98 protein-coding genes, 1 tRNA gene, 1 other RNA gene, 7 pseudogenes and 1 riboswitch are annotated in these 97,221 nt (G+C 71.3%); of the genes and pseudogenes, 48 read left to right on the top strand and 59 right to left on the bottom strand.

The genetic code is table 11. The annotated features are described in order from the left end of the window. The 3 genes from KBX08_RS12765 to KBX08_RS12755 all read right to left on the bottom strand — a co-directional run. Positions 1–1,261: ribonuclease catalytic domain-containing protein (locus tag KBX08_RS12765; RefSeq protein ID WP_210783553.1), on the bottom strand; the 1,261-nt coding region annotated here is incomplete at its 3' end. 80 nt (positions 1,262–1,341) lie between these two features. Further along, positions 1,342–2,163 carry a histone gene (locus tag KBX08_RS12760; RefSeq protein WP_210783551.1) on the bottom strand — a complete coding sequence of 274 codons (822 nt, stop codon included), beginning with the start codon at positions 2,161–2,163 and terminating at the stop codon, positions 1,342–1,344. 83 nt (positions 2,164–2,246) lie between these two features. After that, a complete protein-coding gene (locus tag KBX08_RS12755; RefSeq protein WP_124855794.1) occupies positions 2,247–2,450 on the bottom strand; it encodes a hypothetical protein in 204 nt (67 codons plus the stop codon). Between the two features lie 175 nt (positions 2,451–2,625). On the opposite strand from KBX08_RS12755, the gene KBX08_RS12750 reads away from it, so the two are divergent. Then, positions 2,626–3,123 carry an NUDIX domain-containing protein gene (locus tag KBX08_RS12750; protein ID WP_210783550.1) on the top strand — a complete coding sequence of 166 codons (498 nt, stop codon included), beginning with the start codon at positions 2,626–2,628 and terminating at the stop codon, positions 3,121–3,123. Between the two features lie 3 nt (positions 3,124–3,126). Here the strand turns inward: KBX08_RS12750 and KBX08_RS12745 are convergent, their stop codons facing one another. Both KBX08_RS12745 and KBX08_RS12740 read right to left on the bottom strand, forming a co-directional pair. Further along, positions 3,127–4,086 (bottom strand): hypothetical protein, encoded by a 960-nt coding sequence (locus KBX08_RS12745; protein ID WP_210783548.1) that lies wholly within the window; start codon positions 4,084–4,086, stop codon positions 3,127–3,129. Continuing rightward, on the bottom strand, positions 4,086–4,415 hold the full coding sequence (locus KBX08_RS12740) for a PadR family transcriptional regulator (RefSeq protein ID WP_210783547.1): 330 nt from the start codon (positions 4,413–4,415) through the stop codon (positions 4,086–4,088). The genes KBX08_RS12745 and KBX08_RS12740 overlap by 1 nt, the downstream gene beginning before the upstream one ends. Positions 4,416–4,496: 81 nt before the next feature. Between KBX08_RS12740 and KBX08_RS12735 the strand changes: the two genes are divergently transcribed. Then, entirely contained in the window at positions 4,497–5,348 is an 852-nt protein-coding gene (locus tag KBX08_RS12735) for an endonuclease/exonuclease/phosphatase family protein (protein ID WP_210783545.1), read from the top strand. A gap of 57 nt (positions 5,349–5,405) precedes the next feature. Here KBX08_RS12735 and KBX08_RS12730 read toward each other — a convergent pair whose 3' ends face one another. Beyond that, positions 5,406–6,272: a GyrI-like domain-containing protein gene (locus KBX08_RS12730; RefSeq protein ID WP_210783543.1), complete on the bottom strand. Its 867-nt coding sequence runs from the start codon at positions 6,270–6,272 to the stop codon at positions 5,406–5,408. 121 nt (positions 6,273–6,393) lie between these two features. Between KBX08_RS12730 and KBX08_RS12725 the strand changes: the two genes are divergently transcribed. Further along, complete coding sequence (locus KBX08_RS12725; protein WP_210783541.1) at positions 6,394–6,537, top strand: hypothetical protein; 144 nt, start codon at positions 6,394–6,396, stop codon at positions 6,535–6,537. A gap of 37 nt (positions 6,538–6,574) precedes the next feature. Continuing rightward, positions 6,575–7,093: a hypothetical protein gene (locus KBX08_RS12720; protein ID WP_210783539.1), complete on the top strand. Its 519-nt coding sequence runs from the start codon at positions 6,575–6,577 to the stop codon at positions 7,091–7,093. A gap of 130 nt (positions 7,094–7,223) precedes the next feature. Here KBX08_RS12720 and KBX08_RS12715 read toward each other — a convergent pair whose 3' ends face one another. Together KBX08_RS12715 and KBX08_RS12710 are read right to left on the bottom strand one after the other, a co-directional pair. Further along, entirely contained in the window at positions 7,224–7,991 is a 768-nt protein-coding gene (locus KBX08_RS12715) for a hypothetical protein (RefSeq protein WP_210783537.1), read from the bottom strand. A 34-nt stretch (positions 7,992–8,025) separates the two neighbouring features. Beyond that, positions 8,026–8,601 (bottom strand): N-acetyltransferase, encoded by a 576-nt coding sequence (locus tag KBX08_RS12710; RefSeq protein WP_210783535.1) that lies wholly within the window; start codon positions 8,599–8,601, stop codon positions 8,026–8,028. Positions 8,602–8,666: 65 nt separating this feature from the next. On the opposite strand from KBX08_RS12710, the gene KBX08_RS12705 reads away from it, so the two are divergent. Then, positions 8,667–9,551 (top strand): transglutaminase domain-containing protein, encoded by an 885-nt coding sequence (locus KBX08_RS12705; protein WP_210783533.1) that lies wholly within the window; start codon positions 8,667–8,669, stop codon positions 9,549–9,551. On the opposite strand, the gene KBX08_RS12700 is transcribed toward KBX08_RS12705, so the two are convergent. The 3 genes from KBX08_RS12700 to KBX08_RS12690 form a co-directional block, all read right to left on the bottom strand. Next, a complete protein-coding gene (locus tag KBX08_RS12700; RefSeq protein WP_210783531.1) occupies positions 9,538–10,479 on the bottom strand; it encodes a redoxin family protein in 942 nt (313 codons plus the stop codon). The genes KBX08_RS12705 and KBX08_RS12700 overlap by 14 nt on opposite strands. Further along, positions 10,480–11,706, bottom strand: a complete 1,227-nt coding sequence (locus KBX08_RS12695) for an epoxide hydrolase family protein (RefSeq protein ID WP_210783529.1) — start codon at positions 11,704–11,706, stop codon at positions 10,480–10,482. Positions 11,707–11,861: 155 nt separating this feature from the next. Continuing rightward, positions 11,862–12,698, bottom strand: coding sequence for an SDR family oxidoreductase (locus tag KBX08_RS12690; protein WP_210783526.1), 837 nt, complete (start codon positions 12,696–12,698; stop codon positions 11,862–11,864). A gap of 120 nt (positions 12,699–12,818) precedes the next feature. Here KBX08_RS12690 and KBX08_RS12685 point away from each other — a divergent pair, with 120 nt between their 5' ends. Together KBX08_RS12685 and KBX08_RS12680 are read left to right on the top strand one after the other, a co-directional pair. Continuing rightward, positions 12,819–13,421: a TetR/AcrR family transcriptional regulator gene (locus KBX08_RS12685; RefSeq protein ID WP_145792213.1), complete on the top strand. Its 603-nt coding sequence runs from the start codon at positions 12,819–12,821 to the stop codon at positions 13,419–13,421. Between the two features lie 55 nt (positions 13,422–13,476). Then, on the top strand, positions 13,477–14,406 hold the full coding sequence (locus KBX08_RS12680) for an expansin EXLX1 family cellulose-binding protein (RefSeq protein WP_210783524.1): 930 nt from the start codon (positions 13,477–13,479) through the stop codon (positions 14,404–14,406). 65 nt (positions 14,407–14,471) lie between these two features. On the opposite strand, the gene KBX08_RS12675 is transcribed toward KBX08_RS12680, so the two are convergent. The 3 genes from KBX08_RS12675 to KBX08_RS34695 all read right to left on the bottom strand — a co-directional run bounded on the left by KBX08_RS12675 (position 14,472) and on the right by KBX08_RS34695 (position 16,661). Continuing rightward, positions 14,472–15,668, bottom strand: coding sequence for an RNA polymerase sigma factor (locus KBX08_RS12675; protein ID WP_210783522.1), 1,197 nt, complete (start codon positions 15,666–15,668; stop codon positions 14,472–14,474). Continuing rightward, positions 15,665–16,006: a YciI family protein gene (locus KBX08_RS12670; protein WP_210783520.1), complete on the bottom strand. Its 342-nt coding sequence runs from the start codon at positions 16,004–16,006 to the stop codon at positions 15,665–15,667. Before KBX08_RS12670 ends, KBX08_RS12675 begins: the two co-directional genes overlap by 4 nt. A 127-nt stretch (positions 16,007–16,133) precedes the next feature. Next, positions 16,134–16,661 (bottom strand): hypothetical protein, encoded by a 528-nt coding sequence (locus KBX08_RS34695; protein WP_307850526.1) that lies wholly within the window; start codon positions 16,659–16,661, stop codon positions 16,134–16,136. 293 nt (positions 16,662–16,954) lie between these two features. Between KBX08_RS34695 and KBX08_RS12660 the strand changes: the two genes are divergently transcribed. Together KBX08_RS12660 and KBX08_RS12655 are read left to right on the top strand one after the other, a co-directional pair. After that, positions 16,955–17,338 (top strand): hypothetical protein, encoded by a 384-nt coding sequence (locus tag KBX08_RS12660; protein ID WP_307850525.1) that lies wholly within the window; start codon positions 16,955–16,957, stop codon positions 17,336–17,338. A gap of 258 nt (positions 17,339–17,596) precedes the next feature. Next, a pseudogene (locus KBX08_RS12655) lies at positions 17,597–18,091 on the top strand (TIM-barrel domain-containing protein); the annotation flags it as partial. A gap of 85 nt (positions 18,092–18,176) precedes the next feature. Here KBX08_RS12655 and KBX08_RS12650 read toward each other — a convergent pair. Then, complete coding sequence (locus KBX08_RS12650) at positions 18,177–18,431, bottom strand: hypothetical protein (RefSeq protein ID WP_210783516.1); 255 nt, start codon at positions 18,429–18,431, stop codon at positions 18,177–18,179. Continuing rightward, positions 18,428–18,718 (bottom strand): hypothetical protein, encoded by a 291-nt coding sequence (locus tag KBX08_RS12645; protein ID WP_374101937.1) that lies wholly within the window; start codon positions 18,716–18,718, stop codon positions 18,428–18,430. The genes KBX08_RS12650 and KBX08_RS12645 overlap by 4 nt, the downstream gene beginning before the upstream one ends. Before the next feature lie 241 nt (positions 18,719–18,959). Between KBX08_RS12645 and KBX08_RS12640 the strand changes: the two genes are divergently transcribed. The 3 genes from KBX08_RS12640 (at position 18,960) to KBX08_RS12630 (ending at position 20,253) form a co-directional block, all read left to right on the top strand. Further along, entirely contained in the window at positions 18,960–19,766 is an 807-nt protein-coding gene (locus KBX08_RS12640; RefSeq protein WP_210783514.1) for a helix-turn-helix transcriptional regulator, read from the top strand. After that, positions 19,753–19,944 carry a DUF397 domain-containing protein gene (locus KBX08_RS12635; protein WP_210783512.1) on the top strand — a complete coding sequence of 64 codons (192 nt, stop codon included), beginning with the start codon at positions 19,753–19,755 and terminating at the stop codon, positions 19,942–19,944. The genes KBX08_RS12640 and KBX08_RS12635 overlap by 14 nt, the downstream gene beginning before the upstream one ends. A gap of 117 nt (positions 19,945–20,061) precedes the next feature. After that, positions 20,062–20,253 carry a DUF397 domain-containing protein gene (locus tag KBX08_RS12630; protein ID WP_210783510.1) on the top strand — a complete coding sequence of 64 codons (192 nt, stop codon included), beginning with the start codon at positions 20,062–20,064 and terminating at the stop codon, positions 20,251–20,253. A 91-nt stretch (positions 20,254–20,344) separates the two neighbouring features. On the opposite strand, the gene KBX08_RS12625 is transcribed toward KBX08_RS12630, so the two are convergent. Continuing rightward, positions 20,345–20,887 carry a hypothetical protein gene (locus KBX08_RS12625; RefSeq protein WP_210783508.1) on the bottom strand — a complete coding sequence of 181 codons (543 nt, stop codon included), beginning with the start codon at positions 20,885–20,887 and terminating at the stop codon, positions 20,345–20,347. A 630-nt stretch (positions 20,888–21,517) separates the two neighbouring features. Between KBX08_RS12625 and KBX08_RS12620 the strand changes: the two genes are divergently transcribed. Both KBX08_RS12620 and KBX08_RS12615 read left to right on the top strand, forming a co-directional pair. After that, positions 21,518–21,736: a hypothetical protein gene (locus KBX08_RS12620; RefSeq protein ID WP_210783506.1), complete on the top strand. Its 219-nt coding sequence runs from the start codon at positions 21,518–21,520 to the stop codon at positions 21,734–21,736. Positions 21,737–21,839: 103 nt separating this feature from the next. Then, positions 21,840–22,224 (top strand): annotated as a pseudogene (locus KBX08_RS12615) (hypothetical protein). Between the two features lie 272 nt (positions 22,225–22,496). On the opposite strand, the gene rnpB reads toward KBX08_RS12615, so the two are convergent. After that, positions 22,497–22,912, bottom strand: an RNA gene (gene rnpB / locus KBX08_RS12610) — RNase P RNA component class A. A gap of 127 nt (positions 22,913–23,039) precedes the next feature. Here rnpB and KBX08_RS12605 point away from each other — a divergent pair. Next, a complete protein-coding gene (locus tag KBX08_RS12605) occupies positions 23,040–23,801 on the top strand; it encodes a sulfite exporter TauE/SafE family protein (RefSeq protein WP_210783504.1) in 762 nt (253 codons plus the stop codon). A gap of 16 nt (positions 23,802–23,817) precedes the next feature. Here KBX08_RS12605 and KBX08_RS12600 read toward each other — a convergent pair whose 3' ends face one another. After that, positions 23,818–25,041 (bottom strand): MFS transporter, encoded by a 1,224-nt coding sequence (locus tag KBX08_RS12600; RefSeq protein ID WP_124855746.1) that lies wholly within the window; start codon positions 25,039–25,041, stop codon positions 23,818–23,820. A gap of 54 nt (positions 25,042–25,095) precedes the next feature. Here KBX08_RS12600 and KBX08_RS12595 point away from each other — a divergent pair, with 54 nt between their 5' ends. Continuing rightward, positions 25,096–25,557 (top strand): MarR family winged helix-turn-helix transcriptional regulator, encoded by a 462-nt coding sequence (locus KBX08_RS12595; RefSeq protein WP_210783502.1) that lies wholly within the window; start codon positions 25,096–25,098, stop codon positions 25,555–25,557. 271 nt (positions 25,558–25,828) lie between these two features. Here the strand turns inward: KBX08_RS12595 and mctP are convergent, their stop codons facing one another. The 7 genes from mctP to KBX08_RS12560 form a co-directional block, all read right to left on the bottom strand. Then, positions 25,829–27,478 (bottom strand): monocarboxylate uptake permease MctP, encoded by a 1,650-nt coding sequence (gene mctP, locus KBX08_RS12590; RefSeq protein WP_210783500.1) that lies wholly within the window; start codon positions 27,476–27,478, stop codon positions 25,829–25,831. Next, complete coding sequence (locus tag KBX08_RS12585) at positions 27,478–27,720, bottom strand: DUF3311 domain-containing protein (protein ID WP_091409411.1); 243 nt, start codon at positions 27,718–27,720, stop codon at positions 27,478–27,480. The genes mctP and KBX08_RS12585 overlap by 1 nt, the downstream gene beginning before the upstream one ends. Positions 27,721–27,883: 163 nt before the next feature. Then, positions 27,884–29,065: a bifunctional RNase H/acid phosphatase gene (locus KBX08_RS12580; protein ID WP_210783498.1), complete on the bottom strand. Its 1,182-nt coding sequence runs from the start codon at positions 29,063–29,065 to the stop codon at positions 27,884–27,886. A gap of 3 nt (positions 29,066–29,068) precedes the next feature. After that, positions 29,069–29,806 (bottom strand): zinc ribbon domain-containing protein, encoded by a 738-nt coding sequence (locus tag KBX08_RS12575; RefSeq protein ID WP_210783496.1) that lies wholly within the window; start codon positions 29,804–29,806, stop codon positions 29,069–29,071. Next, positions 29,796–30,632 carry a Nif3-like dinuclear metal center hexameric protein gene (locus tag KBX08_RS12570; protein ID WP_374101938.1) on the bottom strand — a complete coding sequence of 279 codons (837 nt, stop codon included), beginning with the start codon at positions 30,630–30,632 and terminating at the stop codon, positions 29,796–29,798. Before KBX08_RS12570 ends, KBX08_RS12575 begins: the two co-directional genes overlap by 11 nt. A gap of 118 nt (positions 30,633–30,750) precedes the next feature. Next, entirely contained in the window at positions 30,751–31,323 is a 573-nt protein-coding gene (locus KBX08_RS12565; protein WP_210783489.1) for a flavoprotein, read from the bottom strand. 16 nt (positions 31,324–31,339) lie between these two features. Further along, positions 31,340–32,569, bottom strand: a complete 1,230-nt coding sequence (locus KBX08_RS12560; RefSeq protein ID WP_210783487.1) for a helix-turn-helix domain-containing protein — start codon at positions 32,567–32,569, stop codon at positions 31,340–31,342. A 248-nt stretch (positions 32,570–32,817) separates the two neighbouring features. Between KBX08_RS12560 and KBX08_RS12555 the strand changes: the two genes are divergently transcribed. Further along, a complete protein-coding gene (locus tag KBX08_RS12555) occupies positions 32,818–33,489 on the top strand; it encodes a bifunctional DNA primase/polymerase (RefSeq protein ID WP_091409390.1) in 672 nt (223 codons plus the stop codon). A gap of 393 nt (positions 33,490–33,882) precedes the next feature. Here KBX08_RS12555 and KBX08_RS12550 read toward each other — a convergent pair whose 3' ends face one another. Genes KBX08_RS12550 through KBX08_RS12530 form a run of 5 tightly spaced genes read right to left on the bottom strand, consistent with a single transcriptional unit; the run spans position 33,883 to position 40,159 of the window. Next, positions 33,883–34,605, bottom strand: coding sequence for an FAD:protein FMN transferase (locus tag KBX08_RS12550; RefSeq protein WP_210783562.1), 723 nt, complete (start codon positions 34,603–34,605; stop codon positions 33,883–33,885). Between the two features lie 49 nt (positions 34,606–34,654). Next, positions 34,655–35,257 carry an FMN-binding protein gene (locus KBX08_RS12545; protein ID WP_210783485.1) on the bottom strand — a complete coding sequence of 201 codons (603 nt, stop codon included), beginning with the start codon at positions 35,255–35,257 and terminating at the stop codon, positions 34,655–34,657. 14 nt (positions 35,258–35,271) lie between these two features. Beyond that, positions 35,272–36,690, bottom strand: coding sequence for a ferric reductase-like transmembrane domain-containing protein (locus tag KBX08_RS12540; protein ID WP_210783483.1), 1,419 nt, complete (start codon positions 36,688–36,690; stop codon positions 35,272–35,274). Then, positions 36,687–38,069, bottom strand: coding sequence for a DUF1501 domain-containing protein (locus tag KBX08_RS12535; RefSeq protein ID WP_210783481.1), 1,383 nt, complete (start codon positions 38,067–38,069; stop codon positions 36,687–36,689). The genes KBX08_RS12540 and KBX08_RS12535 overlap by 4 nt, the downstream gene beginning before the upstream one ends. Before the next feature lie 8 nt (positions 38,070–38,077). After that, entirely contained in the window at positions 38,078–40,159 is a 2,082-nt protein-coding gene (locus KBX08_RS12530; protein WP_210783479.1) for a DUF1800 domain-containing protein, read from the bottom strand. Between the two features lie 431 nt (positions 40,160–40,590). Here KBX08_RS12530 and KBX08_RS12525 point away from each other — a divergent pair, with 431 nt between their 5' ends. After that, positions 40,591–40,848 (top strand): DUF3040 domain-containing protein, encoded by a 258-nt coding sequence (locus KBX08_RS12525; protein WP_091409372.1) that lies wholly within the window; start codon positions 40,591–40,593, stop codon positions 40,846–40,848. A 46-nt stretch (positions 40,849–40,894) separates the two neighbouring features. Here the strand turns inward: KBX08_RS12525 and KBX08_RS12520 are convergent, their stop codons facing one another. From KBX08_RS12520 to KBX08_RS12510, 3 genes and pseudogenes are all read right to left on the bottom strand, one after another. Continuing rightward, positions 40,895–41,797, bottom strand: a complete 903-nt coding sequence (locus KBX08_RS12520) for an SWIM zinc finger family protein (protein WP_210783477.1) — start codon at positions 41,795–41,797, stop codon at positions 40,895–40,897. Then, a pseudogene (locus tag KBX08_RS12515) lies at positions 41,794–44,529 on the bottom strand (DEAD/DEAH box helicase); the annotation flags it as partial. The pseudogene KBX08_RS12515 and the gene KBX08_RS12520, both read right to left, overlap by 4 nt. Positions 44,530–45,256: 727 nt before the next feature. After that, positions 45,257–45,775, bottom strand: a complete 519-nt coding sequence (locus KBX08_RS12510) for a DinB family protein (protein ID WP_210783473.1) — start codon at positions 45,773–45,775, stop codon at positions 45,257–45,259. Positions 45,776–45,857: 82 nt separating this feature from the next. Here KBX08_RS12510 and KBX08_RS12505 point away from each other — a divergent pair, with 82 nt between their 5' ends. Beyond that, on the top strand, positions 45,858–46,064 hold the full coding sequence (locus KBX08_RS12505) for a hypothetical protein (RefSeq protein WP_210783471.1): 207 nt from the start codon (positions 45,858–45,860) through the stop codon (positions 46,062–46,064). A gap of 8 nt (positions 46,065–46,072) precedes the next feature. Here KBX08_RS12505 and KBX08_RS12500 read toward each other — a convergent pair whose 3' ends face one another. The 3 genes from KBX08_RS12500 to KBX08_RS12490 all read right to left on the bottom strand — a co-directional run bounded on the left by KBX08_RS12500 (position 46,073) and on the right by KBX08_RS12490 (position 48,500). Next, a complete protein-coding gene (locus KBX08_RS12500; RefSeq protein WP_210783469.1) occupies positions 46,073–47,215 on the bottom strand; it encodes a polysaccharide pyruvyl transferase family protein in 1,143 nt (380 codons plus the stop codon). A 94-nt stretch (positions 47,216–47,309) separates the two neighbouring features. Then, positions 47,310–47,789 carry a GNAT family N-acetyltransferase gene (locus KBX08_RS12495; protein ID WP_238690545.1) on the bottom strand — a complete coding sequence of 160 codons (480 nt, stop codon included), beginning with the start codon at positions 47,787–47,789 and terminating at the stop codon, positions 47,310–47,312. Positions 47,790–47,870: 81 nt separating this feature from the next. Next, positions 47,871–48,500 carry an HAD-IA family hydrolase gene (locus tag KBX08_RS12490; protein ID WP_210783467.1) on the bottom strand — a complete coding sequence of 210 codons (630 nt, stop codon included), beginning with the start codon at positions 48,498–48,500 and terminating at the stop codon, positions 47,871–47,873. 237 nt (positions 48,501–48,737) lie between these two features. Between KBX08_RS12490 and KBX08_RS12485 the strand changes: the two genes are divergently transcribed. Next, the gene (locus KBX08_RS12485) at positions 48,738–49,481 is read left to right on the top strand and encodes an SDR family NAD(P)-dependent oxidoreductase (protein ID WP_210783465.1); all 744 of its coding nucleotides are present in this window, start codon (positions 48,738–48,740) and stop codon (positions 49,479–49,481) included. A gap of 65 nt (positions 49,482–49,546) precedes the next feature. On the opposite strand, the gene KBX08_RS12480 is transcribed toward KBX08_RS12485, so the two are convergent. The 3 genes from KBX08_RS12480 to KBX08_RS12470 form a co-directional block, all read right to left on the bottom strand. Continuing rightward, the gene (locus tag KBX08_RS12480; RefSeq protein ID WP_210783463.1) at positions 49,547–50,095 is read right to left on the bottom strand and encodes a hypothetical protein; all 549 of its coding nucleotides are present in this window, start codon (positions 50,093–50,095) and stop codon (positions 49,547–49,549) included. 212 nt (positions 50,096–50,307) lie between these two features. After that, positions 50,308–50,511 (bottom strand): heavy-metal-associated domain-containing protein, encoded by a 204-nt coding sequence (locus KBX08_RS12475; protein WP_210783461.1) that lies wholly within the window; start codon positions 50,509–50,511, stop codon positions 50,308–50,310. Next, complete coding sequence (locus KBX08_RS12470) at positions 50,508–50,975, bottom strand: nuclear transport factor 2 family protein (protein WP_210783459.1); 468 nt, start codon at positions 50,973–50,975, stop codon at positions 50,508–50,510. Before KBX08_RS12470 ends, KBX08_RS12475 begins: the two co-directional genes overlap by 4 nt. 86 nt (positions 50,976–51,061) lie before the next feature. Here KBX08_RS12470 and KBX08_RS12465 point away from each other — a divergent pair, with 86 nt between their 5' ends. Further along, complete coding sequence (locus KBX08_RS12465; protein WP_210783457.1) at positions 51,062–51,649, top strand: TetR/AcrR family transcriptional regulator; 588 nt, start codon at positions 51,062–51,064, stop codon at positions 51,647–51,649. 33 nt (positions 51,650–51,682) lie between these two features. Here the strand turns inward: KBX08_RS12465 and KBX08_RS12460 are convergent. The 6 genes and pseudogenes from KBX08_RS12460 to KBX08_RS12440 form a co-directional block, all read right to left on the bottom strand. Beyond that, positions 51,683–51,754, bottom strand: a tRNA-Val gene (locus KBX08_RS12460). Positions 51,755–51,830: 76 nt separating this feature from the next. Next, entirely contained in the window at positions 51,831–52,295 is a 465-nt protein-coding gene (locus KBX08_RS12455) for a peroxiredoxin (protein ID WP_210783455.1), read from the bottom strand. An 88-nt stretch (positions 52,296–52,383) separates the two neighbouring features. Further along, entirely contained in the window at positions 52,384–52,821 is a 438-nt protein-coding gene (locus tag KBX08_RS12450) for a DUF3052 domain-containing protein (RefSeq protein WP_030330240.1), read from the bottom strand. A gap of 112 nt (positions 52,822–52,933) precedes the next feature. Beyond that, positions 52,934–55,021: pseudogene (locus tag KBX08_RS12445) on the bottom strand (thiamine pyrophosphate-dependent enzyme); the annotation flags it as partial. Positions 55,022–55,161: 140 nt separating this feature from the next. Beyond that, a pseudogene (locus tag KBX08_RS34875) lies at positions 55,162–55,510 on the bottom strand (transketolase); the annotation flags it as partial. Between the two features lie 51 nt (positions 55,511–55,561). Next, positions 55,562–56,029, bottom strand: a complete 468-nt coding sequence (locus KBX08_RS12440; RefSeq protein ID WP_210783559.1) for a MarR family winged helix-turn-helix transcriptional regulator — start codon at positions 56,027–56,029, stop codon at positions 55,562–55,564. Positions 56,030–56,245: 216 nt separating this feature from the next. On the opposite strand from KBX08_RS12440, the gene KBX08_RS12435 reads away from it, so the two are divergent. Next, positions 56,246–57,895, top strand: a complete 1,650-nt coding sequence (locus tag KBX08_RS12435; RefSeq protein WP_210783451.1) for an alkaline phosphatase — start codon at positions 56,246–56,248, stop codon at positions 57,893–57,895. Positions 57,896–58,025: 130 nt separating this feature from the next. On the opposite strand, the gene KBX08_RS12430 is transcribed toward KBX08_RS12435, so the two are convergent. Together KBX08_RS12430 and KBX08_RS12425 are read right to left on the bottom strand one after the other, a co-directional pair. Further along, positions 58,026–58,430 carry a YjbQ family protein gene (locus KBX08_RS12430; RefSeq protein WP_167457620.1) on the bottom strand — a complete coding sequence of 135 codons (405 nt, stop codon included), beginning with the start codon at positions 58,428–58,430 and terminating at the stop codon, positions 58,026–58,028. A 26-nt stretch (positions 58,431–58,456) separates the two neighbouring features. Continuing rightward, entirely contained in the window at positions 58,457–58,903 is a 447-nt protein-coding gene (locus tag KBX08_RS12425) for a hypothetical protein (protein ID WP_210783449.1), read from the bottom strand. Positions 58,904–59,081: 178 nt separating this feature from the next. Here KBX08_RS12425 and aceE point away from each other — a divergent pair, with 178 nt between their 5' ends. Further along, entirely contained in the window at positions 59,082–61,820 is a 2,739-nt protein-coding gene (gene aceE, locus KBX08_RS12420; RefSeq protein WP_210783447.1) for a pyruvate dehydrogenase (acetyl-transferring), homodimeric type, read from the top strand. 133 nt (positions 61,821–61,953) lie between these two features. Here aceE and KBX08_RS12415 read toward each other — a convergent pair whose 3' ends face one another. Then, positions 61,954–62,400 (bottom strand): SRPBCC domain-containing protein, encoded by a 447-nt coding sequence (locus tag KBX08_RS12415; RefSeq protein WP_210783445.1) that lies wholly within the window; start codon positions 62,398–62,400, stop codon positions 61,954–61,956. A 188-nt stretch (positions 62,401–62,588) separates the two neighbouring features. Between KBX08_RS12415 and KBX08_RS12410 the strand changes: the two genes are divergently transcribed. Genes KBX08_RS12410 through gltX form a run of 3 tightly spaced genes read left to right on the top strand, consistent with a single transcriptional unit; the run spans position 62,589 to position 66,668 of the window. Beyond that, positions 62,589–63,938, top strand: coding sequence for a GH1 family beta-glucosidase (locus KBX08_RS12410; protein ID WP_210783443.1), 1,350 nt, complete (start codon positions 62,589–62,591; stop codon positions 63,936–63,938). Next, positions 63,935–65,212 (top strand): MFS transporter, encoded by a 1,278-nt coding sequence (locus tag KBX08_RS12405; RefSeq protein WP_210783441.1) that lies wholly within the window; start codon positions 63,935–63,937, stop codon positions 65,210–65,212. The genes KBX08_RS12410 and KBX08_RS12405 overlap by 4 nt, the downstream gene beginning before the upstream one ends. 46 nt (positions 65,213–65,258) lie before the next feature. Beyond that, positions 65,259–66,668 (top strand): glutamate--tRNA ligase, encoded by a 1,410-nt coding sequence (gltX, locus tag KBX08_RS12400; RefSeq protein ID WP_307850521.1) that lies wholly within the window; start codon positions 65,259–65,261, stop codon positions 66,666–66,668. Between the two features lie 174 nt (positions 66,669–66,842). On the opposite strand, the gene KBX08_RS12395 is transcribed toward gltX, so the two are convergent. Continuing rightward, the gene (locus tag KBX08_RS12395) at positions 66,843–67,457 is read right to left on the bottom strand and encodes a copper resistance CopC family protein (protein WP_238690538.1); all 615 of its coding nucleotides are present in this window, start codon (positions 67,455–67,457) and stop codon (positions 66,843–66,845) included. Between the two features lie 252 nt (positions 67,458–67,709). Here KBX08_RS12395 and KBX08_RS12390 point away from each other — a divergent pair, with 252 nt between their 5' ends. Then, on the top strand, positions 67,710–68,360 hold the full coding sequence (locus KBX08_RS12390) for a hypothetical protein (RefSeq protein WP_210783437.1): 651 nt from the start codon (positions 67,710–67,712) through the stop codon (positions 68,358–68,360). A gap of 56 nt (positions 68,361–68,416) precedes the next feature. On the opposite strand, the gene KBX08_RS12385 is transcribed toward KBX08_RS12390, so the two are convergent. Continuing rightward, entirely contained in the window at positions 68,417–68,746 is a 330-nt protein-coding gene (locus tag KBX08_RS12385; protein ID WP_210783435.1) for a hypothetical protein, read from the bottom strand. A 315-nt stretch (positions 68,747–69,061) separates the two neighbouring features. Here KBX08_RS12385 and KBX08_RS34430 point away from each other — a divergent pair, with 315 nt between their 5' ends. The 7 genes and pseudogenes from KBX08_RS34430 (at position 69,062) to fabF (ending at position 75,780) form a co-directional block, all read left to right on the top strand. Next, a complete protein-coding gene (locus KBX08_RS34430) occupies positions 69,062–70,246 on the top strand; it encodes a sensor histidine kinase (protein ID WP_210783433.1) in 1,185 nt (394 codons plus the stop codon). Then, entirely contained in the window at positions 70,243–70,944 is a 702-nt protein-coding gene (locus KBX08_RS12375) for a response regulator transcription factor (RefSeq protein ID WP_210783431.1), read from the top strand. Before KBX08_RS34430 ends, KBX08_RS12375 begins: the two co-directional genes overlap by 4 nt. After that, positions 70,904–72,283, top strand: a complete 1,380-nt coding sequence (locus KBX08_RS12370) for a PucR family transcriptional regulator (protein WP_372494865.1) — start codon at positions 70,904–70,906, stop codon at positions 72,281–72,283. The genes KBX08_RS12375 and KBX08_RS12370 overlap by 41 nt, the downstream gene beginning before the upstream one ends. A 78-nt stretch (positions 72,284–72,361) precedes the next feature. After that, positions 72,362–73,279 (top strand): annotated as a pseudogene (locus KBX08_RS12365) (ACP S-malonyltransferase); the annotation flags it as partial. Between the two features lie 5 nt (positions 73,280–73,284). Further along, the gene (locus KBX08_RS12360) at positions 73,285–74,229 is read left to right on the top strand and encodes a beta-ketoacyl-ACP synthase III (protein ID WP_091409280.1); all 945 of its coding nucleotides are present in this window, start codon (positions 73,285–73,287) and stop codon (positions 74,227–74,229) included. Positions 74,230–74,311: 82 nt separating this feature from the next. Next, positions 74,312–74,551 (top strand): acyl carrier protein, encoded by a 240-nt coding sequence (locus KBX08_RS12355; RefSeq protein WP_030330276.1) that lies wholly within the window; start codon positions 74,312–74,314, stop codon positions 74,549–74,551. A gap of 2 nt (positions 74,552–74,553) precedes the next feature. Further along, positions 74,554–75,780, top strand: a complete 1,227-nt coding sequence (fabF, locus tag KBX08_RS12350; protein ID WP_124855678.1) for a beta-ketoacyl-ACP synthase II — start codon at positions 74,554–74,556, stop codon at positions 75,778–75,780. 50 nt (positions 75,781–75,830) lie between these two features. On the opposite strand, the gene KBX08_RS12345 is transcribed toward fabF, so the two are convergent. Beyond that, positions 75,831–76,049: a hypothetical protein gene (locus KBX08_RS12345; protein ID WP_112582579.1), complete on the bottom strand. Its 219-nt coding sequence runs from the start codon at positions 76,047–76,049 to the stop codon at positions 75,831–75,833. Between the two features lie 134 nt (positions 76,050–76,183). On the opposite strand from KBX08_RS12345, the gene KBX08_RS12340 reads away from it, so the two are divergent. After that, on the top strand, positions 76,184–76,849 hold the full coding sequence (locus tag KBX08_RS12340; protein WP_210783425.1) for a lipoprotein: 666 nt from the start codon (positions 76,184–76,186) through the stop codon (positions 76,847–76,849). A 31-nt stretch (positions 76,850–76,880) separates the two neighbouring features. Here KBX08_RS12340 and KBX08_RS12335 read toward each other — a convergent pair whose 3' ends face one another. Together KBX08_RS12335 and KBX08_RS12330 are read right to left on the bottom strand one after the other, a co-directional pair. Further along, on the bottom strand, positions 76,881–78,614 hold the full coding sequence (locus KBX08_RS12335; protein WP_210783423.1) for a glycoside hydrolase family 3 protein: 1,734 nt from the start codon (positions 78,612–78,614) through the stop codon (positions 76,881–76,883). Positions 78,615–78,701: 87 nt separating this feature from the next. Then, entirely contained in the window at positions 78,702–79,193 is a 492-nt protein-coding gene (locus KBX08_RS12330) for a DUF3145 domain-containing protein (protein WP_210783421.1), read from the bottom strand. Between the two features lie 308 nt (positions 79,194–79,501). Here KBX08_RS12330 and KBX08_RS12325 point away from each other — a divergent pair, with 308 nt between their 5' ends. Further along, entirely contained in the window at positions 79,502–79,831 is a 330-nt protein-coding gene (locus KBX08_RS12325; RefSeq protein ID WP_030330285.1) for a hypothetical protein, read from the top strand. 88 nt (positions 79,832–79,919) lie between these two features. Here KBX08_RS12325 and KBX08_RS12320 read toward each other — a convergent pair whose 3' ends face one another. Then, positions 79,920–80,543, bottom strand: coding sequence for a carbonic anhydrase (locus KBX08_RS12320; RefSeq protein WP_210783419.1), 624 nt, complete (start codon positions 80,541–80,543; stop codon positions 79,920–79,922). A gap of 170 nt (positions 80,544–80,713) precedes the next feature. Between KBX08_RS12320 and KBX08_RS12315 the strand changes: the two genes are divergently transcribed. From KBX08_RS12315 to KBX08_RS12295, 5 genes are all read left to right on the top strand, one after another. After that, entirely contained in the window at positions 80,714–81,685 is a 972-nt protein-coding gene (locus tag KBX08_RS12315; RefSeq protein WP_210783417.1) for an alpha/beta fold hydrolase, read from the top strand. A gap of 107 nt (positions 81,686–81,792) precedes the next feature. Next, positions 81,793–83,910, top strand: coding sequence for an AAA family ATPase (locus KBX08_RS12310; RefSeq protein ID WP_210783415.1), 2,118 nt, complete (start codon positions 81,793–81,795; stop codon positions 83,908–83,910). A gap of 106 nt (positions 83,911–84,016) precedes the next feature. Beyond that, positions 84,017–84,934, top strand: a complete 918-nt coding sequence (locus KBX08_RS12305) for a cation diffusion facilitator family transporter (protein WP_210783413.1) — start codon at positions 84,017–84,019, stop codon at positions 84,932–84,934. 118 nt (positions 84,935–85,052) lie between these two features. Then, a riboswitch (cyclic di-AMP (ydaO/yuaA leader) is annotated at positions 85,053–85,184 on the top strand. A gap of 5 nt (positions 85,185–85,189) precedes the next feature. Then, a complete protein-coding gene (locus KBX08_RS12300; RefSeq protein ID WP_372494864.1) occupies positions 85,190–86,254 on the top strand; it encodes a coiled-coil domain-containing protein in 1,065 nt (354 codons plus the stop codon). Between the two features lie 142 nt (positions 86,255–86,396). Then, positions 86,397–86,906: a hypothetical protein gene (locus tag KBX08_RS12295; protein ID WP_210783411.1), complete on the top strand. Its 510-nt coding sequence runs from the start codon at positions 86,397–86,399 to the stop codon at positions 86,904–86,906. Between the two features lie 151 nt (positions 86,907–87,057). On the opposite strand, the gene KBX08_RS12290 is transcribed toward KBX08_RS12295, so the two are convergent. Then, positions 87,058–87,525 (bottom strand): SRPBCC family protein, encoded by a 468-nt coding sequence (locus KBX08_RS12290; protein WP_210783409.1) that lies wholly within the window; start codon positions 87,523–87,525, stop codon positions 87,058–87,060. Between the two features lie 202 nt (positions 87,526–87,727). Here KBX08_RS12290 and KBX08_RS12285 point away from each other — a divergent pair, with 202 nt between their 5' ends. Together KBX08_RS12285 and surE are read left to right on the top strand one after the other, a co-directional pair. After that, a complete protein-coding gene (locus KBX08_RS12285) occupies positions 87,728–88,690 on the top strand; it encodes a PfkB family carbohydrate kinase (RefSeq protein WP_238690684.1) in 963 nt (320 codons plus the stop codon). Then, the gene (surE, locus tag KBX08_RS12280) at positions 88,687–89,514 is read left to right on the top strand and encodes a 5'/3'-nucleotidase SurE (RefSeq protein WP_210783405.1); all 828 of its coding nucleotides are present in this window, start codon (positions 88,687–88,689) and stop codon (positions 89,512–89,514) included. The genes KBX08_RS12285 and surE overlap by 4 nt, the downstream gene beginning before the upstream one ends. An 18-nt stretch (positions 89,515–89,532) precedes the next feature. On the opposite strand, the gene KBX08_RS12275 is transcribed toward surE, so the two are convergent. Next, positions 89,533–89,895 carry an STAS domain-containing protein gene (locus KBX08_RS12275; RefSeq protein WP_030330302.1) on the bottom strand — a complete coding sequence of 121 codons (363 nt, stop codon included), beginning with the start codon at positions 89,893–89,895 and terminating at the stop codon, positions 89,533–89,535. A 385-nt stretch (positions 89,896–90,280) separates the two neighbouring features. On the opposite strand from KBX08_RS12275, the gene KBX08_RS12270 reads away from it, so the two are divergent. Together KBX08_RS12270 and KBX08_RS12265 are read left to right on the top strand one after the other, a co-directional pair. Further along, on the top strand, positions 90,281–90,424 hold the full coding sequence (locus KBX08_RS12270; protein WP_158629639.1) for a hypothetical protein: 144 nt from the start codon (positions 90,281–90,283) through the stop codon (positions 90,422–90,424). Between the two features lie 169 nt (positions 90,425–90,593). Beyond that, on the top strand, positions 90,594–90,992 hold the full coding sequence (locus KBX08_RS12265; RefSeq protein ID WP_112582570.1) for a hypothetical protein: 399 nt from the start codon (positions 90,594–90,596) through the stop codon (positions 90,990–90,992). 154 nt (positions 90,993–91,146) lie between these two features. Here KBX08_RS12265 and KBX08_RS12260 read toward each other — a convergent pair whose 3' ends face one another. Next, positions 91,147–93,822 (bottom strand): cellulose binding domain-containing protein, encoded by a 2,676-nt coding sequence (locus KBX08_RS12260; RefSeq protein ID WP_210783403.1) that lies wholly within the window; start codon positions 93,820–93,822, stop codon positions 91,147–91,149. Positions 93,823–94,180: 358 nt separating this feature from the next. Between KBX08_RS12260 and KBX08_RS12255 the strand changes: the two genes are divergently transcribed. The 3 genes from KBX08_RS12255 to KBX08_RS12245 all read left to right on the top strand — a co-directional run bounded on the left by KBX08_RS12255 (position 94,181) and on the right by KBX08_RS12245 (position 96,006). Beyond that, on the top strand, positions 94,181–94,867 hold the full coding sequence (locus tag KBX08_RS12255; RefSeq protein WP_210783401.1) for a BON domain-containing protein: 687 nt from the start codon (positions 94,181–94,183) through the stop codon (positions 94,865–94,867). Positions 94,868–94,963: 96 nt separating this feature from the next. Continuing rightward, positions 94,964–95,461 (top strand): redoxin domain-containing protein, encoded by a 498-nt coding sequence (locus KBX08_RS12250; protein ID WP_210783399.1) that lies wholly within the window; start codon positions 94,964–94,966, stop codon positions 95,459–95,461. Continuing rightward, the gene (locus tag KBX08_RS12245) at positions 95,458–96,006 is read left to right on the top strand and encodes a DsbA family protein (RefSeq protein WP_091409221.1); all 549 of its coding nucleotides are present in this window, start codon (positions 95,458–95,460) and stop codon (positions 96,004–96,006) included. The genes KBX08_RS12250 and KBX08_RS12245 overlap by 4 nt, the downstream gene beginning before the upstream one ends. Positions 96,007–96,011: 5 nt before the next feature. Here KBX08_RS12245 and KBX08_RS12240 read toward each other — a convergent pair. Then, a pseudogene (locus KBX08_RS12240) lies at positions 96,012–97,221 on the bottom strand (LuxR C-terminal-related transcriptional regulator); the annotation flags it as partial.

The following is a 97,221-nucleotide window of genomic DNA, read 5'->3' as shown; positions in this document are numbered from 1 at the left end:
CGTCGACGTCGAGGACGGCCGCTTCGAAGGTCTCGCCCACCCGCTGCTCCAGCACCGCCGCCTCGGCCAACTCGACGGCGCCACGCGCCGCCGCCGAGGAGACCCGGTCGGTGCTCGCCATCACCTCGGGCAGCCGGGGCAACGCGGCGCGAGCCCAGTCGGGCACCGCCTGGCCCGCGTGCAGGGCCAGGCAGACCTCGGTGGCGTACCGGTCGGCCAGTCGCCGCAACGGCGCCGTCACATGGGCGTACGCGGCTGCCACGCCACCATGTTCCGGCTGCTCCGGCAGCTCCCCGTCGAAGGCGGTGTACGCGGCACCGCGCATCAGCTCGGCAGCCTGGTCGATGAACGCTGCGGCGCGCGGCTGGGCGGCGTCCAGACCGGCGATGACCTGCCCCGGGCCCACGTCGTCCGGCCAGTGCACACCCAGCGGCGCGGCGGCGGCCCGCAGCCGCTGCACCGCCTCCGGCTTGGGCGCCGGCATCGTACGCAGCAGACCCACCCGGCCGGCCAGCATGATGTCGGCGGCGGCCATCCCGGTCAGCAGGGAGATCTGCGCGTTGTGCTCCTCCATCGGCACCGGCGCGCGCAGCACCAGCCGCCAGCCCTCACCGTCGGGCTCCAGATCCTGCTCGGGCAGTGGCAGGTTGATGGCGCCTCGGCTCAGCCCACGGGCGGTCAGCCGGTCGCCGATCTCCGGCAGCAGCGCGATCGGGTCGGGTAGCCGCCCGGCCTCGGCTGCCGCCTGCACCCCGGCGTAGTCGAGTTTGGCGCGGCTGCGGACCAGGGCGCGTTCCAGCTCGACGGCAACGGTGCCGCCGTCGGCGTCCAGGTCGATGGTCCAGACCACCGCGGCCCGGTCGTCGTCGGGCAGCAGGCTGGCAGCACCCTCGCTGAGGGTGTGCGGGTGCATCGGTACGTTGCCGTCGGGCAGGTAGATGGTCTGCCCCCGCCGCCAGGTCTCCGCCTCCAACGCCCCACCCGGGGTGACGTGCGCGGCGACGTCGGCGATCGCGTACCGCACCCGATAGCCCCCACCGGGGCGGCGGCTGAGGTGCATCGCCTGGTCCAGGTCCCGCGAGGTGGCGGGGTCGACGGTGACGAACGGTATGTCGGTGCGGTCGACGGGCGGCTGCAGCGGTGCCGCAGCCGCCTCGTCGGCTTCACGCTGGGCGTCGGCCGGAAACTCCTCGGGCAGGCCGAGTTCGCGGCGCAACGCGCCGAAGTCGATGCGGGGCGCGAGTACGCGTCGGATGACCACGGGTCAATCCTGACAGCGCCATGGGTGATCCGCTTCCGGTGACCGGCCGGAAATCCGACCGGTGAGGGGATGCTCCGTGCTCAGCCGGTCGCCTTGCGGGCGGCGCTGCGGGCCCCCTTGGGGGCGGTGGCTCGGGCGGCGACCGGGCGGGCCGGAGACTTGCGGGCGGTCACCTTGCGGGCCGGTGCCTTGGCCGCGACGGTCTTCTTCGCGGGGGCCTTCTTCGCCGCCGCCTTGCGGGCGGTGGTCGACGAGGTACCCGTCGCCTTCGCGGCCGGGGCCTTCTTGGCCGGAGCCTTGCGCGCGCCGCCGCTGGGGCGGGTCGACGCGGTCTTCTTCGCCGCGGCCGTCTTCTTCGTCGCTGTCTTCTTGGCGGCGGACGCCTTGGTCGCCACCTTCCGCGCCGGCGCCTTCGCCGCGCTGGTGGTCTTGCGCGCCGGCGCCTTCGCCGCGGTGGTGGTCTTCCTCGCCGCGGTGGTGGTCTTCTTCGCCGCCGAGGCGGTGGTCTTCTTCGCCGCGCTCACCGTCTTCTTCGCCGTACCCGTGGTCTTCTTCGCGGCGGTGGTGGTCTTGCGCGCGGTGGACGCCGGGGCCCCCTTGGCGGCGGTGGTCGTCTTACGGGTGGTGGTCACGGCCTTCGCTGGGGCCTTCTTGGCCGCTGCGGTGGTCTTGGTCGTGGCCTTCTTCGCGGGGGCCTTCGTGGCCGCCGTGGTGGTCTTCCTCGCCGGGGCGCGACCCGCCCCGCCGGCGGCCTTGCGGGCCGGTGCCTTCGCGGCAGCCGCGGTGGACTTGCGCACGGGGGTGGTCCGGCTCGCCGCCGTGTTCCGCTCCGCCGCGGCGGTCTTCTTCGCGGTGGTGCGTCGGGCGGCCGGGCGCTTGGTGGCCTGCTGTGCTTCGGCCATCGTGGTTCCCTCCTCGGGGGACGTGCTCTCGCGTGCGTCCTCGCGGAGCACGAAATACCTCGGCGCGAGCCGTCCCGCGCCGCCTATCTGTCGTCCCCGGCCCAACGAGCGTCCTCGGCATCCCACGCCTCGTTCCGCTCCTGCACTCGTTGCAGGGCGTTCTCCGCGTCGGCCGCCGAGTCGTACGGGCCGAGAACGTGCTTCGCCGGACACACGTTGGCGTCCGTCTCGACCCGGTGATGCCGGGTGCACCAGTAGAACTGCCCACCACGTCCGCTGTCGCTCATGGGAATCACTGTGCACCGCGAACCGGCCGGCCGCCACCGGATCGCACAAGTCGCCGACGATCTCCACAGTAGATATGCATCGCGTTCGTCGGGCCGAAATGGCGAAACGCGTGGGACTGGAACTCCAGAAGATGCGCAGGTGAGCCTCGCTATAGGGCACATCTATGATCGCCGGATGGCGACACCGGACTACATCGTGGGGCTGCGCAAGCACGTCGGTCACGACCTGCTCTGGCTGCCGAGCGTCAGCGCGGTGGTCCGCAACGACGCCGGTGAGCTGCTGCTCGGCCAGCGTGCCGACGACGGGCGCTGGTCGGTGATCAGCGGTTTCGTCGAGCCGGGCGAGCAGCCGGCCACCGCGCTGGTCCGCGAGGTGCGCGAGGAGACCGGCCTGGAGGTGGTGCCGGTGCGGATGTCCAGCGCCGTGTCGCACCCGCACACGTACCCGAACGGGGACCGCTGCGACTACCTCAACCTGGGGTTCCTGTGCCGGTTGGTGGCCGGCACCGCCCGGGTCAACGACGACGAGTCGCTGGCCGTGCGGTGGTTCCCACTGGACCGGCTGCCCGAGCTGGACAAGCACGCCCTGCTGGTCATCGCGTACGCGTTGCGCGAGAACCAGCTGGCCGGCTACCTGGAGCCGGGTACGACGTGGGACGACGTACCCGACTGAGGTTCACACCGGGGTCGGCGCGAGGGCGACGGGCGCGGCGGGCGCCGACCGGGCCGCCCGGATGGTGTACGCGAGCGCGTACGGCGTGCAGGCCAGGTAGAGCATGGGTTCCGCCCGCACCTCGTTGGTGACGATGTGGAAGATCTCCCATGAGATGGTGGGCCGGGGCAGGCTGATGTTCCATTCGGTCCACGTGGCGAGGAGCCACAGCGGCGAGGAGAGCCAGTCGACGCCGCCCAATGGCGTCGGACTGCTGACCGGGCCGGCGCGACCGCCCGCCGCGACGACGTCGACGACAGCGAGAATCACCGCGAGGTCGGCGGCGGCGAGCGCGCCGAGGGCGCCCACCCACCAGGCCGCACGGAGTCGATTCCGGCCCGCGAGGCTCGCCGCGGCCCAGAGGGCCAGCGTCAGGCCGGCCAACCAGAGCAGCACCCCGGGCACGAACGTGGCCAGGTCGTCCGGGGAGATGGCTGACAGGAACACGACAGCGGTCACGCCGATGGGAAGCACCACGCCGAGCGCGATGCGCAGCGGGCCGTCGAGTGCGGTGTGCCGGGCCCAGCGTGCGGCGAACACCGCCAGCAGGACGGCCAGCCCGACGGTGAGCGCCGTCCAGATCGGCCTCTGCATCCGCTCGGACCAGCCCTGGGTCACCATGCGCTCGATCGGCATGAGGGCGAACGCGCTGGCGAGCACGATCCCGACGCAGGCGATCGGGGAGAGCAGTAGTGCGGCGACGGTGCGGCCGGCCCGAGCACGCATCACTGTGCGATCGACGATCGGGGCACCGGCGCGGCTGACGGCCAGGCTCACCGCGAAGCCGACCATCTTCGTCCGGCGGCGGCTCTCGGCGAGCACGTGCAGCTCGGTGGCCCACTCGCGGCGCAGGTCGTCGCGAACGTCGGCCGGCCAGCGACGTGCGGCCAACTCCAACAGCAGCTCGGCGGCCCGGCGGGTCATCACGCCGGTGCTCCGGTGGGCTCGGTGCCGCCCCACGAGCGACGGCCGTCGGGGATCGCGGCCCGCAGGTCGGCGAGCGCCTGGCGGGCCTGCGTCACCCCGACGGCGGTCAGTCGGTAGTAGCGGCGGGCCGGCCGCCCGGCCGCGACGGGATCGATCGCCTCCCAGTCGGCGGCCAGCCAGCCGGCCCCCTGCAACCGGTGCAGCACCGGGTAGAGGGTGCCGCTGGGCAGGCCGGTCAATCGCATCAGGTCGAGCCCGTAGCGCTGCTCGTCGGGCTCAACGAGCAGCGCCGCGAGCACCTTCGCGACCGGAATCGTCATCCGCATCCGACCACTGTATCGGAACTCTACATAGGGGTGGGGGACGTCAGGATTCCGCCGTGGCCGGCGCGGGTAAGCACAGCGGGCATGACGACGGACGACGAGCCCGCCGGGCTGCGGGTGCTGACCCTCAACCTGCTCGCCCCCGAATTCGCCGACTGGGAACGCCGCCGAGCCGTCCTCAAGCCGGGCCTGGCCCGCCTGCGACCGGACGTGGTCGCCCTTCAGGAAACCGTCTGGGGCAACGGCTACGACCAGGCGACCGACCTGCTCGGCCCGAACCACCACGTGATACGCCACAGCGGGCGCTCCGCCGACGGGGTCGGCGCCGCGCTGGTCAGCCGCTGGCCGGTCGGGACCGTCCGCGAACTCGACCTACACGTCACTGAACGGGTCGACATTCCCTGGTCCGCGGTGGTCGTGGCGGAGATCGAGGTGCCACCGCCCGTCGGCACCGTGCTGGTCGCCCACCACAAACCCACCTACCAGTTCGGGTACGCCCACGAGCGGGAGTTGCAGGCCGCCCGGTCCGCGACCTTCGTCGAGACACTGCTGGCCGGACGGGACCTGCCCGTCGTCCTCGTCGGCGACTTCGACGACGACGTCGACTCCGCCAGCGTGCGCTTCTGGCGCGGCAAACAGTCGCTGCACGGGTGCAGCGTCGCCTACCAGGATGCCTGGCCGACGGTGCACCCGGACGACCCCGGGCACACCTTCACCCCACACAACCCGCTGGTACGAGCGGGCACGATGCCACTGGAGACGGGACGTCGGATCGACTACGTCATGGTCCGCTGCGGCCCCCACGGGCCGAACCTGGCCGTGGCGTACTGCCAGCGGGTCTTCGACGAACCGGTCGACGGGGTCTGGGCCAGCGACCACTTCGGCGTACTCGCGGACCTGCGGCTGCCCGACCACCCGCCGGGCCGGTGGCGGTGAACGGCAGACCTGGCAGGCGCCGGGCCGACGTTGCGCACGTCGACCCGGCGCCGCAGCTCAGGACGGAACCCGCTCCACCGGAATCCACAGCTCGGCGTCCGCCTGGGTGCCGTCCGCCGACACCCGGACCCGGGAGATCTCCGGTCCAGGTCGGCTGCGGTACGGGTTGGACGGAAACCACTGGGTGAACACGTCACGCCACAGGAACTGCACCGCCTGCGGAAACGCACCGGAGATGGTGAACACCGCCCACGAGCCGGCCTGCACCGGCAGCGCGTCCAGGTCCTCCGGCGGCACGGCGCCGGTCACCACCCCGTGCCAGTAGTCCAGCTCGGTGCCCTCCTGCCGGCTGTCGGCGAGGTTGTCGCTGACGTTGACGATTCCCTTCGGCTCCTGATCGGAGAGCGCCTCGATCCGCTCGGTCGTCTCCTTGTCGATGCTCCTGATGAACGCGACGATCGCCGGGTTCATCCCCTCGTGCACCAGCGGGACCCGGGCCTTGCGCCCCACCAGCGCGAACGCGTCCTTGTCGACGATTCGGTACTCCATGCTGCCGCTCCCTTCGACCGTGAGTCGGAAGGACATCCGGGGCTGGGCGCGCAGCGCTGCGCCCGTACGCCGAGCTTCTCCGGGGCCCACGCCGTGCACGGCGTGGAACGCCCGGGCGAACGCCTCCGCCGAGCCGTAGCCGTAGTGCACGGCCACGTCGAGCAACGTCCGCTCCCCCGCCAGCACGTCCGCACCCGCGACGGTGAGCCGACGCCGCCGGATGTACTCCGACAGCGGCATCCCGGCCAGCGCGGAGAACAGCCGCCGGAAGTGGTACTCCGACGTCAGCGCGATCCGCGCCAGCTCGGCCACCTCAATCTTCTGGTCGAGGTGGCGCTCGATGTACGCCATGGCCTCGTTGAGCCGATCCAGCACCCGGGCCTCCTTCCCTTTCGAGCACTGACGCTAGGTCGCGGGGTGGGTCGCCCACCCGACATCCGATGCCCGCATCGGTCGGGTGCGACCGCACGAACCGCCATGTCTAGCCTGGCGGACTTTGCTTACCGAGGAGGTCGACGTGGCCGAGTATCCGCAGGACGTCGTGCAGCGCTTCCACGGCACCCCCGAACAGGTCGACGCCGCCTCGGCGGCAGCAGCCGAGGTCGAGCAGCCGGGCGGAACCACCCGGGCCGACGGTTGATAATCCTGACGGTCGCTCTGCCGGAAAGGGGTCTTCGATGGTGCGATGGCACTGGGTCGTTCCGGTGGTGGCGGCGGCGATGCTCGCTGGTTGTGGCACCGACACGACCGACCCTGTCGACGCCGCGCTACCCCGCGGGGAGAGCCTCGGCGAGCTGCGTCAGCAGGCACGGGAGGCATTGGCCCGGTACGACCAGGCCGTCATCGACGCAGGCGGCGCTGGCGCCGTCACCCCGACACCCCCACCGTGGAACTCCCCGCCGGGCATCGCCATCGAGTCGGCGACCACAACCGGGGCCGGTACGCATCTGACCGTCGACTTCACCGGCGCCTTCGGGCCGGCGACCGGACGCTGTGGTGCCGACTACCACGCGGAGTCGGTCGAGTCGGCCAACGCCGTCGTGGTCATCGTCATCGCGCAGCACCACAACAGCGGCGAGGCGTGCACCCTCGCGGGCTACTCGCGTACCGCAACCCTCAATCTGGCCCAACCGCTGGGCAGGCGGCCGGTCCTCGACGTACGCCAAGGGCAACCGGTCCCGCTCACCCTCAGGTGAGCGCGATCAGCGTGTTCAGCGCGGCAGTCACGCGCAGATCTTGGACAGTTTCCGTTATCAGTTAACGGAAACTGTCCAAGATTGGGCCGTAGGCCGAGGATGTGAGCCCGCCGGTGACCATCCGAATCCGTCAGGAACAGTCAAAGCGGTAGTCGAACGGCCTGGTGGGGCACGCGGTGCAGACGAACAGGTAGATCCCGCCGACGTCGCCCAGCATGAGCCCGGTGGGGTTCTGGATCGTCGACCACGGATGATCGTCGGTGGTGGCCGTCTCCCAACCGGACATCGCCGGACGATCCTCTACCGGAATCCACCGCTTTTCGTCACCGCGGCTGAACTCCCAGCTGGCGACCGTCAGCAGATGGTCCATCAGCGAGCCGCACCCGCAGACCGGCCAGTCCGGAGACTGGGTCCAGCCGGGGTAACCGCCGACCTTGATCCCCGAGGCGACCGCCAGATCGGCTTCGTACTTCCAACCGGTCTCCTGCGCCACCCGCTTCATCGTGTCCTCGATCTGCGGCCAGACGGCACGCGGGAGGTCCCAGGATGGGTACTCGGTAACCCGCTCCGGGTCGAGCACACAGCGGCGGGGGACGTGCGATGGATCTGACTCCACATCCGGTACGGGCATTTCTTGAAGCCGGGCGCCGATGTCGGCGCGGCGACGCCACCGCAGTTCGGGGCGAGGTGACGTCCACGGTTCATGCTCGAATGGGCACCACAACACCTGTAGGACGTCCGCGCCGGCCGGGAACGGCACCTCGGGCACGTCCTCGGCCAGCAACTGCATCACCGGCACCAGCGGCGCCGCCGGTTCACCCGGAGAATCGAGGTAGTGGTCGCCGGGCTCCGGCCCGTCGCACATCGGCCAGGCTTCGTCTGCCGGCCACAGCAGCACGCCGCCGATCGTAGGAGGCGCGCAATCAGCGTGTTCAGCGCGGCGGCTGCTGCATGATCCAGGTGGGCAAGGGCTCCGGCAGGAAGCCCGCCACCTCCCAGCCGGCCCTGCGGTACAGCTCGACGTTGCCCGGGTTGCTGGTCTCCAGGATCGCCGGCAGGCCCTCGGCGGCGGCACGGGCCAGGCCGGCCCGCATGACGGCACGTCCCCAACCGCGTCCGGCGTTGTCGGGGTGGGTGCCCAGGACGCCGAGGTACCAGAACGGGAACGTCGGCAGTGCGGCGTGCACGGCGTCGTCGTAGCCCTGGACGCGGGCCATCACGTCGGCGGGGTAGTGGGCGGCGAGCCCACCCTTCGGTGACCCGGTCGACGACCCGGCCGGTGGCTCCCAGATGGCGACCGACGCACCCCCACCGAGCGTCCAGATCGACGACTGGTGCACCCGGTTGTCGAAAAGGTGCCCGAAGTAGGCTGCGGCGTACCGCGGATAGGTTTCCTCGTCGGGAAAGAGGCACCGCAGGATCGGATCCTTGACGAACGCGGCGACCAGCGTTTGAACCACCGCATCGCGGTCCGCCGGGGTGGCGATGGTGATCTCGGGCGCTGTCACAGCAGTCGACACTATCCGGAAAAGCGCCTTGACCCTGACACGGTGGCGGACCGGAGACTTGCCCCATGGACCTCGATGACTACCGGAGCCACTCCCCCTACAGTGACCCCGGTCGACACGGCGGGCTCCTCGACGCCGTGGCGACCGACATCCCCACCGCGGCGGCGACCGCCCGCAACGTGATCGTTCACTACCGGGCCGGCGGCGTCGAGCTGCCCGACGACCGGCTGGACGAGGTGAACCGCCGCTGGATGGACCGCATCCTCGACACCGACCAGTCCCGCTTTCCCCTGCCACTGAGCGCTGAGCGCCCGGCCGTGGACCGGGTGGCCGGCTGCTGCCGGGACCACACACTGCTATCGATCGCGATCCTCCGTCAGCACGGCATTCCCAGCCGTAGCCGGGTCGGCTTCGCCTCGTACTTCACCCAGGGCTGGCACCACGATCACGTGCTGCTGGAGTACTGGGACGGCGAACGCTGGGTCTGGGCCGACCCGGAGCTCGACCCGGCCGGCGACTGGCGGTTCGACGGCTACGACATCGACCCGACGGCAGGGCTGTTCGACTCGGCAGCGCGGGTGTGGTCGGCGTACCGGGCCGGGACGATTGATCCGAACGTCTACGGCGTGGCCCCCGACGTGCCGGTCCACGGCGCCTGGTTCATCTACGACTACGTCCTGCACGAACTGGCCCATCGGCAGAAGGACGAGTTGCTGCTGTGGGACAGCTTCGGCGCGATGACCGACGACCTCGCCAACGCCGACCTCACGCTCGCCGACGAGATCGCCGCCCTGCTGCTCGAAGCCGACGACGGCGACGAGGCCGCGGAGAATGCGCTCGCCGACCGGTACGCGACCGACAGCCGTCTGCGTCCCGGTGCTCAGGTACGCAGCTTCTCCCCGGTCTCCGGCACGGTGAACACTGTCGATCTGCGCGTCAGCCGAAGGTGAAGGCGTACGCCTCGGCGCCGGGCTCGCCGAACGTGATCTCCAGGGCCCGCTCCCGGACCGCGCCGCCCTGGCGGACGAGCTGGTAGAGCCGGCCGTCCTGGAGTACGCCGTTGCCGTCCTCGTCGACGTCAACGCCGTGTGCCGGGCCGGGGGCCGCGCCGTCGAGCAGCACGCGGAACGGGATCGACGCTCCCGCCCCGGGGGCCAGCACGAGATGCGCGTCGCGCGCGTGGAACCGGAAGGCGATGCCACCGCCGGCCCGGTCCAGCACGACGTTCTCCGACCCGATCGTCCACTCCCCCGCCAACGCCCACTGGTTGAGGTCGAGGCTCTCCGGCACCTGGTAGGCGCGGCGTTCGTCGAGCGCCGGACCGTTCGGCGACGCGAAGTGTTCGCCGCGACTGAAACCGAGGTACGTCTCGGGTGTGCGCAGGTTGTCCCAGTCGGCCTCCGCCTCCGGGCCGAGCCCCTTGACGGGTACGGGTTCCCGCTCGATGCCGAGCAGTTGCTGGAGCACCCGCTCGGACTGCTCGTAGCGTCCCTCGCCGAAGTGCTCGTCGCGGATGACACCGTTTCTGTCGACGAAGTAGAGCGCCGGCCAGTAGTGGTTGTCGAACGCACTCCAGATCGCGTAGTCGTTGTCGACCGCCACCGGGTAGTCGATCGAACGGGCCGCCACCGCCCGCCGCACCCGGTCGACGTCGTGCTCGAATCCGAACTCCGGGGTGTGCACACCGACGACGACCAGCCCGTCATCGCGGTAGGCCTGCGACCAGGCACGTACGTACGGCTCCTGGCGCAGCCAGTTGATGCAGGTCAGCGTCCAGAAGTTGACCAGGACGACGCGCCCGCCCAGGTCGGCGAGGCCGAGTGGCTCGGAGTTGAGCCACTCGGCCGCCCCGTTCAGCGGGGGCAGGTGCACGGCCATCTAGCGCAGTGACCGGAAGGCGGTGCGAAGCTCTTCGGAGAAGATCTTCGGCTGTTCCCAGGCCGCGAAGTGCCCGCCCACGTCGAGCTTGTTGTAGTAGATGAGGTTGGAGTACGCCTGCTCGGCCCAGCTCTGCGGCGCCTCGTACAGCTCGTCGGGGAAGACGCTCACGGCGACCGGGACGTTCACGCCCTTGGCGGCGAAGAACGACAGCTTGTTCTCCGCGTACAGACGGGCCGCTGAGATCGCGGTGTTCGTCAACCAGTAGAGCGAGATGTTGTCCAGGATGTCGTCGCGGGTGAGGCCCGCTTGGGCTCCGTCGAACACCTGCGCGATCAGGGCCAGACTCTTCGCGTCGTGGTCGAGCAGGAAGGACGCCAGACCGACCGGAGAATCCGCCAGCCCGGTCAGCGTCTGCGGACGTGTCGCCATCATGAGGGCGTAGGCGACGTGTTTCCAGACGTAGTTGGCTTCCTCGGCGGCACGCATTTCGTCGTCGGAGAGCCCGGATGGCAGCGAGCCCATGGCGTTGTTCGCGCCGGTGATGTCGCCCTGAAAAAGCAGGTCGATCTCCGGTGGGATCGCACCGGGCATGTTGGTGTGGATGCCGAGCAGTTCCGGAGGTGCCTGGAGGCCCATCTGGTCGACGATCACCGCACCCCAGTCGCCGCCCTGCGCGACGAACCGGTTGTAGCCGAGCCGTTTCATCAGCTCCGTCCAGGCGGTCGCGATCTTCTGCGGGTTCCACCCCGACTCGGTCGGCTTGCCGGAGAAGCCGTGGCCGGGCAGCGACGGGATGACCAGGTGGAAGGCGTCCGACTCGCTGCCGCCGTGCGCCGTCGGGTCGGTGAGCGGCTCGATGATCTTCATCTGCTCGATCACCGAGCCCGGCCACCCGTGGGTGACGATGAGCGGCAGCGCGTCCTCGTGCTTCGAACGCACGTGGATGAAGTGGATGTCCACCCCGTCGATGGCGGTCATGAACTGCGGTACGGCGTTCAGCCGCGCCTCGACCTTGCGCCAGTCGTACTCTTTCTCCCAATAGCGGGCGACGGCCTGAATGGTGGCGAGTGGCACGCCCTGCGACTGGTCGTTCACCGTTTCCTTGTCCGGCCAACGGGTGGCCTTGATGCGCCTCTTCAGGTCGTCAAGGTCGGCCTGGGGAATGTCGATCGAGAACGGCCGAATCTCCGTGGTGCCCGGACGAGTCTTGGTTTTGACAGCCATGCGTGTTTCCTCTCCGTCTAGGTTTGCGCCTCGCGAGGAGAAATCATGGGTGAAAGGCTCTGCCCGGACTTATGTGCCAACGATGGGCACGCCGCCGCCATATCTCGGAGCCTAGAACGCCGCACCGGTTGCTCGTGGCGATACGAGCAGCACTCTCATCCGTCAGCTCCGGGGGCCGCGACGGCGTGTTCGGCGGCGCGGCTGACCTGCTCCCAGCCCGCCCAGGTGTCCATCCGTCGGCGGGCGATGTCGAACGCCAGGTCGTACACCATGCTGCCGAGCAGGAGCCGCAGCGGCGGCTCGTCGCTGTCGACCAGTTGCAGCAGCGCGTCGGCGGCCAGCCGCGGTTCGCTGTCGATCGACCCTTCCGCCCACTGGCGCTCCAACTCGGCGCGCAGTGGCGCGTAGGCGTCCATCGGGGTGGTGGCGCGCACGCTGGTGTAGAGGTCGGTCCAGTATCCGCCCGGCTGCACGATGCTGAGCTTGATGTCGAAGGCCGCCGCCTCCATCGCCAACGCCTCGCTCATGCCCTCCAGGGCGAACTTGCTCGCGCTGTAGAGGCCGGTGCTCGGGAAGCCGCCGAGCGCGGCGATGCTGGAGACCTGCACGATGTGGCCGGACCGTTGGGCGCGCAGGTGCGGCAGCACTGCCTGACTGACCCAGAGCGCGCCGAAGAGGTTGACCTCGAACTGGGCGCGTGCCTCGGCCTCGGTGAACTCTTCGATCATGCCCATGGACAGGGTTCCGGCGTTGTTGACCACGATGTCGAGCCGGCCGAAGTGCTCGACGGCGGTGTTCACGGCGGCGATGACCGCCGCGCGGTCGGTCACGTCGAGGGGCAGGGTCAGCAGCCGGTCGGCGTACTTCTCGTCGAAGTCGCCCTGGGCGATGGTCCGGGCGGCGGCGACCACCCGGTCACCCCGGTCAAGCGCGGCATCGGCGAACGCGCGGCCCAGGCCGCGGCTGGCACCGGTGATGAACCAGGTACGCATGTGTTTCTCCCAGCACTTCAAGACGAGACGGTCCGTCTCGTGATGTGCCGAGACTAGAACCGCGACGTTGCCTACGTCAAGACGAGACGGTTCGTCTCGTATGCTGGTATCGTTCTGCTCATGACGCCCAACACGGCCCGGCGGAGAGAGACCTCCCGACGCGCCATCCTCACCGCGGCCTTCGACCTGCTCCAGGAGACGGGGTACGCGAAGCTCAGCATCGAGGGCATCGCCGCGCGGGCCGGCGTCGGCAAACAGACCATCTACCGCTGGTGGCCGTCGAAGGGCGCTGTCATCTTCGACGCTTTCCTCATGCTCAGCGAGGCCACCGAGGGTGGGCCGCCGACGCTGCCGGACACCGGCGACCTGGCGGCGGACCTGACAGTGGTGCTGCGCGCCACGGTCGAGGAGATGAACGACCCCCGGTACGAGCAACCGATGCGAGCGCTGGCCACCGAGATCGCGCTCGACCCCGAGCTGGCCGCGGCGTACGCCGAACGGTTGGACGGGCCGTTGAAGGAGGCCAAACGGCAGCGCCTGCGCAGCGCCCAGCAGGCCGGGCAGATCGCCGACGACGTCGACCTCGGCGTGGCGGTGGACATGATCTGGGGGCCGGTGCTCAACCGCTGGCTGCACCGCAGCGGGCCGCTCACCGCCGAGTACGCCGACCTCGTCGTCGCCACCGCCCTCAACGGACTGCGCCCCCGCCGATCCGGCGAGTGACGATCGGTGGGACGGCTTTGCGCTGCCCCAGCGCGGTGCGGCAACATCAGGTGCCGTGACGGCACCAGGCACGGCCCCCGACAACGACATCCCGGCCGGCGACGACGGCACGCCCCGGTCGAGTCGGCGGGTCAGACACTGGTTGGCCGGCGCCGGCGTCACCGCCCTGGCCGCCGTGCTGGGCATCACCCTCGCCGTCCGCGGCGGCGCCACCCCGGCCTGCGCCGCGCCGCCGACGGGCAACGCCGTCCACAAGGGAACTGCCAGCTTCTACGACGCGGGCCGCTCGGGCGGCAACTGCTCCTTCCCGGGCCCGCCGGCGGACCGGCTCTACGTGGCCCTCGGCGCGTCCCAGTACTCCGGATCGGCGGCCTGCGGCAGTTACCTGGAGGTGACCGGTCCGAAGGGCAAGGTCCGGGTCATGGTGATGGACCAGTGCGGCGGCTGCGGACCCAGCAAGATTGACCTGTCCACCGAGGCGTTCACCAGGATCGCGGACCGGTCGCAGGGCATCGCACGTGTGACGTACCGGGCGGTGGTGAACCCGCCACTCGATGGAGGGCTCACCTTCCGGATGAAGGGTGGCGCGTCGAAGTACTGGTTCGCGGTGCAGGTCGGCAACCACGGCAACCCGCTCCGCTCGGTCGAGGCGAAGGGGCCGGGTGGTGGCTTCCGCAAGGCCGCCCGGCAGAGCGACAACCACTGGACCATCGAGGGCGGGATCGGCCCCGGGCCGTACAGCATCAGGGTCACCGACGTGTACGGACGCCAGGCGACCGCCACCGGCATCCGCATGGTCACCAAGCAGGTGCAACGCAGCACGGCCGCCCTCGCCAGCGCCTCCCCCACGCCCAGCAGCTCGCCCTCGGCCCCGCCGAGCCCCACCATCGCGCCCGCACCGACGCCGACGGAGTCTGTCGCGCCGACGGCGACAGTCGAAGCGCTCGCGGGCGCCGCCGCTCCACTCGACCGCCCCCGCTGCTGACCGCTCGCCCTTGGCTGGCCCGGTCACGGCATCGCAATGAGCTGCGGTCGGTCAAGTCCGCGCTGTCAGGCCCAGTCGAGGCGGTGGCGCAGGAGGGACCGTTCGGCCGGGTTGGTGGCGAGGGCGAGGGCGCGTTCGTCGGCGATCCGGGCCTGGATGGCGTCGCCGAGGTCGCGGAGCAACTCGGCTCGGGTGGCGTGGAACAGGTGGTAGCCGTTCAGTTCACCGGCCAGGGCGTCGACCTCGGCGAGCGCGACTGACGGTCCGCTGACGTAGCGCAGCGCGACTGCCCGGTGCAGCCGGGTAACCGGTGACGGTGCCAGGCGCAGCAGCAGGTCGTAGAGCACGGTGATCTGAGTCCAGTCGGTCTCCTCCCACCGGGTGGCCTCGGCATGGCAGGCGACGATGGCGGCTTGCAGCTGGTACGGGCCTGGCCTTCCCTGCGCTGCCGCCTGGGCGATCAGCCGGCCGGCGGCGGCAATGGCGCGGCGGTTCCACAGAGATCGGTCCTGGTGCTGGAGCTGGACGATCCCATCGTCCCGGTCGAAGCGGGCGCTGGCTCGGGCTCGGTGCAGCCGGATGAGCGCCAGCAGGCCGGCGACCTCCGGTTCGGTGGGCATGAGCTGATGCAGCAGAGCGGCGAGGAACTCGGCGTCGTCGGCCAGGTCGCGGGATTGGGCCTGGCCGCCGCCCGTGGACAGGTACCCCTCGTTGAAGAGCAGGTAGATCACCGCAAGGACCTCGGTGAGCCGGGAGCCGAGATCGTCCGCCGACGGGATCCGGTACGGGATGGCCGCGTCGCTGATCTTCCGTTTGGCGCGGGTGATGCGCTGCCCGACGGTGCTCTCCGGGACGAGGAACGCTCGGGCGATCTGCGCGGTGGTCAGACCGCACACCACCCGCAAGGTGAGGGCGACCTGGGCGGCCCGGGGCAGAGCCGGATGGCAACAGGTGAAGATCAGCCGAAGCCGGTCGTCTGCTGGCGGCTCGACCGGCCACGCCACCGACGCCAGCTTCCGGCGGTGGCGCTGCTCGCGGCGAATCTGATCCAGACCGCGGCGACGGGCAACCGTATACATCCAGGCAGCCGGCCGGTCAGGAATCCCTTCCACCGGCCAATGAGTCAGTGCGGCCTCGACGGCGTCCTGGACGAGGTCCTCGGCGGCGCTGAAATCACCGACCAGATGCACCAGGGCCGCGGCGAGCTGGCCCGCGTGATCGCGGACCACCCGGGCCAGCTCGGCGTACGTCGGTCGGCTCATCCGGCGATGGGGCGAATCTCCACCACCGGGCAGGCTGGCCAGGACCTGGCGATCCGCAGTGCCTCGTCAAGGTCGGCCACCTCGATCTCGGCGTAGCCGCTGACGATCTCCTTACCCTCCACGAACGGGCCGTCGGAAACCAGCGGCTCGCCCCGGTCCAGCCGCAGAGTGGTGGCGGTGTCCGGCGGCATCAGGTGGGCATGATGAGTGATCTTGTCTTGGTGGTCGGCGAACCACTGCTGCACCCGGGCGTAGGCCCGGTTCCGCTCGGGCTCATCCATGGCGGCCAGGTCGGCGGCGAACTGTGGCGTGTCGACGAACATCAACACGTACTTCATCGTTCCTCCAAGGGCGGTCTACGGGACGAGGCGGGTGATGCGCCTCCACCAACCAGACGACCAGCGAGGCTCCCGATCCGACAACCAGCCGAACCTGTTTCCGGGTAGGTGTCAACGACGGTGAAGGTCAGACCCCTACGAGGGTGAGGAGCCGATCCATCTCGGCCACCGGTAGCGTCGGTGCGGCGGCGGTTGCACGCGCTACCGACTCGTCCGGATCGGCGAGCAGGGCGCGACGCGCGTGGGCCGGTAGGTTTGGATGCCCGGCGACTGCGTGGCGAACCTCGCTCTCGGGGTCGGTGGCCAGACGTTCGGTCAGCTCGACGGGCAGGCCCAGATCTCGGGGTGCCAGGCATCGCATCCGTGGATCCGGGTCGATGGCCAGCCGGCGCAGAGTTGATGGCGGAAAGGTGAACTCGTCGGCCGGCCGCCAGTTCGTCATCTTGTCCGGACGGAACTCACGGTCGATGCGTTCGGCTGTGGTCAGATCGACAAGGTGTGGGGCGTGTGTGGCCATGGTCGTACGTACGCCGCTGTCGTCGTCGTTGAGCAGCCGGATGACGGCGTCTGCCGGTAGCGCCCGGCTGCGGTCGGGCGGCGGCACCGGGTGCGGTAACCGCGCGTAGTAGGTCGAGCATGGGCGGCTTCGACCCACCCCTTGACAGCATTCGGTGACACGCCTCATGAATCCCCATTTCATCGCAGGCGGAGCGCTTGGGGCTCGACTCCGACGAGGCCCGCAGACGATGGAGCGGTTGCGGGTGCAGATGTGGCCGCAGCGCCTGGGCAGCCCGCCGTGTGGAAACGCTGGGAGGGCGAATCTGGGTTGCGTCAGGACCCGTAGCGCCCGAGCATCGCCGAATGGATGCTGTGGTGCAGTGGGTTCGCACGTCGTGGACCAAGCGTTCGCGCGGCGGAGCCGAGGCGGCCCGGCGTAACGCCGTACCGGTGTCGTTCGCCCTGCCGGCACGGGCGGCGCCGCTCACCCACGAGATAGACATGGCGGAGGCCGACGGGTTCGAGCCACGCGAGCGCCTGATACACCCGCCGTACCGGAGCGAGGTGCGTCTCCGGTTGCTGGACGGCCAACTCCGGGTTGAACTGCTCGCGTCGGCCTGGGGTAGGCCGCGCCGTCACCGCCGGCCGCCCGCGGTGCGACTCGCCCACGGCGAATGGCTGCGCTGGCAGATCAACTACCGCTTCATCAGGACGACTGATGGCGACTGGCTGTACCGCTTGGACACGCTCAACCTGGCACACGGCGACGTTCCGGCCGACACCTTCCTCGGCGAACCGCCTCGATCCATCGACGAGCGCGCGCTTCTCTGGTAGCTGCCACAGCCGCGTCTCGGCCTTCGGGACCCGCCGTACCATCCGACGATGATCTCGAAGACCGTCGATGCGCGCGGCGGGCTCACCTATGTTGACCGCCTCGACGTCACCCCAGGCGACACGCTCAGGGTTGTCCGCCGAATGGCCAGGCCGGGCCGCCCGCACTGAGGGCCGAGGCCAACCCTGTCGACCGCGAGCCAGCAGGACAGATCGAGACCAGCCACCGCAGTCAGCCATACGGTGCCGTGTGCTCGATTGCGCCTCCAGGAGCCGGGCAGCGAACCGGGCAGCACCAAGCTGCCCGACGACCTCTACGCCCGGTGGGTGCAGTTCGGCACGTTCCAGCCGATCGACCGGCTGCACTCCAACCACAGCGACCGGCTGCCCTGGCAGTACGGCCCGGAGGCGAACGCGTCGGCCAAGAAGTTCCTGAACCTGCGGGAAAAGCTGCTTCCGTACACCTACGCCGCCGCCAAGGAGGCCACCCGCACGGGTACGCCCATCGTCCGCTCGATGTACCTGGCCTACCCGAATGAGCAGGCCGCCTATGCCACCGCCGGTTCGCAGTACCTCTACGGCCCGGACTACCTTGTCGCACCAGTGACGACGCCCGGCACCACCGCCACCACGTCGGTGTGGTTCCCGCCGGGCAACAGCTGGACCGACATCTTCACCGGGAAGACGTACCGGGGCGGCACCACGCAGAACATCACCACCACGCTGGACACCATGCCGGTGTTCAAGAAGCACTAGGTCCTATTTGCATGGGGTCCGGACATCGGCCGGGTGGGGCAACCCAGCCGGCCGGTTCGTTGCTTGGCTGGCTCGCTGGCTGGGCTCAGCGTCGGTGGGGCCGGCGGGCCAGGGACAACCACCCGAGGAATCTGGCGTGCATCGCGGGCAGGTCCGCGCGCAGCCCCAGGCCATACACGTCGTCGATCGCCTCCTGCATCGACGCGGCCAGGTAGAACGCCAGCGCGATCGAATGACCGTAGAACTCGGTCACGAGGGCGAGCTGCGCCGGGCTGCACGGCCAGGGCGCGGCGCAGTTGCGGCACAGCCAGGCTGGACGCATCGGCAGGTGCGGAGTCATCTGACCCGCACCGGACGTCGCGGACGCTTGGTTGGCCTGGCCGGTTTGGCAGGCAGGGCTTGCAGCCGCACGCCCGCGCGCATCACGAACAACTCGCGCCGCGCCACAGCGTCGTCGGCCGCGTTCAGCTGGTAGCCCTCAATCCAGACCCACCCGGCGTACGTGTGCCGCTCGGGCAGCTCGCGAATGACGCGTACGAAGATCGGGCGCAGGAACTGCACGCTCGCCGCGGTGGTCAGGAGGATCACGTCACCGGCCTCCATCTTCTCGGGTTTGTCGTCGGGCACGGTCTCCCCCTTGGTGCTGTTGGGAAGGGGCCGCTCCCGTGAGTGCTCGCCCGTCGGGAGCGGCCCCGCTACGAACGCGACCGCCGGATCTCGTGGGCCTGCCAGCCGCGCCGCCTGGTGACACTCTGCTGTGGAGACCACTACGCTCGGAAGGCGTTCCAGGTGTCCGGGCCGGAGCTGGCAGACAGGCTCTAGACGTGTGGCACCTCGGGTAGTCGATCTCCGATTTGAGGAGAGTTGTATGGCTGACGTGCCAAGTCCCCTCGCGGACTTCATCGTGAGCGAGATACGCCGCGCTCGTGGAGCGTCCGGGATGACGCAAGAGTCGCTCGGCCGGGCAGCGGGCTTCAGCGCTTCGCACGTCAGCGCCGTCGAGAGCGGCACCCGGGCGCTGACGATGGACTTCATCCGGGGAGCAGACCGCGCCTTCAACAACGACGGGTTGTTCGGACGTCTGGTGGTGAAACTCGGCGCACCGTCGTGGTTCCTGCCGTGGCTGGACGCCGAGCGTGGCGCACGACAGCTTCGACTCTTCGAGCCACTACTGATCCCGGGCCTGCTCCAGACCGAGAACTACGCCCGCGTCGTGATGCGCCTGAACGACCTCATGTCCGCCACGGAGGTCGACCAACAGGTAAGCGCTCGCATGAGCCGACACAAGATCCTCACCGGTGACAGCCCGCCGCAGGTGGTGGCCGTGCTGGATGAGTCCACGCTCCGCCGCGCGGGCGACGAACACGCCGGCATCATGGCGGAGCAGGTCGCCCACCTCATCACCGTCGCCGAACTGCCCCACGTGCACGTCCACGTGATCCCGGCGGGCGCCGGCCTCCACATCGGGTTGTCCGGGCCGTTCGCGCTGGCGCGGGCTGGTGACGGGACCTGGGTCGGGCACCTCGAAAATCAGCTGGGCGGGATCGTGGTCGACAACGAAGATGGGCTCCATACTCTTCAGACGAGGTGGGAGAACGTGAGGAACGAAGCACTCCCGCGCCGACAGTCCAACGAGCTGATGAAGGAAGTGCACAGCCATCATGGACCTCACTAACGCCATCTGGCGCACGTCCCGACGCAGCGGATCGTCCGGGGGCAACTGCGTCGAGGTCGCTGACAACCTTCCGGGCATCGTCGGCGTCCGGGACAGCAAGGACCCCGCCGGCCCGGCCCTGACCTTCGGTCCGGCTGCGTGGCAAGCGTTCGTCACTCAGGTCATCGGGCGGCCCTAACCAACGGCCAGTCGCGCGAAGGGCTTTGCGCTGGACCAAAGCAACCGACCACGTCCCAGATCACCGCGCTACCGCGCCGGCAATCCATCGACCTGCTGAAGGAAGTTGAGAGCCATCATGGACCTCAGGAACGCCCTGTGGCGCACGTCCACCCGCAGCGGCGCGAGCGGCGGGAACTGCGTCGAGGTGGCAAGCGACCTGCCCGGTGTTGTGGCCGTGCGAGATTCCAAGGACGTCACCGGGCCAGCGTTAATCTTCGGCCCGGCAGCCTGGACCGCATTCGTCGCCCAGGTCGCCGGGCGGCCCTAACCGCCTCGACGCGCTTCGCCTCACCCGGCGCTTCGGGGACTTCACAAACCGGGCGGGTTCCCAACATGCGACTGGGGCCCACTACTGCTGATCAGCATGCGTTCTGTCCGAGACTCGCGAACTCATCGACAGATACGCTTCTCTGCACCTCACCGTTGTCCACGATGTCGGTGATCAGGACCGATCCGGGCTGCATGTCTTCCAGTTCAGCAAGTCGGAAGGTCACCGAATGCGAGGTAAAGCTGTTGTCGCTGGCGACCCCGAACAGCCGGAAGGCCACGTGCCGACCAGGGGTCGGGTCAGGTGGGAAGCCCTCCAGACGCACCGTTGTCGGCGAGGTCGCCGCACGCGGTACGGCGTACCTTCGTCCCGGCCAGTAGGGCCAGCCCGTCGAAGTCGCCACCGTGGACGGGGATGGCGAGATCGAAGCCCGTTGGGTAAAGAACGTAACAACGTCTGGCGGCCGGTCCGCACACCAGGACAAGACCGCAACGGGCTGCCTATCGGCGTCCACGCCCACGCCGGTGATGCCCTTGATCGTAGGCGTGCAAGCGCTCAACCCGGTCAACGCGAGAACGCCAGCAACCAGCAAGGGACCGATCCGCCGTGCCCTCAGCAGCATTTGAACGGCCATGCCCCGACGGTCGCAGCGCCGCGTCAACTTGCGATCCCGACCGTGTCACACACTGATGACAATTAGTGATCCCTGCGCCGCAGCACTATTAGTATTCGCCGTGGCATCGGTCGCTTCGGCTCGTTGATCACGAGTGGGCGCGTAGCGGCTTGGCTGTCGACCGAGACCCGAGTGGCTCTCACTGCGGAGGTCCGGGTTGCGACCGGGACCGCATCGTCCCGGCCGCAACGACGGATCAGGTGTTAATGGCGCACATCATGGTGGCGACGGTGTTACCGCACGCGGCGCGTTCTCCGGCGACGACAGAGTCCGGCAGCGACACCCGGCGGTCCCGGTCGTTCTTGGGTAGCCCGAAGACGAGCCGCTAGCGGACAAGCTTGACCTGACGTGAGACGTGCACCCATCCCACGTCAAGGTCGACGTCGTTGACACTGCGCCCCAGGCTCTCGCCCTGGCGCAGCCCGCAGCCGGCACCAGGTCGACCATCGCGCGGTACCGGCTGGGCGAGGCCACCGCGATTGAAACTCCACCGCTGGCACTAGGCGACCCTGATGCTCCCCACTAAATGCACGTCAGCGCGTAGTGCATTTATGTCGACCGACACCAAGGAAAGGGGATTGGCTAGATTTAGTGAACGACGCGGTGACGGACATTTATCGCCTAGTGGCGCAGAAATTGACACTTGCGCTCGAACCGCCCGCGGCTTTACCTTCTAGTGGTCGCGAGTGGCGGCGAGTCCCAAGAATGGAGAGTTCCATGCTTTCGGTTAATGTTTCGCTCAAAGTCCCCATCGTCGTCGTAGTCTGCATCCTGCTGCTGTTCATCAGCTTGGTGCCGGCAGTGCAGTGAGCCGCCAGAGCACCTGATCGAGACCTTTGAGGTTGGTAAAAATGCGTCATGGACGCGGACGCACGGTAACGGAAATGTGGATGATCATTCATGTTCTGCCGTCATGGACGACACGACGGTGGAAGCATTAGGCAAGCTCAGCAAAGCTCCAGAGACGATTCACCAGGCACGCGGCGCCTGTATTCGGCTCACCCAGCTCGTCGGCGGCGCGGATCCAGCCTTATCGAGTGGTGAAGCTGCTTCGCGAAGCTGGACGCGGTGAGATGGCGGACCGAGTCGAGCGCGAACTGTTGGGGCGCAACGTGCTACCTGGCCGGTGGACGTTTCGGATCGTGGAGGAGTTCCACGATGGCTACTACACCGGGTTCCTGGAGATCGAGCGGGACGCGCGGGAGAAGCTGGTCGACGGTCGACGACACATCTACGAGGCGGAGATGAAAGAGCGTCGGCGCACCCATGGGATGCCGGGGCATGAAGCTACGCCATAGGAGTAATTGGCAGTCTGTTCGGGAGCATCGAGGCCAGGGCTTCAGCTCTGGCCTCGATAATCTTCATCCGGCCTTCGTACTCGACGGGTTCGCGGTGGGCGGCTTCGCCGGTGACCTGAGCGGGCCACTTGCGGTAGGCCAGGCCGTGTTGACGGGTGAAGCAGCCGTCGCTGATCGCGCTCGCGGCCAGATGGAGGCTGGCGTCGTCGGAGGCAGGGAGCGCCGTCCAGCCGTGCTCAGAGCCTTGATCACGGCTCTGAGCTGGTGGGCGACGGACGAGTCGACCTGTACGCCGGATTCTGTGCGCGACGCGTACCCCGAGGGGTTTGCGCCGGCGGCGGCCATCCATCTCGGCCTGCCGTTGCCGGCAGGCTCCAGCGGCCTACCCGCAGACATCGGGCGGGCAGCCCTCAAGCGTCTGCGCCGGGTCGTCATCTTGCGGTGACGGCCCTTGCTTGGCCTTGCTCCGGGTGGGGTTTACCGAGCCACCCCGGTCACCCGGGGTGCTGGTGGGCTCTTACCCCACCGTTTCACCCTTACCGTCCCCGTTGGGGTCGGCGGTCTGTTTTCTGTGGCACTTTCCCGCGGGTCGCCCCGGGTTGCCGTTAACAACCACCCTGCCCTGTGGAGTCCGGACGTTCCTCGGCGGCGGGCCTAAGCCCGCCGACGCGGCCGCCCGGTCGACTCGTCCGTCGCGCTCTCATCCTAACGACGAGCGTGCTGCGGGTATTGCCGCCCCGCCCGGGCAAGATCGCGCTGCTCACGGACGATCCGACGAATGCTTGCCGTAGGGCGACGGCTAGCCTCGTGGGGCTATGGATCTCTCCCACGCCGCGCTGCTGCTCGCCGCCGGTCTCGCCGCTGGCACTGTCAACGCGGTGGCCGGTGGCGGTTCGTTGATCACCTTCCCGGCGATGATCGCGATCGGGTTGCCCCCGGTGCCGGCGAACGTCAGCAACTCCGTCGCCGTCTTCCCCGGGTACCTGGCCAGCGTGGCGGGCAGCCGGCAGGACCTGCCGCGCCCCCGTGCGCTGGCCACGCTGGTGCCTACCACCATCGTGGGCACGATCCTCGGGGCGTTGCTGCTGCTGGCCACTCCGGCCCGCGCGTTCGAGCTGGTCGTACCCTTTCTGGTCCTCGGCGCGACAGCGGTCCTGGCCTTCCAGGACCCGCTGCGCCGGCTGGTCGGTCACCCCCGGGACCTGTCGCCACGGCGGCGGACGATCGCGGTGCAGACGATGGTCGCGCTCGGTGCGGTGTACGGCGGTTACTTCGGTGCGGCGCTCGGGGTGATGCTGGTGGCCGGGCTGGCCCTGGTGCTGGACGCGACCCTGGCCCGGGTGAGCGCGATCAAGAATCTGCTCTCCGCGGTGGTGGGGTTGACGACGCTCGTGGTGTTCGCCCTGTTCGGCCCCTTGAACTGGGCGGCCGTCGCGGTGGTCGCGCCGGCCACCCTGATTGGGGGGTACGCGGGCGCCCGGCTCGTCCGCCGGCTGCCGCCGGTGGTGCTCAAGACGGTGATCGTGGTGTTCGGTACGACGATCGGCCTCTACCTGCTCTGGCGCGCCCTGAACTGAACGGCCCGCCCGGCGGTCAGTAGGTTTCGCCGACGGGCTCGTGTTCGGTGTCGGCGGCGGCGCGGTTCCAGCGGGACCAGAGGACCCGTTCGCCGTAGCCGGCGGCCATCAGGTGCGCGAAGGCCAGGTAGACGAGCACTCCGACGGCGAGCACGCCGAAGCCGACCCAGAACGGCAGCGACAGCGACTGCTCGGCGAGCTTGCCGGAGATGATCGGTGCCGGCGCGGCGGCGCCCCAGCGGACCAGGTTGAACGCGCCGGTGGCGACGCGTCGGTCGCTGGAGCCGAGGCCGAGCGCCAGGTCGGTGAGGTTGGCGTTGGCTAGCCCCATGCAGAGTCCGGCGAGCACCAGCACCACGAGCGCCTCGGCGGTGCTGGTGGAGGTGGCGAAGAGGACCATGCAGACCAGCAGCCCGGCGATGGCCACGCCGACGGTCTGTACCGCGCCGATGCGGTGGGCCAGCCGGTGGCCGATCACCATGATGCCGGCGGCCAGGCCGAGCCCCCAGCCGGTGAACGCGAGCCCCAGCGGGATGACGTCCAGGCCGAGGAAGAGCGGCGTGTAGCCGAGCACCACGAAGAACACGAAGTTGTACGCGGCGGTGACCACGCAGAGGGCGATGAACGCCGGCCGGCGGTAGGTGGCGAAGATCTGGCCGACGCGTACCGGTGCCTGCCGGTTGGTGGGTTCGCGGAGTTTGCGGGAGGCCACGCCGAGGGCGAGGACCATGAAGACGCCGCAGACGAAGAACGGCAGCCGCCAGCTGACCTCGCCGAGCAGGCCACCGATCAGCGGTCCGACGGCGAAGCCGAGACCGAGGGCGGTCTCGAAGAGACCTACCACCCATTCCCGGTCGACGGCCAGGTTGACCAGCACCACCATGGCGGTGGCGAAGAACATCGCGTTGCCCAGTCCCCAGACGCCGCGCAGCACTGACAGCTGCACGATGTTGTCGCTGAACGAGGCGAGGATCGCGGCGAGGCCGACCACTGAGACGCCGGTGATGAGCACCGGCTTGAAGCCGAACCGGCCGCTGGCCAGCGTCGCCGGGATCATGCCAAGGGCCATGACCGCGATGTACGCGGTGAACAGCAGCTCGACCTGCCAGGCGGTGACCCCGATCGCCTCGCCGATGGCGGGCAGGATCGGGTCGACGACGGCGATGCCGGCGATGGCGAGGAAGGCCACCAGCGTGGTGGCGTAGATGGCACTGCGGTTCGGTTCGGAACGCCGATCCACTCCGACTCCTCAGATAGCTGTATCGTACAGTTACTTATCCTGTATCGTACAGCTATGAGCGACGACCACGACGAGAGCACCCTCGGCCGCATCGAGACCGAGGTGGCCCTGCTGATGCGCTTCGGCGAGGCCACCCGGCGGGCCACCGGCACCGCCGAGCACCGGGTGCTGGACCGCGCGGCGTACGTCATCCTGCGCCACCTGGCCGACGCCGGCCCGCAGAACGTCTCGGCGCTCGCCGCCCGACTCAACCTGGACGGCTCGACAGTCACCCGGCAGGTGTCGGCGCTTCAGCGCGACGGCCTGATCACCCGCACCCCGGACCCGTCCGACGGCCGCGGCACCGTCATCTCCCCCACCCCGGCCGGTCTGCAACGGATGGCAGCCGTCCAGGCCGCCCGCACCCGCCTCTACGGCGACATGCTGGCCGACTGGACTCCCGAGGACCGCTCCACCCTGGCGGCCCTGCTAGGCCGCCTGAACCAGGCCCTGATCAACCGCAACCGCCCCCGCTGATCCGCTGATCCACCCCCACCCCGCCGAGCCCCAGCCCAGCCCTCCTGTCCAGCCTCGCCCTGCCCCGCCCTGCCCCGTCGATCTTGCACTTATGGTGGGGGACAAACGGTCTGAATCACCACCTGCCGGGCACCATAACTGCAAGATCGACGCGGAAGACGCCGGGCGCGAGGACACGGGGCGCGAGGACAGGGGCGCGGGGGACAGCGCACGGGGGAACAGGTGCGCCCGGGCGCCGACCCACGTCGGCGCCGGGCGTACGTGCCTGAGGTCAGGCGACCGGTTCGCGGGCCGAGTCGGCGTCGCTGTCGGTGCCCGGGGTGACCCGGGGGTCGCCCTCGTCGGCGAAGTAGTCGTCCGGCTCGGTGCCGTCGACTCCTTCCTCGACCTTCGCGGCCCGCAGCGCGAGCGTCACCAGCGCCGCCACGGCCAGGTTGACAGCCACCGCCACGATGCCGACGTAGATCGTCCGGGTGGTGTCGAACCCGAACTCCGACAGCGGGAACGCCGAGCCGCCGAAGTGCTTCCGGGTCGGGCTGGCCACCTGGTAGAGCATCCACATGCCCAAGCCCATGCCGGCGACCCAGCCGACGATCAGGCCGGCGCGGTGGAACCAGCGGGTGTAGAGGCCCAGCGCCACCGCCGGCAGCGTCTGCAGGATGATCACGCCACCGATCAGTTGGAGGTCGATGGAGAACTGCGGGTCGAGGAAGACGATGCAGGCCACCGCGCCGACCTTCACCACCAGTGAGGTGATCTTCGAGACGTTCGCCTCCTGGGCCGGGGAGGCGTCCCGCTTCAGGTACTCCTTGTAGATGTTGCGGGTGAACAGGTTCGCCGCCGCGATCGACATGATCGCCGCGGGCACCAGCGCGCCGATGCCGATCGCCGCGTACGCGACACCGGCGAACCAGTCCGGGAACTGCTGGTCGAACAGCAGCGGGACGATGGTGTTGTTGTCCACCGAGCCGGCCGAGTTGCCGGGCAGCGGCTTCACACCGGCCGCGATGGCCATGTAGCCGAGCAGCGCGATCAGCCCGAGCAGCAGGCTGTACGCGGGCAGCGCCGACATGTTCCGCTTGATCACGTCGCGGTTCCTGCTGGCCAGCACACCGGTGATGCTGTGCGGGTAGAGGAACAGCGCCAACGCCGAGCCGAGCGCCAGCGTCACGTACTGAAGCTGGTTGTTGCCGTTGAGCAGGATGCCGTCGTTCGGGTTGGGCGAGGCGTCGAACTTCGCGTCCGCGGCGGCGAAGATGTCACCCCAGCCGCCCAGCTTGTACGGCAGGTAGATGACCGCCACCAGGATGACGATGTAGATCAGGCTGTCCTTGACGAACGCGATCAGGGCGGGCGCGCGCAACCCCGACTGGTACGTGTAGGCGGCCAGGATGGCGAACGCGATGATGATCGGCAGGTGCCGGGCCAGCGCGTTGTCGCCGGTGACGCCCATCGTCTTGAGCACCGCCTCGATGCCGATCAGCTGCAACGCGATGTACGGCATGGTGGCGACGATGCCGGTGATGGCGATCAGCAGCGCCAGCACCGGCGAGTCGAACCGGTTGCGGACGAAGTCGGCAGGCGTGACGAACCCGTGCCGGTGCGACACCGACCAGAGTCGCACCAGCACCAGGAAGACCAGCGGGTAGATGACGATGGTGTACGGCACGGCGAAGAACCCGGCCGCGCCGGCACCGAACATCAACGCCGGCACCGCCACGAAGGTGTACGCGGTGTAGAGGTCACCGCCGACCAGGAACCAGGTGATCCAGCCGCCGAAGCTGCGCCCGCCCAGCCCCCACTCATCCAGGTGCGCCATGTCCTTCGGTGCCCGCCACCGGGCGGCCACGAAGCCCATCACGCTGACCAGGAGGAACAACAGGGAGAAGACGATGATCTCGGTGAGATGGTCGCGCCACATCAGCGGCCTCCCCGCTTCTTCGTCATCTGGTAGACCAACGTGGTGGTGCCGACGCCGAGCAGGATGAAGGCCAGTTGCAGCCAGTAGAAGCGCGGGAAGCCGAAGACCCGGGGCGAGTCGCCATTGAAGAACGCCGGGATCAGCGGCACCACGATGGGGATGAAGAGCAACCAGTTCCAGGGGCTGTGGTCCTTCGCCCTGGTCGGCGCCGTGGGCGGCGCCTCCGGTTCGGGTGCAGCCATCTGACACACCTCCGGGGAGTCGTGGCTTCCGATGTAACGGCCGGAGGCTACGACTCTGTGACGGCGGTCACCTGACCCGTTCGGAAGGTGCTGCGCCGAACGGCCGGTCGGCTGCGCCGAACGGCGCGGCCGACCGGCCGTTACGAACGAAGGGTGTGGCGGCTCAGTCGAGGGTGGCGAGGTGGGCGGTGTCGTTGACGGTGCGCACTGCCACGCCGCCGTCGGGCCACATGTCGAGCACCGAGATGCCGGCCGCGTCGAGGAAGAGCCGGTGCAGAAAACCGTCGCCGGCCGCGAGGGCGTCGCGCAGCATCAGCTTGATCGGCGAGACGTGCGAGACGACCACCACGGTCTCACCGGGGTACGCGGTGAGCAGCCCGGAAATGACGCGGTGCGCGCGTTCGGCGACCTGGGTGAACGACTCCCCGTCCGGCGGCGCGATCCGGGGTGAGGCGAGCCAGGCGTCCATCTCCCCCGGCCACTGCTGGCGTACCTCGGCGAAGGTGCGCCCCTCCCACTGGCCGAAGTCGCACTCGATCAGGTCGTCCTCGGTGCGGACCGGCACGTCGCCGCCGAGCGCTTCGGCGATCGACGCCGCGGTGGCCGTACACCGGGACAGCGGTGAGCTGAGCACGGCCGCGACGGACGGGGCCAGCTCGGCCACCCGGGTGCCGGTGGCGCGGGCCTGGGCCCGGCCACGCTCGGAGAGCGGCACGTCGCCGCGCCCGGAGTAGCGCCGCTGCTCGGTGTAGGCGGTCTCGCCGTGCCGGACCAGGATCAGTCGGGTGGCGGTGAAGGTCGGCCGTGGCTCCCAGGAGGCCGGCGCGGTCGCCGGGTCGCTGCCGACGATCGGGACGGCGGGCGGCGTCGAGGGCTGGCCGGCGGCCGCAGTCGTGGCAGGACGGGCCGGGGCCGCGGTCGCCGACGGACGACCCGCTGCGGCGTCCATGGCGGCGTTGGCGAGGGCGTCGGCGTGCCGGTTCTGCTCGCGCGGAATCCAGCTGAACCGGACCGCTGTGAACCGGCCCACCAGCGCGGCGGCCTGGGCGGCGAGGGGCCGCAGACCGGGGTGCTTGATCTGCCACCGGCCGCACATCTGCTCGACCACCAGCTTGGAGTCCATCCGGACGTCCACCTCGGCGGCGCCCAACTCGGCGGCGGCGGTCAACCCGGCGATCAGGCCCTGGTACTCGGCGACGTTGTTGGTGGCGGTGCCGAGCGACTCGGAGCGCTCGGCGAGCACCTCGCCGGTCTCCGGGTCGCGGACCACCGCGCCGTAGCCGGCGGGGCCGGGGTTGCCCCGGGACCCACCGTCGGCCTCCATGGAGACCACGCGCGGCGCCACGACCTACAGGCCCGACTCGTTGGTGCGGACCATGATCCGTCGGCAGTCCTCGCAGCGGACCACGTCGTCGGGGGCGGCCTTGCGGATCCGGGCCAGGTCGGCGCCGGACAGGTCCAGGCGGCACCCGCCGCAGCGGCCCCCGGTGAGCAGCGCGGCACCCAACCCGGTGTCCTCGCGGATCTTGTCGTACAGGTTGACCAGCTCGCTGGGGAGGTCGGCGGCGAGCGGCTGACGGGCGCCCCGCTTGAACTCCTCCTCCTTGGCGATCTCGGCCAGCGCTTCGTCGCGGCGCTGCTCGGTAGCGGCCCGCTTGTCGCGGGTCTCGGCCAGCCGCTGCTCGACGCCGTCCAGTACGCCCTGCGCGGTCTCCCGCTGCTCCATCAGCTCCAGCTCGGCGTCCTCCAGGTCGCCTTGGCGGCGCTTGAGGGAGACCAGCTCGTGCTGGAGCGCCTCCAGCTCGCGGGCCGGGCCGGTGCCGGCGGCCAGCCGGTTCTCGTCCTTCTCCTTGCGGGCCCGGACCTGCTCGACGTCCTTCTCCAACCGGGCGATGTCCCGGTCCAGGTCGTCGACCGCCACCTGGGCGCGGACCCGCTCGTCCTCCATCGACGACAGTTCCCGGGCCAGCGACTCCAGCTCGGCCCGCTCGGCGAGCGTTCGCCTGCGGTGGGCGAGCTGGGCGAGGTTGGTGTCGATCGCCTGGAGGTCGAGCAGGCGGCGCTGCACCTTGGGGTCAGCCTTCACGGTCGGGCTCCTTGTCGTCCACAGCGGGTGCGGCGGCGTGCACGGTCCACGGGTCGGTGTCCAGGTCGGACACCAGCGTCTCGACGTCCAGCGCCTCCCGGAGGAAGGCGGCCAGGTCGTCCAGCCACGGTCGTTCGGTCGCCCAGTGGGCGGCGTCGATCAGGGCGGGACCATCGGCGGCGAGGTGCTCGCCGGCCGGGTGGTGCCGCAGGTCGGCGGTGAGGAACGCGTCCACCCCGGCGGCGGTCGCGGCGCCGAGGAAGCTGTCCCCCGACCCGCCGCTGACGGCGAGGGTACGAACCATACGCCCGGGATCCCCCGCCGCGCGAACTCCCCAGGACGTGACGGGGAGCACCGCTGCCGCGTGCCGGGTCAGCTCGGCGAGGGTCATCGGCTGGGGCAGTTCGCCGATCCGGCCGAAGCCCCGGTCGTCGCCGTGGGCGGGCGAGCCGGGCGCGGGTCGTTGAAGTGGGCGCAGACCGGTGAGCCCGAAGCGGGCGGCGAGGGCGTCGGAGACGCCCGGCGAGGCCACGTCGGCGTTGGTGTGCGCCGCGTAGAGCGCCACCCCGGCCCGGATCAACTGGTGGATGATCCGCCCCTTGAAGGTCGTCGCGGCGACCGACGACACCCCGCGCAGCAGCAGCGGGTGATGCGCGACGATCATGTCCGCGTCGGCGGCGAGGGCTTCGTCGACAGTTTCGGGCACCACGTCGACCACGCAGAGCACCCGGCGGACCGGGGCGGCCGGCTCACCGAGCACCAGGCCCACCCGGTCCCACTCCTCCGCCCAGACCGGCGGAAAGCGCCGTTCCAGCGCGACCACCACGTCGCTGACTGTGGGGGCGGATCCGCTTGTGCTCACGGCGGGCCAGCTTACCGGCGTCGGGGCCGTCGGGCGGTGACACCCGGCCCGGCCGCGTCGGGTGGAAGATCTGCCGGACGCGTTAGGCGGCGCTCCAGGAGATGGTCTGCAATGCGGCCAGCGGCATCGCCCAGGGGAAGGCGTGCAGGTGCTGTTCCCCCGTTCCGGGCGGATGCAGAGCGATCACATCGTCGCCGAAGAGCACAGTGACACCCCACTCGGCCAACCGGGCCACCCCGGCACGAAACGCCGGGTGGCAGGCCATCGCCGCGTTGGTGTACGGCACCGCCACGATGGGGACGCCCTTGCCCTGCGCCTCGACCAACAGCCCGAGCGCCAGCGTGTCGGTGATCCCGGCCGCCCACTTGTTGACAGTGTTGACTGTGGCCGGGCAGACGATCATGGCGTCGGCGGGCGGCAGCACGTCCGGGTCACCGGGGTTCTTGTAGTGCGTCCGCACCGGATGGCCGGTCTGCCGAATCAGGGCCGACTGGTCGACGAACTTCGCGCCGTCCGGCGTGGTGACCACGCAGACGTCCCAACCGTCCTGTTGGGCGAGGTCGACCAGCCGACCGACGTGCCGGGCCAGCGGCGAACCGCAGGCGATGACGTAGAGCACCTCGCGGTGCCCGCTGTTGCGCGCTGCACCGGCCATCAGACCGGCTCCGCGCTCATACCCCTACTCCCATGTGCTCAGCCAACTCCGCTACCGGAGAAGGCGGCGCACCACGTGTGCGACGGAGGATGTCGGACATCACCTCGTGCGCGATCGGCCGGCAGCGGATCTCCGACGGGGCGAGCCGATCACCGAGCAGCAGCATCTCGCCGGCGTTCGCCACGTCACCTATCTGGGCGTACCCGCGAGCGATGTCGAGCAGGTGGTGGGCGCGGCGCTCGGGCAGCAGCGCGTTGAAAGCGGGCTCCGCGATGCGCAGCTGGTGCACCTCGACGGCCCGCCCCCCGTCACCCAGCTCCACAGCGGCGGCGGCCCGGTGCAGTTCGACGTTTGTCGGGCCGAACGACGTCCAGTAGTGGTTGTGGTCGCCGCCGAGCAGGGTGGCGGCCTCCTGCGCGCAGTTGATCAGGTCGTCGACGCTGGCCGAGTCACCGATGCGGGACGCGGCCATCGCGCCCTGGAGCAGCAGCATCCCGTAGACGGAGAGGCGGGCCGGGGAGACCTCGTTGCTGCCACCCGGCGCCAGCCGGTTGGCGATCTGGACGTTCAGCTCCAGCGCGGGGCGGGCCCGGCCCATCGCGACCAGGGCGTTGCACACCCGGGTGGTCGCGATCCCGGCGAGCAGCGGGTCGTCGGCCCGCTGGGCCACCGCCATCGACCGGTCGGCGGCCAACCAGGCGAGCTCGCACTCGCCGAGCTTGCGCAGCACCGAGGAGGCGATCTGGTAGACCTGGCCGAGCAGGTGGGCCGCCTCGGCGGCCTGCTCACCGCCGTAGGCGGCGTCGCCCGCCTGGGCGTCGCGCAGCAGCTTCGGCAACGCCCGGGTGAGCATCCCGTAGCGGCCGTACTGGTAGGTGAGCCAGGCGTGGTTGACGGCCTTGCGCATGTCGTCCATCGGCGGCGGGTACGGCGCCGCGTCGAAGTACGCGCTCATCGAGTCGTAGCGCTCAAGCGCCGCCCGGATCTCCTGCACCTCGACCTGGTCGATGCAGTTGAGGGCGTCGGCGCGCCGCTCCGGGTCCTTGCCCATCAGCAGCTGCACGTCCATCTGGAGGATGTCGGCGATCTCGTAGAGGACGGAGAACTTGTCCAATCGGCGGACGCCGCGTTCGACCTTGTCCACCCAGCTCTTGGACTTGCCCAGCCGGTCCGCGAAGACCTGCTGCGACATCTTGCGTCGCCCCCGCCAGTAGGCCACTCGCCGTCCTATGGGTAGCTCGTCCATCTCCCCATCCTCCCCTGCCACCGACGACCAATCGAGTCGGGGCGATGTCCGCGGGTGCGGCGACTGCCGTTCATCTTCAGGTTTTCGCTGGTCGCACAGGATGTACGTCAGCCGTACAGCTAGTCCTCGTACTTTTCGTGCAAGTTGCACGAGCCGTTCGTCAACCTCAACGATCGTGGGTTACGGCAGTGACGGTGCTCGACATGCGACCTGGCGAACGCCGGGCCCGACGAGAGGAGTTGGCACACATGTGGGGGAATGTCGTACCGCGCGTTGCCGAACTGTCGCCGCTGGAACGGGTCCGGCTGCGCCGGGTCGCCATCCGGTACGCGGTACACGGCTGGGAGGTCACCCCGGGCGCCTGTCTGGCCCGCAGCCGCTTCGTCTGCGGCCGGGCCGGCTGTCCCACAGTGGGCTGCCACCCCGCCCTGGAAAACTGGGAGCTGGCCGCCAGCGCCGACCCGGCCCGGGTGGCGACCTGGTGGCGGAGCCGACCACACGGGGTGCTGCTGCCCACCGGCCGGGCCTTCGACGTGCTGGAGGTGCCAGCCCACCTCGGCCGACACGTGCTCGACGCGGTCCAGATCCACCCGGCCGGCACCGGCGTACGCGGACCGGTGCTGGTCACGCCCACCGGGCGGTGGATGTTCCTGGTCCGCCCCGGCGACCCGCTCCGGCCGGAGTTGGAGCACTGCTTCCACGTGGTCCGGCACGGGCCGGGCTCGTGGATCCCCGCGCCGCCCACCCGGCTGCCGGAGGGCACCGTCCGTTGGGCTGTCGCCCCGGAGCAGGCGCGCTGGCAGCTTCCGGATTCGTACCTCGTGCAGAACACGTTGATCGGGGCGCTGCGCGCCGCCGGGGTGACGCTCGCCCCCGACCTGCTCCCCGGTCACCTGCCGCTGCCCCGACGAGGCATGTGAAACCGGCCCTGTCGACGATTCGATCCGGTGCCCGACAGCGTCGCCGAGGCGTCGGTCCTCGTTGACAGGGGGACGGTGCGAACGCGCGCCACGAACGGGGGAACGATGTCCACAAACGACAGAGCGCCTCACCCCGGCGGCACCGAGCCGCCCCGGCGCAGCCACCCGGGGCGCCGCTGGGCCGGCACCCGTCCGTCCGGGTCCCGCCCCGGCCGTCCACGCCCCACCGGCTCCCGCCCAGCCGGCACCCACCGCCCCATCCGCTAGCCGGTCGCCGCGCCCACACCCAACCCCCGGCGATCTTGCACTTTCTGTCCCGACAATCTCCACGGAACGGGACAAAAGCGCAACAGAAAGTGCAAGATCGCGGGGAGCGGAGGGGCGCGCAAGGCCCTAGTTGGTCAGGGGGAGGGCGGTCGAGTGGTACTGGCGGGCGTTGTCGGTTATCGCCGCGTGGGTGTGGTCGTCCAGGCGGGCCAGCCAGTTGAGGCCGGGGGTGCCCATGGCGAGGGCTGCGGTGGCGTACGCGTCGGCCAACCCGAGGTCCGTGCCGACCACAGTCACCGAGCGCAGCCCACTGGCCGGTGCGCCCCGGCGCGGGTCCAGCACGTGCCGGCCCCGCTCGTACACGCCGGACGTGGCAACGGCCAGGTCGGTCCCGCTGAGCACCAGACAGGCCGCCATCGCGTCCCACGGGTGCCGGATGCCGATGCGCCACGGCTCCCCCGACGGCGACAGGCCCCGCACCCGTACGTCGCCGCCGGCGTTCACGCAGTGGTTGACGGCACCGGCGGCGACGAGGCGGTCCGAGGCGACCTGAGCGGCCCAGCCCTTGACGTAGCCGGACGGGTCGAGCCGACCGGTGGCGTACGCGTCGAAGAACCCGTCGGTGGCGCCCCACAGGTCGGCGCAGGTCTCCAGCACGTACCGCAGGTCCGCTGACGCCTCGGAGAGCAGCACCTCACCCCGGTCGAAGCGGCACACCTCGCTGTCCGGCTGGTAGGTGCTGAACCGCGTGTCCACCTCGTGCATCCAGGCGAAGACCTCGTCCGCCAGCTCGCGCACTGTCGCCGGCGGCAGATCGTCGGCGAGGTCCAGTGTGATCGCCGTACCCATGATCTGTTCGACCCGGCACAGCCCGGGTCGGGTCAGCGTGGCCCGCACGTCAGAAGGCCTTCTCGATGGCGGACCTCAGCGACTGCTTGTAGGAGTTGCTGGTCTCGGAGGCACCGGAGACGGTGTTGAGGTTCGCGTTCTGCTTCTGCACCACCTCGCCGCCCCTGCCGTCGTAACGGTTGCGGACGTCGCCGCTGTGGATGTCGGATTCACCCCCGCTGGGCAGCGACAGCGCGACGGCCTCGACGATCCGGTTACCCGAGACCACGATCTGCACCTGCACGTACCCGTACTCGTTCTCGAAGCCGTTGCCGGTGACCCGGCGGGTGGTCGACTGGGGCGCCTTGGTGGTGGTCCGCGGAGCGCTGGGGGCCTTCGTCGTCTTGGTGCCCGACGGGCGCGCGGTGGTCTTGCCGGGCTTGGGCGACGTCGACGGCTTGGCGCTTCCCGATGACGTCGGCGTGCCGGCGGCCGGGTCGGTGCCCGGCGCGCCCGCGGCGGCGCCGGGGTCGGTGCCCGCCCCGGAGGGGTTGACCGGCTGGGCGGTCGGCAGGTTCTGGGCGACCTGGCTGGTGCCGGGCGAGCCCTTGAACACCACGAGCGCGGTGGTGCTGGCGGCCAGGCCGGTGATCGCGAGGAGTGCGCGACGCATGGGGGATGCCCTTCCTACAGCTCGAACGTGGCCAGGTGGATCTGCCGTCGGGGCACGCCGGCCCGCCGCAGCGCCCGCACCGACTGTTCCACCAGACCGGGCGGCCCGCACAGGTAGACGTCGCGCCGGGCCACGTCGGGCACCAGTTGCCGCAGCCCGTCCGGGCTCATCAACTGGCGGGGGCCGGGGTCGTCGCGGGAGCCGATGACGTACCAGACGGAGGTGTCGCGTTCCTGGGCCAGCCAGTCCAACTCGCGGCTGAGCAGCACGTCGGCAGGGGTGCGGGCCCGGTAGATCAGCGCGGCGCCCGGCGGCAACTCCTCCAGCATGGCCCGGATCGGCGTGATGCCGCTGCCACCGGCGATCAGCAGCGCCCGCTCCCGGAGCCGGTGCGCGGAGGTGAAGGTGCCCGACGGGCCTTCGGCCCAGACGCGGGTGCCCGGTTCCAGGTCGCGCAGGTCGGCGGTGTGGGTGCCGACCACCTTGACGGTGACCCGCAGCCAGCGGCCGTTGGCGGCGGCGGAGACGGAGAACGGGTGCGACTGCCACCAGCAGCCCCGGGTGAGGAACCGCCAGCGGAAGTGTTGACCGCCGAGCATCGCCAGCCTGCCGAGCCGCTCCCCGGTGAGGTAGATGGAGATGGTGTCGGGGCTCTCGGCGACCACGTCGGCGACCCGCAGCTTGTAGCGCAGGTTGAACGCCAGCGGCGCGATGACGCGGCCCCAGAGCAGGGCGGCGACCACCAGCAGGTAGAGCGCGATCCAGCCGGTGCGCACCGGGCCGGGCCGGTAGAGCTGCGCGCCGTGGGCGAACTGGTGGCCGAAGCCGAGCAGCAGGATCAGGTAGCTGGACAGGTGCAGCAGGTGCCACAGCTCGTAGGGCAACGCCCGCCGGATCGCCCGGATGCTGCTGAAGCCGACAAGCATCATGATGCCGGTGGCGACGAACGCCGAGACCATGTCCTCGTAGTCGCCGAGCAACGTGCCGACCTCGGCGAGGACCGACTGGTTACGCAGGTCGGCGTAGCCGACCAGGATCAGCGACATGTGCGCCAGCACGCTGACCAGCAGGGTGGCGCCGATGTCCCGGTGCCAGCGGGCCATGTGCTCGCCGCCGATCCACCGTTCCAGCACCGGCAGTCGGCTCATCATCAGCACCTGCACCAGCAGCAGGTAGCCGGCGACCAGGCCGGTGATCCGGCCGGCCGAGGTGACGGTGGCCGCGGTGGTCCGCAGCGATCCGGCCGGGGTGCCCAGCCACCAGGGCAGCACGCTGGCGAGCAGGCCGACCAGGAGCAGCACGCCGAGCAGCCGGCGGCCGCCGGGCCCGCGCCGGTCCGGGATCTGCGGGGGTACGGGCGCAGCCGACCGGCCGCCGTGCAGGGACGAGGTCCCGGTACGACGGCCGGCGGCGTGGGTGTGCGAATGCGTCACGCGTACAGCTTCATCGGGGCGTACTTCTGGCGGGGGAAGACCTTGTCGACCTCCGCGTTGGTGAGCCCGAACCGGCCCTGCGCCACAGCGCCGTAGACGTTGAACATGTTGTTGTACTCCGGCACGTCACCGGAGTCCAGCTTGTCCAGACCGTTCCAGGTGCCCAGCAGCGAACCGGCCAGCTTCTTGCCGGACAGCAGGGTGACCACGCCGCCGTGCCCGTGGTCGGTGCCGTTGTTGTTGGAGCCGACCCGACGGCCGAACTCGCTGGACACCATGATCGTCACGTCGGCGGCCTTCGGGCCGAGGTCGGTGAAGAAGGCGGCCATCGCGCTGGCCAGCTCGTTCAGCCGGCGGTACAGCTGGCCGCCCTCGCGGGTGCCCTGGTTCTCGTGGGTGTCGTAGCCACCCATGCCGACGGTGGCGACCCGGACGTTGGCGCCACCCTTGATCAGCTGGGCGAGTTGCTGGAACGCGTTGCCGACGCCCTCGTACTTGACGCCCTCGGCGGGCTGGTACGGCTTGGCGGCGAGCTTCTGGGCGGTGGCCAGCGCGCCCATGCCCTCCTGCACGGCTTCCTCGACCGGGTGGTTGATCCCGGTGAAGAGGCCCTTGATGGCCTTCTCCGTGGCGGCCCGGAACCGCTCGTCACCGTTGAGCCGCAGGGAGCCGACGTTGTTCAGCGAGAGCGCGCCGTTGTTGCCGACCAGCGAGCGGGGCAGGGTGCTGCCGATGCCGACGCTGCGGAACGCGGTGCCCTTGCCCAGGTTGTCGACCAGACCGTCGAGCCAACCCCGGCCGCCGGTCTCGTTGGGCAGCCCACCCAGGTTGCAGGCGTCGGCGGCCTGGAAGTGGCTGCGGGACAGCCGCTCGTCGGAGACCGCCGGGATGAAGCCCAGCTGGCCGGCCGTGAGCCACTTCTCCAGCGGCTTGAACGCGCTGGTCAGCTTGAAGCCGCGGCCCAGGGACAGCGAGTCGTTGCCGAGCAGCAGGTCGGGCCGGGCCTTGTTGAGCACCGCGTCGTTGTCCGGCGCGATCAGGCTCAGGCCGTCCAACCCGCCGTAGAGGAAGACGTGGATCAGGGTGCCGGTCTTGGTCGCCGCGAACGACGCCGAGGTGGTGACGAACTGGGCGGTGGCCAGCGCGGTGGCGGTGGCCGCGGCACCGGCGACGAAGGTCCGCCGGGTCACGCCGCGACCGTCCTGCTGGGCCTCCTCCAGGTCCTCCAGGGTGCGGTACCTGTCGAACTCGGCGGCGTTCTCGGCGGCGACGATGTCCGCCTCGGCGCGCAGCAACGCCTCGGCCGGGTTGTCGGCCAGCCGTCGCACGTCGGGGCATTCGGGGTGCAGGGGGAAAGAGTTGTACACAGTCTTCTCCATCGGGTGCCTCACCGGAGGTGGTGCTGGGGGGAAGCGAGGATCGCCCGCGCGACGGCGGTGATGGCCCCGTTGAACGTGGCGTCGACCTTGGTGGTCGCCGCCACACCGGCCACGCCGAGGATGAGGTTCTTCTCCCGCGTGCTCAACTTCTGGCCCACCAGCCGCAGCGAGAGCGCGTCCACGTACGCCCCGGCCGTCGCCGGTGGCTTGGCGACCAGCTTCTCCGGCGCCGTGTACGTGAACGTGGTGCGGTAGCCGGCGAGGATCTCGCCCGCCTCGTTCCAGCCGTTGACCATCGTGCCGGCCGAGGTCCACGCGACGTAGACGTCCGGGTAGCCGTCCGGGGTCGGATGACCCATCGGGGACTGGCCCAGCTCGCGCATCTTGTCGTGGATCTGGCGCAGCCCCCGGGCGTACGCGGTGCGCTTGCTGTCGCCGTTGTTGTGCTTCGGCGACGCCTCCGGCGAGACGCCCAGGGTGCGGTACGTGGCGACCAGGTACTCCATCGGCCGGCGCACCTTCTGGCCCACCCCGGCCCAGAACTCCGAGGAGCAGAACAGCGTCATCAGGACCGGCTTGATCATGCCCTTGTTCGTGGTGTACGTCTTGGCCAACCGGTCCACAAGGGACTTCGGTGGGGTGTCCGAGACGAACCGGGTGGCCAGGCTCTGCGCCACGTACTTCGCTGTCGACGGGTGCGTCGCGATGTAGGTGATGTACGCGTCGATCGCCGCTTCGGCCTTCTTCGGGTCGGCCGAGTTGTTCGCGTGGGTGAAGCCGAGGATCTTCACCTTGCCGACGTAGTGCTGCTCGGGGCGGAAGACGTACTTGCCCTTGTCGTCCACACCGCGGCCGGTCTGCAACATGGCGGCCTGCCGGACGTCGGGCTCCTTGTAGCCGCCGTCGACGCCGACCGAGTAGAGCTCGAGGTTCTCCCGGGCGAGGTTCTCGTTGATCGCGTCCTTGCGGGAGTCCTTCTGGTTCAGGTAGATCAGCAGCGCCGGGTGCTTGTTCGCGGCGACCAGCATCTCCGGGTAGCTGCCCAGCGCGTGCTTGCGCACGACGTCCTGGTCGAACGAGCTGCGGTAAACCTCGCCGCCGTCGAAGTCCGCGGCGACGTGCAGGAAGTCGTTCCAGAAGTCGACCATCACCTCGAACAGCTGGCGCTTGGACCAGATCTGCCGGGCGATGGTGGCGTCGACCATCTCCCGCTCCGGGTGCGCGTCCTGCTCGTTGAGCTTGTCCCGCTGGTCACGCAGCTGCTGCACGGAGAGCTTCTGGGTCGGCAGCTCGGCGAGCTTCAGCTCGCCCTTGCTCGGCTCCAACTTCTCCGGGTCCAGCTGAGCGCGGATCCAGGCGTCCATGCCCTCGCGCTTGATGTCGGCGACCACAGCGGGCGTCGCGCCGAAGGTGGCGCGCCGGGCCAGGTGCAGGATCGGGTCCTTGGCCAGCACCGTCTTCACTGTCACCTTGGTCGCCGCCGCGGCCGCCGCCGGGCCGGAGAAGGTCCGCCCACCGGCCGGCGCGTTCTTCTTCAGCGCCTCACCGGCCCGCGAACCCATGTAGCTTTCGTTCTGCTCGGTGTAGGTACGCACGGTGCTGGGCTGCTGGCCGCTGGGCCGCGCCGCGGTGCCGTCGGTCACCGTGCTGCCGGTCGCGTCGCCGGCCGCCGCTTCGTCGCCGAAGAGGCCACGGATCTGCGGGGTCATGGCGAGCGCCGCACCACCGGCGACGACGGCGGCGGTGCCACCGAGGGCCACCATCGCCTTACGTCGGCCAACCTTGCGACCCGGCTCGTTGTCATCGTCGAGGGTGGGCAGTCCGGTGCCGGCCGGCCGTGCCGGGGCCGGACGGCCGAGGCCCTCCGGGCCGACCCACTGCGGACCGCGCGGGGCGGGCGCGGGCTGCCCGGCGTACTGCTCACGCGGGTCGGCCGGCGCGGCGTAGCCGCCCTGGTGGGGGTGGGGCGAGTCGTAGCCGTAGGGCGCGGGCGTGTGGGGGTCGCCGTAGCCGTCAGCGCTGGGGTGCTGATGTCCGTCCCAACCGCGGTCGTCCCGCGGTCGACGTGGTGGCACATTCTGGTCGGCCATGTACCAATCCCGATTTCTGATGAGCGCCGGAAGCTGCTACCGGGCAGGTGCGGCAGGTGCGGCGACTGTTGCCTGAGGGGGTTGCTACGGCAAGGTAACCAAGGCCCCAGGGCCCTTCAAGGTGGCCGGAACCCACTCGTGAGGGCACTTAAGACAGCGCTCAACGCGACCTCGGCGGTGGGCGGTGGGACGGACCCGCCCGCAGACCTTCCCAGCAGGGCCTACGCGCGGCAGCCGAGCACGGATCGGACCACGCTGCCGTACGCGACAGTTTCGGCGCCGTTCACCACCAAAGGCAAACTTAAGGTTCAGGTAAGCCGGACATGAAGCGCGCTCGCGTGGAGGAAAAGTAGCAGCAACGGGCGAGCGTGAGCCGCCACCGCAGCGGGTATGCCGCCGAACCGCTGAACGCGTGAGGGGAAGGCAGCGCCATGCTCAGCAAAGAGGATCAGCGCAGATTCGACCAGATCACCCGTCAGCTCCGGGAAAGTGACCCGGCTTTCTTCAACCGGCTGGACCATCGGGCCCGAGCCCGCAGGGGCCGCTACCTGATGTTGTTGACCATCGTGCTGTGGGCGTCGCTGCCGGCGATAGCCGTGTTCGCCGGCCGACTCACCGGCGCGATCTGCGCGGTGGTGCTGGTAGCCAACGCCGCGATCATGTGGCGGTTCCGCCGCCGCTGGACGTGACTGCTCGACCGCTCGACGGGACGGCTCAACCGGTGGACGCGACAGCTCACCTGTCGGCCGGACCGAACGCCCGGTACGCGCGGCGCAACCGTTCGAGCAGTCCCGGCCCACCGATGGCCGGGGCCGGCGCTCCGAGCTGGCGCAGCAGCAGGTCGGTGCCGGTCACCAGCCGGGGCGGCCGATCCGGCAGCGGCACCGACGCTGACCAGAACCGGTCCGCCGCCTCCGCCAGCGGCGTCGCCGACAGCCCGGCGAGCGCCCGGGCGGCACCGACCGGCGCACCGGCGTCCACTGTCGACACCGCACCGTCCGGTCCGGACGGTGGGTCGACCGGTGGGGGCGGCGGTATGGCACCGGTGGTCGCGGCCCGCCGGGCGCGGAGTGCGTCGAGCAACTCCGCCCGGGACCGACCGCGCCAGTGCAGCAGCTCGAACGGGTCCGCGTCGAACGCCTCGGCCAGCAGGTAGAACGTCGCCGCGAGGTGCTTGCACGGCACCGCGAAGTCGGGGCAGTTGCAGCGCTGGGTCAACTCGTCCACGGCGGCCGGGAAGAGCGGCGCGCCGGCGGCGGCGAACAGCTCCTCCAACTCGTCGGGGAGGTCTCCGGCGAGCAGCCGGGCGCTGAAGAACGCCTGCCCGGCCAGCTCGTCCTCGATTCGGGACCAGAGCGCCGCCGGGAACGGCTTCAGCGCGATAGACACCTGGTACGGCTGCGGCCGGGAGCCCTGCACCACCGCCTTGACCCGCCCAGGTGTGATGTCGAGGGTGAGCACCTGACCGGCCCGCGCGTACGACCGGCCCCGGGTCAGCCGGGTGCCGAGCGCGAACGACTCCAGCACCTCCAGGAAACGCCGCGACCACCAGGACCGGCCGATCGCGCCCCGGGCACTGCGCGCCCGCAGACCCCCGTCGACCCGACGCGGGCGCCCGTAGTCGGCAAAATCCGTCACTCGACCACCGCGCCGGCTTCCAGGGCGAACAGGTCCCGCAACTGGCCGGTGGACAACTCGGTGATCCACTGCTCGCCGGTGCCGACCACCCGCTCGGCCAGGCTGCGCTTGTCGGCGATCATCGCGGCCACCTTCTCCTCGACAGTGCCGGCACACACGAACTTGCGCACCTGCACCCGTCGGCGCTGCCCGATCCGGAACGCCCGGTCGGTGGCCTGGTCCTCAACCGCCGGGTTCCACCACCGGTCCACATGCACCACGTGGTTCGCGGCGGTCAGGGTCAGCCCGGTGCCGCCGGCCTTGAGGGAGAGGACGAACAGCGGCGGACCCTCCGCCGACTGGAAACGCTGCACCAGGGCGTCCCGCTCGGCCTTGCCGAGGCCACCGTGCAGGAACAGCACCTCCCGGCCGAACCGCGCCGACAGGTGACCCCGCAACATCGCACCGAACTCGGCGTACTGGGTGAAGAGCAGTGCCCGCTCCCCCGCCGCCAGCACCTCCTCCAGGATCTCGGTGAGCCGAGCCAGCTTGCCGGAGCGGCCCTCCAGCGGTGAGCCGTCGCGCAGCAGCTGGGCGGGGTGGTTGCAGACCTGCTTGAGGCGGGTCATGGTGGCCAGCACCAGGCCGCGCCGTTCGATGCCGTCGCTGGTCTCGATCCGGGCGAGCATGTCGTCGACCACCACCCGGTACAGCGCGGCCTGCTCCGCGGTGAGGTTGCAGAGCACCTCCATCTCCAGCTTCTCTGGCAGGTCGGAGATGATCGACGAGTCGGTCTTGAGCCGGCGCAACACGAACGGGCCGGTGATCCGGCGGAGCCGCTCGGCGGCCTCGACGTCGCCGTGCCGCTCGATCGGCTCGGCGAACCGTTTGCGGAACGTCGCGGCCGGCCCGAGCAGACCCGGGTTGGCGAACTGCATGATCGACCAGAGGTCGGCGAGGCGGTTCTCCACCGGCGTGCCGGTCACCGCCACCCGCTGTCGGGCGGGCAGCGCGCGAACCGCCTCTGCCTGCCGGGTCGACGCGTTCTTGATCGCCTGCGCCTCGTCCACCACCACCCGGTGCCAGTCGATGCCGGCCAGGTCGGCGGCGTCACGGGCGGCCACCGAGTAGGTGGTGAGGACCAGGTCCGCGCCGTGCGCGGCCGCTGTGAACTCCGCCCCCCGCGCCCGCTCGGCACCGTGGTGTACGTGCACCCGCAGCTCCGGGGTGAACCGGGCCGCCTCCCGCTGCCAGTTGCCGACCAGCGACATCGGACAGACCAGCAGCGTCGGCCCGGCCTCCGACGGGTCCCCGGCGAGCAGCGCGAGCAGTTGCACCGTCTTGCCCAGCCCCATGTCGTCGGCGAGCACACCGCCCAGACCGAGTGAGCGCAGGAAGGCAAGCCACGCCAGCCCCCGCTGCTGGTACGGCCGCAGCGTCCCCCGAAAGCCCGGTGGCGGGTCCAGCGGGGTGAGCCGCCGCTCGACAGCGCCGGCGAGCAGGTCGCCCAGCGCCCCGTCGGCGGTCACCTCCAGCACCGGCAGTTCGCCGGTGGCCTCGCCGTCGGCCAGCCCGAGGCGGAGCAGGTCGGCGACGGTCAGCTCGCCCGCGGAGCGGAGCAGGCGCAGCCCAGCCGCGAGCCGCCCCGGGTCCAGCTCCACCCACCGGCCACGGAGCCGCACCAGCGGGGTCTTCGTCTCGGCCAGCGCCGCCAACTCCTCGGCGGAGAGCGGCTGGTCACCGAGCGCGATCTCCCAGCGGTAGTCGACCAGGGCGTCCAGGCCGACTCCGGCATCGGCGCCACCCACAGTGCCCGGCGCGGTGCGGCTGCGCGCTCGCAACCGGGCGCCCAGTCGCGCCGACGGACGCTGCCACCAGGACGGCAGCAGCACCCCGAAACCGGCCGCGTGCAGCACCGGGGCGCCCGCGCTGAGGAACCGGTGCGCCCCCTCGACGTCGAGTTCCATCGCCTCCGGGGCGGCGGTACGCAGCGCGGCGTCCAGGTCCGGCCAGAGCCGACTGGCCCGGCCCAGCTCGGCGAGGAGCGTCTCCTGCGGACTGGACGTCCGGCCGACCAGGCCGCCGAGGGTCTGCGGCGCTCGCCAGATGTCCCCGGCGTCGACGTGCAGGCCGGGCTCGTCCGCGGCCTGCAATCCGAACTCCAACCGCCAGCGCGCGGCACCGATCGACCCGACCGACACCGGCGCGCTGTCGGCGGGCACCGGCATACCGTCGGCGGGCACCGCTCGGGTGGCCAGGATCGGTTCGGTGACCTCGTCGGAGGCCGGCTCCACAAGGCGGAAACTGGCCCGCACCGGGCCACCGGCGGCGTCGCGCTGCCAGGCGTCCAGTTCGGCGGAGAGAGTGGACAGCCCGGCCGGGTCGATGGTGAAGTCCCGCTGCGGGCCGGCGAGCGCTGCCAACCAGGCCGGCGCCGGACCACCCGGGCGCAGCCCCCGGGCCAGCGTGGTGCTCGCCAGCGCAGCCCTCGCGGCGGCGTCGGTCAACGCGTCCAGCGCATCCGCGACCAGGGCGGCAGCGGTCAGCTCAGGTCCACTCGAACCAACGGTCGCCGCAGCAGACGTGGCGGCGCTCCCGGTGAGCCCCTGCGCGGCGGCGGCGGTCGGCGCCGTTAGCGCGGCGGTGGCAGGCGGCAGGACGGCGGCTCGGGCGGCCGGTGGCAGGGCCAGCGCCAGCGAGCGCGCCCAGGCGGCGTCGGTGCCGGTCAGCAGCGGACGCCAGACCGCCTGCGCGGGCACCTGCCCGGCATCGCCCGACACCGCCGTCGCGCCAGCGCCGGGCATCCGGTCACCCGCCGTCGTGCCAGCACCGGGAGGCTGGTCGCCCGTCGTCGTGCGCACGCCGGGGAGGACGCGGCCACGGGTCACCAGGTCGGCGGCGAAGTCGGCCAGCTCGGCGAGGTGCCGCACTGTGGCCCCGGCCACCGCTGGGATGTCGTCCAGGGCTCGCAGCAGCGACAGGGCGTCGTCCGGGGCGTACACCAGGGTCGGGACCCGCCACCCGGCCAGTGTGAGCCGGCCGCGGACCGCAGGTGCGACGGTGGTCCGGATCAGCTCTGGTGAGTCGGTCGGCGCGCCCGCCAGGGTGGGCAGGGTGAGCAGCGCGGTGTCCGGCCGGCTCGGCTCGGCGGCGTCGGCGAGGACGGCGGCCAGGTCGGTGTGCCCGGCGGCGAAGGGATGCCGGCGTTCCCGGGCCGGCCGGCCCGAACGCGCAGCGGGAATCGGTGCGGCGCTGTCCTCGGCCCAGACGGCCAGGCCGCCCGTCGAGCTGCCGCCGGGCAACCACAGCCCGTGGATGACCAGCACCTGCTCCCCCTAGTCGCCGCCCGCCCCCAGAATAGGCGGCCCGCCTGACCAGACGGCCGCACCCACCGCCCCACCTACGCGATCTTGCAGTTCGTGTCGGCGTTCTGCGAACAGTGCACCTTTTGTCGCCACAGAAAGTGCACGATCGCGGGGCTCAGAGCGCGCCGGCCTCGCCGTCGGTCAGCTCGCGCAGGATGTCGGCGTGGCCCGCGTGCCGGGCCGTCTCCTCGATCATGTGCACCAGAATCCAGCGCAGCGACACCTCACCGAGCTGCGGGTGCGGCACCACGTGGTCGAGGTCGATGCTCGCGGCGACCGCCCGGGAGCGGGCGCAGGCCCGCTCGTACGCCTCGGTGAGCCCGCCGATGCTTTCCTGGTCGCTCAGCGTGAAGCTGGCGAGCGCGTCCTCCTCGGAGGTCAGGTAGACGTCGCCGGGCTCGGGGGCCAGCAGGGTCGGGAACCAGTTCCGCTCGACCACTGTCAGGTGTTTGACCAACCCGGCGAGCGTGGTCGTCGACGGCACCAGCCGGCGTCGGGCGTCGGCGTCGGAGAGACCGCGCAGTTTGCGCAGCACCACGGCCCGGTGGAAGTCGAGGAACGAGGTCAGGACGGCGCGTTCGTCGCCGGTGCGGGCGAGCACCGGACCGAGCGTGGGATCGATCGTCTGCTCCATCCGCCGACCCTAGCCACGGGCCGGGCGCCCCGCTGCCCCGCTATCCGCTGCGGTCGGGCGCTTCGCCGGGCAGGATGGGCGCATGGCTTCATCCGTGCAGATCCTTCTCGTCGGCGGCACGGCGGACGGGCAGACCATCACCGTCGAACTGGACAGCAACGGCCGCCCGCCGCTGACCCACCACCACCTCGGCTCCGGTGGGCTGGCCAACGCGCAGATCTACGAGTTGGAGACCGCCCGCGAGGAGGCCCGCGAGTGGCGCTACCGGTGGACCGGCCCGGCGGTGTGACCGCCCGCTCAGACCCGGGTGAGGGCCTGGCTGCGCAGGCTCTCCAACACGCCGCGGGTGACCTCCGAGGTGCCCCGCGCCTGATCGCACACCTCCGCCACCCGTCGTGCGGTGGCCTCGGCGCGTTGCTCCCGCTCGTCCCAGAGCCGGTCCACCTCGGCCAGCAGCGGCCCCTCGACCTCCCGCTCCACGCCGCGTAGCGCCGGCACGCCGAGCCGTTGGGCCAGGTCGAAGACCTTGCCGGCGTACGGCAGGGGCAGGAACGGCGTACCGACCATCGCCGCGAAGATCAGGAAGTGCAGGCGCATGCCGACGGCCAGGTCGAAGTGGCGCATCAGCCCCAGCACCTGCTGCGGAGAGTAGGTGCCGTGCAGGATTCGACCTCGTTCGGCGGCGACCATGTGCGACAGCACGCCGTGGGAGTGCCGGATGTCGTCGCGCTCCATCGGCACGAACAGCACGTACGCGTCGATCCGGTGCACCAGGAAGTCACCGATCTGGGCCAACAGCCGGTGGTAGCCGTCCACGTCGAGGCGTTCGGCGGCCCGGCCCGGCTCCCGCACGCTGATCCCGACGAGGCGCTTGCCGACCGGCACACCCTCCTCAGCCAGCAGGTGGGCCGGGAACTCCTCCGGTTGCAGGAGGAACGCCGGGTCCGCGGTGACCGTGATCGGGTTGAGCAGGCCGGCCTCCTCCAGCACCATCCGGGACTCCTGGTCCCGGACGGTCACCTGGGTCGCGCTGGCGAGCGTCTCCCGGACCATGCCGGTGTCCACCCCGTCGCTGAGCGGCCCGACCCCCACCGCGTACGTGATCAGCGGCAGGCCGCGTTCCTGGGCCACCCGGACCACCCGCAGGTAACGGCGGGCCTCCCGGTCGTACAGGATGCCGCCACCGCCCAGGATGAGCAGGTCGAGCTGGGCCAGGACCAGGGCCGAGTCGGTACGGCTCACGCCCTCCCAGGGCACCGCTTCGACGTCCGGGTGTGCGGCCCGGGTGTGCTCCGGGTTCCGAGAGAAGACGATGATCCGGGCGTTCGGTTCCTGCGTGCGCAGATCGGTGAGCAGGCCGGTGAGGATCGCCTCGTCGCCGAGGTTTCGCCCACCGTACGAGCCGAGCACACCGATGGTCAGTCCGGCGCCGTGCGTCATCCGTCGCTCCTCCCCAGGTGCGGTCCGCGCCGGTTTCCCGCTGGGCAGGTGAACAGTCCTGCCGAAGGGACCCGTCAGCGGGGCCGCCGCCGGCTCAGCCCGCCGTGGTGAGGCGCTTCGCCATCTGCTGCGAGGTGACCTCGAAGCCCAGACTGCGGTAGAGGCCGATCGCCACGGTGTTCGTACCGAAGACGTTCAGACCCAGCTCGGGCACGCCGAGCTGGGCGAGTTCGGCCTCGATGAGCTGGATCATCCGCCGCGCGTACCCGCGTCCCCGGTGTTCCTCGTGCACCTCGATGTTGTGGATCCAGGCCTGGTCCGGGGCGGCGGCCGTCGGCAGGGTCACCCAGATCCAGCCGATCTCGGTGTCGCCGACCCGGCCCACCCGCAGCAGGGCCCTCTCGGTGGCCGCGCCCGCCGGCAGCGACTCCCGGATCTGGTTGACCGACCGGTCGAGGGCCGCCTCCGGGGTCATCCCCCGGTGCGCCACCAGGTCCTCGGCGTACCCCTGCTCCAGTGATCCGAGCAGGCGGGCCAACTCCTGTGCCGTCATCGGCGTCAACGTCAACTCCACAGCGTCTCCCCTTCGTCGTCGCGAGCGGGTGGCCACCTCGGAACTTCCATTTCCCGCCCGCACCAGTGATCGCCGGGCGGGTCAGGGCACAGTGGGTGCCGACTCCAGCTGGTGCGCCAGTTGGGCCAGGTCGTGCAGGCGCAGGTCGCCGTCGAGGCCCTTCAGCGCGGCGGTCATCGCCCCGGCCGCCCGCCCCGCCCGCAGGCCGACCTCGGCGTCCTCGACGACCAGGCACCGCACCACCGGTACGCCCAGCAGCGCCGCGCCCCGCAGGTAGCCCTCCGGGTCCGGCTTGCCGACGCTGACGTCCTCCACCGTGACGAGCACCGGCGCCTTGATGCCGGCGGCGCCGAGCCGGGCCTCGGCGAGCGGCGTGTCGGCGCTGGTCACCACCGCCCAGGGCAAGCCCAGCCGGGCCAGCGCGTTCAGCAGCTCGTGCGCCCCGGAGGTGGCCGTCACGTCGGACAGGTCGTCGTACTGCAACGCGAGCTGTCGTGCCGCGGCGGCGGCGACCGCCGCCTCGTCGAGCGCGGGCAGCAGCCGGCGGATGGTCCGGTCGGCCGGGCTGCCGTGCGCGATCGCCAACGCCGCCGCCAGGTCGACGCCGTACTCGGCGGCCCACCGCTCCCAGGCCCGCTCCACAGCGGCGTCGGAGTCGACAAGGGTGCCATCCATGTCGAAGAGCACCGCGCCAATGCCTGCCAGTTCCACGACCACGCTCCCCGAATCGCTCGCCCCACCCTCCCCCACCTCGCAAGATCCGCGCAACTTCGGTGATCCTGCTGTCTTGTCGCCTGGTGAGGCGGCAGGATCCGCGACGTTGCGCGGATCATGGCGGACCGCCAGGTCCGCAGGCCGTCGATGATCGCGGGTATCGGACCTCGAGGTCGGAGCGAGACGTCCGATGGCCGCCAGACGGGAGGGCTGCGCGGCCAGATGATCGTTTGCATGACGACGACACTCAACAACAGGGTCGCCCTGGTGACCGGGGGTTCCCGGGGCATCGGAGCCGGCATCGCGCTGCGCCTTGCACAGGACGGGGCCGACGTGGCGCTGACCTACCGGCAGGACGCCGAGCGGGCCGCAACCGTGGTGAAGCAGATCGAGGCGCTGGGCCGCAGAGCGCTGGCAATCCAGGCGGACGGCGCCGACCCGGCCGCCGTGCGGGGCGCGGTCGACCGGGCGGCCGCCGAACTGGGTCGGTTGGACATCCTGGTCAACAACGCCGCGGTGTTCCTGGTCGGCGCCCTGGACGACCTCGGCTCGGCAGAGATGGAGCAGACGATCGCGGTCAACATCAGGGCACCGTACGTCGCCGCGCGGGCGGCGCTGCGGCACCTGGGCGACGGCGGACGGATCATCAGCATCGGCAGCAACGTCGGTGAACGGGCGGTATTTCCCGGGCTGACGCTCTACGCGATGAGCAAGACCGCTCTGGTCGGGCTGACCCGGGGCCTGGCCCGTGAACTGGGCCCACGGGCCATCACCGTCAACCTGGTCAACCCCGGGCCGACGGACACCGACGCCAACCCGGCGGACGGACCGAACGCGGCGGCGATCAGCGGATTCACCGCCGTCGGCCGGTACGCTCGCCCCGCCGATATCGCGGCCACCGTCGCACACCTGGCCAGCCCCGAGGCCAGCTACGTGACCGGTGCGGTGGTCAACGTGGACGGCGGCTTCACCAGCTGAGGAACCCGGGCGGTGCCGCCGCGCCATCCGGCGCCGCCCGGCCTCAACGCAGGAACGCCGGCTCGTCACCCTTCGTGACCCAACACCGCGCGCACCGCGTCGACGAACGAGATTCGGCGCTTCGTCCGTACCTCGATCGCCGCGAGCCAGCGCTCCCGGTGCCGGTCGCGCAGCGGCGCGCCCCCGTCGCCCGGCTCGTCAGCGAGCCGGCGCTGGTCGGCGTACTCGGTGGTGAGGCTGGTCAACACGGCCCGGCCGGCCACCGCGACCTCCGCCGGGCCCTCCAGCAACACCAGGTTGTACGCCTCGTCCACGGCGCGCATGGCCGCGTACGCCTCGTCGTAGCCGGGCACCGGCTCGCCCCCGCCGACGTCGAGCCACCGCCGGTCCAACTGCCGGTACGCCTGGTCGCAGGCGCTCAGGAACCCGACGTACGCGTCCCGCCGCAGCTCATCGCGACGCGTCGCCCGGCGCTCGACACTCTCGTGTCTGGCGACGGTGAGCTGGTGGGCCAGTTGCCGACGGGTGCTGAGCGCGCCGACCAGCCCGGTCAGGGCGGCGGCGGCCAGCGTGGACAGTGAGGTGATCAGCGCGACGGCGACGGTGTCCTGCACCAGCCCATCATGGCGGTGCCCGAATCTGGAGCCGTCGCCGGTGGCAATTTGCGTCCCTGTCACCTCTCGTTAGGTGCGCTGGCCTTCTGCCTGATCGGTGGCAACTCAGCAACTGGAAACGCCGAGTGCCGCCCTGCTGAACTGCCAGGGATCGCTCGTATTTGACCTGGACCGATCCAGGTGTGCCGCCGGGCTTGCGGTACCGCTGGACGTCAGGGCAGTTCGTAGCCGGCTTCCTCGACTGCGGCACGTACCTCGGCGATGTCGAGAGGTCCATCGCTCGTCACCGTGACGGTGTCGCGTTCGACGTCCACTGCCACAGTGGTGACACCGGGAATCCGTTCGATCTCCTCGGTGACGAAGCCTGCGCAGTGCCCGCAGGCCATACCGATCACCCGATAGCTGCTGACGGTCATGCCGGCGACTGCCGTCGGTCGGGTGCCTCTGGTGGCGAGGACTCTGAGCTGACCTCGGCTGGAGCGGCACCGCTGACCTTGGCGGGGACCGATCGGGTGAGCATGTGCGCCCGGCGCATCCGCCCATCAGCAGCGAACTGCCCGAAGAAGTGGACGTCGACGCTGCCCTCGCGCTTGGAGGTCTGAAAGTGCAGGGTGTAGCGGGCGGCGATACGGTCCTCGTCCGCTATCGCCTCATGCACCTCCCACCGGGCGCCGGTCTGGTGTTTCCGGGCCGGTCGGGTGTGCGCGATGAGCTTGGCGCGGTCCATCAGGTTGCCGTCGGCGACCTGCACAATGTCGGGCGTGTGGTACCGATCAACGATCACCGTCGGGTCTTCGTCACCGCGAGCCAGGTCGCTCATGAAGGAGGTGAAGAAGTCGGTGATGAACTTCTTCGGGTCGGTGCCATCGAGCGCGCCCATCTCACCCACCATCAGCTCGTGATCCCCGCTGAATCTTTACAGCTCGTAAAATATCTATCTCCGAGAAATTTGGCAAGGTGTAAGAGATGAGTCGTTCAGTGGAGCGCAACCGTCGCGCCGACGCCCGTCGCAACTACAGGGCGATCCTCGATGCGGCAATCCGGCTACTCGACGCGCAGCCCGATGCCAGCCTCGACGCCATCGCCACCGATGCAGGGCTGACCCGGCAGACCGTCTACGCCCACTTTCCATCCCGCGAGCACCTGATGGCCGCCATCGTCGACCGGATCACCGACGACGCCGTCGCCGCGATGGACGCCGCCGAGCCAGACACCGGTGCCGCCGCAGACGCGCTGATCCGGGTGCTCGAGGCCGGTGCCCAGATCGCGGCGCGCTATCCGGTCCTGGTCCAGCAGATCGCGGCACTTCCGGTGAGCCCGGACGTCGACGTGGCACGCCACGCCCCGGTCGCCGAACGAATAACTCGGGTGATCCAGCGCGGTCAGGCGAGCGGCGAGTTCGACAGAGGACTCCCCGCCGACTGGCTCGCCGCGATCACGATCAAGATCGGCCACGCCGCAGGCGAGGAGGTCGACGCCGGCCGGATGACCCACGCCGAGGCTGCCGACGCGCTGCGTACCGCCCTGCTCCGAGTGCTCCGCCCCGGGAACTGATTTTCTCGGGGAGGCTTCGTTGGCGGTGAAGGGTGGGCGCGGCAGGTTTCGAACCTGCGACCCCTCGCTTGTAAGGCGAGTGCTCTCCCACTGAGCTACGCGCCCGGATCGCCCGTGTGGCGGGCCGGTGGCTGGCAAGCTTACCTGCCCGCCACCGACCCGGGCGCACGGCGTACCCCGGTCAGGTTGTCGCTTCGGCGATGGCCTTGCGCCAGCCCTGCTGGTCGCGGGCCTCGCCCGGGCCGTTCATCTCGGCGAAGCGGACCACACCGGTCTTGTCGATGAGGAAGGTGCCCCGGTTGGCGAAGCCGGCCACGTCGTTGAAGACCCCGTACGCCTGGGCGACGGCGCCGTGCGGCCAGAAGTCGGCGAGCATCGGGAACTGGTAGCCCTCACGGTCGGCCCAGATCTTGTGGCTGTAGGCCGAGTCGACGCTGACGGTAAGCACCTGCACGTCGTCGTTCACGTATTCGCCGAGGTTGTCGCGCACCTCGCCCAACTCGCCCTGGCAGGTGCCGGTGAAGGCGAGCGGGTAGAAGACCAGCAGCACGGCGCGCCTGCCCCGAAAGTCCGATAGGCGGACCTCCTGGTTGTTCTGGTCCTTGAGCACGAAGTCGGGTGCTTCGGCACCAACCTCGATGGGCATGCGAACTCTCCTCGCGTCGAGTCGGGGCGACCGCGTCAGCCTGCTACCCGGCGGTGGGCGGACCGTCGGGCGAGCGGATCGGCGCTGGCTACTTCTTGGCCTTGGCCCCTCGACGCAGCACCAGACGGGCGCCGCTCCAGTCCCGGCCGGCGTTGACGGTCGAGGTCTGCTGAAGGCCGGCGGTGGGCGCGGACTCCGCGACCTCACTCGGCTCGACGTGACCCTCGCGCCCCGCCTTCGGGGTGAGCAGCCACACGACGCCGTTGTCGGCCAGCGGGCCGAGGGCATCGACGAGCAACTCGAAAAGGTCACCGTCGCCGTCCCGGTACCAGACCAGCACCGCGTCGACCACCTCGTCGGTGTCCTCGTCGACCAGATCTCCACAGCGGTCGGTCAGGGCGTCTCGGAGATCCTGGTCGACGTCGTCGTCGTACCCCATCTCCATGACGACCATCCCCGGTTCGATTCCGAACCGGTCCGCCAGGCTGCGTACCCCGTCGGCGGCCTGACCAGCGGTCGCGCTCACTGTCGCGTGCCTCCTCATCTCGTCCCTGCTCGCGGCGTCGGTGCGACGCCGTCAGGCAAAGTCCACACAGTTGTTGGTCTTCGCGCAAGTGGCGCACCGGGTGGAACGGAATTTACCGTGCCAGCAGCGTACGGGCACCGTCGGTAATGGCTTCGGCGGAGACCAGTACGTGACGTGCTGCCGGACCTAATGGTACAAACGAGTCAACTCCCGCCACTCGACGTGCGGCACCGACATATCCGGCGTCGACCAGCGCGGCGATCACGCCCTCGCCGACCCCGCCGGAGCGGCGCGTCTCGTCCACCACCAGCACCCGGCCGGTCGCCGAGGACTCCCGGATGATGTCGGCCACCGGCAGCGGAGCCAGCCAGCGCAGATCCACCACGCGGGTGCCCACCCCCTCCTCGGCGAGGACGGCCGCGGCCCGCAGCGACATCCGTACCCCGTTACCGAAGGTGATGATGGTGAGGTCGTCCGCCGAGCCGACCCGGTAGACCCGGGCCCGCCCGATCGGCACGTGACCGGCCACCCACCCACCTGGCTCCGGATAGCCGGCCAGCCACTCCCCGTCACCCTCCGTGTACAGGTCGCGGGTATGGTAAAGCGCGATCGGTTCCAGGAACACGCAGACGCTGCCGTCCACCGCCGCGCTCGCCAGACAGGTCCGCAGCATGGGCGCGGCATCGTCCGGCCGCGCCGGCACCGCGACCACCAGACCGGGCACATCCCGGAGTACGGCCACCGAGTTGTCGTTGTGGAAGTGCCCGCCGAACCCCTCCTGGTACGCCAGGCCCGCCACCCGCACCACCATCGGGTTGCGGAACGCACCCTGCGAGAAGAACCGCATGGTGGCCGCCTCACCGCGCAGCTGGTCCTCGGCGTTGTGCAGGTACGCCAGGTACTGGATCTCCGGCACCGGCAGCATCCCGGCCAGCCCGGCACCGAGGCCCAGCCCGAGCACCGACGTCTCGTCGAGCAGGGTGTCGAAGACCCGGGCCGCCCCGAACCGGTCGCGCAGCCCCTTCGTCACCCCGTACACGCCGCCCTTGGCCGCCACGTCCTCACCGAAGAGCGCCATCTGCGGGTGGTCGAGCATCCCGTCGGCGAGCGCGGCGTTGATGCTCTGCGCCAGGGTCATCGGCCCGGCCAGCTCCGGCGGCTTCCCACCGAACGCCTCCGCCCGGGCGCCGGCGCCCGGCCCGCTGGCCCGCGCCGCGGCGTCGGCCACCGCCCGCGCCACCCGCACCGGACGTCGTGGGGCCAGCGTCGACACCACGTCGGCCGCGGAGGCCAGCTTCGGCTCGCCCAGCACCTCCTCGGCCAGCCGGCGTACCTGCCAGCCGGTCTCGTCGTACCGGGCCAGCAGCTCCTCGCCGGTCGCGACGCCGGCGTCGACAAGCAGCCGCGCGGTGGCGGCCACCGGGTCCCGGGCCAGGTCCTCGGCCAGCTCGGCCGGACTCCGGTACGCCGACTCCGCGTCCGCCCCGGCGTGCCCCATCAGCCGCACGGTGCGCAGGTGCAGCACGGCGGGCCGCCGGTTGCGGCGTACCCAGGCCGCGGCCTCCGCCGCCACCTCGTACGTCCGCACCGGGTCGGCTCCGTCCGCGTTGAAGTAGCGGATGCCCGGCTTGGCCCGCAGGGTCGCCTCGACCCAGCCCTCCGGCGAGCGGACGCTGATGCCCAGCCCGTTGTCCTCGCAGACGAAGAGCACCGGAATCCGCAGCCCGGCGTGGTCGTACCACCCGGCGGTGTTGAAGGCTGCGGTGGCGCTGGCGTGGTTGACCGAGGCGTCGCCGAAGGAGCAGACCACTATGGCGTCCGGTGGCCAGGGGGCGTGCGTGGCGCCGGCGCCGCTGCCGACCCGCACGCCGGCCCCGGTACGCCGTCCGGCGCTATCCAGCCGGCGCAGCCGCTCCACTGCCAGTCCCATTCCGACCGCGCGGGGCAGGTGCGAGGCGATGGTCGAGGTGGTCGGCACGATGGCCAGGTCGGCCCGGCCGAACACCTTGTGCCGTCCCCCGGCGATCGGTTCGAGGCTGGACGCGACCATTCCGCGCAGCACGTCCCGGGCCGCGTCGGCGTACGCCGCGAACCCGTTGGCGGCTCCGGTCGCCGAGGTCGGTGCGGTCCCGGCCGGCTCCGATTCGGACACCTGCGGATCGGCGGTCGACTCGGGTTCGCGGGTCGACGCCCCGTCGACTGTCGACTCACTGTCGGCGGACCGCTCGACGCCAACGGCCCGCGCTCGGTCGACGTCCTGGTCGGCGGCGGCGGACGGCTCGGAGTTGGTGGCCAACGTCGGGTCGGCGGACGGCTCGGAGTCGGTGGCCAGCACCGGGTCGGCGGCGACCTGGGCGGCGCGCAGGCAGTAGAAGGCGCCCGAGCGGTAGTGCAGCAGCGCCGGATCGGTGGGACGTAGCGCGGCGGCGACAGCGGCGTTGCCCTCGTGCCCGGCCGAGCCGATCGTGTAGAAGCCCTCCCCGAAGCTGCGCAACCAGCGGCCGGCCAGGTCGAGCTGCCGGCTGGTCACCTGCGCGTCGAACAGGTCAAGCACCTGCGCGCCGCTCAGCGGGGCGTCGTCGGTGACCGGGTCGGCGGGGTCACGCCGCCGCTCGGCGGCAGGCAGCGCCGCCAGCGTCTCCCGGAACCGGTCGTCGAGATCTTGCGGGGTGGTCACGTCGGACAGCATTACCGACGGAAGCCCCGCTCGCCCAGTGGGACACGGCCGGCGGGGGTGCGCTCACTCCGGCCCGAAGGACTCCGGACAGCCGCCGTCGGACACCTTCCAGACCAGGTCACGAAGGGTGCTCAGCTCCTCGTCGCTCAGCCCGGACAGGAGTCGGGAGTCGGACATCACCTCGATCACCCGGGCTCGCACGACGCGGCCCTCCTCGGTCACCACCAGTGTCTTCTGCCGCCGATCCGTCGGGTCGGTGCGGCGCTCGACCAGCTCGGCCTGCTCCAGCTTGTCGACCAGCACCGTCACGTTCGACCGGTCGCAACCCAACTGACCGGCGAGATCCCGGGCCGGCAGTGGGTGGTCCGGGTCCAACTCCCCCAGCGCCCGGGCCGCCGCCGGGGTGAGCCCCAACTCGGCGAACGCGGCACCCTGCCGGTGTCGCAACGCGGCGGTGACGTGCGCCATCCGCCGCACCACATCGACGGCGAGACCGGCCCGATCCGCCGGACCGCTCACCGCGGAACCCATCTGCCGCGTCACGACCACATCGTACGCACGCCATCTCACCGCCCAGGTCACCGATCAAACTCCTCGGCGAGGACTGGAACCCCGCGGGGGCGGATCGACCGCGATCATCGGTGTTCGACTGCCGGCGACGGACCGGGGCCCTCGCCGTCACCTCCCGGCCACCAACGCTCGCGAGGCTCCCCTAGTCACGAGAGATCGGATTCTGGGGAGGATTTCGTGTCACTGTCCCGACGTACCATCCTGCTGTCCGGCGCCGCACTCGGCGCCGCGGGCGCGGTCACCGGGCTGCCGGTGGCGGCCGGCGCGGCGGCGGCCCACCGGCCGCTGACCTACCCGTTCACCCTCGGTGTCGCCTCCGGCGACCCCGACCACGACGGCTTCGTGCTGTGGACCCGCCTGGCCCCGCAACCACTGGCCGAGGACGGCCTCGGCGGAATGCCGGACCGCGACGTGCCGGTGCACTGGGAGCTGGCCGCCGACGAGCGGTTCCGGCACGTGGTGCGCCGTGGGGTCGCGGTCGCCCGCACCCGCTCGGCGCACAGCGTGCACGTGGAGCTGGCCGGCCTGCTGCCCGGGCGCGAATACTTCTACCGGTTCCGCGCCGAGCGACACCTCTCGCCGATCGGGCGCACCCGCACCGCTCCCTCACCGTCGAGCATGCCGGCCGCCCTGGCGATGGGCTTCGCGTCCTGCTCCCAGTACGAGCACGGCTACTTCACCGCCTACCGCCGCCTCGCCGAGACCGAGCCGGAGCTGATCCTGCACCTGGGCGACTACCAGTACGAATACGCCCCGGACACGTACAACGTCCCGGGTGGCAACCCGCGTGACCATGAGGGACCGGAGACGCGGACGCTGGCCAACTACCGGCAGCGGCACGCCCAGTACAAGACCGACACCGACCTGCAGGCCGCGCACGCGGTGGCGCCCTGGGTGGTGGTGTTCGACGACCACGAGGTGGAGAACAACTGGGCCGACGAGGTGCCCGAGGCGCCGGACCCCGAGTTTCCCGCGCGTCGGGCGGCGGCGTTCCAGGCGTACTACGAGAACATGCCGCTACGACGCACCTCGATCCCCCGGGGCATCGACATGCAGCTCTACCGGAGGGTGCGCTGGGGGCGGCTGGCCACGTTCCACATGCTCGACACCCGGCAGTACCGCGACGACCAGGCCTGCGGCGACGGCTACCGGGACTGCGCGGCGGCATCGGACCCGGGCCGTTCCATCACCGGTGCGGAGCAGGAGGCGTGGCTGCTGGACGGCTTCCGCCGTTCGGACGCCCGGTGGGACATCCTGGGCCAGCAGGTCTTCTTCGCCCAGCGGGACAACAACGCCGGCCCGCTCACCGTCACCAGCATGGACGCCTGGGACGGCTACGTCGCCTCCCGGGACCGGATCACCCGGGGTTGGCTCGGCGCCGGGGTGCGCAACCCGGTGGTGCTGACCGGCGACGTGCACGCGCACTGGGCCAGCGACCTCAAGCTGGATTACTCCGACCCGACCTCGCGCACCGTCGGCACCGAGCTGGTCTGCTCGTCGATCACCTCGACCGGCGACGGCGCGGACTCGGTCTCCGGCTCGCACCCGTGGTTCGCGTTCAACCCGCACCTACGCTTCCAGAACAACCTGCGGGGGTACGTCCGCACGACGATCACTCCGGGGCAGCTCACGGCCGACTTCGACGTACTGCCGTACGTCACTCGGCCGGACGCGCCCGCGTACACGCGGGCCTCGTTCGTGATCGAGGACCGGGTGCCCGGCCTGCACCAGACGGCGGACAACCCGCTCCCGTCAGCGGCTCGCACTGCCGCGCCGTCCGCGGACCCCGGCCAGCAGACCGTCCACCAGGAGACCGTCCGCCCGTAACCCGCTCTACGCCTCACGATCCGCGCAACATCAGGGATCTTGTTGCCTCGCCGTGCATTGAGGCAACAGTTTCAGGGATGTTGTGCGGATCTTGAGGCGGGACGACGGCGACGACGGACCGGGACGGTGGTCAGGCGGGGAGGAAGGAGAAGCGGACCTGGCGGGTCGGGTTGTCGCCGTTGGTGTCGACGAGGCAGATCGACTGCCAGGTGCCGAGCGCCAGTCGACCGCCGAGCACCGGCAGCGTGGCGTACGGCGGGATGAACGCCGGCAGCACGTGGTCGCGGCCGTGGCCGGGCGAGCCGTGTCGGTGCCGCCAGCGGTCCTCGGTGGGGAGCAGGTCGTCCACGGCGCTGAGCAGGTCGTCGTCGGACCCCGACCCGGTCTCGATGATCGCCAGGCCGGCGGTGGCGTGCGGCACGAACACGTGCAGCAGGCCGTCGCCCTCGCCCGAGACGAACTGCTGGGCCTCCGCGGTGATGTCCCGGACGGTCGGTCGGGACCCGGTCTGGACGGTGATCACGTCGCTGCGCATACGTCGCATTCTGCCGCAGGGTGCGGTCAGGAACTGCCGCCACCGCCGCCAGAGTCGCCGCCACCGGACCACCCGCCACCGGAGTCACCGCCGGACCAGCCCCAGCCGGACCAGCCTCCCCCGGAGTCGCTGCTGCCGCCGGCGGGCTCCGGATCGTCGGAGCGGTCGTGGTCGCCGTCCCGCTGGCGGCCGACGTGCCCGCTCCCGGCGTCACCGGCGGGCATCGGGTGGAAGTGGTACCCGCCGCCGTCCGGGTCCGGACGCCCGCGACGACGGCCATCCTGGCCGCTCAGACGGGCCGCGCGGATCGCGTCGCGCAGCAGGCCCGCGCCGAGCACGGCCACCAGGGCGCCGACGGCCACCAGTCCGACCATCGGCAGGCTGCCGGAGGCGAGGGCGACCGCGCCGATGACCAGGCCAACCACCCCAAAAACGATCATGCTCGCGGCGACCGCGACACGGCGTCCGTTCATGGCGGTAACGGTAGGAGTGGCGGTCAAACCGCTCAGGTTCCACAGGGCCGTCGCGCTAAGTTACCGGCGAGTACCTGTGTTCAGCATCGCGTCGGGGGCACCTAGACGTGACGACGGGTGCCACCAGGGGGCAGGATGGCGCTAGAGACCTATCCCACACACAACCGAGGGAACGCCTGTGGCTACGGAACGCAAGCGCCCGGTGATCAGCGACGGCCTACCGAGCCAGCTTCCGGACATCGACCCTGAAGAGACAAGCGAATGGGTCGAGTCGCTTGACGGTGTCATCGACGAACGCGGAGCCAAACGCGCCCGCTACGTCATGCTGCGCCTGCTGGAGCGGGCCCGTGAGCGCCAGGTCGGGGTTCCGCCCCTGACCACCACCGATTACATCAACACCATCCCGTCGGAGCGCGAGCCCTGGTTCCCGGGTGACGAGCACGTCGAGCGGCGAATCCGGGCGTACGTCCGGTGGAACGCCGCCATGCTGGTGCACCGGGCGCAGCGCCCGGAGATCGGCGTCGGCGGGCACATCTCCACCTTCGCCAGCTCGGCGTCGCTCTACGAGGTGGGCTTCAACCACTTCTTCCGGGGCAAGAACCACCCGGGCGGTGGCGACCAGATCTTCTACCAGGGCCACGCCTCCCCGGGCATGTACGCGCGGGCGTTCCTGGAGGGGCGGCTCAGCGAGCACCAGCTCGACGGGTTCCGCCAGGAGCTGTCGCACCCCGGTGGTGGGCTGCCCTCGTACCCGCACCCTCGGCTGATGCCGGACTTCTGGGAGTTCCCCACCGTCTCGATGGGCCTCGGCGGTCTGAACGCGATCTACCAGGCCCGGTTCAACCGGTACCTGCAGCACCGCGGCATCAAGGACACCTCCCAGCAGCACGTCTGGGCGTTCCTCGGCGACGGCGAGATGGACGAGCCGGAGACGCTCGGCGCCATCGGCGTCGCCGCCCGCGAGGAGCTGGACAATCTCACCTTCGTGATCAACTGCAACCTGCAGCGGCTGGACGGCCCGGTCCGGGGCAACGGCAAGGTCATGCAGGAGCTGGAGGCGTTCTTCCGGGGTGCCGGCTGGAACGTGATCAAGGTCGTCTGGGGTCGTGAGTGGGACCCGCTGCTCGCCGCGGACACCGACGGCGCGTTGGTCAACCTGATGAACACCACGACCGACGGTGACTACCAGACCTACAAGGCGGAGTCCGGCGCGTACGTGCGGGAGCACTTCTTCGGCCGTGACGCACGGACCCGCAAGATGGTCGAGCCGCTCAGCGACGACGAGATCTGGAACCTCAAGCGGGGTGGGCACGACTACCGCAAGCTCTACGCGGCCTACAAGGCGGCCACCGAGCACACCGGTCAGCCCACAGTCATCCTGGCGAAGACGATCAAGGGTTGGACCCTCGGCTCGCACTTCGAGGGCCGCAACGCCACCCACCAGATGAAGAAGCTGACGCTGGAGGACTTGAAGACCTTCCGCGACCGGCTCTACCTGGACATCCCGGACTCGGCGCTGGAGGACAACCCCTACCTGCCGCCGTACTTCCACCCCGGCGAGAAGTCCGAGGAGCTGGCGTACCTCAAGGAGCGGCGCGAGCAGCTCGGCGGGTACCTGCCCTCCCGGCGGACCAGCACGAAGCGGCTGGCCATCCCCGGCCCGGAGCGGTTCGCCGACATCAAGCGCGGCTCGGGCAAGCAGAAGGTGGCCACCACGCAGGCCTTCGTCCGTCTACTCAAGGACGTGATGAAGGACAAGGAGTTCGGCAAGCGTTGGGTGCCGATCATCCCGGACGAGGCCCGCACCTTCGGTCTCGACTCGATCTTCCCGACCGCGAAGATCTACTCGCCGCACGGCCAGCGCTACACCTCGGTCGACCGCGAGCTGTTCCTGTCGTACAAGGAGTCGACCTCCGGGCAGATCCTGCACGAGGGGATCAACGAGGCCGGTTCGGTGGCCTCGTTCACCGCGGCCGGCTCGGCGTACGCCACGCACGACGAGCCGATGATCCCGATGTACATCTTCTACTCGATGTTCGGGTTCCAGCGGACCGCCGACGGGCTGTGGGCCGCGGCCGACCAGATGGCCCGGGGCTTCCTGCTCGGCGCCACAGCGGGTCGGACCACGCTCAACGGTGAGGGCCTTCAGCACGAGGACGGGCACTCGCTGCTGATCGCCGCGACCAACCCGGCCGTGGTGGCGTACGACCCGGCGTTCGCGTACGAGATCGCGCACATCCTGGAGCAGGGTCTGCACCGGATGTACGGGGACGCGCAGGAGAACGTCTTCTACTACCTGACGGTCTACAACGAGCCGACGCTTCAGCCGGCCGAGCCGGCCGACGTGGACGTGGAGGGCCTGCTCAAGGGCATCTACCGCTACTCGCCGGCACCGCAGGTCGACGGCCCGAAGGCCAACCTGCTCGCCTCGGGCACCGGGATGCAGTGGGCGCTCAAGGCCCAGCAGCTCCTCGCCCAGGACTGGGGGGTGGGCGCCGACGTCTGGTCGGTGACCTCCTGGACCGAGCTGCGCCGCGACGCGGTGGAGACCGAGGAGTACAACCTGCTCAACCCGGGCGCCGAGGCGAAGGTCCCGTACATCCAGCAGAAGCTGGCCGAGGCGGACGGGCCGAAGATCGCGGTCAGCGACTTCATGCGCGCGGTACCGGATCTGATCGCCCGCTGGGTACCCGGCGACTACACGTCGCTCGGCACCGACGGTTTCGGCATGTCGGACACCCGGCACGCGCTGCGCCGGCACTTCCACGTCGACGCGGAGTCGATCGTGGTGGCCACGCTGCGGCAGCTCGCCCGCAGCGGCGCGGTGGCGACCACGGTGCCGGCCGAGGCCGCCAAGAAGTACGCGATCGACGACGTCAACGCCGCCCCGGTCGGCGAGACCGGCGGCGACAGCTGATTCAGCACCATTGAGGAGGGCCCGGCGCATCAGCGCCGGGCCCTTTTGGGGTACGGAGCGGCGGTGGTCCGGGGGCCCTGGCGGGGATCCGGACCACCGCCGTCGCGGGTGACGCCGGGAGGATGGGCGCTCGTCAGCCGACGGCGGCCAGGTCGGTGAGCCGGGCCAGCGAGTCCTCCAGGTCGGCGCCGACCCGACGCAGTCCGAGGCGCAGCATGGCCGCCTTGACCGGGCCGGCCGGCCAGCGGACCACGATGAGGCGCACGATGGTCCCGCCCTCCTCCTCGTCTCCGGTGAGCTGGACGTAGATCTCGGTGCGTGCCTCCGCCCGAGATCCAGCGCCCTTGGCCCGTTCCCGCCAGCCGATCAGCGTCGGCTCCTGATAGGCGATCACCTCGGCCTCATGCGCCGAGCCGCGCCCAGCCTGGACGAGTTGTCGCCGCCCGAAGCCCTCTCCCGAGAGCACTTCGGCCGCTCGGACCCCGGCCAGCCAGGCCGGCAACTGCTCGGCCCGCTGTACGACATCCCAGACCACTTCAATTGGCGCCGCCACGTGCGCACTGCGTTCCACGAGGATCATTTCCGTCTTTCCTCCGGTGAGGACATCACACGATATCGGCACTCTATGCGTTAAATCGGACTTACCTGGACGGGTTCGGAAAAAGACACGCCGATCAACCATTGCGCATTGCGCCAGGCCGGCCTATGGCGCATTCATCGAGAGCGCCCTAAAGTCCCGAGCACGTTTCACGTTGACCGGGAGGGCGCATGTCGACCGCACCAATGCCCCAGTTCCCCACCGGCTTCCGCTGGGGCGTCTCCACATCGGCCCACCAGATCGAGGGCGCCACCACGGCCGACGGCCGAGCTCCGTCCATCTGGGACACCTTCGCGCGCTCCCCCGGGCGGATCAGCGACGGCAGCAGCGGCGAGGTGGCCTGCGACCACTACCACCGGCACACCGAGGACGTGGCGCTGCTGGCCGGTCTGGGTGTCTCCGCGTACCGGTTCTCCATCGCCTGGCCCCGGGTCCAGCCCACCGGCGCCGGCCCGGTCAACCCGGCCGGCCTGGACTTCTACGACCGCCTGGTGGACGAGTTGCTGGCCGCCGGCGTCGACCCGGTGGCCACCCTCTACCACTGGGACCTGCCGCAACCCCTCGAAGACGCCGGCGGCTGGATGCACCGCGACACCGCCGCCCGCTTCGCCGAGTACGCCGAGAAGAGCGCCGCCCGCCTCGGCGACCGGGTCCGGCTCTGGATCACCCTCAACGAGCCGTTCATCCACATGAGCCTCGGCTACGGCATGGGTGTGCACGCCCCCGGCCGGATGCTGCTCTTCGACGCCTTCCCGGTCGCCCACCACCAACTGCTCGGGCACGGGCTCGCCGTCGCCGCGCTGCGGAGCCACACCGCCAGCCCGGTGGCGATCGCCAACAACTACTCGCCGGTGCGGGTGCTCGGCGACCGCGACGCCGACCGGGCCGCCGGGGCGGCGTACGAGGCGCTGCACAACCGGCTCTTCACCGACCCGCTGCTCGGCCGCGGCTACCCGGAGCTGCCCGGCTTCGACCCGGGCGTCATCCACCCCGGCGACCTCGACACGATCGCCGCGCCGATCGACGTGCTCGGGGTGAACTACTACAACCCCACCGGCGTACGGGCGGCCGAGGAGGGTTCACCACTGCCGTTCGACCTCGTGCCGCTGGACGGCTACCCGCGCACCGCCTTCGACTGGCCGGTGGACCCCGACGGGCTACGCGAGCTGCTCGGCTGGCTGCGCGACACCTACGGCGACGCGCTGCCGCCCATCGAGATCACCGAGGGCGGCTGCGCGTACGACGACGCACCCGACGCCGACGGGCAGGTGGCCGACCCGGAGCGGATCGCGTACCTCGACGGGCACCTGCGGGCGGTCCGCGCCGCCATCGACGACGGGGTGGACGTACGCGGGTACTTCGTCTGGTCGCTGCTGGACAACTGGGAGTGGGCCGAGGGGTTCACCAAGCGCTTCGGTCTGGTGCACGTCGACTACGCCACCCAGAGGCGTACGCCGAAGTCGTCGTACACCTGGTTGCGGGACGTGATCACGGCCAGCCGGCCGGGGTCGGCGCGGTGACCACCCTCGACCCGACGCCGGCGTCGCTGCCGGCGGCGCTCGCCGAACCGACGGTGCCGGTGCGGCGCGGCTGGATCGGCCTGATCTTCGCGGCGAACCTCGGCGTGTGGATGGCGTTCTTCACGCCCATCCAGGTGCTGCTGCCGCAGCAGATCGAGCAGATCGCGCCCGGCGACAAGGAGAACATGCTGGCCGTGGTCACCGGCCTCGGCGCGCTGGCCGCGGTGCTGGCCAACCCCCTGGCGGGCGCGTTCTCCGACCGGACCTGCCTGCGGATCGCCGGCCGCGAGTTCGGTCGTCGGCACGTCTGGACGGCGGGCGGGGCAGTGCTCGGGGCGGCGGCCCTGGTGCTGCTGGCCCAACAACGGACCATCCTCGGCGTCGCCCTGGGCTGGGTCGCCGCGCAGGTCTGCTTCAACGCGATGCTGGCCAGCCTCACCGCCGCCATCCCGGATCGGGTCCCGGTGCGGCAGCGCGGCGGGGTCTCGGGGTGGGTGGGCATCCCGCAGGCGCTCGGGTTGGTACTCGGCGCTGTGCTGGTCACCGCCGTGGTCACCGGCAACGCCGCCGGCTACCTGGCCATCGCCGTGGCCATCCTGCTGCTGTCGCTGCCGTTCGCGCTGCTCACCCCCGACGAACCGCTGCCGCGTACCCATCGACCGGCGATCCGGACGCGGGCGCTGCTGGCCTCGATGTGGATCAGCCCCCGCCGACACCCGGATTTCGCCTGGGCCTGGATCACCCGGTTCCTGGTCCAGTTGGGCAACGCCCTGGGCACCCTCTACCTGCTGTACTTCCTCAGCGACGGGGTGCGCCACCCCGACCCCGAGGGCGGCCTGCTGGTGCTGATCCTGCTCTACACGCTCGGGATGATGCTGACCGCCGTGGTCGCCGGCCGGATGTCCGACCGTTCCGGCCGCCGCAAGATCTACGTGATCGTCTCCGGGCTGATCATGGCGGTGGCGGCGCTGCTGCTCGCGGTGGCGCCGGTCTGGCCGATGGCGATCGTCGCGGCGCTGCTGCTCGGCGCCGGCTACGGCGTCTACCTCTCGGTGGACGCCGCGTTGATCACCCAGGTGCTGCCCCGGGCCACCGACCGGGCCAAGGACCTGGGCGTCATCAACATCGCCAACTCGGCGCCGCAGGTGCTCGGCCCGGCGCTCTCCGCCCCGCTCGTGGTGTACCTCGGCGGTTATCCCACGCTCTACGCGGTCACCGCAGTGGTCACCCTGCTCGGCAGCGCGCTGGTCGTCAAGATCCGCTCGGTGCCCTAGGGGGCGGTGGCGGAAAGCAGTCGCGTACCGCCGTAGGCTGGGGGACGTGACAGTACGTGTGCGCTTCGCCCCTTCCCCGACCGGTATGTTCCACGTCGGCGGCGCCCGCTCGGCGCTGCAGAACTGGATTTACGCCAAGCAGCAGGGCGGCGTGTTCGTGCTGCGCATCGAGGACACCGACGCGGCGCGCAACAAGCCCGAGTGGACCGAGGGCATCCTCTCCGCGCTGGACTGGATCGGGATCTCCCGGGGCAGCTACGAGGGCCCGTACTTCCAGTCGGCGAACGCAGGCGAGCACCGGGCCGCCGCCGCGCGCCTGAACGAGTCGGGCCGCGCCTACTACTGCGACTGCACCCGCGAGGACGTGCAGGCCCGCACCGGCTCGCAGTACCAGGGCTACGACGGCTACCACCGCGACCGTGGCCTCGGCCCCGGCCCCGGGCACGCCCTGCGCTTCCGTACGCCTGACGAGGGCGCGACAGTGGTGGTCGACCTGATCCGTGGTGAGCCCACCTTCGAGAACAAGCTCATCGAGGACTTCGTCATCGCCCGGGGCGACGGCTCGCCGGTCTTCCTGCTGGCCAACGTCGTCGACGACATGACCATGGGCATCACCCACGTGATCCGGGCCGAGGAGCACCTGCCCAACACCCCCAAGCAGCAGTTGCTCTGGGAAGCCCTCGGGGTCAAGCCGCCGATCTGGGCGCACGTGCCGGTGGTGGTAAACGAGAAGCGGCAGAAGCTCTCCAAGCGCCGGGACAAGGTCGCCCTGGAGGCGTACCGCGACGAGGGTTACCTGGCCGGCGCGATGCGCAACTACCTCATGCTGCTCGGCTGGGCCCCCTCCGGCGACCGGGAGATCGTTCCCTGGTCGGTCATCGAGGACGAGTTCCGGCTGGACGAGGTCAACCTCTCCTCGGCGTTCTTCGACGAGAAGAAGTTGCGCGCGTTCAACGGCGAGTACATTCGCGCGTTGCCGGTGGCCGAGTTCATCGACGCCTGCCAGCCGTGGCTGACCGGCACCGGGACCATCGCGCCGCCGCCGTGGCAGCCGGAGGAGTTCGACGCCGACGCGTTCGCCGCCGTGGCGGCACTGGCCCAGACGCGGATCGCGGTGCTCAGCGAGATCGTGCCGAACGTCGACTTCCTCTTCCTGGCCTCACCGCTGATCGACGAGGCCGCCTGGACCAAGACGATGAAGGACGGTTCCGCCGAGCTGCTGGACGACGCCGTCGCGGCGTTCGAGGCGCTGGAGTCCTGGGACGCCGAGTCGTTGAAGTCGACCCTGGAGGCGGTCGGCGCCGAGCGGGGCCTCAAGCTCGGCAAGACGCAGGCGCCGGTGCGGGTCGCGGTCACCGGCCGCACCGTGGGTCTGCCGCTGTTCGAGTCGCTGGAGGTGCTCGGTCGCGAGCGCACCCTGACCCGGATGCGCGCCGCCCGCCTGCGCCTGGTCTGACTGTCGCTCGTCGACGCGTCACGAGCGCGTCGCCGGTGCAACTCCGCATCGCCCTGTCCTTTGCTCTGCACCCCAATAGGCGCCGGTCGCAGACCGTAGCCGTCGCATCCGCGGGTGCAGAGCAAAGGATGACCCGCGCACCTGACCCACCGGGGGGCGGCGAGGATCAGAGGGTTACCGAGCTCGTCGCTGTCGGCGGAACACGAGGCCGGCCCCGAGTGCGGCGAGCAGCAACAGGCCGCCGAGCGCCCAGATCCACCAGCGACCGCCGGAGTCGGACCGCTCCGACGCCGCCGGCACCGTGGAGGCCGTCGAGCTGCCGGGGGTCACCGACGCGGGCCCGGCAGAGGGTGCGCCCTCGGCCGACGTGGCAGCCGAAGGCGAGCCGGCCGGGCTGGTGCCGGCGGCCGACGGCGAGGCGGACGGGTCGGCCGCGGTGCCGGTGGTGAGGGTGAACCGCACCTCGCCCTTCACCGGGTGCCCATCGGACGACGCGAGCTGGTAGCCGACGATGTAGAGCCCCGCGGCGGCCGGCTTGAACGGCACCCGCACCCGACTGCCGTCGAAGGCGGGAGTCCCGCCAGCGACCACATTGTCCGGTCCGGTTATTGTGATCTTCGTCGTGGTCGGCGACGGCTTGGCGAGGAACCGCAGCTCGACCCGGGCGGGTGCCGACGCCACGCGGGCGCCGTCACGCGGGTTACTGCCGGTCAGCTGGTTGTGGGCGGCGGCCGGGGTCGCCGGCACCAGAAACGACACACCGAACGCCACGCCGAGCACCACTGGCATGACCCGCACCGTACGTGTAACCCTGCCCCCCATGAACCCCTCCGTAAGGGTACGATCCGCCCGCTGATCAAACGGCTCCTCATTAGTCGAGCAGAGATCGCAGATAGTTCCAAATACTGTTCCGAAAGCTGCAACTCATCGACGTTCTGCGGAGTCTGTAGGAGTGGACGCGACCATCCGGTCGATGCCGCACCGGCAGATCGGTCCAGACGTCACGACGAAGCCATCCATCGAACGGGGCGAGGAGGCGGGATGGTCCGACACATGAGGCGGTTCGCCGCCGTGTTGGCGGGCACGCTGACGGTGGCACTGCTGTCGCTCGGCACCGCCGGCTCGGCCTCGGCGGCGCCGAAGCCGGCACCCGCCGGAGTGGACATCACCGGCACAGGGCTGTCCGCGCCGCTGCGGCTGCACGCGGACAAGGAGCCCGCCCTCGTGGGCGCGGTCATCGACCAGGTCAACTTCCTCGCTCGCACTGGCATGCCGACCGGTCCGAAGGCAGCCAACCTCGGTCCGAAATACACTGTCGTGGTGCTCGCCGGCGAGACGCCGAAGCAGACCTACGACCTCTATCCCAAGGCGATCGGCGGCCCCCGCGTCTTCCGGCCGGCGAAGCAGCCGGACGGCCGCAAGACCAGCGCCGGCTGGTTCCTGGGTCGGCTCAGCATGTCCGAGACCCTGCGCACCGCCGGTGTGCCGCTGGAGCGGCAGTTCGACACGGTCAGTGGCGGCGCGGGCGGCGGCGAGCGTGTCCTCCCGGAGGACACGCTCGACCCGGCGAAGGACCTCGACGAGGCGCTCGGCGACCTGCAACGCCTGCTGCTGCTCAACGTCGGCGTGATGCTGACCATCACGGTCGGCCTCGCCGGGATCGCCCTACTGATCCGCCGCCGCACACGCTGAGCTGGCGCACCCGCTGACCCGAGGCACTCGCTGGTCAGCGGGTGCGTCGCCGGTGTTCAGCACCAGCGGCGCGGTGGGCGCTCCCGGCGGGTGGCCCGCGGCCGCGGTCGGACCGCGCCGTGCCGATGTGCCCCGGCCCAGCCGGGAAGTTCGCTGAGGCAACCAGCGGGAACGTCCGAGTCGGGCTCGGCGAGACCGGCGGGCTCGGCGGAGCGCTGACGCGGCAGCAGGGGCTCGTCGTCGACGCGCCCGTGCAGCGGCTCCACCGGGTGCGATGGTGCGCCGCCGACCGGCCGGCGGTGCTTGCCAGCCGCCTGCGGGTCGTGGTGCCCCGGCCGGCAGGGCTCGCCCTGGGCGCAGCCGTGCTCGGCCTCCCCGTGCGCCATCCCCGGTCTCCTCACGCTCGCCTCACCCTCGGGTGCTCTCCCCGAGGTGCCCTGTCACCGTACTGGCCGGGACTGACGGGCCGCGCGCAGCGTACCCGGGGTCCGGACCGGCCGGTCCTCGAAGACGCCGCTGAGCGCGGGGGCCGGTTACGCAGTTCACAGCTTCTTCTGGTGCCGTTCACCCGGGGCGTCCCGGCCGAGGGCACACACCGGCGGTCGGTAAGGGTCCGCGTACCCCTTTCGGCGCATGGCGGCGCGGTCGAGGTCCTCCCCCGGTGGGAGTTCGGCGGGCGACGGCTGTGGTGGGATCGGGGCATGCGTGCGCCACCGTGGCTCGACTCCGGCACCCTCGGCCGCGACCTCGTGCTGGCCGGCGCGTCACTGGCCGGTGGCCTGATGCTGCACGGCCTGGGTTGGCAACCGCAGGTCCGTCCGGACGGGAACGTGCCGTCGGCGCTGTTCCTGCCGCCGCTGGTGGCGGTCTGCGTCGCCGTGGGCCTACGGCGGGTCGCACCACGCGCCAGCCTGGCCGTGGGGACGGGCGCGCTGGTGGTCGACACGGCGCTGGGCAGTTCGCTGGGCACGGTCCTGGTCTACACGCAGGTGCTCTACGACGCCTGCGTGTACGGCCCGCCCCGGCTGTGGCGGTGGTTGCTGCGGATCACCGTGGCGCTGAGCCTGGTCGGGGTGGTCGTCGGCGTGCTCGGGTACGGCCAGTGGCGCGGGGCGGCGCTCGGGGTCCTGGTGGTGCTCGCCGGGGTGCTGCCGGTCCTGACCGGCATCAGTGTGCGGCAGTACCGCGACCAGGCCGCCGCCGAGCGGGCGCGGGCCGAGCAGACCGCCCGGCTGGTCGAGTTGGACCGTCGGCAGGCGGTCAGCGCCGAACGGGCCAGGATGGCCCGGGAGTTGCACGACGTGGTCGCGAACCACCTCAGCGCGGTGGCCATCCACGCCACCGCCGTGCTCTCCGTGCCCGGGTTGGATCGCGGTCAGGTGGAGTCGGCGCTGCGGGTGATCCGGGAGAGCAGTGTGCAGGGCCTCGCCGAGATGCGCCAGATGATCGAGGTGCTGCGCGAGCCCGGGACCAGCGCAGACCCGGCCACGCCGGAGGTGGTCACCGCGCGGCTGGCCGAGGCGGACGGACTGGTCGACCGGGTCCGGGCGGCCGGCCTCGCGGTGCGGGTCCGGACCGATGGCACGCCGGGCGCGTTGCCGGTGGGGGTGGACCTCGCCGCGTACCGCATCGTGCAGGAGTCGCTGACGAACGCGCTCAAGCACGGCACGGGTGAGGCGGAGCTGACGATCGCGTACCGGCCGGCCGAGGTGGTGCTGACTGTGGAGAACCCGGTGCGCCGGGGCGGGGCCGGGCTGCCGGGCGCCGGGGCCGGGCTGATCGGCATGCGGGAGCGGGCCACGCTGCTGGCCGGCCGGTTCACCGCCGGGCCGCACGACGGCCGTTGGCAGGTGCGGGCGGCCCTGCCCACCGGGGAGGGCGGGTGACCGGGCCGGCAAGGCCACCGGACGACGCGGGCCCGGCGACGGTACGGGTGGTGCTCGCCGACGACCAGCCGGCGGTACGGGCCGGACTGGTCCTGATCCTGAACAGCTCACCGGGCGTCGAGGTGGTCGGCGAGGCGGCCGACGGCGACGCCGCGGTGCGCCTGTGCCGGGAGTTGCGCCCCGACGTGGCGGTGCTGGATGTGCGGATGCCGCGTCGGGACGGGATTTCCGCGACCCGGGCGATCGTCGGCGACGGGCTCGCCGACGTGTTGGTGCTCACCACCTTCGACCTGGACGAGTACGTCTTCGGGGCGTTACGGGCCGGCGCGGCCGGGTTCCTGCTCAAGGACACCGACGCCGAGGGCCTGGTGAGCGCGGTACGGACGGTGGCGCGGGGCGACGGCTTCATCGCGCCCACTGTGACCCGCCGGTTGATCACCGCCTTCGCGGCCACCGCGCCGGGCGCGTCGGCGGACGCGCGGGCGGCGCTGGGCACCCTCACCCCACGTGAGCGTGACGTGTTGGCCTGCCTCGGGTTGGGCCTGTCCAACCAGCAGATCGCCGATCGACTGGTGCTGGCGGAGAGCACCACAAAGACCCATGTGAGCCGGATCCTGGCGAAGCTGGACCTGCGCAGCCGGGTGCAGGCAGCGATCCTTGCCCAGGAGGTGGGCCTGCCCGCTCCCCCACAGCCGTGAGACGGACACCGACGGTGGTCGGCGGACCGGTGCCGGCGTGGTTGGCCTGCTCACGACGTGTCAGGCTAGGGCGGTGAGCACGCCGGGCGGTGGGGAGCTGTCGGCCACGCTGCGCCGGATCGAACGATCGGCGGGGGCGTTGGCCACCTCCAGCGTGGCCCGGATGGACGAGACGCTGCCCTGGTTCCGGGCGCTGCCGGCCGACCAGCGTTCCTGGGTGATGCTGGTGGCCCAGGCGGGCGCGAGGTCGCTGGTGCAGTGGCTGCGCGACGGCGGTGGCACTGCGGACAGCACCCAGGAGGTGTCGGACGAGGTCTTCGCCGCGGCCCCGCAGGCGCTGGCCCGGTCGATCACCCTGCAGCAGACCGTGGCATTGATCAAGGTGACGATCGACGTGGTCGAGGAGCAGGTGTCGCACCTGGCCGCCGAGGGTGAGGAGCAGCAGCTACGCGAGGCGGTGCTGCGCTTCTCCCGGGAGATCGCGTTCTCCGCCGCCCGGGTGTACGCGCGGGCCGCCGAGTCGCGCGGCGCCTGGGACGCCCGGTTGCAGGCGCTGCTTGTCGACGCGCTGCTGCGCGGTGACTCGCCGGACGTCCTGGCCAGTCGGGCCGCCGCGCTCGGCTGGGCGGACGCGCCGCCGGTGGCGGTGGCTGTCGGTCGGTCGCCCGGCGGCGAGGTCTCCGCGGTGCTGCACGTGGTCTACCGGCAGGCCCGCCGGATCGGCGTGGAGGTGATCGGCGGCGTCCACGGCGACCGGTTGGTGATCGTGCTGGGCGGCGCACCTGACCCGCTGACCGCCACCGCGAAGCTGCTGAGCGCGTTCGGGGACGGCCCGGTGGTGGTCGGTCCCGCCGTACCGAGTCTCGACGAGGCGACCGAGTCGGCACGGGCCGCGCTGTCCGGCTTTCGGGCCGCACCAGCCTGGCCGAGCGCGCCCCGGCCGGTGCCGGCCGCGGACCTGCTGCCGGAGCGGGCCCTCGCCGGCGACGCCGAGGCCCGTCGGCGGCTGCGTCACGATGTGTACGCGACGCTGGTGCGCGCCGGTGGGGAACTGCTGGCGACGCTGGACGCCTTCCTGGCCGCAGGTGGGACGCTGGAGAGCGCGGCCCGGGCACTGTTCGTGCACCCGAACACGGTGCGCTACCGGTTGCGCCGGATCGCCGAGGTGACCGGGTTCTCGCCGCTGTCGCCGCGCGACGCGTTCGCCCTTCAGGTCGCGCTGACCGTGGGTCGGTTGGATCCGGTCGCCCCGCTGGCCTCGCCGGTCCCGACTCAGACAATGACCCCGGCTACCCGGAAATCCGCCCAAACCGAGGATGATCCCCGCCGATCTTTGTAGGAAACCTCTAAAGGGCCTAGTGTGGTTTGGTCGAAGGCGGCACCGCGTTACCCGCCTTTATCCGGGAGAGTCATAGACGTGCTCGCCGTACTTAGTCCCGGCCAGGGTTCTCAGAAACCCGGCTTCCTGACCCCCTGGCTCGACCTGACCGGCACCGAGGCGCGACTGCGCGACTGGTCGGCGTTGGCCGGGGTCGATCTGCTGCACCTGGGCACCAACGCCGACGCCGACGAGATCAAGGACACCGCCCGCACCCAGCCGTTGCTGGTCGCCGCGGCGTTGCTCGCGGCCGAGCACCTGCCCCTGGACGGCGTCGCGCTCACCGCCGGCCACAGCGTCGGCGAGTTGGGTGCCGCCGCCCTGGCCGGTGTGCTGTCGGCCGACGCCGCGATCGCCCTGGCCGGGGTTCGCGGCCGGGAGATGGCCGCCGCGTGCGCGTTGGAGCCGACCGGAATGGCCGCGGTGCTCGGTGGTGATCCCGACGAGGTGATCGCCGCGATCGAGGCGAACGGGCTCTACCCGGCCAACCGCAACGGCGCTGGGCAGATCGTCGCCGCAGGCGCCCTGGACGGGCTCGACAAGCTCGCCGCCGCGCCGCCGGCACGGACCCGGATCATCCGACTCCAGGTGGCCGGCGCGTTCCACACCCCGTACATGGCTCCGGCCGAGACCGCGCTCGCCGCGGAGGCCGCCGGGATCACCCCCGCCGACCCGGCCCGGACCCTGCTGTCGAACCTCGACGGCACCGCGGTCGACAACGGCGCGGCCATGGTGCAGCGCCTCGTTCGTCAGGTCACCGCACCGGTGCGGTGGGACCTGTGCATGCGTACGCTGGCCGACCTCGGGGTCACCGGCGTGATCGAACTGCCCCCGGCCGGCACCCTCGCCGGCCTGGTCAAGCGGGAACTCAAGGGCGACGGCGCCCCGGAGATCGTCACCCTCAACACCCCGGACGACCTGCCGGCCGCACGGGACCTGATCGCCCGTATCGGAGGTCGTTCATGACTGGCAGTCGCATCGTCTCGATGGGGCACTACCAGCCCTCCCGGGTGGTGACCAACGACGACATCGCCCAGCTCGTCGACACCAACGACGAGTGGATTCGCGACCGGGTCGGCATCGTCAGCCGGCGGATCGCCGACAGTGAGACGGTCGCCGACATGGCCGCCGCGGCCGCCGGCAAGGCGCTGGCCAACTCGGGCCTGACCGCCGCCGACATCGACCTGGTCGTGGTCGCCACCTGCTCCTCCATCGACCGCAGCCCCAACGTGGCCTGCCGGGTCGCCGCCAAGCTGGGCATCACCGCCCCTGGCGCGTTCGACCTCAACACCGCCTGCTCGGGCTTCGCGTACGCGCTGGGCACCGTCGACCACGCCATCCGGGCCGGGGCGTCGCGCAACGCGATCGTCATCGGCGCGGAGAAGCTGTCCGACTTCACCGACTGGACCGACCGCTCCACCTGCATCATCTTCGCGGACGGAGCCGGCGCCGCGGTGGTCTCCGCCACCGCCGACGACGAGCCGACCGGGATCGGCCCGGTCGTCTGGGGTTCGGTGCCGGACAAGAGCGACGCGGTCCGCATCGAGGGTTGGCGCCCGTACATCCAGCAGGAGGGGCAGGCGGTGTTCCGCTGGGCCACCACCGCTATCGCGCCGCTCGCGCTGCAGGCCTGCGAGCGGGCCGGGGTCGACCCGTCGGAGCTGGCCGCGTTCGTGCCGCACCAGGCCAACGCGCGGATCATCGACGGCATCGCCAAGCGGCTCAACATCCCCGACGCGATCATCGCGAAGGACATCGTCGAGTCCGGCAACACCTCCGCGGCGAGCGTGCCGCTGGCCCTGTCAAAGCTGGTAGAGCGCCGGGAGGTGCCCTCGGGCGCACCGGTGCTGCTGTTCGGCTTCGGCGGTGGCCTGACCTACGCCGGTCAGGTCGTCCGCTGCCCCTGACCCCCTCGGGCGCGTACGCGTCCAGGAGTGGCGGTCGGCGACGCCGGCCGCCGGAGAACCCCGATGAAAGGAACCAACCGCAATGACCCGTGACGAGATCACCACCGGCCTCGCCGAGATCCTCGAAGAGGTTGCCGGGGTGAACCCGGACGACGTGGCCGAGGGGAAGTCCTTCACCGACGACCTCGACGTCGACTCGCTCTCCATGGTTGAGGTAGTGGTCGCGGCCGAGGAGAAGTTCGGCGTCAAGATCCCGGACAACGAGGTGCAGAACCTCAAGACCGTCGGCGACGCTGTCAGCTACATCGCGGCGCAGTCCTGATCATGAGTCGTCCAGACGTCGTCGTCACCGGGCTCGGCGCGACGACCCCGCTTGGCGGGGACGTCGCGTCGACCTGGGACGCAATGCTCGCCGGCCGCTCCGGGGTGAGTGCCCTCACCCAGGAGTGGGCCGAGCAACTGCCGGTCCGAATCGCCGCCCAGTTGGCCGTGGAGCCGTCCGAGGTGCTGGACCGGGTCCGCCTGCGCCGCCTGGACCGTTCCGAGGCGATCGCGATCATCGCGGCGCAGCAGGCCTGGGCGGACGCCGGCCTCGCCGGCTCCGACCTCGACGGGGAGCGGTTGGCCGTCAGCGTCGGCTCCGGCATCGGCGGTGCCACCACGCTGCTCGCCCAGGACGACATCCTGGAGGCGTCCGGGCCACGGCGGGTCTCCCCGCACACCATCCCGATGCTGATGCCGAACGGTCCGGCCGCCTGGGTCGGGCTGGAGCTGGGCGCCAAGGCCGGCGTGCACTCGGTGGCCAGCGCCTGCGCCACCGGCGCCGAGGCGATCGCCCTCGGCCTGGACATCATCCGCTCCGGCCGGGCCGACGTGGTGGTGGCCGGCGGCACCGAGGCGGTCATCCACCCGCTGCCGATCGCCGGCTTCAGCTCGATGCGGGCCATGTCCACCCGCAACGACGACCCGGAGCGGGCCTCCCGCCCGTGGGACCGGGGCCGGGACGGCTTCGTCCTCGGCGAGGGCGCCGGCATCGTGGTGCTGGAGCGGGCCGAGCACGCCGCGGCCCGGGGCGCCCGGGTGTACGCGCGCCTCGCCGGTGCCGGCATCACCTCCGACGCGTACGACATCGTGCAGCCGCACGCCGAGGGCGAGGGCGCGATCCGGGCCATCGCCAAGGCGATCGCCGACGCGGACGTGGCCAAGCGGGACATCGTGCACGTCAACGCGCACGCCACCTCGACCCCGGTCGGGGACATGCTGGAGATCGGCGGGCTGCACAAGGCGCTCGGCGACCACCCGGTGCTGTCCGCGACGAAGTCGATGACCGGTCACCTGCTCGGTGCGGCCGGTGCGCTGGAGTCGATCGCCACCATCCTGGCGATCCGCGACAGTGTCGTCCCTCCGACGATCAACCTCGACGACCCTGAGCCGGGCCTCACCCTGGATGTCGCCGCGCACAAGGCCCGCCACATGGAGATCCCGGCCGCGTTGAACAACGCGTTCGGCTTCGGCGGCCACAACGTGGCTCTCGTCTTCGCCCGCCCCTGAGATCCTGCGAAAGGGCCCCTTCTCTCGACGAGGAGGGGTTCTTTCGTCGTTCAGCCTCGGTTGCGGGGGTGCTGTTTGGCGGTGCGCTCGTTGCCGTGGCGGTAGTTGCCGGTCCAGCGGGCCATCACCAACTGCGGGTCGTCGTCGACCTCGGCCAGGAACTCCGCGGCCCGAGCGCCGCGCAGCGTGCCGGCGACCCGGCCGTGGTGGGTGATCACCACAGTGCCGTCCGCCCGTTGCACGTGCCGGAATCCTGCTGCCGCTCCCATGGGGTGAGGCTGTCAGACCGACCGGCGCGGAGGCGACCGGGTTTCCGTGGCGCGGGCGCACGATCCCGATTGACGTCGAGGGACCGCACGGCTTAGATGGGCCAACTGAAGATCGACTGACGGGGATCACCACGATGGACATTCGTACCCGCGTCGCCGTGTCGGCGGCGCTCACCCTCGGCCTGCTGGCCGGCTGCGGCGACGCCGCCGCCGATCCCGCCGGGTCCGCGGCCGGCGGCCCGGCCCCACAGGCCACGGGCGAGCCCTGGTACGACGAGACGACCCCGGCGTCGACCGGCGGCACCACCGGCGGCACCGGTTCCCCCTGCCCGGTACCGGTGACGTTTCCGCTGGCCGACGGGTGGACGGCGAAGGCGGTCGAGCCTGCCAAGGGTGAGCTGGCCGAGCTGGTCGGCGAGGCGCTCACCAAGCGCGGCGGCAGCACGGTGCGTTGCGAGGTGGACGGCCGCTCGGCCGGCGGCGGATTCCTGCGGATCTGGGCGGCGGACTCGCCGACTGTCACGCCGCGCGCCGCGCTGGAGAGTTTCGCCGCCGGGGCCGGCGAGACGGTCGCCGGTCAACAGTTCCGCGACCTCCGCGCCGGCGGCTTCGACGCCACCGAGACGACCTGGCTCGCCACCAACCCGCTGGCCGAGGAGGAGTCGCGGAACTGGGCGCTGGCCGTCCAGTCGGCGGGGCAGACGCTGGTCTTCGCGGTCAACGAGGGGCTGATCACCGAACGGACCGACGTGCTGCCGGCGTACCGGCTCGCGGTGCGAGGGCTCGCGAAGGGCGAGTGAGGTGGGCGCTGCGCCGTCCGCTCCCGGTCGGTCAGGTGCGACAGGTCGTCGCGGGCAGTCCGGGAACGGCCACCGGGGATCGGCCGCCCGGCCGGGCCTTGCCGGCGAGCACGGCGGCCAGGGCGGTCATCGACGCCCGGCTGGAGGAGTACGTCGCCAGCAGCGTCGGTGACTTCGCGTCGGCCAGCACGTACGGGGTGTCCATGGCGACCGTGACCGCCGCGTCGGGGCTCAGGTCCTTGGCGCCGTCGCCGTAGCCCACCAGGTGCACGATCGTGCCGCCGCTGGGCTTGACCTGCACCCCGGCGGCGGTCAGCGCGGCGGTGAGGGTGGCCCGGGTGCCGTCCCGACCGCCGGACAAGGTGACGGTGACCGGCCCGCGTACCGCTCCGCCGCAGGCGCCCTTCAGCACCGTGACGGCGGCGGCGGCCAGCGCGTCGGCCGCCGCCCGGTGCTCCGGGGCGTTGAGCGTGGACATCTGCGCCGCCGGCAGCTCCGCGAGCTTGAACTTCATGGTCAGCACCCGCGTGACCGCCTCGACCAGCCGGGTGCGGGTCAGCGATCCGCCGCGCAGCGCGGCGAGCAGCCCGTCGTACGCCTGACCGACGTTCGGGGTCATCAGGATGAGGTCGTTACCGGCGTTGAGCGCCCGGACCGCCGCCTCGCCGGGAGCCCAGCGCATCGCGGGCGGCATGTTCATCCCGTCGGTGATCACCACGCCCTGGAAGCCGAGTTGGCCGCGCAGGACGTCGGTGAGCAGCTTGTGCGAGAACGTCGCCGGGGTCCCCGGGTCGATCGCGCGCGCATCCAGATGACCGGACATCACGGCCATCGCGCCCGCGTCCATCCCGGCGGTGAACGGCGGCCACGCCCCGCTCTGCAACGCCGCGGCGGACTGGGTGAGCACCGGAAGGTCCTGGTGCGAGTCGTCGGCGCTGTGGCCGTGCCCGGGGAAGTGCTTCAGGGTGGCCGCGACCCCGACCGCCTGCAGGCCGCGGACCGCGCCGCCCACCTGCGCGGCGGCCTGCTTCGGGTCGGCGCCGTACGACCGGGAGCCGATCACGGTGCTGCGGGTGGCCAGCACGTCGGCCACCGGGGCGAAGTCGATGTTGATGCCCATCGCGGCCAACTCGGCGCCGGCGGCCCGCCAGGCGGCCTCGGTGAGCTTCGGGTCACCTGCCGCGCCGGCCGCGAGGGCGCTGGGCAGCACTGTGACCCCGTCGGTCACGCGGGTGACGACGCCGTACTCCTGGTCGGTGCCGATGAGCAGCGGCGCCGAACCGGCGGCGAGCCGACCGGCGGCGGTTCGCAGTCCGGCCGTGAGCTCGTGCACCTGCTTGGGGTTGTCGACGTTCGTGGTCTCCTGGTTGCCCTTGGTCGGGTCGTCGGCGCTGAAGCCGACCAGGATCAGGCCACCCAGTCGGTACTTGGCGATCATGTCGGCGGGGGTGTCCACCCCGGCGAGGGCCTGGTTACCGGCCGCCGAGCCGGCGGAGACCTTCGTCGCCGAGTCGCCGTATGCGTACGGCATCAGCACCTGGCCGACCAGGTCTTCGTCGGACAGCGTCGCCACCAGCGCGGCGGCGCGGCCGGCGGGGTCGCTGGCCGGCGGCGCGGCCGGGACGCTCGGGCCCGCGGACGTGCCGACCGGGCTGGGCGTCGGGGTGGGACGCTCCGGGTCACCTGAGCAGCCGGAGACGAGCAGGGCGGTCAGGGCGGCGACAGCGACACTGGCGCGCCACGGGCGATTCGACACGCCGCCCATCCCACCAGCTTCTCCCTTATCGGGGCAACTTGACCTTACCGGTCGTCACCGGTGTGACGGCCCACGGCCAGCGGCCGGCCGACCGGGTCAGCCAACCCGAGTGAGCAAGGTCACCGGGGCGCCGTCGCCGGCGTACCGGTAGGGCTCCAGGTCAGCGTCCCACGCCGTGCCGAGCGCCTTGTCGAGGGCGTGCGCCAGCGCCTCGGGGGCCCGGGAGGCCGCCATCAGCGCCCGAAGGCGGTCCTCGCCGAGCTGGATGTCGCCGGCCACGCCGACCGTTGCCCGGAACAGGCCACGGGCCGGCACGTACATGAAGCGCTCACCGTCGGCACCGGGACTCGGCTCCTCGGTGACCTCGAAACGGATCATGGGCCACTGCCGTAGGGCAGCAGCCAGCTCGGCGCCCGTCCCCGGACGACCGGTCCACCCGCACTCGGCCCGGCGTGCGCCGGGGTCGACGGGCTGACCCGTCCACTGCAGGTTGACCGGCGCGGCTAGGACGCGCGCGATCGCCCACTCGACGTGTGAGCACACGGCGAGCGGGGTCGAATGGACGTATACGACGCCACGCGTTGGCACGGTGACCTCCCGGAGAGCGAGGTGCGTCTTCCCCTACGACCTCGTCCACCCAGGTGGCTGCTGCAACACATGATGACTCCTGTGACGCGTGGTGCGCCAGGGAATCGGAAAAATCGCCGGGTGGAATAGCCGGACGGGTGGTCGCCGTTGCCTCTCAGGACACCGCGACGACCAGCATGATGTCGTGGTCCTGTACAGTTCCACCGGCGGCTTATGCCGCGTTACACCTTCGCGGGTCGAGTCACGTACGACCCGCACACAGCCCCCGGACGTCCAGTCCTCCCGTACGTCTTGCAAGGAGTACCTCCGTGGCGAGCAACACCTCTAAGACCGCGCGCGCGTCCGTCCGGGCCGGCCAGGCTGGCCAGGGTGGCGCCCTCAGCGTGCTGGGCGAGTTCAAGTACCTCATCCCGCTCAACGGCGGCAAGCACGCCTACGTGCGGAACCTGACCAACGGCAAGACCGCGCACCTGCGCACGGACTCCGACGCCTTCGTCGAGGAGATCCGCGTGCTGGCCGCCGCCGGCCACGCCGCCAAGATCCGGGCGGAGATCAACAACCTGGCTGCCACCCACCCGGGTGACGGCTGGGAGGCCACCGAGAAGCGCCTGGTCGCGGCCGGCGTCTTCGAGGGCTGAGCCCTCCCCCACCGCACCAACGAAACCGCCCGCCGGGAAGTCCCGCCGGGCGGTTTCGCACGTCCGGAGGGCTGCGCGGCGGGCCGGGTCAGCCTGGATCGAGCAGGGCGACCTCGCCGGTGGCCAGGTCGTAGAGGCCGCCGACCACTGCCACCCGGCCCGCGGCCACCGGCCCGGCCAGCAGGACGTCCTCGCGCAGGGTGCGCACCGTGCGCCGGACGTGCCGGCGGATCGCCAGCGGCTGCACCGCCGGATCGCCGAGCCCCGCCTCGGTCACCGCCGGGGCGATCTCGTCCACCAGGTGCGCCAGCGACCCGCCGGGACGTTGCCCGGTGCGCAGCGCCTCCACAGTGGCCTGCACCGCGCCGCACCGCTCGTGGCCGAGGACCATCACCAGCGGTACGCCGAGCTGGCCGACCACGTACTCGATCGAGCCGCAGACCGCGCGATCGAGGACGTGCCCTCCGGTACGGATCACGCAGATCGCGCCGAAGGTCTGATCGAAGATCGCCTCCAGCGGCACCCGGGAGTCGATGCAGCCCAGCACCACTGCGTACGGCTGCTGGTCGCCGGAGGCCGCGGCGGCGGCCGTGACGTCGTGTCCGTGCACCGGCTGGCCGCTGACGAACCGCCGATTGCCGGCGAGCAGGTCGGCCAGCGCGGCGCGGGGCGTGCCGCCGGCCTGCCGCCCCTGCCCCGACGTCGCACCCATGGGCGCTCCCGACGACCCCATGCCGTTCAGCTTGGCCCGCCGCCGTCCGGCACGGGCGAGGTCGGGAATCTTCGCCAGGGCGTGATTGGCGTGGTGTCATGGCGGGTAGCCGGTGTTACCGCCGGGTATCGGAGGTGCTGGTGGTACTGGGCGGCCCTGGGGAGGTGGCGATGCCGGAGCGGTTCGAGGTCGGTCTGCCGGACGGCGTACGGCTCAACGTCGAGGCGACGGGTCCGACGGACGCCCAGGTCAGCGTCATCCTGCTGCACGGCTGGACGCTGGACGGGCGCGCCTGGCACCGACAGGTCGACGCGCTCACGGCGCCGCCGTTCGGCGGTGCGGTGCGGGTGGTCGCCTACGACGCGCGGGGACACGGCCGGTCCAGTTGCATGGCGCTGCCCACTGCCACAGTGGCCCAGTTGGGTGACGACCTGGCCGCGGTGATCGACGCTGTCGCGCCGACCGGCCCGGTGGTGCTGGTCGGGCACTCGATGGGCGGCATGACGATCATGGAGTACGCCCACCGCCACCCTGTGCACTTCGCCGCCCGTACCGCCGGCCTGGTCTTCGTCTCGACCACCGCCGAGGGGCACACGCACACCGTGTACGGGCTCTCGCCGCGGATCGCCCGGTTGATCCGGTTGGCCGAGACGACCGGCGCCGGCGTGCTGGCCCGGTGTGGCTCGTGGCGCGCGCCCCGGGCACTACTGAACGCGCTGCAACCGAGCATCCGGTGGATGCTCTTCGGTGACCGCTGCGAGCCGGCCGACATCCGCCTGGTGACGTCGGCGGTGGCTCGGGCCTCGCTGCGCTCGATCGGCGGGTTCCGCGCCTCCATCGGCACCCAGCACCGCCTGGACACCCTCGCCGCGTTGGCCCACCTGCCGGCCGCCGCGCTGGTCGGCGACCGGGACCGACTGACCCCACCGCCGTGCGCCGAGTCGATCGCGGCGGCTCTGCCGGCCACCGAGCTGACCGTCTGCCCGGGCGCCGGGCACATGCTGATGATGGAACGTCCGGACGAGGTCAACGCCGCGCTCACGGGCGTCGTACGACGGGTGCTCGCCGAATCGTCGCCGTCCGACCGTGGCGCATCGGCGTCGGCGCACCGTGGCGCGGCCACCGCCGGGTCGGGTGCCTGAGCACGTTCGCGCACCTCGGGCGCGGCGGGTCGGGTCCAGGGCCGTACTCTTCTCGGTTGGCCCGCGCGGTTTCCGCCGCCTGCCGGCGACCTCTGAAGGAGCGTGCGTTGACCGACCAGACCGGCCTGGAGCAGGAGATCGCCGTCGAGCAACGACACCTCGACCGGGTGTACGCCAGACTGGCCGAGCTGCGGCAGTCGGCCGTCCGCGCCGAGCGTGACGGCTACCGGATGGCCCGGGTGGGCACCCACGGCGCTCTGGTCGAGCGCGACGCGATGGTCTTCCACGCGGCGCAGCGGCGGCACACCCTGGACGCCGAGCACGAGGGGCTGGTCTTCGGCCGGCTGGACCTGCGCGACCGTCAGGTGCTGCACGTCGGGCGACTGGGGATCCGCGACGAGAACGCCGTCACGCTTGTCGTCGACTGGCGCGCGCCGGCCGCGGCCGCCTTCTACCAGGCCACCCCGGCGCAGCCGCTGGACGTGGTGCGGCGGCGCACCATCCAGTCCCGCGCCGAGCGGGTCACCCGGATCGAGGACGACCTGCTGGACCCGACGGCCGCCCCGGAGGGGATGACTGTCGTCGGTGACGGCGCGTTGCTGGCCACGCTGTCCAAGGCCACCGGCCGGGGCATGCGCGACATCGTGGCGACCATCCAGCGGGAGCAGGACGAGGCGATCCGCTCGCCCGGTTCCGGGGTGACGATCGTCGCGGGCGGCCCCGGCACCGGCAAGACCGCTGTCGCCCTGCACCGGGCCGCGTTCCTGCTGTACTCCGACCGCAGCCGCTACGCCGGCGGCGGCATCCTGGTGGTCGGCCCGTCGTCGGTCTTCGTCGAGTACATCGGCTCCGTGTTGCCGTCGCTCGGTGAGGACACCGCGACGCTGCACTCGCTGGGCACCCTCTTTCCGGGGATGACCGCCACCCGCCCCGACCCGCCCGAGGTGGCGGCGGTGAAGGGCTCGCTGCGGATGCGCCGGGTGCTGGAGCGGGCGGCCCGCGACGCGGTGCCGGGCGGCCCGGGTGAGCTGCGGCTGCTCTATCGGGGCACGCTGCTGCGGCTGGACCGGGCCGCGCTGGACCGGATCCGGGACCGCGCGCTGCAACGCGGCGCACGACGCAACGAGGTGCGCCGGGCCGGTTTCGACGGGGTGTTCGCCGCGCTCTGGGCGCAGGCCCGTGAGCTGAGCAGCGGTCGGCTGCCGGAGCAACCGGCCTTCGAGGCGGAGATCGCCGAGCGCTCGGAGTTCCGGGAGTTCCTCAAGGCGTGGTGGCCCCGGCTGCACCCCCGACACGTGCTCGGCTGGCTGGCGCAACCGGACCGGCTACGCCGGTACGCCGGGGGGATCCTCTCCTCGGCGGAGATCCGGCTGCTCAATGCCGCGTACCGGAACCTGGACCCGGCCGGGCTGACGATCGCCGACGTGGCACTGCTGGACGAGTTGGACGCGCTGCTCGGTAAGCCCGCGCAGCCGGCCCGCGCGCGACGCGATCCGTTCCAGCTCGCCGGCGGCGTCCGTGAGCTGAGCACCCTCGGTGAACGGCAGCGGGCCGCCCGCGCGGCGGCCCGGGAGCGTCCGGAGGACTACCGGGAGTACGCGCACGTGGTGGTGGACGAGGCGCAGGACGTCTCGCCGATGCAGTGGCGGATGATCGGTCGACGCGGCCGACTGGCCTCCTGGACCGTGGTGGGCGACCCCGCGCAGACCGCGTGGACCGGCGATCCGGACGAGCTGACCCGGGCCCGCGACCAGGCGCTGGGCCGGCGCAAGCGACACGACTTCACGCTCACCACCAACTACCGCAACTCGGCGGAGATCTTCGCGGTGGCGGCGGCGGAGATCCGTCGGCTCTACCCGGACCTGCCGCTGCCGACCGCCGTCCGCTCCACCGGGGTCGAGCCGGTGGAGCTGGTGGTGCCCGCGACGGGGTTGGAGACCGCGACAGTGGAGGCCGCCGCCGGCCTGCTGGCCGAGGTGGAGGGGACGGTCGGGGTGATCACGCCGGTCCCCCGCCGGGACGAGGTCGCCGGGTGGCTGGGCGCGCTCGGCGCGCCGAGGTTGCAGGTGGTGACCAGCCTGGAGGCCAAGGGCATGGAGTACGACGGGGTGGTGCTGGTCGCGCCGAGCGAGATCCGGGCGGATCCGGGCGCCGGGGTGCGCACCCTGTACGTGGCGCTCTCCCGGGCCACCCAGCGGCTCACCACCATCGACCCGACCGGCTGACGCGCGCGGACTGCCGCCGGCGGAAGGCGCTGCCCGTACACTTGCACACATAGCGATGTGAGCATACATTTGACCGGGTCCCGACCAGCGGCGGAAGGTGGTTCTCGTGGGCGCAGATCATGACCACCACCATGGGTCCGTCGCCAATGCCGCACACCAGCACCGAGGTCGACTCTGGGCGGCATTCGGGTTGCTCACCACCCTGATGGTGGTCGAGGCGGTGGCCGCCCTGCACACCGGCTCGCTCGCCCTGCTCTCCGACGCCGGGCACATGTTCACCGACGTGCTCGGCATCGGGATGGCGCTCGCCGCCATCACGGCGACCCGGCGGGCCACCGGCGACCCGCAGCGCACCTTCGGGCTCTACCGACTCGAGGTGCTCGCCGCGCTGGCCAACGCCGTCCTGCTCTCCGGCGTCGCGATCTACGTGGTGATCGAGGCGATCCGCCGCTTCGGCGACCCGCACCAGGTCGTCGCCGGCCCGATGCTCGCGGTCGCCGTGCTCGGCCTGCTCGCCAACATCGCCGCCTTCGCGCTGCTGCGCGCCGGAGCCCGGGAGAGCATCAACCTCCAGGGCGCCTACCTGGAGGTGCTCGGTGACCTGCTCGGCTCGCTCGGCGTCATCGGCGCGGCGCTGCTCATCACCGTCACCGACTGGTGGTGGGCCGACCCCCTGGTCGCGGTCGCCATCGGCGTGTTCATCCTTCCGCGCACCTGGCGGCTGGCCCGCGCCGCCGTCCGCATCCTGGTGCAGGCCGCCCCGGAACACCTCCAGGTGACCGCCGTGCACGACCGGCTCGCCGCCGTCCCCGGTGTCGTCGAGGTGCACGACCTGCACGTCTGGACGCTCACCTCGGGCATGGAGGTGGCCTCCGCTCACCTGACCATGGCACCCGGCGCGGAGGTCGGCGCGGTGCTCACCGCGGCGCGTACGGCGCTGCACGACGACTTCCGCATCGAGCACGCGACGTTGCAGATCGAGCCCGGCGCCGCTTCCGGAGCGTGCGGCTCCATCGAATGGTGACGGAGCCGTAATTTTCCGTGCTGACGCACGCACCGTCCGTCACATTGGCTGCAGCGGCCCCATCCGCACCGGTAGGCTCGGTCCCGGCCTCCACCAGGCGGCGCCCTCCCGGCGCCGGTGGCGGTCGCCGCCTAATCGCCCAACTGGGCGAACCGGGGAACCATGTTCCTGGGGTGTATCCGCGTCAGCGGTAGGGATCTTCCGTCCCGAACCCGTCAGCTAACCCGGTCGGCGGCTGACGGAAGGACATGCGCAGTGGCACCAGCACGACCACCCGCCGCCCGACTGGCGGCACTGATCGTCGCGATGTTCGCCCTCGGCGTCGCGCTTCCGGCCGGCACCGCCTCGGCCTCCCCCCCGACCGGCCTGCGGGCCGCCGCACCCGACTCCGACGAGGAGGGCGGCACCCCGGCGTTGCGCGCCCAACTCGAGGCGGCCAGCAAGGGCTACCTGGACGCGAAGCGCGCCCTGGACACCTCCGTGCAACGGCAGAAGCAGCTCGCCACCCAGCTGACGACCATCGAGGTCGAGATCGGCCAGCGCAACGGCAAGGTCGGCGAGATCGCCGAGGTGGCCTACCGCACCGGCCGGCTCGGTGCGATGTCGGCGCTGCTCAACAGCAACACTCCGGAAGGCTTCATGGACCGGGCGGCCGCGCTGGACGCGGTGGCGGCCAACGAGGACCGGGTGCTGCGCGACCTGCTGAACAGCAAGGACAAGGCCAACCGCACCCGGATCGCCCTGGACGGCGAGATCAACGAACAGCGCAAGCAGGTCGCGGTGATGGCCAAGCGCAAGGAGCAGGCCGAACGGGCCCTGACCGTGGCCACCACACCCAAACCGCAGACCACCGCCGACGGCGGCTCCAACCGGGGCACCTCCAGCGCCAACGCGAAGGCCGCACCGCGCAACTCCGACGGCTCCTGGCCCTCCGAGTCGTGCAGCGTCAACGACCCCACCCCGGCCAACGGCTGCATCACCCCACGCACCCTGCACGCGCTCAACCAGGCCAAGGCCGCAGGATTCACCCGGTACGTCTCGTGCCACCGCCCCAGCGGCTCCGGTGAACACCCGAAGGGCCGGGCCTGCGACTTCGCGGCGCAGAAGGGCGGCTTCGGCGGGGACGCCACCGGCGGCGACAAGACGTACGGCAACAACCTGGCCGCGTACTTCATCCGCAACGCGGACCGGCTCGCCGTGCTCTACGTGATCTGGTACAGGCAGATCTGGCTGCCCAGCAGCGGGTGGAAGTCGTACAGCGGGGCGCACGGCACCCCGTCCACCGACCACACCAACCACGTACACCTGTCGGTCTACTGACCCACGCGTCGTGATGCCTGTGAGTCACCCCGGTGGCTCACAGGCATCACGTGCGTCCGGGGCCGGGCTACGTCGCCGGGCGTACCCCTGATGTCGTCGCTCGTCGGACGACCCGGCAGCGGTCGGCGGGCAGCATCGCGGTATGCCTCGGATCCGACCCACCACCCGCAAGGCGCTGCTCACCCTGCACCTCGTCACCTCGCTCGGCTGGCTCGGCGCCGACCTGGTGCTGCTCACCCTCGGCATCGCCGTTCAGCGGGGCGCCGACCCGGCGGTGGTCTATCCGGTCACGGCCCTGGTCGGCACTGTGCTGTTCGCGCCGCTGAGCGTCCTGGTCTGGCTGATCGGCGTCGCCAGCTCGCTGCTCACCCCGTGGGGCCTGCTGCGCCACCGCTGGGTGCTGGTCAAGCTCGTGCTGACCACGGTGATGGTCGGGCTGGTGCTGTTCCTGCTCACCCCGAACCTGCGTCACGCCGGAGCGGTCGGGGCCGCCCTGCCCGCCCGGGATCGCGCCGACCTGGTCATCGCGCCGGCGGTGTCGACCAGCCTGATGGTCATCGCGACGGTGCTGTCCACCTACAAGCCGTGGGGCCGGCGTCCCGCCACCCGAGCGGCCCGCACAACCCGTGATCGCGCCGCAACAACGATCTAGACGCAACCCCCGCCAAGCACGTCGCGCCCCGCCCTGCCCCGCGATCTTGCACTTACTGTCCCGACACATGTGGCATCCCACCGATATCGACAACCGAAACTGCAAGATCGACGCAGGGGGTGGGGCGGGGCAGGGCGGGGCGGGGGGCTGGTCAGGCCGGGTTTGGGGGGGTGCCGGTGCGGTCGAGGGCGGCGCCCAGCCGGGTGGCGAGGGCGAGGTGAGCGGCCTGGGCCTGGCGGAACGCGTACCGGAACAGCGGCGTCGGCGCGGTCAGGGTGATCTCGACGTCGATGCGGACCAGGCCGTCCGGCTCGGCGCGCAGTCGGGTGTGGTTTCGCACTGTGGTGGCCGGCCACTGGCGGGCCACCATGACGATCTCGTCGGCCTCGTTGATCAGCACGTCCGCGTGGTAGGTGGTCCGGAAGCGCAGCGGACCCGCCGCCAACCGGTCGTTGATCGTGTAGCTGGCCTGGGCGCCGGGCCGGGGCGGCACCCGGCGAACCCGGACGATCAGCGGATGCAGCTCGCCCTGCCGGGTCAGGTCGCTGAGCAACGCTGCCGCCTCGGCGGGTGAGCACCGGGCCTGGACGGTGTAGCTGAAGGTATCGCTGCTGAGCACACCGTCTCCCGCCGTCGTTGGTCGCCCGATCGTCCCGTACCGATGTCTGGCTGGCAACGCCCCGGGCCCTCAGCGCCGCGCGGACCGGGCCGATGCGACGACCCGCCACCACCTGCGCCACTAAGGTCGGTTAGTACAAAATCTTCCGAAGATGCCGGAGGGCGGCCAGCATGAACGGCGACGACCGATGAGCGGGCACGTGATGGTATTCGCGCCCACTCCACAGCTGACGGTGACCGTGGACCAGCCCAACGACCACCCCGAGCTGCACCTGCACCCTGGCGGGCAGGGCGTCTGGCAGGCCCGAATGGTGATCTCCCTCGGAGTCGACGTGGTGCTCTGCGCCGCCCTCGGCGGTGAGATCGGCCAGGTGCTGGAGCCGCTGCTGGTCAGCGAGGGCGTGGACCTCAAGGTGGTGGTCCGTGACTCCGGCAGCGGCGGGTACGTGCACGATCGCCGCGACGGCTCCCGGCAGGAGGTCGCCGACGTGCCCGGGCAGCCGCTGAGCCGGCACGAGATCGACGAGCTGTACAACCTCGCCCTCGGCGAGGGCCTACGGGCCTCGGTGAGCATCCTCAGTGGGCCGAACGAACCGTGGCTGGTACCGGCCGACCTGTACCGACGCTTCGCCGCCGACCTCGGCGCGAACGGCGGCCGGGTGGTGGTCGACCTCTCCGGCGATCACCTCGGTTCGGTGCTGGAGAGCGGGGTGTTCTTCCTCAAGGTGAGTCACGAGGAGTTGATCCGCGACGGCCGCGCCCGCAGCGACGACACCGAGGAGCTGACCCGGGCCATGTACGAGTTGCACGCGGGCGGCGCCGAGACGGTGGTGGTGAGCCGCGCCGACCAGCCGGCGTTGGCGCTCATCGACGGGGAGCTGTTCCAGGTCGAGATGCCCCGGCTGGAGGCCGCCGACCCACGCGGCGCTGGCGACTCGATGACGGCCGGAGTGGCGGCGGTCGTGGCCAAGGGCGGGGACATTCGGACCGCCATCCGCACCGGGGCCGCCGCCGGCGCGCTGAACGTGACCCGGCACGGCCTGGGCACCGGACGACTGGACTCGATCACCGGCCTGGTGGACCGGGTCCGGCTGGTGCCGGCGGACAGCCGGCAACAGGAGCGGACCACCCCGGACGAGTTGGCCGGCCGGGTGGTCGAGCGATGACGCTGCGGGTGTTGATCACCAATGACGACGGGATCGCCGCGCCGGGGATCCAGGCGTTGGCCTGGGCGGCACGGCAGCGGGGCCTGGACGTCGTGGTGGCCGCGCCGATGGAGGAGGCGAGCGGTACCAGCGCCGCGATGAGCGCCATGGAGCGCGACGGGCGAGTCGTCGTGAACGACCACCCGCTGCCGGACCTGGCGGGTGTGCCGGCGTACGGGGTCGCCGGGTCCCCGGGCTTCATCACGCTGATCGCCCTGCACGGGGCGTTCGGCCCACCGCCGTCGGTGGTGCTCTCCGGCGTCAACCGGGGCGCCAACGCCGGCCGGGCGGTGCTGCACTCCGGGACCGTGGGGGCCGCGTTCACCGCCGCCACCAACGGCTGCCGGGCGATGGCGGTCTCCCTGGACGTGCTCTCGGCCGGCGAGGCGACGGCCGCGAGCGGTGGCGCCGCCGTGGACGCCGCAGCCCGGGTACGCGACGCCGAGCGGCACTGGGGCACCGCCGCGCGGGTCGCCCTGGACCTGCTCCCCCGCCTGACCTCCGCGCCGATGGAGAGCGTGCTCAACGTGAACACCCCGGACCTGCCGCACGGGCAGCTGCGCGGGGTGCGGCGCGGCACCCTGGCCAGCTTCGGTCAGGTGCAGATGACGGTGGCCGAGTCCGGCCACGGGTTCGTCCGTACCTCGCTGGAGGAGCCGGGGCAGGCCGCACAGCCGGGCACCGACGTGGCGTTGCTGGCCGCCGGGTACGCGTCGGTGACGGCCGTCCGAGCGGTCACCGAGGCGACCGACATCGACCTGACCGGCCTGGACGAGCAGCCCTGACGGGGACGCCCGGCGCGTTCAGGCGCCGGGCAGCACCTCGGGGGTGGCTGCGCCGGCGAAGTAGGGCTCCGGGGCGCCGAAGAGGCCGAGCAGGCCGGTCACCCAGAGCTGCCGGTGCACGAACCGACTCGGCTCGGTGACCACCAGCTTGACGTCACTGACCTCGGCCGTCTGGAAGCCGGCGACCATGGCGCTGATGCCGACCGAGTCGATGAAGGTGACCAACCTCATGTTGAGTTCGATGCGCAGAGGGCGGCCTTTGGCCAGCACCTCTGCGATCGCTTCGCGCACCTCGTACGCTGTGTCGACGTCGATCTCACCCCGCGGGGCGATCTCCACGACACCACCGGACAGAACCGACTTCACGATCGACAGGCTCACGCGAGCACCTCCACCCGCCCGTCCCCCGGGCGCCTCATCAGTACGCGGGCCGCGACCGAGAGTATTCCTCCGACGGCCTCGGTCGCCACCCCTCGGGATGAGCAATTCGCGGATCCGGGCCCACAAAGCCACCCATATCCGCACTTTTCAGTATCTGATTACTCAAGACTTTTCGTTATCTGACCATCGACGATCGGTCGTGACCGGCCCGCCGCCGAACCAGGGTAGCGGTCCGGGCCCGGCGCGCCCGACAACCGGCCCATGACGTACGTCTGCCCCGTGTGCCGTCGGCGTGTCGCCCACCGCCGGCCGGCGCGACCCGTGCCCCGGTTGCCGACGCGCCCTAGCATCGACCGGGACACCACCGCGACGGAGAGGATCTTCGATGATCAAGCGACTTGCCGGGCTGGCCGGCGTCGGTGTTCTGCTCGCCCTCGTCCTGGCCTGCGGTTTCGGTGGCGGGGGCGACGATGACGACGATGACGACGACGACTTCGCCCGCGGTGTCGCCGTGTCGGCGGTGCGCTGATTCGGTGGCGCGCCGAGTCCCGGCGCGCCGAGCTACCGGTGCTCCGCGGAGGTCGGGGTTTGCGTCCGGCTGACGCGGGGCACTGCGGGGTAGGCGACACCGTGACGCGCTGGAAAGACGCCGAAGTCCGAAGTGGCCGGCGGCTTCGGCACCCGAGGAGGTAACCACGATGTTCGGAACCAACCTGCTGGACCGCCGCAGCAAGCCGGAGCGGATCGCGGACCAGGCCTGGGAGCACCTGCTCTCGGCCGTCAGCTATGCCGGAGACAGTGTGCGGGACACCGCCCGCTCGGCCCGCCAGAACAGCAGCGATCTTGCCGACGGGGCGGGTGACCTGGTGGGATCCGCCGCCGAGGAGGCGCGACGTCGCGCCTCGCTGGCCTTCGACGCGCTCGCCGGCCGTCAGCCGGCACTGCCGTGGACGCTCCTGATCGGCGCCGCGCTCGTCGGCGCGGCCGTCGGCTGGGCCGTCGGCTCCGCCGCGCGGGCCGCCGGCAGCCGGGACGACAGTGCCGTCGACGACGTGGAGTTCGTCGACGTCGACCGCCCCAACTCCCCCGCCATCTGAACGACAGCGCCACGGCGGGCCCCGATCGACTCAGGTCGATCGGGGCCCGCCGTGGCGCCGGGGTGGACCCGGTCCGCCGGGTGCCGGACCCCTCAGGCGGCCCGGCGGACCGGTGTCTGGTGGTGATCCGGGGGTCCCGACCCGGATCACCAGTTCAGCGGCTCGTGCAGGTGATGGCCGGGGACGTGTTGCTACCGGCCCACGAGCCGAGGAAGCCGGCGGTGGTGCTGGCCCCGGCCGCGAGCGCGCCGTTCCAGCCCGTGTCCCGGACCGACACGGCCGATCCGGTCTGGGTGTGGGTGCCGCCCCAGAGCTGGTCGATCCGCTGGCCGTTGGTGAAGGTCCAACCCAGCGTCCAGCCGGCGATGGGGGCGCTTCCGGTGTTGCGGACCACCAGCTCGGCCTGGAAACCGCCGGACCAGGAGCCGGTCACCCGGTAGGTCGCCGCGCAGCCGACGGACGGCGGCGGCGTGGTCGGGGGCGGCGTGGTGGGCGGCGGGGTCGTCGGCGGTGGCGTGGTCGGGGGGTCGCCGCCGGTGCGATCGGCGACCAGGATGCCGCGACCGTTGGTGCCGAGGTAGACCCGACCGTGGACACGCGGGTCGCCGGTCAGCGCCTCGCTCGGATTGCCGTACTGGTGGCGGTCGTCGTTGACGCGTACCCAGGTCGCGCCGGCGTCGTCGGAGCGGTGCACGCCCGGTTGACCGTTCACAGTGCCGTAGAGGAACACGGCGGGGTTGGTCCGCCCGGGTGCCGCCTTGCCGAAACCGACGTTGCCGGAGGCGCTGACGCCGTCCAGCCTGGTGAAGCTGGCGCCGGCGTCGGTGGAACGCCACAGGCCACCCGGCCCTGCCAGCCACAATTCGCCGGCCCGGCCCGGCAGGGCCTTGAACCGCACGTCGGTGCTGGGCAGCCCGGTCGCAGCGGTCGGGGTGAAGCTGGCCCCGCCGTCGGTACTCAGGTAGAAACGCCCGCCGCTGAAGCCGTAGAACCGGGTGGGGTCGACCCGGTCGGACTCGATCATGGCGTTCGCCGGGATGCCGGTCGACGCTGCCCAGGAGTTGCCGAAACCGACCGAGTGGACCACGCGTTGGCCCGCGTCACCGGGTGCCCAGACGAAGCGGCTGCCGTCGGCCGCGGCGGCCACCGTGCCGCCGAGGTTGACCCCGGACGGTTCGGTGCCCTGGAACCAGGTGGCGCCGCCGTCGGTGGAGAAGGCGACGTGACTGTCGTTGGGCCGGTCGGCGTCGGTGAAGTTGCCGGCGCGCACCAGCACCGCGGGCTTGCTCTCGGCGTAATCGAGGCTGGTGGTGGACGTGAACACCGGCTGGGTGAACAGCATCGACGGAATCGCGTCCAGGTCGGTGTGTCGGAAGCCGCCGACGTCGCCGAGCGCGCTGATCAGGGGTGCGCCGCTGGGCGGGCTGATCAGGTCGAGGACGGCGGTCTCCTCCAGCCCCCGGACCATCGGCCGGAGGGTGAACTGACCGCCGGTGTCCCACCTGGTCAGGTCGGTGGTGCCGTAGATGGTGGCGCCGGTGCCGTACATCATGCGGTTGGAGTCGTGCGGGTCGATCTCCACCGACTCGTTCATCCAGCCGAGCTTGGGCGCGTCCTCCGGGGGTGCCGGGTTGAGACCGAAGGTCAACCAGGGCACCGAGCTGATGTCCATGGTGTAGCGGCGGGACCTCTCCGGGTAGTTGCTGAACTCCCAGATTCGCGTCCAGCTCGCCCCGCCGTCTGTGCTGCGGAAGAAGATGGCGTCCGGCCACCAGGAGACCTGGGTGGCCACCAGCAGGGTGTTCGGGCGAAGCCGGTCGATGGTCAGCCCGCTGTAGCCGAAGTAGGCGTCGGCACTGGTGGAGGGCACCGGGCTGATCCGCGTCCAGGCCCCGGTCGACCGGGTGAACTTCCAGACGTCGCCCTTGCCGCCGTCGTACGGGCCGCCGGTGTCGCTGGTGGCGATGTAGAGGTGACCACCGACCGGGTCGACGACCCCCTTGTGGGCCAGGTAGCCGGTGGGCTGACCGGGGATGCGCGCCCAGGTGACGCCGCCGTCGGTGCTGCGGTAGACCGGGTTCTCCTTGTCCGCCACGCCCACGTAGATCGTCTGTGTGGTGGAGCCGGCGGTGCCGGTGCTCTTGTCGAAACTGACCCAGGTCAGGCCCTGGTTCTGGCCGTTGTAGCCGTTCGGGTCGCTGGGATCCGCCCGGTAGTTGCCGACGTTGGGGAAGGCGGCGACGCGGGCCCAGGTCACGCCGTGGTCGGTGCTGCGCCATAGCCCGTTGCCACCCTCGGCGCCGTAGTACACGATGCTGTTCCGGTTGGGGTCGACGGCGAGCCGCTCCCCCATTCCCCGGCCCGGCATGTTGCCGCCGTTCTTGAACGGCAGCTCGGTGGCCTGCCAGGTGGCGCCCTTGTCGGCCGAGCGCAGGATCGCGCCGTTGTTCGGGTCCCAGCCGTTCGTGTACATGCCGACGGCGGCGTACACCCGGTTGGTCTGCACCGGGTCGGTGGCGATGCTGACCACGCCGTTGTAGCCCCACCGGTCGGCGCCGACCCAATCGAGCAGCGGCGTCCAGGACTGGCTGGTCTGTTCCCAGCGGTACGCCCCGCCGATGTCGGTGCGCGCGTAGATGAGGTTCTTCTCGGTGGGGTTGAAAACGATGCCGGGCACGAAGCCACCACCGCCCACGGGGACGTTCCGCCAGGTGTACGCCTCCGCCGCGGCCGGGGTGGGGGCCGACCCGGCGGCGGTGAACGGGACCACCACGACGGCTGTGGCGGCGGCCAGCACGGACACGACCGTGCCGGCGAGACTTCTCCGCATCTGCGGTTCCTCTCGGGATGGAGCCCCGGGGGACGGGGTCGATCGCCTGGGTGACGCCGTGGCCCGGGGGACGGGCACGACGACGGGGACGGGCAGAGCTGCCCTGGCTCCACCACCCGACGCGACGGCTCCCGCGATCGAGGAACGCGATTACCGTAACCGAAATCGGCTCGCTTTGGAAGCGCTCCCATCATCGATGTTCGTCAGCCTTTCCCACCTCTGCCGCCCAGGTCGGGCCGCGCCGTCACCCGGTCCGGGCGAGGGCGGCTCACCCGGGGCGGCGGCAGGATCGCAGCACGGCGGACCTCAGGCCGCGGCCACCACCCGGTCCGCCATCGGAACAGCGGAGGAGGGACAGATGGCCATCGCGGAGATCAACCGCACCGACCAGGACATCCAGTCCGCCGTGCTCGACGAGCTGACCTGGGAACCGCGGGTGCAGCCGCACGAGATCGGCGTGACCGTCGCCGAGGGCGTCGTCACCCTGACCGGCCGCGTGGACAGCTACGCCAAGAAGTGGGCCGCCGAACGGGCCGCCCACCGGGTCGCCTCGGTCCGGGCGGTCGCCAACGACGTGGCCGTACAGCTCACCGACGACACCGAGCGCGCCGACACCGACCTGGCCGCCGCGGCCAGCCACGGGCTGGAGTGGGACGCGTTCGTGCCCATCGAGAAGCTCCAGGTCACCGTCTCGGCCGGCTGGGTGACCCTGCACGGCGACGTCGAGTGGGAGTACCAACGGCGAGCCGCCGAACGCGCGGTGGCCCGGCTGACCGGCGTACGCGGGGTGAGCAACGGCATCACCGTCCGACCGGCCACCGCGCCGGACGCCCGCGACCTGGCCGACCGGATCGTCGACGCCCTCGCCCGGGCCGGAGCGACAGAGGCCGAACGGATCAGCGTCCGGGTGCACGGCGACACAGCGATACTCGCCGGGTTGGTGCACTCGATGCCCGAACGGGCCGAGGTCGAGCAGGTGGCCTGGTCCGCGCCGGGAATCCGGGAGGTGCAGAACCACATCGCTGTCGCCCCGGTGCTGCGCTGAGCGGGCGCGGGCACCCGCTCAGCGGGCGCTGAACGGGCGCGGAACCACCCGGGGTGGGTGAGTCCTTCTCACCCACCCCGGGAGCAGGCTGGTGGCATGAGTGATCCGAACGGGCTGATCCAACCGGGACGCACCGCGCCCGGTTTCACCCTGCCGGCCACCCCGGACGGGGCTCTGCTGGGGCCCGAGCAGTTCCGTGGCCGGCCGGTCGTGCTCGCCTTCTACCCCGCCGACTGGAGCCCGGTCTGCGGTGACCAGATGTCGCTCTACCAGTCGGCGGCTCCCGTCTTCGCCCAGTACCGCGCGGTGGTGCTCGGCCTGTCGGTGGACAGCATCTGGTCACACCGGGCGTTCGCGGAGAGCCGGGGCATCGAGTTCCCCCTGCTGGCCGACTTCGAGCCCAAGGGCGAGGTGGCCCGCAGCTACGGCGCGTACATGCCCAACGGTGAGGCGGCTCGCGCGCTCGTGGTGCTGGATCCGGCGGGGAAGGTGACCTGGAGCTACCTGTCGCCGCCCGACGTCAACCCGGGCGCGGACGGCATCTTCGACGCGCTGGACCAACTCGCCGCCGATCGGAAGGTGATGGCCGGATGAGTACGCCACTGCAGGTCACCGCCCGACTTCGAGACCCGGTGACCACCGACGACCACATCCGGGGGCCGGCCGACGCGGCGGTGACCATCGTCGAGTACGGCGACTTCCAGTGCCAGTTCTGCGGTGCCGCGTACCCGAACCTGCACGAGTTGCTGCGGCAGCGGGCCGACACCGTACGGCTGGTCTACCGGTACTTCCCGATCGCCAACGTGCACCCGTACGCCGAACGGGCCGCCGAGACGGCCGAGGCCGCCGGGGTGCGGGGCCGGTTCTGGGAGATGCACGACTGGCTCTACGAGCACCAGGACCAGCTCGACCCGGTGCACCTCTCGCTCGGCGTCGAGCAGGTCGGGTTGCCGCCGGACGAGTTGAACGCCGAGGTGGAGAACCGTGCGCACGCGGACCGGGTGCGCCGGGACTTCGTGGGGGGCATCCGCAGCGGGGTGAACGGCACCCCGACCCTGTTCGTCAACGGCATCCGGCACGACGGCGGGTACGACCTGCCCGACCTGCTCACGGCCGCGGACGCCGCCGCCAACGCCTGACCCGCTCAGATCAGCCGCAACTCGCGCGCCCGCCGGACCGCCTCGCGCCGGCGGGTCGCGTCGAGTTTGCGGTAGATGTTGCGGACGTGGGTCTTCACGGTGTTGACCGAGAGGGACAACTCGCTGGCGATCTCCACGTTGGACAGGATGCTCTGCAGGTAGCGCAGGATGGTCAGCTCCCGCTCGGTGAGCGGCTCGTCGAGCGCGCCCCTCGGCCCGGCGGCCGGCCCGGCCGCGCCCTGTCCCGCGCCCCGCACCAGGTCACTGACCAGCGTGAAGTGCGCGGTGCCCGCGTCCAGGTGCGCGGCCAGCAGGTCCCGCACGGGTGGGTCGGCGCGGGTGAAGACCCTCCGGCAGCCCTGTGGGCCGGCCAGGTCCAGCGTCTGCTCCAGGATCCGACCCGCCCGACGCCCGTCCCCGGCGCGCTGGGCCAGCACCGCGTCGAGCAGACCGGCGTCCAGACGTACCGGTAGCGGCCAGGCCGTGGCGGCCGGCGCCTGCCAGTCCGGCAGGGTCCGCTCGGCGGTGGCGGCGGCGCCGGCCCGCAGGTGCACCTTCGCCAACGTCACAGCGAGCACCGGGTCGGCCCCCTCGTTCGCGGCGTCGCCCAGCAGGTCGCGGGCGGAGTCCAGGTCACCCCGCGCGGCCCGCAGTTCGGCCTCGGCGGCCCGCAGCAGACCGGTCAGCTCGTCGGCGGACGGCCGGTCGGCCAGCGCCTCCCGGGCCCGGACGAGCAGCCGCTGGCCGGTCGCCGGGTCGCCGGAGTCGCGGCGTAGCTGCGCCCGGCACAGCGCGGCCCCCGCCGCCGCCACCGGTTCGTCGGAGGCGGCGGCCGGCCAGTCGCCGCCCACCTCGGGGTCGCCGGCCCAGCCGCCGGTCACGTCGAGTGCAGGGAGGGCGAGGGCGAGATTCGCGGTGGCCTCCTCGGGCTGGTCGCGCAGCAGCGCCACCACGGCGAGAGCCAGGTACGCGTGGCCGCAGTCGAGCCGACAGGACCAGCCCCGACAGGGCGGCATGCCGAGCGCGTCCCTGGCCGCCTGCTCGGCTGCCCGCAGCTCGCCGCGCACCGCGAGCAGCAGCGCGGCGCGGCTCGCGGCGACCAGTTCGGTACGCGGCCGGCCGGCTTCCCGAGCGGCCGCCCGGGCCCGGACGAACCGGGCGGTGGGCAGCGCCCCGTCGGCCTACTCGACCAGCCGCTGCGCGGTTCCCGTGACC

Source organism: Micromonospora sp. H61 (genome assembly GCF_018070325.1).
Taxonomy (GTDB): Bacteria; Actinomycetota; Actinomycetes; order Mycobacteriales; family Micromonosporaceae; genus Micromonospora; species Micromonospora salmantinae.
The sequence above is the reverse complement of the archived record's forward strand: the minus strand, read 5'-3'. Positions and strand labels throughout refer to the sequence as shown.

Coding starts and splice junctions, on each gene's coding strand:
- KBX08_RS12760 (WP_210783551.1), bottom strand. CDS start 2,163: ATGGCCGAAGCACAGCAGGCCACCAAGCGCCCGGCCGCCCGACGCACC.
- KBX08_RS12755 (WP_124855794.1), bottom strand. CDS start 2,450: ATGAGCGACAGCGGACGTGGTGGGCAGTTCTACTGGTGCACCCGGCAT.
- KBX08_RS12750 (WP_210783550.1), top strand. CDS start 2,626: ATGGCGACACCGGACTACATCGTGGGGCTGCGCAAGCACGTCGGTCAC.
- KBX08_RS12745 (WP_210783548.1), bottom strand. CDS start 4,086: ATGACCCGCCGGGCCGCCGAGCTGCTGTTGGAGTTGGCCGCACGTCGC.
- KBX08_RS12740 (WP_210783547.1), bottom strand. CDS start 4,415: ATGCGGATGACGATTCCGGTCGCGAAGGTGCTCGCGGCGCTGCTCGTT.
- KBX08_RS12735 (WP_210783545.1), top strand. CDS start 4,497: ATGACGACGGACGACGAGCCCGCCGGGCTGCGGGTGCTGACCCTCAAC.
- KBX08_RS12720 (WP_210783539.1), top strand. CDS start 6,575: ATGGTGCGATGGCACTGGGTCGTTCCGGTGGTGGCGGCGGCGATGCTC.
- KBX08_RS12705 (WP_210783533.1), top strand. CDS start 8,667: ATGGACCTCGATGACTACCGGAGCCACTCCCCCTACAGTGACCCCGGT.
- KBX08_RS12700 (WP_210783531.1), bottom strand. CDS start 10,479: ATGGCCGTGCACCTGCCCCCGCTGAACGGGGCGGCCGAGTGGCTCAAC.
- KBX08_RS12695 (WP_210783529.1), bottom strand. CDS start 11,706: ATGGCTGTCAAAACCAAGACTCGTCCGGGCACCACGGAGATTCGGCCG.
- KBX08_RS12690 (WP_210783526.1), bottom strand. CDS start 12,698: ATGCGTACCTGGTTCATCACCGGTGCCAGCCGCGGCCTGGGCCGCGCG.
- KBX08_RS12685 (WP_145792213.1), top strand. CDS start 12,819: ATGACGCCCAACACGGCCCGGCGGAGAGAGACCTCCCGACGCGCCATC.
- KBX08_RS12675 (WP_210783522.1), bottom strand. CDS start 15,668: ATGAGCCGACCGACGTACGCCGAGCTGGCCCGGGTGGTCCGCGATCAC.
- KBX08_RS12670 (WP_210783520.1), bottom strand. CDS start 16,006: ATGAAGTACGTGTTGATGTTCGTCGACACGCCACAGTTCGCCGCCGAC.
- KBX08_RS12650 (WP_210783516.1), bottom strand. CDS start 18,431: ATGACTCCGCACCTGCCGATGCGTCCAGCCTGGCTGTGCCGCAACTGC.
- KBX08_RS12640 (WP_210783514.1), top strand. CDS start 18,960: ATGGCTGACGTGCCAAGTCCCCTCGCGGACTTCATCGTGAGCGAGATA.
- KBX08_RS12635 (WP_210783512.1), top strand. CDS start 19,753: ATGGACCTCACTAACGCCATCTGGCGCACGTCCCGACGCAGCGGATCG.
- KBX08_RS12630 (WP_210783510.1), top strand. CDS start 20,062: ATGGACCTCAGGAACGCCCTGTGGCGCACGTCCACCCGCAGCGGCGCG.
- KBX08_RS12625 (WP_210783508.1), bottom strand. CDS start 20,887: ATGGCCGTTCAAATGCTGCTGAGGGCACGGCGGATCGGTCCCTTGCTG.
- KBX08_RS12605 (WP_210783504.1), top strand. CDS start 23,040: ATGGATCTCTCCCACGCCGCGCTGCTGCTCGCCGCCGGTCTCGCCGCT.
- KBX08_RS12595 (WP_210783502.1), top strand. CDS start 25,096: ATGAGCGACGACCACGACGAGAGCACCCTCGGCCGCATCGAGACCGAG.
- mctP (WP_210783500.1), bottom strand. CDS start 27,478: ATGTGGCGCGACCATCTCACCGAGATCATCGTCTTCTCCCTGTTGTTC.
- KBX08_RS12585 (WP_091409411.1), bottom strand. CDS start 27,720: ATGGCTGCACCCGAACCGGAGGCGCCGCCCACGGCGCCGACCAGGGCG.
- KBX08_RS12565 (WP_210783489.1), bottom strand. CDS start 31,323: ATGGCCGGTGCAGCGCGCAACAGCGGGCACCGCGAGGTGCTCTACGTC.
- KBX08_RS12560 (WP_210783487.1), bottom strand. CDS start 32,569: ATGGACGAGCTACCCATAGGACGGCGAGTGGCCTACTGGCGGGGGCGA.
- KBX08_RS12555 (WP_091409390.1), top strand. CDS start 32,818: ATGTGGGGGAATGTCGTACCGCGCGTTGCCGAACTGTCGCCGCTGGAA.
- KBX08_RS12550 (WP_210783562.1), bottom strand. CDS start 34,605: ATGGGTACGGCGATCACACTGGACCTCGCCGACGATCTGCCGCCGGCG.
- KBX08_RS12545 (WP_210783485.1), bottom strand. CDS start 35,257: ATGCGTCGCGCACTCCTCGCGATCACCGGCCTGGCCGCCAGCACCACC.
- KBX08_RS12535 (WP_210783481.1), bottom strand. CDS start 38,069: ATGGAGAAGACTGTGTACAACTCTTTCCCCCTGCACCCCGAATGCCCC.
- KBX08_RS12530 (WP_210783479.1), bottom strand. CDS start 40,159: ATGGCCGACCAGAATGTGCCACCACGTCGACCGCGGGACGACCGCGGT.
- KBX08_RS12525 (WP_091409372.1), top strand. CDS start 40,591: ATGCTCAGCAAAGAGGATCAGCGCAGATTCGACCAGATCACCCGTCAG.
- KBX08_RS12510 (WP_210783473.1), bottom strand. CDS start 45,775: ATGGAGCAGACGATCGATCCCACGCTCGGTCCGGTGCTCGCCCGCACC.
- KBX08_RS12505 (WP_210783471.1), top strand. CDS start 45,858: ATGGCTTCATCCGTGCAGATCCTTCTCGTCGGCGGCACGGCGGACGGG.
- KBX08_RS12500 (WP_210783469.1), bottom strand. CDS start 47,215: ATGACGCACGGCGCCGGACTGACCATCGGTGTGCTCGGCTCGTACGGT.
- KBX08_RS12485 (WP_210783465.1), top strand. CDS start 48,738: ATGACGACGACACTCAACAACAGGGTCGCCCTGGTGACCGGGGGTTCC.
- KBX08_RS12475 (WP_210783461.1), bottom strand. CDS start 50,511: ATGACCGTCAGCAGCTATCGGGTGATCGGTATGGCCTGCGGGCACTGC.
- KBX08_RS12470 (WP_210783459.1), bottom strand. CDS start 50,975: ATGGGCGCGCTCGATGGCACCGACCCGAAGAAGTTCATCACCGACTTC.
- KBX08_RS12465 (WP_210783457.1), top strand. CDS start 51,062: ATGAGTCGTTCAGTGGAGCGCAACCGTCGCGCCGACGCCCGTCGCAAC.
- KBX08_RS12455 (WP_210783455.1), bottom strand. CDS start 52,295: ATGCCCATCGAGGTTGGTGCCGAAGCACCCGACTTCGTGCTCAAGGAC.
- KBX08_RS12440 (WP_210783559.1), bottom strand. CDS start 56,029: ATGGGTTCCGCGGTGAGCGGTCCGGCGGATCGGGCCGGTCTCGCCGTC.
- KBX08_RS12430 (WP_167457620.1), bottom strand. CDS start 58,430: ATGCGCAGCGACGTGATCACCGTCCAGACCGGGTCCCGACCGACCGTC.
- KBX08_RS12425 (WP_210783449.1), bottom strand. CDS start 58,903: ATGAACGGACGCCGTGTCGCGGTCGCCGCGAGCATGATCGTTTTTGGG.
- KBX08_RS12415 (WP_210783445.1), bottom strand. CDS start 62,400: ATGATCCTCGTGGAACGCAGTGCGCACGTGGCGGCGCCAATTGAAGTG.
- KBX08_RS12410 (WP_210783443.1), top strand. CDS start 62,589: ATGTCGACCGCACCAATGCCCCAGTTCCCCACCGGCTTCCGCTGGGGC.
- KBX08_RS12395 (WP_238690538.1), bottom strand. CDS start 67,457: ATGCCAGTGGTGCTCGGCGTGGCGTTCGGTGTGTCGTTTCTGGTGCCG.
- KBX08_RS12390 (WP_210783437.1), top strand. CDS start 67,710: ATGGTCCGACACATGAGGCGGTTCGCCGCCGTGTTGGCGGGCACGCTG.
- KBX08_RS12385 (WP_210783435.1), bottom strand. CDS start 68,746: ATGGCGCACGGGGAGGCCGAGCACGGCTGCGCCCAGGGCGAGCCCTGC.
- KBX08_RS34430 (WP_210783433.1), top strand. CDS start 69,062: ATGCGTGCGCCACCGTGGCTCGACTCCGGCACCCTCGGCCGCGACCTC.
- KBX08_RS12360 (WP_091409280.1), top strand. CDS start 73,285: ATGACTGGCAGTCGCATCGTCTCGATGGGGCACTACCAGCCCTCCCGG.
- KBX08_RS12355 (WP_030330276.1), top strand. CDS start 74,312: ATGACCCGTGACGAGATCACCACCGGCCTCGCCGAGATCCTCGAAGAG.
- fabF (WP_124855678.1), top strand. CDS start 74,554: ATGAGTCGTCCAGACGTCGTCGTCACCGGGCTCGGCGCGACGACCCCG.
- KBX08_RS12345 (WP_112582579.1), bottom strand. CDS start 76,049: ATGGGAGCGGCAGCAGGATTCCGGCACGTGCAACGGGCGGACGGCACT.
- KBX08_RS12340 (WP_210783425.1), top strand. CDS start 76,184: ATGGACATTCGTACCCGCGTCGCCGTGTCGGCGGCGCTCACCCTCGGC.
- KBX08_RS12335 (WP_210783423.1), bottom strand. CDS start 78,614: ATGGGCGGCGTGTCGAATCGCCCGTGGCGCGCCAGTGTCGCTGTCGCC.
- KBX08_RS12320 (WP_210783419.1), bottom strand. CDS start 80,543: ATGGGTGCGACGTCGGGGCAGGGGCGGCAGGCCGGCGGCACGCCCCGC.
- KBX08_RS12315 (WP_210783417.1), top strand. CDS start 80,714: ATGCCGGAGCGGTTCGAGGTCGGTCTGCCGGACGGCGTACGGCTCAAC.
- KBX08_RS12295 (WP_210783411.1), top strand. CDS start 86,397: ATGCCTCGGATCCGACCCACCACCCGCAAGGCGCTGCTCACCCTGCAC.
- KBX08_RS12285 (WP_238690684.1), top strand. CDS start 87,728: ATGGTATTCGCGCCCACTCCACAGCTGACGGTGACCGTGGACCAGCCC.
- surE (WP_210783405.1), top strand. CDS start 88,687: ATGACGCTGCGGGTGTTGATCACCAATGACGACGGGATCGCCGCGCCG.
- KBX08_RS12270 (WP_158629639.1), top strand. CDS start 90,281: ATGATCAAGCGACTTGCCGGGCTGGCCGGCGTCGGTGTTCTGCTCGCC.
- KBX08_RS12265 (WP_112582570.1), top strand. CDS start 90,594: ATGTTCGGAACCAACCTGCTGGACCGCCGCAGCAAGCCGGAGCGGATC.
- KBX08_RS12260 (WP_210783403.1), bottom strand. CDS start 93,822: ATGCGGAGAAGTCTCGCCGGCACGGTCGTGTCCGTGCTGGCCGCCGCC.
- KBX08_RS12255 (WP_210783401.1), top strand. CDS start 94,181: ATGGCCATCGCGGAGATCAACCGCACCGACCAGGACATCCAGTCCGCC.
- KBX08_RS12250 (WP_210783399.1), top strand. CDS start 94,964: ATGAGTGATCCGAACGGGCTGATCCAACCGGGACGCACCGCGCCCGGT.
- KBX08_RS12245 (WP_091409221.1), top strand. CDS start 95,458: ATGAGTACGCCACTGCAGGTCACCGCCCGACTTCGAGACCCGGTGACC.